The organism is Massilia aerilata, assembly GCF_042656905.1.
Lineage (GTDB): Bacteria > Pseudomonadota > Gammaproteobacteria > Burkholderiales > Burkholderiaceae_D > Telluria > Telluria aerilata.
In genome coordinates this window covers 169,362-279,206 of sequence record NZ_JBHSMZ010000004.1, presented here as the reverse complement: position 1 = coordinate 279,206, position 109,845 = coordinate 169,362, and the positions used below count along the sequence as shown (strand labels likewise).

The 109,845-nt window shown below is 64.9% G+C and carries 117 protein-coding genes (2 of these 117 running past the window's edge); 72 read left to right on the top strand and 45 right to left on the bottom strand.

The window, feature by feature from the left end:
• Together ACFPO9_RS06025 and hrpA are read right to left on the bottom strand one after the other, a co-directional pair.
• On the bottom strand, positions 1-10 hold the 5' end (the start) of the coding sequence (locus ACFPO9_RS06025) for an alpha/beta hydrolase (protein WP_379768433.1). 800 nt of this gene lie to the left of the window's left edge; only the first 10 of its 810 coding nucleotides appear in the window; its start codon is at positions 8-10; its stop codon lies off the left edge, out of view.
• A 2-nt stretch (positions 11-12) separates the two neighbouring features.
• On the bottom strand, positions 13-4,188 hold the full coding sequence (gene hrpA / locus ACFPO9_RS06020; protein ID WP_379768431.1) for an ATP-dependent RNA helicase HrpA: 4,176 nt from the start codon (positions 4,186-4,188) through the stop codon (positions 13-15).
• 46 nt (positions 4,189-4,234) lie between these two features.
• Here hrpA and argA point away from each other — a divergent pair, with 46 nt between their 5' ends.
• From argA to ACFPO9_RS06000, 4 genes are all read left to right on the top strand, one after another.
• Positions 4,235-5,557, top strand: coding sequence for an amino-acid N-acetyltransferase (argA, locus tag ACFPO9_RS06015; protein WP_374199455.1), 1,323 nt, complete (start codon positions 4,235-4,237; stop codon positions 5,555-5,557).
• A 36-nt stretch (positions 5,558-5,593) separates the two neighbouring features.
• Positions 5,594-5,866 carry an oxidative damage protection protein gene (locus ACFPO9_RS06010; protein WP_230029003.1) on the top strand — a complete coding sequence of 91 codons (273 nt, stop codon included), beginning with the start codon at positions 5,594-5,596 and terminating at the stop codon, positions 5,864-5,866.
• Positions 5,867-6,155: 289 nt separating this feature from the next.
• Positions 6,156-7,832, top strand: a complete 1,677-nt coding sequence (locus ACFPO9_RS06005) for an esterase/lipase family protein (RefSeq protein WP_379768428.1) — start codon at positions 6,156-6,158, stop codon at positions 7,830-7,832.
• The gene (locus tag ACFPO9_RS06000; RefSeq protein ID WP_379768426.1) at positions 7,825-9,201 is read left to right on the top strand and encodes a T6SS immunity protein Tli4 family protein; all 1,377 of its coding nucleotides are present in this window, start codon (positions 7,825-7,827) and stop codon (positions 9,199-9,201) included. The genes ACFPO9_RS06005 and ACFPO9_RS06000 overlap by 8 nt, the downstream gene beginning before the upstream one ends.
• A 13-nt stretch (positions 9,202-9,214) precedes the next feature.
• Here ACFPO9_RS06000 and ACFPO9_RS05995 read toward each other — a convergent pair whose 3' ends face one another.
• The 4 genes from ACFPO9_RS05995 to ACFPO9_RS05980 all read right to left on the bottom strand — a co-directional run bounded on the left by ACFPO9_RS05995 (position 9,215) and on the right by ACFPO9_RS05980 (position 12,352).
• Complete coding sequence (locus tag ACFPO9_RS05995; RefSeq protein WP_379768424.1) at positions 9,215-10,402, bottom strand: glycosyltransferase family 9 protein; 1,188 nt, start codon at positions 10,400-10,402, stop codon at positions 9,215-9,217.
• A 152-nt stretch (positions 10,403-10,554) separates the two neighbouring features.
• Positions 10,555-10,893, bottom strand: a complete 339-nt coding sequence (locus tag ACFPO9_RS05990; protein WP_379768422.1) for a hypothetical protein — start codon at positions 10,891-10,893, stop codon at positions 10,555-10,557.
• A 13-nt stretch (positions 10,894-10,906) separates the two neighbouring features.
• Positions 10,907-11,584: a ribose-5-phosphate isomerase RpiA gene (rpiA, locus tag ACFPO9_RS05985; protein ID WP_379768420.1), complete on the bottom strand. Its 678-nt coding sequence runs from the start codon at positions 11,582-11,584 to the stop codon at positions 10,907-10,909.
• A 60-nt stretch (positions 11,585-11,644) separates the two neighbouring features.
• Entirely contained in the window at positions 11,645-12,352 is a 708-nt protein-coding gene (locus tag ACFPO9_RS05980; protein ID WP_379768418.1) for an autoinducer binding domain-containing protein, read from the bottom strand.
• Positions 12,353-12,478: 126 nt separating this feature from the next.
• On the opposite strand from ACFPO9_RS05980, the gene ACFPO9_RS05975 reads away from it, so the two are divergent.
• From ACFPO9_RS05975 to ACFPO9_RS05960, 4 genes are read left to right on the top strand one after another with little or no spacing between them, the layout of a single operon-like run.
• Entirely contained in the window at positions 12,479-13,321 is an 843-nt protein-coding gene (locus ACFPO9_RS05975) for a hypothetical protein (protein WP_379768416.1), read from the top strand.
• Positions 13,322-13,351: 30 nt separating this feature from the next.
• A complete protein-coding gene (locus tag ACFPO9_RS05970; protein ID WP_379768414.1) occupies positions 13,352-13,831 on the top strand; it encodes a VOC family protein in 480 nt (159 codons plus the stop codon).
• Positions 13,832-13,872: 41 nt separating this feature from the next.
• On the top strand, positions 13,873-14,418 hold the full coding sequence (locus ACFPO9_RS05965) for a hypothetical protein (RefSeq protein ID WP_379768412.1): 546 nt from the start codon (positions 13,873-13,875) through the stop codon (positions 14,416-14,418).
• Between the two features lie 11 nt (positions 14,419-14,429).
• Positions 14,430-14,822: a GFA family protein gene (locus ACFPO9_RS05960; RefSeq protein ID WP_379768410.1), complete on the top strand. Its 393-nt coding sequence runs from the start codon at positions 14,430-14,432 to the stop codon at positions 14,820-14,822.
• On the opposite strand, the gene ACFPO9_RS05955 is transcribed toward ACFPO9_RS05960, so the two are convergent.
• From ACFPO9_RS05955 to edd, 4 genes are all read right to left on the bottom strand, one after another.
• The gene (locus ACFPO9_RS05955) at positions 14,823-15,317 is read right to left on the bottom strand and encodes a hypothetical protein (RefSeq protein WP_379768408.1); all 495 of its coding nucleotides are present in this window, start codon (positions 15,315-15,317) and stop codon (positions 14,823-14,825) included.
• Positions 15,318-15,457: 140 nt separating this feature from the next.
• Positions 15,458-16,015: a Rhs element Vgr protein gene (locus ACFPO9_RS05950; protein ID WP_379768406.1), complete on the bottom strand. Its 558-nt coding sequence runs from the start codon at positions 16,013-16,015 to the stop codon at positions 15,458-15,460.
• Positions 16,016-16,022: 7 nt separating this feature from the next.
• Positions 16,023-16,649: a bifunctional 4-hydroxy-2-oxoglutarate aldolase/2-dehydro-3-deoxy-phosphogluconate aldolase gene (gene eda, locus ACFPO9_RS05945; protein WP_379769203.1), complete on the bottom strand. Its 627-nt coding sequence runs from the start codon at positions 16,647-16,649 to the stop codon at positions 16,023-16,025.
• 28 nt (positions 16,650-16,677) lie between these two features.
• Positions 16,678-18,594: a phosphogluconate dehydratase gene (gene edd / locus ACFPO9_RS05940; RefSeq protein ID WP_379769201.1), complete on the bottom strand. Its 1,917-nt coding sequence runs from the start codon at positions 18,592-18,594 to the stop codon at positions 16,678-16,680.
• Positions 18,595-18,847: 253 nt separating this feature from the next.
• Here edd and pgi point away from each other — a divergent pair, with 253 nt between their 5' ends.
• Together pgi and ACFPO9_RS05930 are read left to right on the top strand one after the other, a co-directional pair.
• Positions 18,848-20,500 carry a glucose-6-phosphate isomerase gene (pgi, locus tag ACFPO9_RS05935; RefSeq protein WP_379768404.1) on the top strand — a complete coding sequence of 551 codons (1,653 nt, stop codon included), beginning with the start codon at positions 18,848-18,850 and terminating at the stop codon, positions 20,498-20,500.
• A gap of 13 nt (positions 20,501-20,513) precedes the next feature.
• Positions 20,514-21,410 carry an SMP-30/gluconolactonase/LRE family protein gene (locus tag ACFPO9_RS05930; protein ID WP_379768402.1) on the top strand — a complete coding sequence of 299 codons (897 nt, stop codon included), beginning with the start codon at positions 20,514-20,516 and terminating at the stop codon, positions 21,408-21,410.
• A 9-nt stretch (positions 21,411-21,419) separates the two neighbouring features.
• Here ACFPO9_RS05930 and ACFPO9_RS05925 read toward each other — a convergent pair whose 3' ends face one another.
• Positions 21,420-23,789 carry a hybrid sensor histidine kinase/response regulator gene (locus tag ACFPO9_RS05925; RefSeq protein ID WP_379768400.1) on the bottom strand — a complete coding sequence of 790 codons (2,370 nt, stop codon included), beginning with the start codon at positions 23,787-23,789 and terminating at the stop codon, positions 21,420-21,422.
• A 343-nt stretch (positions 23,790-24,132) separates the two neighbouring features.
• Between ACFPO9_RS05925 and zwf the strand changes: the two genes are divergently transcribed.
• From zwf to ACFPO9_RS05905, 4 genes are read left to right on the top strand one after another with little or no spacing between them, the layout of a single operon-like run.
• Complete coding sequence (zwf, locus tag ACFPO9_RS05920; protein WP_379768398.1) at positions 24,133-25,602, top strand: glucose-6-phosphate dehydrogenase; 1,470 nt, start codon at positions 24,133-24,135, stop codon at positions 25,600-25,602.
• Between the two features lie 13 nt (positions 25,603-25,615).
• Positions 25,616-26,470, top strand: coding sequence for an SIS domain-containing protein (locus ACFPO9_RS05915; protein ID WP_379768396.1), 855 nt, complete (start codon positions 25,616-25,618; stop codon positions 26,468-26,470).
• A gap of 9 nt (positions 26,471-26,479) precedes the next feature.
• Entirely contained in the window at positions 26,480-27,103 is a 624-nt protein-coding gene (locus ACFPO9_RS05910; RefSeq protein WP_379768394.1) for a glutathione S-transferase family protein, read from the top strand.
• Positions 27,104-27,130: 27 nt separating this feature from the next.
• Positions 27,131-27,832 (top strand): YjjG family noncanonical pyrimidine nucleotidase, encoded by a 702-nt coding sequence (locus tag ACFPO9_RS05905; RefSeq protein ID WP_379768392.1) that lies wholly within the window; start codon positions 27,131-27,133, stop codon positions 27,830-27,832.
• Positions 27,833-27,839: 7 nt separating this feature from the next.
• Here ACFPO9_RS05905 and ACFPO9_RS05900 read toward each other — a convergent pair whose 3' ends face one another.
• A complete protein-coding gene (locus tag ACFPO9_RS05900; protein WP_379768390.1) occupies positions 27,840-28,199 on the bottom strand; it encodes a VOC family protein in 360 nt (119 codons plus the stop codon).
• Between the two features lie 12 nt (positions 28,200-28,211).
• Positions 28,212-29,006 carry a DUF4423 domain-containing protein gene (locus tag ACFPO9_RS05895; RefSeq protein ID WP_379768388.1) on the bottom strand — a complete coding sequence of 265 codons (795 nt, stop codon included), beginning with the start codon at positions 29,004-29,006 and terminating at the stop codon, positions 28,212-28,214.
• Positions 29,007-29,146: 140 nt separating this feature from the next.
• On the opposite strand from ACFPO9_RS05895, the gene ACFPO9_RS05890 reads away from it, so the two are divergent.
• Both ACFPO9_RS05890 and tal read left to right on the top strand, forming a co-directional pair.
• Positions 29,147-29,644 (top strand): GAF domain-containing protein, encoded by a 498-nt coding sequence (locus ACFPO9_RS05890; protein WP_379768386.1) that lies wholly within the window; start codon positions 29,147-29,149, stop codon positions 29,642-29,644.
• Between the two features lie 151 nt (positions 29,645-29,795).
• Positions 29,796-30,725 carry a transaldolase gene (tal, locus tag ACFPO9_RS05885; protein ID WP_379768384.1) on the top strand — a complete coding sequence of 310 codons (930 nt, stop codon included), beginning with the start codon at positions 29,796-29,798 and terminating at the stop codon, positions 30,723-30,725.
• Between the two features lie 74 nt (positions 30,726-30,799).
• Here tal and ACFPO9_RS05880 read toward each other — a convergent pair whose 3' ends face one another.
• The 3 genes from ACFPO9_RS05880 to ACFPO9_RS05870 all read right to left on the bottom strand — a co-directional run bounded on the left by ACFPO9_RS05880 (position 30,800) and on the right by ACFPO9_RS05870 (position 32,865).
• Complete coding sequence (locus tag ACFPO9_RS05880) at positions 30,800-30,955, bottom strand: hypothetical protein (RefSeq protein WP_379768382.1); 156 nt, start codon at positions 30,953-30,955, stop codon at positions 30,800-30,802.
• Between the two features lie 109 nt (positions 30,956-31,064).
• On the bottom strand, positions 31,065-31,658 hold the full coding sequence (locus tag ACFPO9_RS05875; RefSeq protein ID WP_379768380.1) for a carboxymuconolactone decarboxylase family protein: 594 nt from the start codon (positions 31,656-31,658) through the stop codon (positions 31,065-31,067).
• Positions 31,659-31,677: 19 nt separating this feature from the next.
• Positions 31,678-32,865, bottom strand: coding sequence for a YbfB/YjiJ family MFS transporter (locus ACFPO9_RS05870; protein WP_379768378.1), 1,188 nt, complete (start codon positions 32,863-32,865; stop codon positions 31,678-31,680).
• Positions 32,866-32,929: 64 nt separating this feature from the next.
• Here ACFPO9_RS05870 and ACFPO9_RS05865 point away from each other — a divergent pair, with 64 nt between their 5' ends.
• Positions 32,930-33,847: a LysR family transcriptional regulator gene (locus ACFPO9_RS05865; protein ID WP_379768376.1), complete on the top strand. Its 918-nt coding sequence runs from the start codon at positions 32,930-32,932 to the stop codon at positions 33,845-33,847.
• Positions 33,847-34,278: a DoxX family protein gene (locus ACFPO9_RS05860; protein ID WP_379768374.1), complete on the top strand. Its 432-nt coding sequence runs from the start codon at positions 33,847-33,849 to the stop codon at positions 34,276-34,278. Before ACFPO9_RS05865 ends, ACFPO9_RS05860 begins: the two co-directional genes overlap by 1 nt.
• Here the strand turns inward: ACFPO9_RS05860 and ACFPO9_RS05855 are convergent.
• Together ACFPO9_RS05855 and ACFPO9_RS05850 are read right to left on the bottom strand one after the other, a co-directional pair.
• Positions 34,263-34,706, bottom strand: coding sequence for a hypothetical protein (locus ACFPO9_RS05855; protein ID WP_379768372.1), 444 nt, complete (start codon positions 34,704-34,706; stop codon positions 34,263-34,265). The two genes, ACFPO9_RS05860 and ACFPO9_RS05855, sit on opposite strands and share 16 nt — an antisense overlap.
• Positions 34,703-35,326, bottom strand: coding sequence for a TetR family transcriptional regulator (locus ACFPO9_RS05850; protein WP_379768370.1), 624 nt, complete (start codon positions 35,324-35,326; stop codon positions 34,703-34,705). The genes ACFPO9_RS05855 and ACFPO9_RS05850 overlap by 4 nt, the downstream gene beginning before the upstream one ends.
• Before the next feature lie 155 nt (positions 35,327-35,481).
• On the opposite strand from ACFPO9_RS05850, the gene ACFPO9_RS05845 reads away from it, so the two are divergent.
• From ACFPO9_RS05845 to ACFPO9_RS05825, 5 genes are all read left to right on the top strand, one after another.
• Positions 35,482-36,726: an efflux RND transporter periplasmic adaptor subunit gene (locus ACFPO9_RS05845; RefSeq protein WP_379768368.1), complete on the top strand. Its 1,245-nt coding sequence runs from the start codon at positions 35,482-35,484 to the stop codon at positions 36,724-36,726.
• Positions 36,727-36,744: 18 nt separating this feature from the next.
• Positions 36,745-39,906: an efflux RND transporter permease subunit gene (locus ACFPO9_RS05840; protein WP_379768366.1), complete on the top strand. Its 3,162-nt coding sequence runs from the start codon at positions 36,745-36,747 to the stop codon at positions 39,904-39,906.
• Positions 39,903-41,330, top strand: a complete 1,428-nt coding sequence (locus ACFPO9_RS05835; protein ID WP_379768364.1) for an efflux transporter outer membrane subunit — start codon at positions 39,903-39,905, stop codon at positions 41,328-41,330. Before ACFPO9_RS05840 ends, ACFPO9_RS05835 begins: the two co-directional genes overlap by 4 nt.
• Before the next feature lie 105 nt (positions 41,331-41,435).
• Positions 41,436-42,350: a zinc-binding metallopeptidase family protein gene (locus ACFPO9_RS05830; protein ID WP_379768362.1), complete on the top strand. Its 915-nt coding sequence runs from the start codon at positions 41,436-41,438 to the stop codon at positions 42,348-42,350.
• 129 nt (positions 42,351-42,479) lie between these two features.
• Positions 42,480-44,060, top strand: coding sequence for a methyl-accepting chemotaxis protein (locus ACFPO9_RS05825; RefSeq protein ID WP_379768360.1), 1,581 nt, complete (start codon positions 42,480-42,482; stop codon positions 44,058-44,060).
• 42 nt (positions 44,061-44,102) lie between these two features.
• Here ACFPO9_RS05825 and ACFPO9_RS05820 read toward each other — a convergent pair whose 3' ends face one another.
• Both ACFPO9_RS05820 and ACFPO9_RS05815 read right to left on the bottom strand, forming a co-directional pair.
• Positions 44,103-44,741, bottom strand: a complete 639-nt coding sequence (locus tag ACFPO9_RS05820; RefSeq protein ID WP_379768358.1) for an NrsF family protein — start codon at positions 44,739-44,741, stop codon at positions 44,103-44,105.
• Positions 44,738-45,310: a sigma-70 family RNA polymerase sigma factor gene (locus ACFPO9_RS05815; RefSeq protein ID WP_379768356.1), complete on the bottom strand. Its 573-nt coding sequence runs from the start codon at positions 45,308-45,310 to the stop codon at positions 44,738-44,740. The genes ACFPO9_RS05820 and ACFPO9_RS05815 overlap by 4 nt, the downstream gene beginning before the upstream one ends.
• A gap of 119 nt (positions 45,311-45,429) precedes the next feature.
• Here ACFPO9_RS05815 and ACFPO9_RS05810 point away from each other — a divergent pair, with 119 nt between their 5' ends.
• Genes ACFPO9_RS05810 through ACFPO9_RS05795 form a run of 4 tightly spaced genes read left to right on the top strand, consistent with a single transcriptional unit; the run spans position 45,430 to position 47,951 of the window.
• The gene (locus ACFPO9_RS05810) at positions 45,430-46,239 is read left to right on the top strand and encodes a DUF1223 domain-containing protein (protein WP_379768354.1); all 810 of its coding nucleotides are present in this window, start codon (positions 45,430-45,432) and stop codon (positions 46,237-46,239) included.
• Entirely contained in the window at positions 46,239-46,835 is a 597-nt protein-coding gene (locus ACFPO9_RS05805; RefSeq protein WP_379768352.1) for a cytochrome b/b6 domain-containing protein, read from the top strand. Before ACFPO9_RS05810 ends, ACFPO9_RS05805 begins: the two co-directional genes overlap by 1 nt.
• A gap of 16 nt (positions 46,836-46,851) precedes the next feature.
• On the top strand, positions 46,852-47,634 hold the full coding sequence (locus tag ACFPO9_RS05800) for a molybdopterin-dependent oxidoreductase (protein ID WP_379768350.1): 783 nt from the start codon (positions 46,852-46,854) through the stop codon (positions 47,632-47,634).
• A gap of 56 nt (positions 47,635-47,690) precedes the next feature.
• Positions 47,691-47,951: a pentapeptide MXKDX repeat protein gene (locus tag ACFPO9_RS05795; RefSeq protein WP_379768348.1), complete on the top strand. Its 261-nt coding sequence runs from the start codon at positions 47,691-47,693 to the stop codon at positions 47,949-47,951.
• 15 nt (positions 47,952-47,966) lie between these two features.
• Here the strand turns inward: ACFPO9_RS05795 and hemW are convergent, their stop codons facing one another.
• Genes hemW through ACFPO9_RS05775 form a run of 4 tightly spaced genes read right to left on the bottom strand, consistent with a single transcriptional unit; the run spans position 47,967 to position 52,197 of the window.
• Entirely contained in the window at positions 47,967-49,211 is a 1,245-nt protein-coding gene (gene hemW, locus ACFPO9_RS05790; protein ID WP_379768346.1) for a radical SAM family heme chaperone HemW, read from the bottom strand.
• Positions 49,208-49,798: an RdgB/HAM1 family non-canonical purine NTP pyrophosphatase gene (gene rdgB / locus ACFPO9_RS05785; protein WP_379768344.1), complete on the bottom strand. Its 591-nt coding sequence runs from the start codon at positions 49,796-49,798 to the stop codon at positions 49,208-49,210. The genes hemW and rdgB overlap by 4 nt, the downstream gene beginning before the upstream one ends.
• Positions 49,799-49,836: 38 nt before the next feature.
• Entirely contained in the window at positions 49,837-51,384 is a 1,548-nt protein-coding gene (locus ACFPO9_RS05780) for a hybrid sensor histidine kinase/response regulator (protein WP_379768342.1), read from the bottom strand.
• Positions 51,385-51,390: 6 nt separating this feature from the next.
• A complete protein-coding gene (locus ACFPO9_RS05775) occupies positions 51,391-52,197 on the bottom strand; it encodes an alpha/beta fold hydrolase (RefSeq protein ID WP_379768340.1) in 807 nt (268 codons plus the stop codon).
• Positions 52,198-52,343: 146 nt separating this feature from the next.
• Between ACFPO9_RS05775 and ACFPO9_RS05770 the strand changes: the two genes are divergently transcribed.
• Complete coding sequence (locus ACFPO9_RS05770) at positions 52,344-52,796, top strand: nuclear transport factor 2 family protein (protein ID WP_379768338.1); 453 nt, start codon at positions 52,344-52,346, stop codon at positions 52,794-52,796.
• On the opposite strand, the gene ACFPO9_RS05765 is transcribed toward ACFPO9_RS05770, so the two are convergent.
• From ACFPO9_RS05765 to ACFPO9_RS05750, 4 genes are all read right to left on the bottom strand, one after another.
• Complete coding sequence (locus ACFPO9_RS05765) at positions 52,790-53,863, bottom strand: glycoside hydrolase family 43 protein (protein ID WP_379768336.1); 1,074 nt, start codon at positions 53,861-53,863, stop codon at positions 52,790-52,792. The genes ACFPO9_RS05770 and ACFPO9_RS05765 overlap by 7 nt on opposite strands.
• Before the next feature lie 150 nt (positions 53,864-54,013).
• The gene (gene rph / locus ACFPO9_RS05760) at positions 54,014-54,748 is read right to left on the bottom strand and encodes a ribonuclease PH (RefSeq protein ID WP_379768334.1); all 735 of its coding nucleotides are present in this window, start codon (positions 54,746-54,748) and stop codon (positions 54,014-54,016) included.
• Positions 54,749-54,761: 13 nt separating this feature from the next.
• Positions 54,762-55,688: a PP2C family protein-serine/threonine phosphatase gene (locus tag ACFPO9_RS05755; RefSeq protein ID WP_379768332.1), complete on the bottom strand. Its 927-nt coding sequence runs from the start codon at positions 55,686-55,688 to the stop codon at positions 54,762-54,764.
• A gap of 7 nt (positions 55,689-55,695) precedes the next feature.
• Positions 55,696-56,664, bottom strand: coding sequence for a serine/threonine protein kinase (locus ACFPO9_RS05750; RefSeq protein WP_379768330.1), 969 nt, complete (start codon positions 56,662-56,664; stop codon positions 55,696-55,698).
• A 116-nt stretch (positions 56,665-56,780) separates the two neighbouring features.
• Here ACFPO9_RS05750 and ACFPO9_RS05745 point away from each other — a divergent pair, with 116 nt between their 5' ends.
• The 4 genes from ACFPO9_RS05745 (at position 56,781) to ACFPO9_RS05730 (ending at position 61,180) form a co-directional block, all read left to right on the top strand.
• On the top strand, positions 56,781-57,668 hold the full coding sequence (locus ACFPO9_RS05745; RefSeq protein ID WP_379768328.1) for a YicC/YloC family endoribonuclease: 888 nt from the start codon (positions 56,781-56,783) through the stop codon (positions 57,666-57,668).
• A 200-nt stretch (positions 57,669-57,868) separates the two neighbouring features.
• Positions 57,869-58,513: a guanylate kinase gene (gmk, locus tag ACFPO9_RS05740; protein ID WP_379768326.1), complete on the top strand. Its 645-nt coding sequence runs from the start codon at positions 57,869-57,871 to the stop codon at positions 58,511-58,513.
• A 97-nt stretch (positions 58,514-58,610) separates the two neighbouring features.
• Entirely contained in the window at positions 58,611-58,814 is a 204-nt protein-coding gene (rpoZ, locus tag ACFPO9_RS05735) for a DNA-directed RNA polymerase subunit omega (RefSeq protein ID WP_123069763.1), read from the top strand.
• 122 nt (positions 58,815-58,936) lie between these two features.
• On the top strand, positions 58,937-61,180 hold the full coding sequence (locus ACFPO9_RS05730; protein WP_379768323.1) for a RelA/SpoT family protein: 2,244 nt from the start codon (positions 58,937-58,939) through the stop codon (positions 61,178-61,180).
• A 67-nt stretch (positions 61,181-61,247) separates the two neighbouring features.
• Here ACFPO9_RS05730 and ACFPO9_RS05725 read toward each other — a convergent pair whose 3' ends face one another.
• The gene (locus ACFPO9_RS05725; RefSeq protein WP_379768321.1) at positions 61,248-61,592 is read right to left on the bottom strand and encodes a VOC family protein; all 345 of its coding nucleotides are present in this window, start codon (positions 61,590-61,592) and stop codon (positions 61,248-61,250) included.
• A gap of 177 nt (positions 61,593-61,769) precedes the next feature.
• Between ACFPO9_RS05725 and ACFPO9_RS05720 the strand changes: the two genes are divergently transcribed.
• Complete coding sequence (locus ACFPO9_RS05720; protein WP_379768319.1) at positions 61,770-62,087, top strand: DMT family transporter; 318 nt, start codon at positions 61,770-61,772, stop codon at positions 62,085-62,087.
• Here the strand turns inward: ACFPO9_RS05720 and ACFPO9_RS05715 are convergent.
• Both ACFPO9_RS05715 and ACFPO9_RS05710 read right to left on the bottom strand, forming a co-directional pair.
• The gene (locus ACFPO9_RS05715) at positions 62,084-62,296 is read right to left on the bottom strand and encodes a DUF7661 family protein (RefSeq protein WP_379768317.1); all 213 of its coding nucleotides are present in this window, start codon (positions 62,294-62,296) and stop codon (positions 62,084-62,086) included. The two genes, ACFPO9_RS05720 and ACFPO9_RS05715, sit on opposite strands and share 4 nt — an antisense overlap.
• A gap of 14 nt (positions 62,297-62,310) precedes the next feature.
• Positions 62,311-63,108: a prohibitin family protein gene (locus ACFPO9_RS05710; protein WP_379768315.1), complete on the bottom strand. Its 798-nt coding sequence runs from the start codon at positions 63,106-63,108 to the stop codon at positions 62,311-62,313.
• Between the two features lie 192 nt (positions 63,109-63,300).
• On the opposite strand from ACFPO9_RS05710, the gene ACFPO9_RS05705 reads away from it, so the two are divergent.
• Positions 63,301-63,567, top strand: a complete 267-nt coding sequence (locus tag ACFPO9_RS05705) for a UBP-type zinc finger domain-containing protein (RefSeq protein WP_379768313.1) — start codon at positions 63,301-63,303, stop codon at positions 63,565-63,567.
• A gap of 8 nt (positions 63,568-63,575) precedes the next feature.
• On the opposite strand, the gene ACFPO9_RS05700 is transcribed toward ACFPO9_RS05705, so the two are convergent.
• The 7 genes from ACFPO9_RS05700 to greB are packed head-to-tail and all read right to left on the bottom strand — an operon-like array spanning position 63,576 to position 67,041.
• Positions 63,576-63,956: a hypothetical protein gene (locus ACFPO9_RS05700; protein ID WP_379768311.1), complete on the bottom strand. Its 381-nt coding sequence runs from the start codon at positions 63,954-63,956 to the stop codon at positions 63,576-63,578.
• A complete protein-coding gene (locus ACFPO9_RS05695) occupies positions 63,953-64,180 on the bottom strand; it encodes a hypothetical protein (protein WP_379768309.1) in 228 nt (75 codons plus the stop codon). Before ACFPO9_RS05695 ends, ACFPO9_RS05700 begins: the two co-directional genes overlap by 4 nt.
• Complete coding sequence (locus tag ACFPO9_RS05690; RefSeq protein WP_379768307.1) at positions 64,180-64,485, bottom strand: hypothetical protein; 306 nt, start codon at positions 64,483-64,485, stop codon at positions 64,180-64,182. Before ACFPO9_RS05690 ends, ACFPO9_RS05695 begins: the two co-directional genes overlap by 1 nt.
• 9 nt (positions 64,486-64,494) lie before the next feature.
• Positions 64,495-65,271 (bottom strand): DUF6597 domain-containing transcriptional factor, encoded by a 777-nt coding sequence (locus tag ACFPO9_RS05685; RefSeq protein ID WP_379768305.1) that lies wholly within the window; start codon positions 65,269-65,271, stop codon positions 64,495-64,497.
• 29 nt (positions 65,272-65,300) lie between these two features.
• Complete coding sequence (locus ACFPO9_RS05680) at positions 65,301-65,885, bottom strand: hypothetical protein (protein ID WP_379768303.1); 585 nt, start codon at positions 65,883-65,885, stop codon at positions 65,301-65,303.
• Positions 65,882-66,469: a biliverdin-producing heme oxygenase gene (locus ACFPO9_RS05675; protein WP_379768301.1), complete on the bottom strand. Its 588-nt coding sequence runs from the start codon at positions 66,467-66,469 to the stop codon at positions 65,882-65,884. The genes ACFPO9_RS05680 and ACFPO9_RS05675 overlap by 4 nt, the downstream gene beginning before the upstream one ends.
• A gap of 5 nt (positions 66,470-66,474) precedes the next feature.
• Positions 66,475-67,041 carry a transcription elongation factor GreB gene (gene greB / locus ACFPO9_RS05670; protein WP_379768299.1) on the bottom strand — a complete coding sequence of 189 codons (567 nt, stop codon included), beginning with the start codon at positions 67,039-67,041 and terminating at the stop codon, positions 66,475-66,477.
• A gap of 49 nt (positions 67,042-67,090) precedes the next feature.
• Here greB and ACFPO9_RS05665 point away from each other — a divergent pair, with 49 nt between their 5' ends.
• From ACFPO9_RS05665 to ACFPO9_RS05610, 12 genes are all read left to right on the top strand, one after another.
• A complete protein-coding gene (locus ACFPO9_RS05665; protein ID WP_379768297.1) occupies positions 67,091-67,699 on the top strand; it encodes a hypothetical protein in 609 nt (202 codons plus the stop codon).
• Positions 67,700-67,711: 12 nt separating this feature from the next.
• Positions 67,712-69,199, top strand: coding sequence for a sensor histidine kinase (locus tag ACFPO9_RS05660; RefSeq protein WP_379768295.1), 1,488 nt, complete (start codon positions 67,712-67,714; stop codon positions 69,197-69,199).
• A complete protein-coding gene (locus tag ACFPO9_RS05655; protein WP_379768293.1) occupies positions 69,196-69,843 on the top strand; it encodes a response regulator in 648 nt (215 codons plus the stop codon). The genes ACFPO9_RS05660 and ACFPO9_RS05655 overlap by 4 nt, the downstream gene beginning before the upstream one ends.
• 122 nt (positions 69,844-69,965) lie before the next feature.
• Positions 69,966-71,528, top strand: a complete 1,563-nt coding sequence (locus tag ACFPO9_RS05650) for a GGDEF domain-containing protein (RefSeq protein ID WP_379768291.1) — start codon at positions 69,966-69,968, stop codon at positions 71,526-71,528.
• Positions 71,529-71,743: 215 nt separating this feature from the next.
• Positions 71,744-73,594 carry a flagellin N-terminal helical domain-containing protein gene (locus ACFPO9_RS05645; protein ID WP_379768289.1) on the top strand — a complete coding sequence of 617 codons (1,851 nt, stop codon included), beginning with the start codon at positions 71,744-71,746 and terminating at the stop codon, positions 73,592-73,594.
• Positions 73,595-73,675: 81 nt separating this feature from the next.
• Positions 73,676-74,041, top strand: a complete 366-nt coding sequence (locus ACFPO9_RS05640; RefSeq protein ID WP_379768287.1) for a flagellar protein FlaG — start codon at positions 73,676-73,678, stop codon at positions 74,039-74,041.
• A 109-nt stretch (positions 74,042-74,150) separates the two neighbouring features.
• Complete coding sequence (fliD, locus tag ACFPO9_RS05635) at positions 74,151-75,590, top strand: flagellar filament capping protein FliD (protein ID WP_379768285.1); 1,440 nt, start codon at positions 74,151-74,153, stop codon at positions 75,588-75,590.
• A gap of 21 nt (positions 75,591-75,611) precedes the next feature.
• Positions 75,612-76,094, top strand: a complete 483-nt coding sequence (gene fliS / locus ACFPO9_RS05630; protein ID WP_379768283.1) for a flagellar export chaperone FliS — start codon at positions 75,612-75,614, stop codon at positions 76,092-76,094.
• A 6-nt stretch (positions 76,095-76,100) separates the two neighbouring features.
• Positions 76,101-76,430 carry a flagellar protein FliT gene (locus ACFPO9_RS05625; protein WP_379768281.1) on the top strand — a complete coding sequence of 110 codons (330 nt, stop codon included), beginning with the start codon at positions 76,101-76,103 and terminating at the stop codon, positions 76,428-76,430.
• 15 nt (positions 76,431-76,445) lie between these two features.
• Positions 76,446-77,561: a flagellar hook-length control protein FliK gene (gene fliK, locus ACFPO9_RS05620; protein WP_379768279.1), complete on the top strand. Its 1,116-nt coding sequence runs from the start codon at positions 76,446-76,448 to the stop codon at positions 77,559-77,561.
• Positions 77,558-77,839, top strand: a complete 282-nt coding sequence (locus ACFPO9_RS05615; RefSeq protein WP_379768277.1) for an EscU/YscU/HrcU family type III secretion system export apparatus switch protein — start codon at positions 77,558-77,560, stop codon at positions 77,837-77,839. Before fliK ends, ACFPO9_RS05615 begins: the two co-directional genes overlap by 4 nt.
• Before the next feature lie 13 nt (positions 77,840-77,852).
• Entirely contained in the window at positions 77,853-78,611 is a 759-nt protein-coding gene (locus ACFPO9_RS05610) for a flagellar brake protein (protein WP_379768275.1), read from the top strand.
• 24 nt (positions 78,612-78,635) lie between these two features.
• On the opposite strand, the gene ACFPO9_RS05605 is transcribed toward ACFPO9_RS05610, so the two are convergent.
• Positions 78,636-79,517, bottom strand: coding sequence for a PilZ domain-containing protein (locus ACFPO9_RS05605; RefSeq protein ID WP_379768273.1), 882 nt, complete (start codon positions 79,515-79,517; stop codon positions 78,636-78,638).
• 197 nt (positions 79,518-79,714) lie between these two features.
• Here ACFPO9_RS05605 and ACFPO9_RS05600 point away from each other — a divergent pair, with 197 nt between their 5' ends.
• Positions 79,715-80,470: a flagellar brake protein gene (locus ACFPO9_RS05600; protein ID WP_379768271.1), complete on the top strand. Its 756-nt coding sequence runs from the start codon at positions 79,715-79,717 to the stop codon at positions 80,468-80,470.
• 11 nt (positions 80,471-80,481) lie between these two features.
• On the opposite strand, the gene fliE is transcribed toward ACFPO9_RS05600, so the two are convergent.
• Positions 80,482-80,880 carry a flagellar hook-basal body complex protein FliE gene (gene fliE, locus ACFPO9_RS05595; RefSeq protein ID WP_379768269.1) on the bottom strand — a complete coding sequence of 133 codons (399 nt, stop codon included), beginning with the start codon at positions 80,878-80,880 and terminating at the stop codon, positions 80,482-80,484.
• Positions 80,881-81,092: 212 nt separating this feature from the next.
• Here fliE and fliF point away from each other — a divergent pair, with 212 nt between their 5' ends.
• The 14 genes from fliF (at position 81,093) to ACFPO9_RS05525 (ending at position 93,195) form a co-directional block, all read left to right on the top strand.
• On the top strand, positions 81,093-82,772 hold the full coding sequence (gene fliF / locus ACFPO9_RS05590; protein WP_379768267.1) for a flagellar basal-body MS-ring/collar protein FliF: 1,680 nt from the start codon (positions 81,093-81,095) through the stop codon (positions 82,770-82,772).
• Position 82,773: 1 nt separating this feature from the next.
• The gene (gene fliG / locus ACFPO9_RS05585; protein ID WP_379768265.1) at positions 82,774-83,778 is read left to right on the top strand and encodes a flagellar motor switch protein FliG; all 1,005 of its coding nucleotides are present in this window, start codon (positions 82,774-82,776) and stop codon (positions 83,776-83,778) included.
• Positions 83,778-84,500 (top strand): flagellar assembly protein FliH, encoded by a 723-nt coding sequence (locus tag ACFPO9_RS05580; protein WP_379768263.1) that lies wholly within the window; start codon positions 83,778-83,780, stop codon positions 84,498-84,500. The genes fliG and ACFPO9_RS05580 overlap by 1 nt, the downstream gene beginning before the upstream one ends.
• The gene (gene fliI, locus ACFPO9_RS05575) at positions 84,478-85,884 is read left to right on the top strand and encodes a flagellar protein export ATPase FliI (RefSeq protein ID WP_379768261.1); all 1,407 of its coding nucleotides are present in this window, start codon (positions 84,478-84,480) and stop codon (positions 85,882-85,884) included. The genes ACFPO9_RS05580 and fliI overlap by 23 nt, the downstream gene beginning before the upstream one ends.
• 37 nt (positions 85,885-85,921) lie before the next feature.
• Complete coding sequence (gene fliJ, locus ACFPO9_RS05570; protein WP_379768259.1) at positions 85,922-86,365, top strand: flagellar export protein FliJ; 444 nt, start codon at positions 85,922-85,924, stop codon at positions 86,363-86,365.
• A 22-nt stretch (positions 86,366-86,387) separates the two neighbouring features.
• Complete coding sequence (locus ACFPO9_RS05565) at positions 86,388-87,716, top strand: flagellar hook-length control protein FliK (RefSeq protein ID WP_379768257.1); 1,329 nt, start codon at positions 86,388-86,390, stop codon at positions 87,714-87,716.
• A gap of 134 nt (positions 87,717-87,850) precedes the next feature.
• Positions 87,851-88,375, top strand: coding sequence for a flagellar basal body-associated protein FliL (fliL, locus tag ACFPO9_RS05560; RefSeq protein WP_379768255.1), 525 nt, complete (start codon positions 87,851-87,853; stop codon positions 88,373-88,375).
• 26 nt (positions 88,376-88,401) lie between these two features.
• The gene (fliM, locus tag ACFPO9_RS05555; RefSeq protein ID WP_379768253.1) at positions 88,402-89,385 is read left to right on the top strand and encodes a flagellar motor switch protein FliM; all 984 of its coding nucleotides are present in this window, start codon (positions 88,402-88,404) and stop codon (positions 89,383-89,385) included.
• A gap of 35 nt (positions 89,386-89,420) precedes the next feature.
• Positions 89,421-89,843, top strand: a complete 423-nt coding sequence (gene fliN, locus ACFPO9_RS05550) for a flagellar motor switch protein FliN (RefSeq protein WP_379768251.1) — start codon at positions 89,421-89,423, stop codon at positions 89,841-89,843.
• Positions 89,840-90,445, top strand: coding sequence for a flagellar biosynthetic protein FliO (gene fliO, locus ACFPO9_RS05545; protein ID WP_379768249.1), 606 nt, complete (start codon positions 89,840-89,842; stop codon positions 90,443-90,445). The genes fliN and fliO overlap by 4 nt, the downstream gene beginning before the upstream one ends.
• The gene (fliP, locus tag ACFPO9_RS05540) at positions 90,446-91,198 is read left to right on the top strand and encodes a flagellar type III secretion system pore protein FliP (protein ID WP_379768247.1); all 753 of its coding nucleotides are present in this window, start codon (positions 90,446-90,448) and stop codon (positions 91,196-91,198) included.
• Positions 91,199-91,224: 26 nt separating this feature from the next.
• Positions 91,225-91,494 (top strand): flagellar biosynthesis protein FliQ, encoded by a 270-nt coding sequence (gene fliQ / locus ACFPO9_RS05535; protein WP_379768245.1) that lies wholly within the window; start codon positions 91,225-91,227, stop codon positions 91,492-91,494.
• Positions 91,495-91,536: 42 nt separating this feature from the next.
• A complete protein-coding gene (gene fliR, locus ACFPO9_RS05530; protein WP_379768243.1) occupies positions 91,537-92,376 on the top strand; it encodes a flagellar biosynthetic protein FliR in 840 nt (279 codons plus the stop codon).
• Positions 92,377-92,544: 168 nt separating this feature from the next.
• Positions 92,545-93,195, top strand: a complete 651-nt coding sequence (locus tag ACFPO9_RS05525) for a PEP-CTERM sorting domain-containing protein (RefSeq protein WP_379768241.1) — start codon at positions 92,545-92,547, stop codon at positions 93,193-93,195.
• A 42-nt stretch (positions 93,196-93,237) separates the two neighbouring features.
• On the opposite strand, the gene ACFPO9_RS05520 is transcribed toward ACFPO9_RS05525, so the two are convergent.
• Positions 93,238-93,765, bottom strand: a complete 528-nt coding sequence (locus ACFPO9_RS05520; RefSeq protein ID WP_379768239.1) for a PH domain-containing protein — start codon at positions 93,763-93,765, stop codon at positions 93,238-93,240.
• Between the two features lie 94 nt (positions 93,766-93,859).
• On the opposite strand from ACFPO9_RS05520, the gene ACFPO9_RS05515 reads away from it, so the two are divergent.
• The 11 genes from ACFPO9_RS05515 (at position 93,860) to ACFPO9_RS05465 (ending at position 104,787) form a co-directional block, all read left to right on the top strand.
• Positions 93,860-94,255, top strand: a complete 396-nt coding sequence (locus tag ACFPO9_RS05515; protein WP_379768237.1) for a GFA family protein — start codon at positions 93,860-93,862, stop codon at positions 94,253-94,255.
• A 448-nt stretch (positions 94,256-94,703) separates the two neighbouring features.
• Positions 94,704-97,490: a type VI secretion system Vgr family protein gene (locus ACFPO9_RS05510; protein ID WP_379768235.1), complete on the top strand. Its 2,787-nt coding sequence runs from the start codon at positions 94,704-94,706 to the stop codon at positions 97,488-97,490.
• A gap of 23 nt (positions 97,491-97,513) precedes the next feature.
• Complete coding sequence (locus tag ACFPO9_RS05505; RefSeq protein WP_379768233.1) at positions 97,514-99,472, top strand: phospholipase D-like domain-containing protein; 1,959 nt, start codon at positions 97,514-97,516, stop codon at positions 99,470-99,472.
• Between the two features lies 1 nt (position 99,473).
• A complete protein-coding gene (locus tag ACFPO9_RS05500; RefSeq protein ID WP_379768231.1) occupies positions 99,474-100,502 on the top strand; it encodes an SEL1-like repeat protein in 1,029 nt (342 codons plus the stop codon).
• Positions 100,503-100,525: 23 nt separating this feature from the next.
• The gene (locus ACFPO9_RS05495; RefSeq protein WP_379768229.1) at positions 100,526-100,804 is read left to right on the top strand and encodes a PAAR domain-containing protein; all 279 of its coding nucleotides are present in this window, start codon (positions 100,526-100,528) and stop codon (positions 100,802-100,804) included.
• Between the two features lie 79 nt (positions 100,805-100,883).
• Positions 100,884-101,105: a hypothetical protein gene (locus ACFPO9_RS05490; protein ID WP_379768227.1), complete on the top strand. Its 222-nt coding sequence runs from the start codon at positions 100,884-100,886 to the stop codon at positions 101,103-101,105.
• A gap of 78 nt (positions 101,106-101,183) precedes the next feature.
• On the top strand, positions 101,184-102,236 hold the full coding sequence (locus tag ACFPO9_RS05485) for an ABC transporter substrate-binding protein (RefSeq protein WP_379768225.1): 1,053 nt from the start codon (positions 101,184-101,186) through the stop codon (positions 102,234-102,236).
• Positions 102,233-102,799, top strand: a complete 567-nt coding sequence (locus ACFPO9_RS05480) for an SCO family protein (protein WP_379768223.1) — start codon at positions 102,233-102,235, stop codon at positions 102,797-102,799. The genes ACFPO9_RS05485 and ACFPO9_RS05480 overlap by 4 nt, the downstream gene beginning before the upstream one ends.
• A 3-nt stretch (positions 102,800-102,802) precedes the next feature.
• Positions 102,803-103,240: a cupredoxin domain-containing protein gene (locus ACFPO9_RS05475; RefSeq protein WP_379768221.1), complete on the top strand. Its 438-nt coding sequence runs from the start codon at positions 102,803-102,805 to the stop codon at positions 103,238-103,240.
• On the top strand, positions 103,233-104,003 hold the full coding sequence (locus ACFPO9_RS05470; RefSeq protein ID WP_379768219.1) for an ABC transporter permease: 771 nt from the start codon (positions 103,233-103,235) through the stop codon (positions 104,001-104,003). Before ACFPO9_RS05475 ends, ACFPO9_RS05470 begins: the two co-directional genes overlap by 8 nt.
• Positions 103,993-104,787, top strand: a complete 795-nt coding sequence (locus tag ACFPO9_RS05465; protein ID WP_379768217.1) for an ABC transporter ATP-binding protein — start codon at positions 103,993-103,995, stop codon at positions 104,785-104,787. Before ACFPO9_RS05470 ends, ACFPO9_RS05465 begins: the two co-directional genes overlap by 11 nt.
• Here ACFPO9_RS05465 and flgL read toward each other — a convergent pair.
• The 4 genes from flgL to ACFPO9_RS05445 all read right to left on the bottom strand — a co-directional run.
• Positions 104,755-105,984, bottom strand: a complete 1,230-nt coding sequence (gene flgL / locus ACFPO9_RS05460; protein WP_379768215.1) for a flagellar hook-associated protein FlgL — start codon at positions 105,982-105,984, stop codon at positions 104,755-104,757. The two genes, ACFPO9_RS05465 and flgL, sit on opposite strands and share 33 nt — an antisense overlap.
• Before the next feature lie 13 nt (positions 105,985-105,997).
• Positions 105,998-108,163: a flagellar hook-associated protein FlgK gene (gene flgK / locus ACFPO9_RS05455; RefSeq protein ID WP_379768213.1), complete on the bottom strand. Its 2,166-nt coding sequence runs from the start codon at positions 108,161-108,163 to the stop codon at positions 105,998-106,000.
• A 69-nt stretch (positions 108,164-108,232) separates the two neighbouring features.
• Positions 108,233-109,180, bottom strand: a complete 948-nt coding sequence (flgJ, locus tag ACFPO9_RS05450) for a flagellar assembly peptidoglycan hydrolase FlgJ (RefSeq protein WP_379768211.1) — start codon at positions 109,178-109,180, stop codon at positions 108,233-108,235.
• 9 nt (positions 109,181-109,189) lie between these two features.
• Positions 109,190-109,845 carry the 3' portion of a flagellar basal body P-ring protein FlgI gene (locus ACFPO9_RS05445; RefSeq protein ID WP_379768209.1) on the bottom strand. The gene runs 457 nt beyond the window's last position, so only the last 656 of its 1,113 coding nucleotides appear in the window; its start codon lies beyond the right edge, outside the window; the stop codon is at positions 109,190-109,192.

Here is a 109,845-nt window from a genome sequence, read left to right as displayed (position 1 = left end):
AGGCAGGCATCTTCATCGCAGCATCGACTCCCATACTTTCTGCAAACGTTTGGACGACACCGGCATCGGCGTCCTCAGCTCCTGCGCGAACAGCGAGACGCGCAGCTCTTCCAGCATCCAGCGGAAGTCCGTCATGCGCGGATCGAGGTTCTTCAGCGGCTGGTTCTTGACGGTGCGCTGGAACTGGGCCGCCGCCGTCTGCCATTCCGTCATCAGCTGGGCGTCGCGCGCGGTATTGGTGCGCAGCTTTTCCAGGCGGATGTTCATCGCCTTCAGGTAGCGCGGGAAGTGAGACAGCTGGCTGTACTCGGTGTCGGCGATGAAGCGCTTGTGCACCAGTTCCTTCAACTGCGCCTGCATGTCGGCGGCCACCGCCTGCGGCAGGTTCTGCAGGCGCTTGGGCATGCCGTGGAACTCGGCCAGCACCTGCCCCACCAGGCGCGCGATCTCGTTGATCAGGAGCCCGATGCGGCCCTTGCCCTCGTCCTTGCGATTGTTGAAGGTGGCTGCGTCGTGCGGCAGCGGGTCCTGCAGGCAGGCGATGTCGATGGCCTTGTTGACGATCTGCTCGCGCAGCTCGTCCGGCGAGCCGACCGACATGAACTGCATCCCCATCTGCTGCAGACCGGGGATGTTCTTCTCGGCGAACTTCAGCTGCTCCTTGAACTGCAGCGCGAACAGGCGGCGCAGGCCGATGCGGTGGGTGCGCGCGGCCACGTTGGGGTCGTCGAAGACTTCGAGGTCGCAGTGGGTAATCTTGTCGACCAGGGCCGGGAAGCCGATCAGGGTCAGCTTGCCCTGGTTGATCTCCAGCAGCTCGGGCAGCTCGCCGAAGCTCCAGCTGGTGATGTTGGTGGTGGCCGACGCGGGCTGCTGGCCGACGCCGGCGTTGGCCGGCGCCGCCTTGCCTTTCGCAGCCGGCGCGCTTGCAGCCGGAGCCGGAGCCGAAGGCTTGCCGAACGCCGCCTGCGCCCGCGCCTGCCCGCTCGCCACTGCCGCCGGCGTCGATTCGGCCATGCGCTGGAAGCTCTGGCGCGCCTGCCCGCCCAGCTCCGCCTGCAGGGTCGCCAGGTTGCGCCCCATCTCGAGCTGGCGGCCATGCTCGTCGACCACCTTGAAATTCATGGACAGGTGGGCCGGCAGGGTCTCCAGCTTGAAGTCGGTGGTCAGCACACGCGCGCTGGTGTGCTGGTGGATGTCCGTGATGAGCGCGTCGATCAGGTCCCCTCGGCCGAAGCGCACCGGGTCCTGGTTGCGCTCGAAGAATCCTGCCGCGTAATCCGGCAGCGGCACGCAGTGGCGGCGCAGCTTTTGCGGCAGGGATTTCAGCAGCAGCTGCACCTTCTCCTTCAGCATGCCCGGCACCAGCCAGCCCGGGCGCGCCGAGGGGATCTGGTTCAGCGCGAACAGCGGCACCGACAAGGTCACGCCGTCGCGCGGGCTGCCCGGTTCGAAGTGATAGCTCAAGGCCATCTCGATGCCGGTTACGTTCATCGTCTTCGGGAACAGCTCGGTGGTGACGCCGGCCGCCTCGTGGCGCATCAGCTCCTCCTTGTTCAGGAAGAGCAGCTTCGGGTTGTCGCGCGCGGCGTCCTTGTACCACTTCTCGAAGCCGGCGCCGTTCACGATGTCGCCCGGGATCTCCTTGTCGTAGAAGGCCGCGATCAGCTGGTCGTCCACCAGGACGTCCAGGCGCCGCGACTTGTGCTCGAGGTTCTCGATCTCGCGGATCAGTTTGTGGTTATGCGCGAAGAACGGCGCGCGGGTCTCGTAGTCGCCGCCCACCAGCGCGTCGCGGATCAGGATCTCGCGCGCTTCTTGCGGGTTGATGTTGGCGTAGTTGATGCGGCGCTGGCTGTAGACGACGATGCCGTACAGGGTCGCGCGTTCGCTGGCCGTCACCTGGGCGCTGCGCTTTTCCCAGCGCGGCTCGCCCCAGGATTTCTTCAGCAGATGCCCGCCGATCTTCTCGATCCACTCGGGCTGGATCTGCGCCAGGGTGCGCGCATACAGGCGCGTGGTCTCGACCAGTTCCGCCGCCATCACCCACTTGCCGGCCTTCTTGCCGAGCGAGGAACCGGGCCAGATGTTGAACTTGATGCCGCGCGCGCCGAGGTAGGCGCTGTCGTCCTCCATCTTGTAGCCGATGTTACCGAGCAGGCCGGTCAGCAGCGCCATGTGCAGCTGATCGTAGGTGGCCGCGGCCTCGCTCAGGCGCCAGCCCTGCTCCCTGACGATGGTGAGCAGCTGCGAGTGCACGTCGCGCCACTCGCGCAGGCGCAGCTGCGAGAGGAAGTTCTCGCGGCAGTTTTCCTGCAGCTGGCGGTTGGTCTTCTTGTGCTCGATGGCCTGCTCGAACCAGCGCCAGATCTTCAGGTAGCTGAGGAATTCGCTCTTCTCGTCGGCGAATTTCTTGTGCTTCTCGTCGGCCTGCTGCTGGTACTCCATCGGCCGGTCGCGCGGGTCCTGCACCGACAGCGCGGAAGCGATGATCAGCATCTCGGTCAGGCAGTTGTTGTCCACGGCCGCCAGGATCATGCGGCCCACGCGCGGGTCGAGCGGCAGCTTGGCCAGCTTGCGGCCCATGTTGGTGAGCTCGTTGGCGTCGTCGACCGCGCCCAGTTCCTGCAGCAGCTGGTAGCCATCGGCGATCGCCCGGCCCTGCGGCGGCTCGACGAAGGGGAAGGTCTCGACGTCCGTCAGGTGCAGCGACTTCATGCGCAGGATGACGGAGGCCAGCGAGGAGCGCAGGATCTCCGGGTCCGTGAATTTCGGGCGCTGCAGGAAATCGTCTTCCTCGTACAGGCGGATGCAGACGCCGTCGGCCACGCGGCCGCAGCGGCCGGCGCGCTGGTTGGCCGCCGACTGCGCGATCGCCTCCACCTGCAGCTGCTCGACCTTGTTGCGGTAGCTGTAGCGTTTTACACGGGCCAGGCCGGAATCGACCACGTAGCGGATGCCGGGCACGGTCAGCGAAGTCTCGGCCACGTTCGTCGCCAGCACGATGCGGCGCGCGTTGGTGGTCTTGAAGACGCGGTCCTGCTCTTCCACCGACAGGCGGGCGAACAGCGGCAGGATCTCGACGTGCGGCGGATGCTGCTTGCGCAGGGCTTCGGCACAGTCGCGGATCTCGCGCTCGCCGGGCAGGAAGACCAGCACGTCGCCCTGTCCCAGGCGGCACAGTTCATCCACGCCGTCGACCACGGCGTCGATCAGGTCGCGCTTGTCGCGCGCCGCCTGCGCCTTCGACATCGGCTTGCCCGCATCGCCGCCACCCGCGGGGCCGGACACCGGGTCGCGGTCGACCGGGCGGTAGCGCACCTCGACCTTGTACAAGCGGCCCGAGACTTCGATCACCGGCACCGGCTTCTCAGGCGTGCCGAAGTGGCGCGCGAAGCGGTCGGCGTCGATGGTCGCCGAGGTGATGATGATCTTCAGGTCCGGGCGGCGCGGCAGGATCTCCTTCAGGTAGCCGAGCAGGAAGTCGATGTTCAGGCTGCGTTCGTGGGCCTCGTCGATGATGATGGTGTCGTAGGCTTTCAGCAGCGGGTCGGTCTGGGTCTCGGCCAGCAGGATACCGTCGGTCATCAGCTTGACCCAGGCGCCCGGCTGCAGGGTGTCGTTGAAGCGCACCTTGTAGCCGACATGCTCGCCCAGCGGCGTGCCCAGCTCGAAGGCGATGCGCTTGGCGGTGCTGGATGCGGCGATCCGGCGCGGCTGGGTGTGGCCGATCATGCCCTTCTCGCCGCGGCCCAGCGCCAGGCAGATCTTCGGCAGCTGGGTCGTCTTGCCGGAGCCGGTTTCGCCGGACACGATGATGACCTGGTGCTTCTGCAAAGCCTCGGCGATCTCCTTGCGGCGGCCGGAGACCGGCAGGTCTTCGGGGAAGGTGATCGCCGGCAGCGGCGTGCGCATGGGCGGCTTGCGTTCGCCGCGCGGCTGGTCTCCGCGCGGCGCGCGGTCCTCACGCGGCTTGCGTTCCTTCGATCGCGCCCCATCCTGCGGCGCGGCGGCCGGTGCGCGCACCTTCGCCTGCGCCAGCGCGTTCGCCAGCGCATTCGCAGGTACCTGAGCGCGCGCGGGCGTGCGTGGCCTGCCGCCAGCCTCCTTGCGTGGCTGGTTCGGATTGCGGTCGGGGGAAGCTGCGCGCGCCGGGCCCGGCGAAGGCTTGTTACTCTGTTCAGACATTGATTTTTACAAGGTATTTGGTGCGCAAGTCGCGCAGCCAATTATAATGCGGCAAATGGAAAACCCTACCCAATTCGTCCAGTGGCTGCGCTCGGTCGCGCCGTATATTCATGCATTCGGCGGCAAGACTTTCGTCGTCGCCTTCCCCGGTGAACTCGTCGCCTCCGGCGCCCTGCCGGTGCTGGCCCAGGACCTGTCCCTGCTGGTCGGCCTCGGCATCCGCGTGGTGCTGGTGCACGGCTCGCGGCCGCAGGTGGCCGAGCAGCTCGGCCTGCGCAACGTCGAGGGACGCTTCCATAACGGCGTGCGCATCACCGACGGCGCCGCGATGGAGTGCGCGAAGGAAGCGGCCGGCGAACTGCGCCTGGACATCGAAGCGGCCTTCAGCCAGGGTTTGCCGAATACGCCGATGTCGAATGCCCACATCAGCGTCGTCTCCGGCAATTTCGTCACCGCGCGCCCGCTCGGCGTGATCGACGGCGTCGATTTCGAACTGACCGGCGTCACCCGCAAGATCGCGGCCGAGAAGATCCACCCGATCCTGCAGACCGAAGACAATATCGTGCTGCTGTCGCCACTGGGTTTCTCGCCCACCGGCGAAGTGTTCAACCTGACCATGGAAGACGTGGCCGCGCAGGCCGCCATCGCCCTGCATGCCGAAAAGCTCATCTTCATCACCGAAACGCCGATGATGAAGGACGCCGCCGGCGCCGAGATCCGCGAACTGTCCTCGCACCAGGCCGAAGCCGTGCTGCAGGCGGGCTTCCTGCCGTCCGACGCCTCGTTCTACCTGCAGCATGCGATCAAGGCCTGCAACAGCGGCGTCGACCGCTCCCACATCGTGCCGTACGAGATGGACGGCTCGGCCCTGCTCGAACTGTTCACCCACGACGGCGTGGGCACCATGATCAGCCACGAGAACCTGGAAAGCCTGCGCCAGGCCACAATTGAGGACGTCGGCGGAATTATCAAGCTCATCGAGCCGCTGGAAGCCGACGGCACCCTGGTCAAGCGCCCGCGCGAACTGATCGAACGCGAAATCGACCACTTCTCCGTCATCGACCACGACGGCGTGATCTTCGGCTGCGCCGCGCTCTATCCTTTCCCGGGCGAGAAGATGGGCGAGATGGCCTGCCTGACCGTGAGCCCGGACGCCCAGACCCAGGGCGACGGCGAACGCATCCTGAAGAACATCGAGAACCGCGCGCGCGCCGCCGGCCTCACGAAACTGTTCGTGCTGACCACCCGCACCGCGCACTGGTTCAAGAAGCGCGGCTTCGTCCCGGCCACGGTGGACGACCTGCCGAAGGACCGCGCCCACATGTATAACTGGCAGCGCCGGTCGCAGATTTTCATCAAGACCTTATAATCGAGGTTTTCTCGATTTCGAACCAGGAGCAATAACATGGCGCGCACCGTCCACTGCATCAAACTCGACAAGGAAGCCGAAGGCCTGGACTTCCCGCCCTATCCGGGCGAACTGGGCAAGCGCATCTACGAAGGCGTGTCGAAGGAAGCCTGGCAGGGCTGGCTCAAGCACCAGACCATGCTGATCAACGAGAACCGCCTGAACATGGCCGACGCCCGCGCGCGCAAGTACCTGGCGACCCAGATGGAGCGCCATTTCTTCGGTGAAGGCGCCGATGAGGCTGCCGGCTACGTACCGCCGACTGCTTAAGCTTTTTCCTCCGGGCAGTGCGTCCTGCGCTGCCCGCTGCCGTTCGGCATTCTCTTTTCCTCTCACGAATTCATACAGCAATATTCGCTGTTTCAATAAATTCGTCTCTATATATTCACTGAAATATTTCAGTTAAAAACATTGATTATGGCGACGATTTTGTGCACTGCACATTACGCAAGTCATCCTTTGCCCGCGATCTAAAGTGCGTCTTGTAAAGCCCGGAACCGAACGGTAGCGCAAAGCGTCTGTTAAGCCTGCACATGCACGTTTATCGCGAAAGGCCAACATGACTGATCCATTGCGAAGATTAAAAGATCCCGTAATCAATGAAGACGGCAGCCTGCATGTACGCACGGTTCTGACGCCGACCAGTTTGAAGACGCGCGGCCTGGTGTACAAAGGTTCTAACAAAGTTGTTCCAGTCATATTTATCCCGGGAACTATGGGAACGAATCTACGGGTGAGGCGCGATGTACTCTTGCCACTGGGCTATCCACTCAAGCCCGGCGAGCCGGCATGGCGGCCGCCGAACAGCGATAGCGCCGCCCTGCTTTATGCAGCCGATTGGACAAGGCGAAGCCCGAGAATGCGCCAACTGATCCTTCATCCAGACTATGTCGAAGTCGATGATAGCGGCGACCTGGATATCGGATCGTGCTATCTGGAAAAGAGCGTCATGCGCGAGCGCGGCTGGGGAGAAATCTTCAATGGCTCCTATGGCACCTTGCTGTTCGAACTGCAGAGCCATCTGGAAATGACCTTCCAGTTCGATGCCCTCAACAAGCGCCATATACGTAGCCGCTGGAAAGAAGTCATGCAGGCAATGGAAGGCGACACGCTCAAGCGTTGGGGTGTGCGCTCGGTGGCGCCTTTGACAGAAAACGAGCTGGAGAAGTATGCCGAGTACCAGTATCCGATTTATGCCTGCGGCTACAACTGGCTCCAGTCCTGTAGCGAATCGGCAAAGCGCCTGGAAAAGCGCATCCAGGACATCATCGATTGGTGGAATAAGCGCAAACATGAGTGCGAGAAAGTCATTCTCGTCACCCATTCAATGGGCGGGCTGGTCGCCCGTGCCTGCGCGAAACGCATACCGGACAAGATCCTGGGCGTCGTCCATGGCGTGATGCCCGCGCTGGGCGCGCCGCTGGCCTACCGCCGCCTGGCTTGCGGCACGGAATGCGACGGTCCGGCCAACGGCAAGCTCGATAACTTCAAGGCCGGCAAGTTCGCCGACATCGCGGGCAGGCGGCCCGAAGATACGACGCCGGTCATGGCAGTGTCGCCCGGTGCGCTCGAACTGCTGCCCAACCAGCTGCATCCACGGCCCTGGCTGCACGCCAGCGTCGTGCACGGCCGCGACGCATCCAACGATTGCCTGCATTTACCGAATGAATCTCAGCCGAATCCCTACGATTTATATCGCGATATGAGCTCGTGGTATAGGTTGATCAATCCGGATTTGGCCGATCCTGCCAAGCTATACAAGAAAGAAGGCGAGGTAAGCAAAAAAATAAACGAAGCCATTTCAGCCGCAGAAAAGTTTCACCAATGGCTATCGGATTATTACCACCCGGTCAGCTTCGCTTACTACGGCGCGGATAAGAATCATCCGAGTTACGGACAGATACGCTGGGTGGCACAGGCATCAGGGCCGAGCGCACCAGTGCCCGTTACATCCGCCAATATTCGAAGCGCAAAATGTCTGACCCATGGACCCGACGGTAGCCGCAAGGTGGAAATCGAGGGCAAGATGGTTCTTGCTTTTTCTATCCAGCAGCAGGAATCGACGGGCGACGATACCGTGCCGGACCGATCCGGCGCGGGCCCGAAAGGCAAGGTCAAGACCTTGTTTGCCACGCATGGCTATCGCCATCAGGAAAGCTACAAACACCACGACAGCATCTTGCTGACCTGCTATTGCATCGTCAAAGTTGCTCAGGAACTCAGCAAGAATGGATAAGCCCAAAAAGAAGGTGCATCCATTTTTCGGTGTCTTGGCGGCACTGTATGGGATTTATCTTCTTTACGGCATAGGAAATTCGATGATGGACCGTTATACAGTGGGACAACTCACTGAGCAGATGAAAACAGTTTGTGTTGGCAGGTTCCTCATCGATCTCCCAGCCAAAATGGACTATTCATATGGTCAAGTTTTCGTGGACGGCTTGTGGATTTCAGGGCAGGAGGAAACAAGGGAAAGCTTTGACGCACGAGTCTTGACACGGCAAGCCGAGATCGAGGCTGAACGAAACGAACTTGGCAGGAAAAGCCTGGAAAAGCTCGACCAATATGACAATCACGGGTTTGTCGGAAGAATTTTCATATTTGGCAGGACCATTACTAAGGGACAAGAAAATGGAAAACCGGTGGAATGGATCAACGTAAAGCTGGAAGCCTATGTCCATTCGAATGGGAAAAGTTTTAACTTTAAGGCCGATAGCTATAACGCAGAACTTGTCGGCGACTTGCGCAAGCTGATCGACAAGCTGCAGCTCGTCCCGGCGAAAGAGATTCCCACGAGTGCCGGTTTCTGCTTTGGCCCCGGCATGTTCGTCGACCCTTTACCGGCCGAGATGACGGAAGGGGTCACGATCTTTGCCGGCTTCCAGGATCATCCCGACCTTGCCTTGGCCCTCACCACACGCGCCGGCACGAAACCCGACAAGGAAGACCGCCTGGCGCGCGACACGGCATTCGACGCGGAGATGCCACTGTGGCAGAGGCCGCTGGTGGACAAGCTCAGAAAAGGCAAACGCAGCATCAACGGTATCGAAGGCGGCGAAGTGGCGGAGAGGTGGACCGAGCTGAACTTTGTGCACACCTTCGGGTTCAACTGGGAAGTGAACGGCACCGAAGACAATGTCTACCTCCCCTTCATGCAACTGGAGATGTCGACCGGCCACCCCGTGAATGCCGGCGCCCGGCCGGTGACGAGCTTCCTCGGCGAGGACGCCCTGCTCCAGCTCTGGGACAAGATCTCGTCCAGCATCCGGATACGCCCGACCGGTACGCCGCCGAAGCGCGAACCGCCGCCAGGCCCCAAGCCCGGTGACACGAGCACGGCGGGCGACATCTGCCCCGTATCGGGCTGGTGGCAATGCCAGGATGGCGGCAACGGCGCCAGGGTCGCGGGCGGCCAGCGCCAGTTCCTGACGGCGGGCCAGCGCATGCCGCAGGCCTTGTTGTCGCGGCCGCAATCGCTGTGGAACAAGCTGCGCGGCGTCCAGGCCAGCTACCGCCTCGAGCAGCCGACCAGTTGGACGCTGGTCGACCGGCGCAGCCGGACCCGGCTCCTGCCGGCGGTGCCGCCAGCCGACGCGGCCGCCTAGGCCGCCGCTTCGTCTACAGCCTGCCGAAGGCCGCCAGCACGCGCATCACATCCTGTACGCCGATCCTGTCGACCCAGTCGCCATGCGCGGGCGCCGTGATCACGGTGCTGTTGGCGCGGTCGATCGGCGCCCATTCCGGATTGTTCTGCCGCATCAGCGCGATCACCGGCACGTGCACGGCGTTCGCCAGGTGCATCACGGCCGTCTCCACCGAAATGATCAGTTCGCACAGGCTCAGCACCGCCGGCAGCTGGAAGAAATTGTCTTCGGCGCTGAACAAATGGGTGCGCTCCAGCCCGGCATCCGCGAACAGCGCTCGGGCGCGGGCCAGTTCCTCGGGCACCACGTTGACGACAAAGCCGACGTCGCCCCATTCCGGCCGGCAGCGCATGGTGCGGATCAGTCCGATCACCCGCTCGAGCGGCCAGCTGCGTTCCACCGACTTGGAAAACGCATTCACGAACACGACCCGCGATGGCTTGCCGTCCACGCCCATGAAACCCCATTCGGCAAACTGCCGATGCGCATACGCGATCCAGCGGTCGGCGATGCGCAGCACCGGGAAGCGCGCCGCGCGCGGGATGTCCATGCCGAACAGCTGGGTGAACCAGCCGGCGTAGATGTCGCTGATGTGCTGGTCAGGATGCGATGCCGGCGTGTAGGCCGGGATCGCGGCGTCCAGCTTGCGGTAGATGAGGCGCTTCGGCAGGTCCCAGGGCCGCACGCGCTTCTTCTGCCCGACCACGAAGCCGTGCGGGCTGATGCTGCGCGCCAGGCTGGCGTATTTGTGGCGCTCCAGCACGGCCAGCGAGACCACGACCGGGTAGTCCTCGCGCCGCGCCTGTTCCAGCGATTCGCGGTAGAGCTGCGGACTCCAGGTTTCGTCATAGACCTTGGCGATGGCCGGGCACTCGGCCAGCCAATCGTAGAGCGCATACTTCTTCAGGTGCGCCCACTCACTGGAACGGCTGGTGCGGCGGCGCTCGTCGACCCACAGGTGGATCTTCAGATGCGGATAGGTCCGCGCAAACGCCTGGAAGCAAGCCTGCAGGTAGGTAAAGTCGCCAAGGGCCAGATGGGCGATGAAGAGGATCTTGTCGGCCTGCCGCAGCAGCGCCGGCGCAACCAGCGGCGCGGGTAAGGCCGGCGCCTCGTAATGGATCGCATCGAACGCGAGGGATTGTCCACCTGAATATTTCATGCTGCTCCGTTCTACACAGAAGAGGATGCGAAAATTCTATGGGCAATTAGAGGAAAAAAATGCAAACGAACTGTAAGAGTTCGTAAAGTTGTGTCAAGACGATAGGATGCTGCACCGCAAGAAATTGCGGCGCACGCTTGGAGGCAGGAGTTTTACATCTGCCGGCACTGGCGCATTTCGCAGCGCGCCATGAACACCTTGCCGTTATCGCACTGCATGCGGTAGACCTCGACCGGTCCCTGTTCGGTGACCAGGGCGGCGCCCTGCCCGCCCATGCAGGCCTGCTGCTTCGCCAGCTTCTCGACGGTCGCCGACGAGACGCCGAGCCGGAACGGCAGCGTCTGGATCGGCGTGCCGTCCGCGTCCACCGGTCCGGCAGGTTTTACCGGGACCGGCGCTGAAATGGGCATGGGCGCGGGCGGCGGCTGGTGGAACATCGCGCAGCCGCCGAGCAGTGCGGCAAGGAACATCGTGACGGGCAGACGCTGCATGCCGCTCTCCGGATCAGAAAGTCAGGGTCTTGACGCCTTCCGCCATGCCCAGCAGGCAGACGTTGGCGCCGCGCTGGGCGAACAGGCCGACGGCGATGACGCCGACGATCTGGTTGATTTCAGTTTCCAGCGCCACCGGGTCGGTGATCGCCAGGCCGGCGACGTCGATGATGTGGCCGCCGTTATCCGTCACGAAGGCTTCTTCGCTGCCCGGCTTGGTGCGCAGGCGCGGCTGGCCGCCGAGGGCCGCCAGCTTGCGCGTCACGGCCGCGCGCGCCATCGGCACGACTTCGACCGGCAGCGGGAACTTGCCAAGGGTCTGCACCAGCTTGGAGCCGTCGGCGATGCACACGAAGCGCTTCGACACCGATGCGACGATCTTTTCGCGCGTGAGCGCAGCGCCGCCGCCCTTGATCATGGCGCCGGAAGCGTCGATCTCGTCGGCGCCGTCGACGTAGATGGAAATCGATTCGACATCGTTCAGGTCACGCACCTCGATGCCGTGGCTGCGCAGGCGCGCCGCGGTCGCTTCCGAGGACGCGACCGCGCCCTTGATGCGGTCCTTGATCTTCGCGAGTTCGTCGATGAAGAAGTTGGCGGTCGAGCCGGTGCCGACGCCGATGATTTCGCCGTCGACCACGTAATCGATGGCGGCGCGGGCCACGGCCTGCTTGAGTTCGTCCTGGGTCATGATGATGATGTTGGAAGGTGAAAAATGCCGCCATTTTAACGGATGCGCGCAGGCAGTCCGTTAAATTAGCCTGAGCATCGCCGCCTTCAGCACACCCGCGGTCTTGTTGGCCGCGCCCAGCTTGCGCAGCGCGTTATCGATATGGAAGATCACGGTGCGCTCCGAGATCGCCAGGATTTCCGCGGAATCCGCCGCCGTCTTGCCGTCCGCGGCCCAGCGCAGCACCTCGATTTCGCGCTCCGTCAGCTTGATCGTGCCGACGCCATCCGGCTTTGCGGCGAGGATATTGGCCAGCGCCGCATGCGCGGCCTGCGCCAGCCAGTGCATCTTCTGGGCATTTGCCTGGAATTCGGTGCGGCCGATGGCCTCGCCGGAACGCGCAAAGGTCAGCAGGCTGGCGACGCCCTTCAGGTCGTGGGTCGGTTGGGCCCAGCCGATCTGCAGGCCATGGGCGCGCGCGTCTTCCCACAACGGACGGCTGGACGCGAACAGGGCTTCCGACCACAGCATGGGCCGGGTCGAGGTCATGCCCTGGGCGACGGTGGGATCGATGCGCAGATACTGCTCCGACTGGTAGCGCTGCTGCCAGGCTTGCGGGTAATTGTTGAACATGACCGTGCGCGGATTCGAGAACGGCAGCGGCAGGCGCATGCCGAGCGCGCAGTAGTCGAAGCCGAGCTCGTTGGCGGCCTTCGCCAGAAGTTCCAGCAACGCCGCTTCGGTCTTCGCTTGCGCAAAGCCATGCAGCCACTCTTGATGTCCTTCCACCTCAAACTGCTGCAAGCGACTACCCTCCACGAACCTGCAAGAACTTACAGTGCCTTGCCGGGCGCAAGGCTGCTAGACTGACGTGCCATTAATTGTTCAACAATAACACAGGATCTCGCCTCGACGATGAAATCCGGACTCCTCGCCGCCACACTTGCCGCATGCCTGTGGTTTCCCGTCGCGCAGCCGTCGGCGGCAATGGGCATGGTCGCCGATGCCCCACTCTGCATGGAAGTGGACACCGTGCCAGGCGCTGTACTCGACGCGCCCCTGCTGGTATTCGGCGAGGTGCATGGGACACGTGAAGTGCCCGCCTTCCTCATTGGCTACCTGTGCGCGGCAGCGAAACAGCAGCGCAGGATCACGCTGGCCGTCGAGTTCCCGTCCAGCGAGCAAAGCGCCATCGACGCCTTCATGGCCGGCCGCGGCACGCCGCAGGATGCCGAGCAATTCACCGGTACCGCGTTTTGGCGCCGCCCATTGCAGGATGGCCGGACCAGCGTCGACATGCTGCGCCTGTTCGAGAACGTCCGCGCGCTGCGGGCGGGCGGCACGGACATCAAACTGATCGCGATCGACAGCAATGCGTCAGGGGCTCGCCGGGACGCGCTCATGGCCGAGCACCTGCGCGCCGCACTGCGCCAGGGCCCCGGACGCCAGCTGGTGGCGCTGATCGGCGGGCTGCATGCGATCCGCAGCAAGGGCACCCGCTTCAACCCGCAACAGGAATCGGCCGTTTACCTGCTGGCCGACCAGCGTCCGCTGTCGCTGACCGTCGGCACGGCCGGCGGCACCGCCTGGGTATGCCAGGGCGGCGCGCCGGCGTCCTGCCACGCCACGGCATGGGATATCAACCGCGTCACCCCCGCACCGGCCACGCCGTTTTCGCTGGTGCCGCCCTCGCCGCAGTTCGATGGCGTGTTCTTCGTCGGCGCGACCACGGCACCGCCGCCGGCCGTCGCCAATTAACAATGGTGTTGTCTAACTGGGAGAACTGAAATGGTCAACAAAAACACGATCTGCCTGTGGTTCAACGGCGATGCGCTCGACGCCGCGACCTTCTACGCGAAGACCTTCCCGGACAGCGAGGTCAGGGCCGTCCACCGCGCGCCGGGCGACTACCCGGCCGGCAAGGAAGGCGATGTGCTGACGGTCGATTTCACGGTGGCCGGCATCCCCTGCATCGGCCTGAACGGCGGCCCCGGCCCGAGCCACAGCATCGCCTTCTCTTTCCAGATCGCGACCGAGGACCAGGCAGAAACCGACCGCCTGTGGAATGCCATCGTCGGCAACGGCGGCCAGGAAAACGCTTGCGGCTGGTGCCAGGACAAATGGGGACTGTCGTGGCAGATCACGCCGCGCGTCCTGTCCGAAGCGGTTGCGGGCGACGATCCGGCGGCCGCCAAGCGCGCGTTCACGGCGATGATGGACATGCGCAAGATCGACGTCGCGAAGATCGAAGCGGCGGTACGCGGTTGAATCGGGACCGGAGCTGGCACGAAATGCTCGTGAAACTATCCTTGGCATACACTTTACTTCTGTCGGTCGCCTACCCTTGCCATGCCCAGGCGCCTGCCCAGGACAGCACCACGACGCAATCGCGTGCGAGCTACGAGAACGCCTTCCGTGTAATCTCGACATCGCCCTCCTACGTGCTCATCACACTGATCGATGCGCGGACAGGGCTGTCGCGCCCCATCTGTACCACGGCCAATTTCCTGCTGGGTGCAATCGACCGCGAGTATGAACTAGGGCATGACCGGACCGCGATGATCAAGGCCAGCGAGATTGCCTTGAAGGCCGAGGACCATGTATTCCGCTTCCAGCGCCAGGCGGCGCTGGACAATATCCCGGTGCGTTATACCGGGGCCGAGCTGCTGGCGGCGCGCAACTTCCTGGCGCCGCTGTCGACGGACGAACTGAAAAACAAGTTCTCATCACTGTATGCAGACCGGCGCCTGGATACCAAAGGGTATGCAAACGATGCCATCGCCTGCGTCCTGATCGAGCGCGGCCTGTCGCCGAAGAAGGCCGATATCTCCGGCCAGGTGTATCTGGAGCTATAAAGGAGAGCTGTATGGAAAGCACCACCGGCGGCTGCCTGTGCGGCGACCTGCGCGTCACCGCGACAGGCCGCCCCTACCGCGTCGGCCTCTGCCACTGCATGGATTGCCGCAAGCATCATGGCGCGCTGTTCCATGCCTCGGCGATTTATCCCGAAGACGCGGTCAAGGTCGAAGGCGAGGCCCACCACTACGGCACCCGCTATTTCTGCCCGCGCTGCGGCTCTTCGGTGTTCTCGAAAAGCGGCGACGAAATCGAGATCAGCCTGGGCGCGCTCGACAGTCCGGACCAGTTCAGGCCGAGCTACGAACTATGGACCATACGCCGGGAAAGCTGGCTGCCGCCCTTCCCGCTCGCCAGGCACTATGAGGGTGACCGGCCGGACACGGGACGTACCGAAGCCTGATCACTCACCCGGCGGCAGGCAGCCGAACAGCCGCTTGCCGGGCCGTTCCCCATCCCATATCTGGTGCACGACGGCGCTGCCGTCGCGCTGCTTCGCCAGGCAGAAGCGCGATTCGTAGGCCTGGGCCGTGCCGCGCGCCTTGCCGGGGCGGGCGTCGATGCGCAGGTAGTAGATCTTGCCGGCTTCCAGCGCCGTCGCCTGGGTGCGCGGCAGCGAGGCGACCTGGCCGCCGTAGGGCACGCACATCGAAAAGCTGAGGGGAAAGGTGCGTTCGGGCGGCATGGTCATTTTCCACAGCAGGCGCTGGCCGTCGGAGACGGTGACGGAATGGAAATCGGGCGTGCCTTCGCGCTCTTCGCGCGGGCTGATCGTGAAGCAGGGACCGCCGCGCGGGCCTTCGCGGACTTCGGCGGCGCCGATGCGGGCGATGGCTTTCGCCGCCGGCAGCGTGAACACCAGCGCGCACAGGGCGGCGGCGAGGAATGGAAATCGCATGATGGACTCATGGGGGACGGCGTACGCACATGAGCCTACGTTGGTGGGCTGGGCTGCGAATTGATACCGCGCAATTGGCTTAAGCGCGAGCTAGTGGCGGCGTTTCGAACTTGGATCCCCGCCTTCGCGGGGACGACGATTCAAGGTGCCGGATACTGCTTGCGAACAAGCGTGCGCGCCCCGCCCTTGGGCAAATTCTCGCGGTCCTGCGGATTAGCCAGAAACCCCGCCAGCACCCGCTCATACAATCCCAGCTGATGCGCATGCCTGCGCTGGCGCACCACGCGCGGGTGCTGCATGAATTTCAGTGCGAAGTAATCGGCCAGCAGATCGCCCTGGGCTTCCATGTTGTAGTCGGCAAGCGTTGCGTCTTCGCGCAGTTCGTAGTGATACGAAAGGCCGAGCCGGATCGCGCCGCGCAGGCGTACCGGATAGCCCAGCTGGTGCTGCCAGACGTGCACCATCTCGTGCATGAACCAGTGGATGACGGTGGGATTGCCCTCGCTGTAATCGGGCAGGAAGCAGGAATGGTGGAAGTAGATGCTGCCGTTGGGCGTCATCGCGCAGTTCTTCGGCTGCAGCAGCGGCAGGTAGCGGCGGTTGTGGACCCGCACGCGCGTGTAATCGATGGCGCCGCCGAAGAGCAGCGACGCCATCCTGATCTCGCCCGCGGTCAAGCCACGCGCCAGGCGAGTCATGTGGTCCTTAAGCGGCGGCGCGCAGCGAAGAAGCCGATTTGGCCAGCTCGGTGATCAGGTCCCAGTCGCCGGCCTTCATCGCGTCCGCCGGGGTCAGCCAGGAGCCGCCCACGCAAGCCACGTTCTTCAGCGCCAGGAACTGCGGCGCGGTCTCGATCGAGATGCCGCCGGTCGGGCAGAAGGTCACGTCCGGCAGCGGGCCGCCGATCGCCTTCAGCATGCCGACGCCGCCCGCCGGCACGGCCGGGAACAGCTTCAGCTGCTTGAAGCCGGCTTCGCGCGCCACCATCACTTCGGACGGGGTCATGCAGCCCGGCAGCAGCGGCAGGCCGCTCTTTTTCGCGGCTTCGATCAGGGCCGGGGTCAGGCCCGGCGACACGCCGAACACCGCGCCGGCATCGCGCGAGGCGGCGAATTCTTCCGGCTGGGTCAGGGTGCCGACGCCGACGATGGCGCCCTCGACCTGGGCCATCGCGCGGATCGCTTCCAGGCCGTGTTTGGTGCGCAGGGTCACTTCGAGCACGCGGATGCCGCCGGCGACCAGCGCCTTGGCGAGGGGGACGGCGTGGTCCGGATCGTCGATCGCGATCACCGGGATCACGACGGCCGATTTCATGATGTCGAGCAGGCTCATATCAGTACTCATCGTTTGCTCTCTCAGCTTATTTGGATTTGGGGAACAGGAAGTCTTCGTCGGAACCCGGCATGATTTCACCACTGTCGGTGCCTTCGTGCAGGGGTACGGTGGTCTCGATCGGCGACGGCAGCGGGAAGTGGGCGGCGCCCTCCTCGGCTGCGGTCACGGATTTGCGGAAGCCGTCGAACAGCTCGCGGCCCATGCCGATGTGGCTCCGGCTCAGGTCGGCGGTCGCCATCTTGCGCGAGGCCCACACGTCGGCCGGCACCAGCGCGTCCAGCGTGCCCTGGGTTGCATCGACCCGGATGATATCACCGTCGCGCACCAGGCCCAGCGGACCGCCGGCCAGGATCTCCGGCGACACGTGGATCGCCGCCGGCACCTTGCCGGACGCGCCCGACATGCGGCCGTCGGTGACCATCGCCACGTGGTAGCCGGCATCCTGCAGGTTGGCCAGCGCCGGGGTCAGCGCGTGCAGTTCCGGCATGCCGTTGGCGCGCGGGCCCTGGAAGCGGATCACGGCGACGAAATCCATGTTCAGCTGCCCGGCCTGGTACGCATGCATGAAGTCTTCCTGCGAATCGAAGGTCTTGGCCGGCGCTTCGACGATGTGGTGTTCCTTCTTGACCGCCGAGACCTTCATCACGGCGCGGCCCAGGTTGCCCTGCACCAGGACCAGGCCGCCGTCGGGGCTGAACGGGTTGGTGTACTTGCGCAGCACGGCCTCGTCGCCGCTCTGCTCGGGCAAGTCCTTCCACACGACCTTGTCGCCGTCCAGGAAGGGTTCCTTGCAGTGGGCGCGCAGGCCGCGGCCGAGGATGGTGTTGACGTCCTCGTGGGCCAGGCCGGCGTCCAGCAGTTCGCGGATCACGAAGGTCGGGCCGCCGGCGGCCTGGAAGTGGTTCACGTCGGCGTCGCCGTTCGGGTAGACGCGGGCCAGCAGCGGCACCACTTTCGACAGCTCGTCGAAGTCGTTCCAGTCGACCACGATGCCGGCTGCGCGCGCGATCGCGATCAGGTGCATGGTGTGGTTGGTCGAGCCGCCGGTGGCGTGCAGCGAGGCGATGGCGTTGACGATCGACTTTTCATCGACGATGTGGCCGATCGGCATGTACTCGCCGCCCTGCTGCGAGATCTTCACGGCGTGCTGGGACGCCGCTTTGGTCAGCGCGTCGCGCAGCGGGGTGCCCGGGGTGATGAAGGCGGCGCCGGGCAGGTGCAGGCCCATCATCTCCATCAGCATCTGGTTGCTGTTGGCGGTGCCGTAGAAGGTGCAGGTGCCGGCGCCGTGGTAAGCCTGGGCTTCGCCCTCGAGCAGTTCCTCGCGCGTGGCCAGGCCTTTCGCGTAGCGCTGGCGCACAGCCGCCTTTTCCTTGTTCGAGATACCGGTGGTCATCGGGCCGCCCGGCACGAAGATGCCCGGGATATGGCCGAAGTGCAGCGCGCCGATCAAGAGGCCCGGCACGATCTTGTCGCAGATGCCGAGATACAGGCTGGCGTCGAACATGTTGTGCGACAGCGCGATGGCGGTCGACATGGCGATGGTGTCGCGCGAGAACAGCGACAATTCCATGCCCGGCTGGCCTTGCGTGACGCCGTCGCACATGGCGGGCACGCCGCCGGCGAACTGGGCCACGGCGCCGACTTCGCGCACCGCATCCTTGATGATCTTCGGGAAGTACTCAAACGGCTGATGCGCCGACAGCATGTCGTTGTACGAGGAAACGATGGCCACCGAAGGCTGCTTCTGTTCGCGCAGCTTGAGCTTGTCGTTGGCCGGGAACGCGGCGAAGCCGTGGGCCAGGTTGGTGCAGGCCAGCGTGCCGCGCTGTACGCCTTTCACACGCGCTGCATCAAGGTGCGCCAGATAAGCCTGGCGCGAGGGCCGGCTGCGCTGGATGATGCGTTGGGTCACCTTCTCTACTACGGGATGCACCATGATCGTTCCTTATGAATTGGATTTCTGAAATTTTACTACAAAATGCGAATGGGCGCATGCCGGCGCCCCGTTTTCGCATGATGCATCGGGATATTAAGATATTGTTCGCGGGCACGGGGTGCCCGCCCTACGTAGGGCGGGCACCCCGTGCCCACGCACCTGCGCAACACAATTTGTAGTGATTTTACGCCCGCTTCCTGTATGATTCGATAATCTGCACAAAATGACATCATACCGTCCGTCGTCACCACTACCTATGCGCCAACCTCTTCTCACCAGCACCACCAGCTACCAGTCGCTCCGCAATCACGCTGCCCAGGCCAGGGAATGGCAGATGCGCGAGCTGTTCGCACAGGATCCGCAGCGCTTCGAGCGCCTGTCCGCTGAAGCCGCCGGGCTGTTCCTAGACTATTCAAAAAACCGTCTGGACGGGCGCACGCTTGAACTGTTGAAGCAGCTCGCTGCCGAGCGCGGCGTGGAGCGCCTGCGCGATGCGATGTTCGCCGGCGAGAAGATCAACCTGACCGAAAACCGCGCCGTCCTGCACACCGCCCTGCGCGCCCCGCGGACCAGGGCCTTCGAGCTCGACGGCCAGAACATCACCGCCGACGTGCACGCCGTGCTGGACCGCATCAAGACCTTCAGCGACAGCGTGCGCAGCGGCGCCTGGCTCGGCCACACCGGCAAGCCGATCACGGATGTCGTCAACATCGGCATCGGCGGCTCCGACCTCGGGCCGAAGATGGTCTGCCTGGCGCTGCGTCAATTTGCGCACCCGCGCCTGGCCATGCACTTCGTCTCCAACGTCGACGGCCATGACATGGACGCCGCGCTGTCGCGCGTGGACCCGGAGACCACCCTCTTCATCATCGCCTCGAAGACCTTCACCACGGCCGAGACCATGATGAACGCGAACACCGCGCGCGCCTGGTTCCTGCAGCAGGCGCCGGCTCAGTCAGCTGAACAGGCGCTGGCGAAGCACTTCGTCGCGGTGTCGACCAACGTCGAAGCAATCAAGACCTTCGGCATCGACCCGGCCAACATGTTCCCGTTCTGGGACTGGGTCGGCGGCCGCTATTCGGTGTGGTCGGCGATCGGCCTGCCGGTCGCATTGAGCGTCGGCTTCGGCTACTTCAACGACCTGCTGGCCGGCGCCCACGCCATGGACGAGCACTTCCGCACCGCCCCGATCGAGCAGAACCTGCCGATGATCATGGGCCTGGTCGGCTTCTGGAACCGCGAGTTCCTGCGCTGCGCCTCGGTCTCGATCGCGCCCTACCACCAGGACCTGAACCGCTTCCCGGCCTACCTGCAGCAGCTCGACATGGAAAGCAACGGCAAGCGCGTCACGCGCGCCGGCGACACCATCACCGACTACGATACCGGCCCGGTCATCTGGGGCGACGTCGGCACCAACGGCCAGCACGCCTACTTCCAGCTGCTGCACCAGGGCACCGACGTCACGCCGATCGACTTCATCGCCGCCCTGCGCCCGGCCCACGAGTTCCACAAGCACCACGCGGCCCTGCTGGCCAACTGCTTCGCGCAATCGGAAGCCTTCATGAAGGGCAAGACCGCCGACGAGGTGCGCCAGGACCTGGCCGGCCAGCCGGCGGACGAGATCGAGCGCCTGGTCCCGCACAAGACCTTCCCCGGCAACCGCCCCAGCAACACCATCCTGATGGAATACCTGACTCCGGCCACGCTGGGCGCCCTGATCGCGCTGTACGAGCACAAGGTCTTCGTGCAGGGCGCGCTGTGGGACGTCAACAGCTACGACCAGTGGGGCGTCGAGCTGGGCAAGGTGCTGGCCAAGAAGATCGAGGCGGAACTGAACGGCGAGGCCCGGCCCGCCCAGCACGACAGCTCGACCAACGGTTTGATCGCGCGCGCCAAGGCCGCGGTGTAAGGGAGGACTGCATATGAAGAGCGAACAATTCGTGGTCGTCCACGACGAGCCGATGAAGACCGGCGAATGCCCGGTGTGGCACGCGGTCGAATCCGCGCTGTACTGGGTCGACGTGCCGGACTGCATGGTGCACCGCCTGCACCCGGCCAGCGGCAAGTACTCGTCCTGGAAGATGGACAGCGAGCCCTCGGCGCTGGCCATCGACGTCGACAACAACCTGGTGGTCGCCACCCGCAATGGCTTCGTCTATCTGAACACCAGCACCGGCGAAGTCGAGGACATCGCGCCGGCGCCCTATGACACGAAGATCATGCGCTTCAACGATGGCCGCGTGGACCCGCTGGGGCGCTTCTGGGTCGGCACCCTGTACGAGCCGCGCGACCAGCCGAAGGCCGAGATGCACGTGCTGGAGCGAGGCAAGCTGCGCCAGGCCTGGGCTGGCGGCATGACCAACTCGAACGGCCTGGCCTGGACCCTGGACGGCAAGACCATGTTCCACGCCGACACCACCAGCCACCGCATCGACGTCTACGACTACGACCTGGCCACCGGCACCCAGTCGAACGGCCGCAACCTGGTCACCTTCGACGCCGACAAGACCACCGGCACCTACGGCGGCCGTCCGGACGGCGCGGCGATCGACAGCGAAGGCAATTACTGGATCGCGATGTACGAAGGCGGGCGGATCCTGAAATTGTCGCCGGCCGGCGAGCTGCTGCAGCAGGTGGATTTGCCGCTGAAGTGCCCGACCGCGGTGTGCTTTGGCGGCCCGGATTTGCGGACCATGTATGTGACCAGTGCTTGCGGCGGCCGGCCGCAGGAGGAGCTGGCGGCGATGCCGAACAGCGGCAAGGTGCTGGCGTTCCGGGTCGATGTGGCTGGGCTGGAGATGCCCGAATACCGGAGCTGAGCCACGCCCTCACAGCGCCGGCGCGCGAGCCTCCCGGCCAAACCTTTCCGTCAGCAGGCGCTGGACCTTGTCGATGTCGACCGGCTTGGTCAGGTGAAAGTCGAAACCTGCCGCGAGGCTGCGCGCCTGATCGGCCTCGCTGCCCCAGCCGGTCAGCGCCACCAGCATGCGGGCCTGTGCGCCCGGCAGGGCCCGCAATTGCAAGGCAGTCTCGTAGCCATTCATGCCCGGCATGCCGATGTCAAGGAACACCACTGCGGGGTCGTGCCGCGCCACCATCTCGACCGCTGCATGCCCGTCGTGCGCAACCAGCACCTCGAGGCCGCTCATCTCCAGCACCATCGCCATGGTGTCGGCCGCATCGCGGTTATCGTCCACCACCAGCACCCTGTGCCGTCCGATGGCGTCCCGACCCGAAGGCAGCGCGACCTCGAGCGGCTCCGGCCTCTCCGCGCGCGGCAGCCAGATGCGGAACAGGCTGCCGGCGCCCGGTCCGGCGCTCTCGGCGGCGACCCGCCCGCCGTGCATCTCCACCAGGCCCTTGACGACGCTCAGGCCGATGCCCAGTCCGCCCTGCGCATGGTCGAGGTGATCGGGCACCTGTGCGAATCGTTCGAACACGCGCTCGAGCATGTCGGGCGGAATGCCGATGCCGGTATCGGCCACTTCGATAAGCAGCATGCCCGGCTGCGTGTCCTCGCCACCGCGCAGCGTGACGCGGCCGCCGCGTGGCGTGTACTTGGCCGCGTTGTTGAGCAGGTTGCCCACCACCTGCACCAGACGAGTCGGGTCGCCCATGACCCGTAGCGCGGGGTCCACCCCGCCCCAAACGAGCGCCAGGCCCTGCGCGTCGAGCAGGGCCTGCACGCCCTCCAGCGCCTGCTCGAGCACGGCCTGCAGCGAAAGCGGATCCTGCCGCAGCAGGATCTTGCCCTGCTGAATACGGGCGACGTCGAGCAAGTCGTCGACCAGGCGCACCATGTGATCGAGCTGGCGCTGCATGATGGCCAGCACCTGGTCCGCCTGGCGCGGCAGGCCGCCCTTGAGGTTCTGCAGCAGGTGCAACCCGGTGCGCAAGGGCGAGAGCGGGTTGCGCAGCTCGTGCGCGAGCGTCGCCAGGAAGTCGTCCTTCTGGCGATCGGCAAGCTTGAGCGCCTCGCGCGTGCGTACGTAGTCTGTGATGTCGACACAAGCGCCCGTCATGGTCTTGGCGCGGCCCATCGGGTCGAGGAAGGTCCGGCCACGATCGTACAGCCAATGCAGGGAACCATCCGGGTACACGACCCGGAACTCCATGTCGAAATCCGCGCCCTCATCGCGGCAGCGCGCGCAGCGGCGGATGACCTCGGCGCGATCGTCCGGGTGAACCAGCGCGATGAATTGGTCGAGGCTGCGCACCGCCTCCCCGGGGCGCAGGCCGAACAGGCGGTCGAGCGCATCGTCCCAGGTCAGCCGGTTGTCCTGGATGCTCCAATGAAAAGTGCCGGTGCGGCTGGCCTCCAGGGCCACCTCCATCGCCAGTTCGGCGGTCTTGCGGCTGGTGATGTCCATGGCCGTGCCGTTCGCGCGGACACAGCGGCCGGCGTCGTCGAACAGTCCGCGCCCCTTGGCTGCAACCCAGCGAATCAGGCCGTCGTCGCGTCCCACCGTGCGGTACTCGACGTTGTAAAGCGCGCGGCGCTGCGGATCGCAGGCGGCCTCGAATGCGCGGGCCACCATCTCGCGGTCGTCCGGATGCAGGCCCGCGAAGAAGGCGTCCAGCGAAAGCGGCTCATCGGTCGCGATGCCGAACATGTTTCGCAGCCCCGGTTGCCAGATCAGGCTGCCATCCTGCACGTTCACATCCCAGAAGGCGATCTCCGACGCATCCGTGGCCAGGCGCAGGCGTTCTTCGCTCTCGGCCAGCGCCTGCTGCGCCACGCGCGCGACGCGTGTGTTCTCGGCAAGTCTCACCGTCGAGGTGGTTTCGATCGCCACGCAGAAGATGCCCGCGATCCGTCCATCGTCATCCAGCAAGGGCGTGTAGGTGAAGCTGAAATAGTGCGGCCCGGGCGTCGCGCGGCTGGCCAACTGGAAAGGCTTGTTCTCGAACGACAGCGACTCGCCGCGCATGACCGCCTCGTTCAACAGGCTCAGTTCGTCCCAGATCTCGCTCCATACCTCGGCCATCGAATGGCCAAGCGCGCGAGGATGCTTGTCCCCGAGAATCGAGATGTAGCCATCGTTGTAAAGTGAGATATGGCTTGCCCCCCAGCCGATGAACATGGGCTGCTGCGCGCGCAAGATCAGGCTCACGGTCGTTTTCAGGGACAGGGGCCAGGATTCCAGCGCGCCAAGCGGGGTCGCCGACCAGTCGTGGCATCGGATCAGCGCACCCATGGCGCCGCCGCCGCGAAAATGCGGCTGGTCAGGAGGATCGATTATCGGCATGGCTCGGTATGACGGCGGCGCAGAAGAGATTGGCACAGTTTCCTTGGTTTTTCTGCAAGAAAAGCGCTGACCTGCCCGCCGGCCGACTCGCCACCGGCAACGGAAATCTTGCACTTATTTACATTATAAGTGTGGAAGACGTCTGCTGCTCACTTTTGCGCGCCCGGCCACGTGAATGTGGCACCATATGCCCGCGGAATGCCTCTCGACGTAGTAAATTTACTTGCGCAAGCAATAATTGTGTAGTAAATTTACAATCAAGCTTATCCCACCTCTTCACGATCAGACACCCATGGCTCTTTCCGATTTCGATCTCGTTTTCTTCGGCGGCAGCGGCGACCTCGCGATGCGCAAACTCTTGCCCGCGATGTATGCGCGCGACGTCGCCAACGACCTCCCGGCCACCGCCCGCATCATCTGCGTAGGCCGCGAGGACATGACGCAGGAAGACTTCCTGCGGATGATCGAAACGAATTCGAAGCCGAACGTCAAGGAAACCGTGGACGAAGCCGCGTGGAAGAAATTCCTCGAGCGCATCACCTGGGTCGCCGTCGATGCCGTCAATCTGAACAGCTACAGCGCCCTGGCCGACGCCCTGCGCAAGGACGAGTCGCTGACCCGCGTGTATTACCTGGCGACGCCGCCGTCGCTGTTCGCCAGGATTTGCGACAACCTGGCCGCCAGCGGCCTGGCGACCGCGAATTCGCGCGTGGTGCTGGAAAAGCCGCTGGGCCGCGACCTCGAATCGGCCAAGCAGATCAATGCGGACGTCGGCAAGGTCTTCGCGGAATCGCAGATCTACCGGATCGACCACTACCTCGGCAAGGAGACGGTGCAGAACCTGCTGGCCCTGCGCTTCGGTAACGTGCTGTTCGAGCCGCTGTGGCGCCGCGAATGGATCTCCGACGTGCAGATCACCATCGCCGAGAAGATCGGCGTCGGCAACCGCCTCGGCTACTACGACAATTCCGGCGCCCTGCGCGACATGCTGCAGAATCACTTGCTGCAGCTGCTGTGTATCGTCGCCATGGAGCCGCCGACCTCGATCGCGCCGGACGCCGTGCGCGACTCCAAGCTGCAGGTGCTGCGCTCGCTGAAGCGTTTTACGCCGACCACGCTGGCGCAGAACATCGTGCGTGGCCAGTACCGCTCCGGCTACGTCGACGGCCAGCCGGTGCCGGGCTACCGCGACGAGCCGGGCGCGCCCAAGCAGTCGAAGACCGAGACCTTCGTCGCCATGAAGGCCGAGATCGATACCTGGCGCTGGGCCGGCGTGCCCTTCTACCTGCGCACCGGCAAGCGCATGGCGGATCGCCTTGCGGAGATCGTTGTGCGCTTCAAGCCGATCCCGCACTCGATCTTCAACCAGCCGACGTCCAGCTTTCAACCCAACAGCCTGGTGATCCGCCTGCAGCCGGACGAAGGCCTGTCGCTGAATTTGATGTCGAAGACCCCGGGCGACGGCATGCGCCTGAAGCAGGCCGAGCTCGAGCTCGACTTCCGCGAGCAGTTCAAGGCGCCGCGCATGGAAGCCTACGAACGCCTGCTGATGGACGTGCTGCGCGGACAGCTGACCCTGTTCATGCGCGGCGACGAGCTGGAAGCCGCCTGGGAATGGGTCGAGCCCATCCTCGATTACTGGGAGCAGGACGACACCTCGCCGGTGCCCTACTCCTCCGGCACCTGGGGCCCGGCCGCGTCCAGCGCCCTGATCGGCCGCGACGGCCTGCAGTGGCGCGAAGAAGCGCTGCCGGAAGATTAAGGACCCGATCACCGTGCTGCTCGATTCCATCCGCACCCAGCTCGATTCGCTGTCGAAGTCCGAGCGCAAGGTCGCGCTCGCCGTGCTGGCCTCGCCCAACGGCACCGTCAGCCAGAACATCACGGCGCTGGCGCGCGCGGCCCAGGTCTCGGAGCCGACCGTGGTGCGCTTCTGCCGCACCCTCGGCTACGACGGCTGGCACGAGTTCAAGCTGAAACTGGCGCAAGGCCTGGCGCTGGCCTTGCCCGGCGCCAGCGAGCAGCCGGCCCAGGACGACCTCGCCGCCGACCTCGTCAACAAGATCTGCAGCCGCTCCATCAATACCCTGCTCGACCTGCGCAACAACCTGAAACCGGAGCTGATCCAGAAGGCGCTGGACATCCTGTCGCGCGCCAACAAGATCGAGTTCTACGGTCAGGGCACTTCCGGCTTCGTCGCCGCCGATGCCCAGCACAAGTTCTTCCGCTCGGGCGTCCCGACCATCGCCTACACCGATCCGGCCATCCACTCGATCGCCGCGGCCCTGCTGCGCGAAGGCGATGTGGTGGTGGCGATCTCGCAGCGCGGCAACAACCCCGCACTCACGCGCTCGGCCAAACTGGCGCGCCGCGGCGGCGCCGAGGTGATCGTGCTGGCGCCGTCCGGCACGCCGCTGGCGGACATGGCCAGCCTCCTGATCCCGATCGACCTGGTGTTCGCGACCGACCCTTACACGCCGATCTCCGCGCGCCTGGCCTACCTGGTCGTGATCGACGTGCTGGCCGTCGGCCTGGCCCTGCAGCGCGGTCCGGAGTTCCGCAAGAAGATGCAGAATGCGCAGAAGGCGCTGCAGGAGTTCGACATGCAGTTCGATTCCTTCATTGGCTGACCCTGCCCCGTGATCACCATCTGGGGCAACGCCGATTCCATCAACGTCCAGAAGGTGCTGTGGACCTGCGAGGAGCTGGCGCTCGACTACCATCGCATCGACGCCGGCCGCCACTTCGGCGTGGTCGGCACGCCCGCCTTCCGTGAACTGAATCCGAACGGCCTGGTGCCCACCATCGACGATGACGGCTACGTGGTCTGGGAATCCAACACCATCGTGCGCTATCTCGCGGGCCGCTATGCGCAGGACGGACTGCTCCCTGGCGACCCACGCGCGCGCGCCGACGCCGAGCGCTGGATGGACTGGACCAATTCGACTTTGTGGCCGGCCCTGCTGCCGCTGTTCCGCGCCTTCATGCGCACGCCCGCGAACGAGCGCGATCCGGTGCGCATCGAAGCGCAGCGCCTGGCCGCGCTCGGCACCATGCGCATCCTCGACGCTCACCTTGCCGGACGCGATTACGTCGGCGGCGCCGCCTTCACGGTGGGCGACATCGCGGCCGGATGCGCGGCCTGGCGCTGGTTCGCCCTGCCGATCGCACGCGAAGAGCTACCTCACCTGCAGCGCTGGTTCGAGCGCCTGGCCGGGCGTCCGGCCTTCCGCAAAACGGTGATGGCGCCGCTGACCACCTGAGGCGCGCGCTGGGCTAAACTAGTGCGGATGAAACACACTCTATTTCTTTTCGACCTAGACGACACCCTGCTCGACTTCAAGGCCTCCGAACAGCTGTCCTTCCTGCGCACGCTGGAAGCGCTCGGCCTGCGCGAAGGGATCGACACCCTGTTCCCGCAATACCAGGCAATCAACGTCGCCCTCTGGCGCGAGTTCGAGCTGGGCGCCGTTTCGAAAGACTTCCTGAAAGTCGAACGCTTTCGCCGCACCTTCGCGCAGAACGGCCTCGAGCTCGACGCAGCAAGCGCCAGCCACCTCTATCTCGAATCGCTGTCCGAGACCGTGGTCCTGATCGACGGCGCAAAACAGGTCTGCGAAGCCCTGTGCGCGATCGGCGAAGTCGGCATCATCACCAATGGCGTCGAGCACATCCAGACCCGCCGCATCGCCAGCTCGGGTTTGAAAGACCACATCTCCTTCGTCTCGACCTCGGAAGCCTGCGGCTACGCCAAGCCGGACAGCCGCTTCTTCGACTACGCGGCGAAGATGGCGCGCGCCTTCGCGCATCACGAGACCGTGATCGTCGGCGACCGGCTCGATGCCGACATCCTCGGCGCCAACCGCTTCGGCATCGACAGCTGCTGGTTCAATCCGGCGCAGCTGGCGAACGAATCCGAGGCCGTGCCCACTTGCGAAGTGAGCAGCCTGCACGAGATCCTGCCCGCTTTGAAGAAGCTGGCCGCTGCCTGAAACAGTTTCAGCCCGGACGGCGTGCCATGATACCGAAGGACATGCCGCTCGGATCCTTCAGCAAGGCCATGACGTCGCCGTCGGGCAAGGCCTGCGGTGGGATCAGCACGGTGGCGCCGCGTTTCCGCGCCGATTCGACATAAGCGGCGCAATCGTCGACTTCAACGAACAATTGCACGAAGGACGGTGCGCCCGGCGGGGCCGGCCAGATGCCGCCCTGGATGCCATCCTGGGTTTTCGTATCGATGGCGTTGTAGCCCAGCGCATTGTCGCGCTTCGGTTCCCAGCCGAAGAGGCCGCAGTAAAACTGCGCCAGCTGCTCGGATTCGGCGCTGACGATCTGCCAGCGCATGACGGGATTTGCCATGGTAATGCTCCTTTATGAGGATGAAGAATCTTGTGTGGACAGCGGCAGGCAGTGCAGGTCGACGTGATACAGGCGGTCCGCGCCTTCGCCGGCGCTGCAGGCTTGTACGTCGGCCAGGAATTGCTCGACCAGCTTCATCAGCAGCCCGACATCCTTTTCCGCAAGCGCAATCGTGACGGCGCCGTGAGCCCGGCTCGCTTGCGGGGCATTACGCGCCGATGCCAGCTGGATCTCACGCGAGCGCGCCGCCAGCCGCTCCAGCGCCAGCATCGTGAAGTCTTCCTCGCGCAGGATGGCGCCGCCGGTCAGGTCGCGCCAGCATGTCGGGCTTTCCAGCTGCAGGAAGCCCAGGCGCAGCAGGTGCTGCAGCGCGACCTGCACCTCGCCGGCGCTGACCCCCAGCACGCGGGCGATCCAGCGCACGTCCGGCCGGAACGAGCGCAGGCGCATCAGTTCCATGATCGCGAAGGCGTGCCAGTTGCCGAACACCTGGGCCGCATCCTCGGCGAGGGCGCGCACCGGTGCGCTGCCGGCCGTGGCCGCCTCTCCCCGTGCGGCATAGGCATCGATTTCCTCGGGCGCCAGGCCGATGCGCGCGCCCAGGCGGCGCAAGGTGGCCTCGGTCATGCTGCGCTTGCCGCGCATCAGCTGCGACAGCGTCGCATGGTCGATGCCCAGCCAGTTGGCGTAGGCGCGCAGCGAATAGCCGGGATTGCGTTCGCAGCGCGCCGCCAGCTCGGCCTGCAGGCGTTCGCGGAAGCTGTGCCGGGGCACGGGCGGCGCGGAATGGAGGATGTGGGTCGGCATGCGGCGATTGTATGCGCCTGCACGCCCCCCGTGGATGCCCCGGAGAAATAAACCGGGGCAAGCGGCTTCCCCACCCGGCCCCGGCGGGCGCGGGACGAATCCGCTAGAATGGCCGGTTTCGACACCCTGATTCCGTCGCCATGCACATCAATCCCGAACGCAGCACCCGCCCCGACTACGACCTGCTGGTACGCCAGGTCGCCAGCGTCCTCGAAGGCGAGCGCGACCTCACCGCCAACGCCGCGCAGTTCTCGGCCCTGGTCTACGACACCCTCGCCGACCTCAACTGGGCAGGCTTCTACCTGACCGTGCCGAGCAAGAAGGGCGAAGGCCAGGACCTGCTGGTCGGCCCCTTCCAGGGCAAGCCGGCCTGCGCCCGCATCCCTTTCGGCCGCGGCGTCTGCGGCACGACTGCCGTCAAGCGCGAGACCATCGTGGTGCCGGACGTGCACGCCTTCCCGGGCCACATCGCCTGCGATTCGGCATCAAGCTCGGAAATCGTGCTCCCGGTCATCAAGAACGGCAAGCTGGTCGGCGTGTTCGATATCGACAGCCCGAAGCCGGACCGTTTCTCGGATGAGGACAAGGCCGGACTGGAGGCCATGGTCGCGGCTTTCCTGGACGCGACGGATTGCTGATGCCTGCCGTGGGCAGAGGCTGCCCACCCTACCGTAGCAGGCCCTCGTGCCGCGCGGCGCCGTATGCCGGCATGCGCCTTTTCGAATAAATCGGCCGCCGCCGGTACGGTACAATCACGAAATCCGTATCTCACATCACTTTCCAAGCGCCATGAACCAACTCGAACAGCTCAAGCAGTACACCACCGTCGTCGCCGACACCGGCGACTTCCAGTCGATCAAGGCCTACGCCCCGCAGGACGCGACCACCAACCCGTCGCTGATCCTGAAAGCCGTCCAGAAGCCGGAATACCGTCCGCTGCTGGAAAAGGCCGTTGCCGATGCCAAGGGCGCCGGCGTCGAAGAGATCGTCGACCGCCTGCTGATCGCCTTCGGCGTCGAGATCCTGAAGTTCGTGCCGGGCCGTGTCTCGACCGAGATCGACGCTGCGCTGTCCTTCGACACCGAAGCCACCGTCGCCAAGGGCCGCGAACTGATCGCCCTGTACGAAGCCGCCGGCGTCAAGCGCGAGCGCGTGCTGATCAAGATCGCCTCGACCTGGGAAGGCATCCGCGCCGCCGAGATCCTGGAAAAGGAAGGCATCCGCTGCAACCTGACCCTGCTGTTCTCGCTGTGCCAGGCCATCGCCTGCGCCGAAGCGGGCGTGCAGCTGATCTCGCCGTTCGTCGGCCGCATCTACGACTGGTACAAGAAATCGACCGGCACCGACTACCAGGGCGCCGACGATCCGGGCGTGCAGTCGGTCAAGCGCATTTACCAGTACTACCGCAAGTTCGGCTACAAGACCGAAGTGATGGGCGCGAGCTTCCGCAATACCTCGCAGATCCTGGAACTGGCCGGCTGCGACCTGCTGACCATCTCGCCGGACCTGCTGCAGAAGCTGGCCGAGGCGGATGCACCCGTCGAGCGCAAGCTGACTGCCGATGCCGGCGCCGATCTCGAGAAGATCGCGATGGACGAGAAGACCTTCCGCTTCATGCTGAATGAAGATGCGATGGGCACCGAGAAGCTATCCGAGGGCATTCGTGCCTTCGTGGCGGATTCCCTGAAGCTGAAGAAGATGATCGAGGAGTTGCGCTGATCGCGTGGTGATCGATTTGTGACGTGCAGTCACAAATGAAACCGGCGGCCATCGAGCCGCCGGTTTCACGAGTTCTAGTCAAGCATGAAGACGTAATACAGGATGCCATAGCAGATGGCGGCTGTTGTCATCACCAAGGCAAACCCCAGCAAGGGATATGTACTGGAGGTGGAAACTTGTGCGGTTTGCACCGGCTGCTCAATCGTTTCCGCAGTGTTCGAGGCATTCATTCTGTGATTCTGTGAAAAAAAGTACTTAGTGTACAGAATCGAAAAGTTTCTATCGAGCACTATTTCTTTTATAAAAGAAATTTCCTAAATACAACGAAATTGCCAGGCTTCAAGGAAACGCTGCCAAAGCGGGCGCATTCGACCCCGCCGGCCCCGGCGTCCGCGCCACATTCATCACCCAGCACACCATCGTGAAGTAGCCGATCAGCGCGGTCAGCTCCACCGTCCCCGGCTCGCCGAAGTGCGCCACCGCCTCCGCATACGTCGCATCGCTCACCCCCTGCCGTAGCATCAGCTCCTGCGCGAAATCGACCGCGCAGGCCTGGTCGCCGGGCAGGTCGCGCGGGCGGCGTCCCGCGCCCAGCGAAGCGATCGCCTCTTCCTTCACCCCCGCCTTGATGGCGGCCGGCGCGTGGGTCTGCCACTCGAACTGGTTGCCGGTCTCGCGCGACACCACGCAGATCGCCAGCTCGCGGATCGCATCCTTCAGGCTGCCGTGGAAGCGCAGCGTCTCCCCCGTCTTGCCGATGTGTTCCATCAACGCCGGCACCTGCAGCAGCGGCACGAAAGGGCCGAAGATGGCCTTGCGCGGACCGTTGATGATGCTGTCGGCGGCCGCCTGTTGGGCCTCGCTCATGCCCTCGCGGGATGGCAGCGGCAGGCGCTCGTTGGTCATCGGGCCGAAGCCCTGTGCTGTGCTCATCGTTTCTCCTGTTGATTGCTCAATCGTGGCGGCGCAGGCGCCACAAATAAAAAGAACTCGCCAATAATCCCAGCGCCGACAAGGCCAGCGCCAGCTTCAGGGCGCCCGCCTCGCTGGCCGTCAGCCGCGCGATGCCGGCGCTGACCAGCGGACCGGCCAGCTGGCCGAGCGCGAAGCCGGCCGTCATGCGTCCGAGCACGCGCGTGGCCTGGCCTTCGGCGCGCGCCCTCGCCTCCTGCATGCCGACCATGGTGATGACCATGAAGGTGCCGCCGACCAGCAGCGCCGCCAGGGTCACGCTCGCCAGGGACGTCCACACGGCCGGCAGTAGCACGCCCAGCGCCATCAGCAGGTGCGCGGCCACCCACACGCTCAAGCGGTCAGCGCGGGCAAGGCGCCAGGACACCAGCACGGTGGACACCGCCGCGGCGGCGCCGAACACGGGCCAGGCCAGGCCGAACACCTGCGGGTCGTCGACCAGCTGGCGGGCCAGCGCCGGCAGATAGGTGGCCGGCAGGATGTAGCCGAAGCCGAACAGGGTGTAGCAGGCGACCAGGCCGGCGGTCTTCGAAGGCGCAGCCACCGGCGCCGGCGCGGAAGAAGCAGGCGCGGCAGGCGGCGCCGGCAGGCTGCGGCTCAGCATCAGCGGCAGCACCGAAGCCAGCGCACCCAACGCCGCCAGGCCGATCCACAGCTGCGGCGAGGGCAATGAAGAACCCAGCAGCAGGCAGAACAGGCCGGCGGCGGCGATGCCGATCCCGACCCCGGAAAACTGCACGCCGGCCAGGTCGGGCCGCCCCAGCGCGGCCAGCCAGCCCAGTCCCCAGGCGCTGGTCGCGACCAGGGTCCAGGCGCTCATCACGCCGGCCAGGAAGCGCAGCACCGCCCACCAGAAGCCGGACGCGGTCCAGCCGACCGCCGCGGTAATGAGCACGGTGCCGGCCAGGCCCAGCGCCAGCAGCAGCGCCGGCTTGGTGCGGATGCGGGCCGCCGCCAGCGCCCCGGCCAGGTAGCCGAGGTAGTTGGCGGCGGCCAGCATGGCGCCGGCGTGACTGTCGATCAGGCCATCCCGCACCATCAGCGGAAACAGGGGCGTGAAGGCGAAGCGGCCGATGCCCATGGCGACGGCCAGCGAGATCATGGCGGCCGCGCAGACCGCCGCGGCGGTGCGCCCCGGGCGGACGCTTGCTGAAAAGATGGTGTCCATATCGCCATTAAAACGCACAATGCGCGTCCTGACTAATGAATAAAATTGGACTATCATTCTCTCCATGAGAACGATCGACCTCGAAGCCCTGCTGATTTTCCGTACCGTCGTCAGCGAGGGCGGCGTGAACCGGGCCGCGGAAAAGCTGCACCGCGTTCCGTCCAACGTCACCACCCGCATCCGCCAGCTGGAAGAATACCTCGGCGTGCGCCTGTTCCGGCGCGACGGCCGTTCGCTGAGCCTGACCGCCGAGGGCAAGACCCTGCTGAACTACGCGACCCGCCTGCTGCGCCTGGCGGACGAAGCCGTCGACGAACTGCGCACCGGCAGGCCGCAGGGCGTGTTCCGGCTCGGCTCGCTCGAAAGCACGGCCGGCAGCCGCCTCGCGCCCATCCTGTCGCGTTATCACGATGCGCATCCGGGCGTGGTGGTGGAGCTGGTCACCGGGACCACTGGCGCCCTGCTCAACCGGGTGCGCAATTTCGAGATCGAGGCGGCCTTCGTGTCCGAGCCCTTCACGGCGCCGGGGCTGAACGCGCTGCCGGTGTTCCGCGAAGAGCTGGTCCTGATCACGCCGCGCAATGCCGGGCCTGTGCGCACGGCGAAGGATCTCGGCCGCCTGACGATGATCGCCTTTGCCCACGGCTGCTCCTACCGCCGGCGCCTGGACGACTGGCTGGGCAGCGAGGACGTGGTGGCCGAGCGGGTGCTGGAATTCGGCTCCTACCAGGGCATGATCGCCTGCGTGGCGGCGGGCACCGGCTTTGCCGTGGTGCCGCAGAGCGTGCTGGGCGCGCTGCATGCGGCGGACAAGGTCAGGCAGCACAAGCTGCCCGGGCGGATCGCGGCCAACTGCACCCACCTGGTGTGGCGCGGCGAAGCGTCGCTGGCGCTGGAAAGCTTGATCACGATACTGCGCGACGGCGACGGCAAGGAAGCAGCCTTCGTCCAGGCTGCGCATCCTGCGGTCGCCGAACTGTGATGAACTTGCAAAACGCCTGGACACACCGCCAGATCAGCAAGAAGCAGGCGTTTGGCCTGTCGATCGTGTTCATTTGGTTTTTCATCGGCGGGATCATGCATTTTGCGGCAACCCGCATCGAAGCGAGTGTCGTACCGCCTTATATCCCCTGGCCAATGGCGGCGGTGCTGGTCAGTGGCGCCGCCGAGTTACTGGGTGCGGCCGGCATTCTGATACCGCGGGTGCGCAGGGCGGCCGGCATCGGGCTTTTTCTGCTGACCGTGGCCGTCACCCCTGTCCATATCTATATGCTGCAGCGCCCGGAACTCTTCCACGTACCGCTATGGGCGCTATGGCTGCGTTTGCCGATCCAGCTTGCCCTGCTATGGCTGATCCACTGGAGTACCTGGCGTCCGCGCCGCCAGCCGGCGCCGCTTCACTCCTTGCGATGAAACCGTCGCGAGCTGACCGGCTTGCCCTTCACATAGCCGATCACTTCGATATGCCGGGTGTCGTAGACCAGCGGATAGCGGATCCGCGTGTCTTCGCCTGCGCGGCCGCAGGTGCTGCTGCGCAGTTGCAGCAGATAGGTCGGGATGCTGCCCTTGACGCCGGCCAGGAATCTGGTGCCGCGGCCATCGGCGTACACCGTGCCGGGCTTTTCCTGCTTCAGCGCGAATTCCTGCACGCACACCGGCGTCGCCTTGTCCGGCCCGCTCCACCGCATTTTCTCGCCGTCGATTGTCAGGACCGTGTAGGCGGCGGCCGGCGCCTTTGGGTTCTCGTCCAGCAGCCAGCGTCCGGCGAAGGGCAAGGCCTGCGCCTGTACGGCCGCCGGAAAACAGGCCAGGCCGCAGAGCAGCGCGCACAAGAACTTCATGCGCGCCCCGCCCGCAAGCCTTCCATATACGGATCGATCACGCACTTTCCCAGCTGCAGCAGATCGAAACTCTGCGGCGCGAACATCCAGTTGCGGATCATCCCGTCGATCATGGTCCACAGCGCCAGCGCGATCCTGGCCGGATCGACGTTCTTGCCGATCAGGCCCTGGTCCGCGGCCAGCTTGACCTGGCGTTCGGCGCGCGCCATCCATTGCCCCAGGTTGTGCCGGCGGCGGCAGCGCACGGCGTCCATCTCGTCGACGAATTCGACTTTCAGGGTGGCGATCTCGAACACGCGGCGCGCCACCGGGTCCTCGACCGTGCGGCGCAGCACCGCCAGCATGTACTCGCGCAAGTCGGACAAGGGATCGCCCGACGCGGCTTCGTCGAGCACCTGCAGCTCGGCTTCCAGCGGCAGGGTGGCGCGCTCCATCATGGCGTTGAACAGCGCGCCCTTGTCGTCGAAGTGCCAATAAATTGCGCCGCGCGTCACACCGGCGGCGCTTGCGATATGCTGCAAAGTCGTCCTGGACACGCCCTGTTCAACAAACAATTTTTCTGCGGCATCAAGGATGCTGTCACGTGTGGCAGCGGCCTCTTCTTTGGTTCTGCGGGCCATAATCGCCTATCTCCAAAATTGGTGGTCCGAAAACATTAAACATACACTCGTGATAGTATAGCTGCGTTTATCTAAAAGCCAGTGACGAATCGACGACGGCCTCCAGTGTAATGCCGCGGACGGTTTTGTCCTTTTTTCAACAGAAGGAAAGCTTAATGCACTCTGCCCACTCCTCAACCTTGAATCTGACCGGTACGCCGGTCCGCAGGATCGCTCTGTGCACCCTGACCGCCCTGGCCCTGCTGTCGGCCTGCGGCAAGAAGGACGGCGCCGCTGCCGGCGCCGGCGCCGCGGCCGGCAAGATGCCCCCGCCGCAAGTCGGCGTGATCACCACCAAATTCCAGCAGGTCGCGCTCGAAACCGAACTGCCGGCGCGCGTCGAGGCGATCCGCGTGGCCGAAGTGCGCGCCCGCGTCAACGGCGTGGTCCTGAAGCGCCTGTTTACCGAGGGCAGCATCGTCAAGCAGGGCCAGTCCTTGTTCCAGATCGATCCGGCGCCTTACCAGGCCCAGGTCAGCAGCGCCCAGGCCGCGCTCGGCCGCGCCCAGGCCACCCAGGCCTCGGCCGCCGCCACCGTCGAGCGCTACAAGCCTCTGGTCGAGGCCAACGCGGTCAGCAAGCAGGAGTACACCAACGCGGTCGCCGCCGCCAAGCAGGGCGAGGCCGACGTCAACGCCGCCCGCGCGCAACTGAAGATCGCCCAGATCAACTACGGCTACTCGAACGTGTACGCCCCGATCTCGGGCCGCATCGGCCGCGCGCTGGTGACCGAAGGCGCGCTGGTGTCAAGCACCGAGGCGACCCAGATGGCGCTGATCCAGCAGACCGACAACGTCTACCTGAACATCACCCAGTCCGCCGCCGACCTGCAGCGCCTGCGCAAGAGCGCCGGCAAGCGCGGCATCGACTCCGCCATCCCGGTGTCGGTGATCCTCGACGACGGCACCGAGCTCGGCCGCAAAGGCAAGCTGCTGTTCTCGGACGTGACCGTCGATCCGACCAGCGGCCAGGTCACCCTGCGCGCCCAGGTCGCGAACCCGGACAGCGCCCTGCTGCCGGGCCAGTACGTGCGCGTGCGCCTGGCCCAGGCCGAACTGCCGGCCGGCATCGTGGTGCCGCAGCAGGCCGTGACCCGCGGCGGCCCGGCCGGCGACACCCTGATGGTGGTCGGCGCCGACAACAAGCCGACCCCGCGCACCGTCAAGATCGCTTCCCAGGAGGGCAGCAACTGGGTCGTCACCGACGGCCTGAAGGAAGGCGAGAAAGTGATGGTCGACGGCTTCCAGAAACTGCAGATGCTGCCGCCGGGCACTCCGGTGCAGCCGGTGCCCTGGGCGCCGCAAGCGCCGGCGGCTACCGGCGCGCCGGCCGCTGACAAAGCACCGGTCGCGGCTAAATAAGAGAAACAGGAATCCGTTATGGCTCGTTTTTTTATTGACCGCCCCATTTTCGCCTGGGTGATCGCGCTGTTCATCATGGTGCTTGGCGGCGTCGCCATCAAGCAGCTGCCGATCGCGCAATATCCCACCGTGGCGCCGCCGTCGATCGTGGTCAGCGTCGCCTACCCGGGCGCCTCGGCACAGACCCTCGAGGATTCGGTCATCTCCGTGATCGAACGCGAGATGAACGGTTCCCCCGGCATGGTCTACATGGAGTCGACCAGCCAGGCCAACGGCTCCGGTTCCATCACGATCTCCTTCGAGACCGGCACCGATCCCGACCTGGCCCAGGTCGACGTCCAGAACCGCCTGTCGCGCGCGGCCCCGCGCCTGCCGGCGGCCGTGAACCAGCAGGGCGTGCGCGTGGATAAGGCGCGCTCGAACTTCCTGCTGTTCACCATCCTTTCGTCCGACGACCCGAACTGGGACCCGATCGCGCTGGGCGACTACGCCTCGCGCAACGTGCTGCCCGAGATCCAGCGGATCAAGGGCGTGGGCCAGGCCCAGCTGTTCGGCACCGAGAAGGCGATGCGCATCTGGATCGATCCGGCCAAGCTGGTCGGCTTCAAGCTGTCGTCCGCGGACGTCAACAACGCGATCCGTACCCAGAACGCCCAGGTGGCGTCGGGCACCATCGGCGACCTGCCGCTGAACGTCGGCCAGCAGATCTCGGCCACCGTGGTGGTCACCGGCCAGCTGTCGACCGTCGAACAGTTCGGCAACATCGTGCTGCGCGCGAACCCGGACGGCTCCACCGTGCGCCTGAAGGACGTGGCCCGCATCGAGATCGGCGGCCAGGCCTACACCACCTCGGCGCGCCTGAACGGCCGCCCGTCCACCGGTATCGGCGTGCAGCTGTCGCCGACCGGTAACGCGCTCGAAACCGCGAACCTGATCAAGGCCCGCATGGGCGAGCTGTCGAAGTACTTCCCGCACGGGATGAAGTACGCGGTGCCGTACGACTCCACCAAGTTCATCCAGATCTCGATCAGCCAGGTCATCGAGACCCTGATCGAGGCCGTGATCCTGGTGTTCATCGTGATGTACGTGTTCCTGCAGAACATCCGCTACACCCTGATCCCGACCATCGTGGTGCCGGTCGCCCTGCTCGGCTCCTTCGCGACCCTGCTGGCGCTGGGCTTCTCGATCAACGTGCTGACCATGTTCGGCATGGTCCTCGTCATCGGTATCGTGGTCGACGATGCCATCGTGGTGGTCGAGAACGTCGAGCGCATCATGTCCGAGGAAGGGCTGCCGCCGCTTGCCGCGACCCGCAAGGCCATGGGCCAGATCTCGGGCGCGATCATCGGCGTGACCGTGGTGCTGATCTCGGTGTTCGTGCCGCTGGCCTTCTTTGCCGGCGCGGTCGGCAACATCTACCGCCAGTTCTCGGCGGTGATGGTGTCCTCGATCGCCTTCTCGGCCTTCCTGGCGCTGTCGCTGACCCCGGCGCTGTGCGCGCACCTGCTGAAGCCCGTCGAAGCCGGCCACCACATGGAGAAGCGCGGCTTCTTCGGCTGGTTCAACCGTACCTTCAGCACCGGCGCCAGGCGCTATGAAGGCTTCGTCGGCAAGATCCTGCGCCGCACCGGCCGCGCACTGGTGGTGTTCGTGCTGCTGCTGGGCCTCGTCGGCCTGGTGTTCACCAGGATGCCGAACTCCTTCCTGCCGAACGAAGACCAGGGCTACATCATCGCCAACATCCAGCTGCCGCCGGGCGCCACCGCCGAGCGCACCAGCGCCGTGCTGAAGTCCGCCGAAGACTACGTGCTGAAGCAGCCGGAAGTGGCCGACATGGTGTCGGTGACCGGCTTCTCGTTCTCCGGCCAGGGCCAGAACATGGGCCTTGCCTTCATCCCGCTGAAGTCCTGGGACGAACGCAAGGCCAAGGGCTCGGACGCACAGAGCCTGGCCGGCCGCATCACGGGTCACCTGATGGGCCTGCGCGACGCCTTCATCTTCGTGGTGAGCCCGCCGCCGATCCCGGAACTGGGCCGCGGCGCCGGCTTCTCCTTCCGCCTGCAGGACCGCGGCGGCCTCGGCCACGCAGCCCTGCTGCAGGCGCGTAACCAGATGCTGGGCATGGCGATGCAGTCGCCGGTCCTGACCGGCATCCGTCCGGAAGGCCTGGAAGACGCGCCGCAGCTGCAGCTCGAGATCGACCGCGACAAGGCGCAGGCGCTGGGCGTGACCTTCGATGCGATCAACACTGCGATCTCGACCTCGCTGGGTTCGAGCTACGTGAACGACTTCCCGAACGCCGGCCGCCTGCAGCGCGTGGTGGTGCAGGCCGACGCCAAGGACCGCATGCAGCCGGAAGACTTGCTGCGCCTGAACGCGATGAACAACAAGGGCGAGCCGGTGCCGCTGTCGGCCTTTGCCACCACCAAGTGGATCAACGGTCCGCAGCAGACCAGCCGCTACAACGGCTACCCGGCCATGAGCATCACCGGCGAACCGAAGCCGGGCTATTCGTCCGGCGACGCGCTGCAGGAGATGCAGAACCTGGCGGCCAAGCTGCCGGCGGGCTTCGCCTACGAGTGGACCGGCCAGTCGCGCGAGGAGATCCTGTCCGGCTCCACCGTGTTCGTGCTGATCGGCTTCTCGCTGCTGGCGGTGTTCCTGGCCCTGGCCGCGCTGTATGAAAGCTGGTCGATCCCGGTCTCGGTGCTGCTGGTGGTGCCGCTGGGCGTGCTCGGCTCGCTGCTGGCCGCGACCATGCGCGGCATGCCGAACGACGTCTACTTCAAGGTCGGCCTGATCACCGTGATCGGCCTGGCGGCGAAGAACGCGATCCTGATCATCGAGTTCGCGAAGGATCTGCAGGCGCAAGGCAAGTCGCCGATCGAAGCCGCCATCGAAGCTGCCCACTTGCGCTTCCGACCGATTATCATGACCTCGCTGGCCTTCATCCTCGGCGTGCTGCCGCTGGTGATCGCGGGCGGCGCCGGTGCCGCCTCGCAGCGCGCCATCGGTACCGGCGTGATGGGCGGGATGATCACCGCGACCGCACTCGGCGTGTTCTTCGTGCCGGTGTTCTTCGTGGTGATCCGCAGTTTCTTCAAGGGCAGCAAGCGCCAGCAGGAGATCTACGAACACCATGCCGATAGTGCCGGCATTGCGAAGGAAGAGATTAAATGAAAAAAATGAAAAACGTCCTGACTCCCCTCGTCCTGGCCCTGACCCTGGCAGGCTGCGTCAACCTGGCGCCCAGGTACGAGCGCCCGGCCGCACCGGTGGCCGGCGCCTTCCCGACGGTGGAAGGCACCGTCCACAGCGGCAACCCGGTCGCGAATGAAGCGCCGTCCAGCATCGCCTGGCAGCGCTTCTTCGTGGACGCCCGCCTGCAAAAGCTGATCCAGCTGGCGCTGGAAAACAACCGCGACCTGCGGGTCTCGATCCTGAATATCGAGCAGGCGCGGGCCGCGTTCCAGATCCAGCGCGCAGCGCGCTTCCCGGCGATCAATGCCGGCCTGACCGCCAGCCGCGCCTCGACCGCCGGCGATGCGCCGCTGACCAGCGTCTACCAGGCCGGCGTGTCGGTCACCGCCTTCGAGCTCGACCTGTTCGGCCGCGTGCGCAACCTGAGCGACGCCGCGCTGGCGCAGTACCTGGCGACCGAGGAAGCGCGCAAGACGGCGCAGATCAGCCTGATCGCCACGGTGGCCAACACCTACCTGACCCTGCTGGCCGACAAGGAGCTGCTGGACCTGACCCAGCAGACCCTCAAGACGCGCGAGGAATCGCTGCGCCTGTCCAGGCTGCGCTTCGAAAACGGCGTGATCTCCAAGCTCGACCTGCAGCTGGCCGTGTCGCTGGTCGAACAGGCCCGCACCGTGCTGGCCCAGCAGCAGCGCCTGATCGCGCAGGACACGAATGCGCTGACCCTGCTGGTCGGCCAGACCATCCCGGACAGCCTGCCGCCGGGCGCCACCCTGGCCGCGACCAACCTGCCCGACCTGCCGGCCGGCATGCCGTCCGACCTGCTGAGCGCGCGGCCGGACGTCCGCTCCGCCGAGCAGCAGCTGATCGCGGCGAACGCCGACATCGGCGCGGCGCGCGCGAACTACTTCCCGCGCATCTCGCTGACCGGCAGCGCCGGCAGCGCCAGCTCCGAGCTGTCCGGCCTCTTCAAAGGCGGCTCGTTCGGCTGGAGCTTCGCGCCGCAGGCGATCCTGCCGCTGTTCGACTTCGGCGCCCGCCGCGCCGGCGTCGAGAGCGCCGTGGCCGGCCGCGACATCGCCGTGGCCCGCTACGAGAAGGCGATCCAGTCCGCCTTCCGCGAAGTGTCGGACGCCCTGGCCGGCCAGGCCACCTTCAGCGAGCAGCTGCGCGCCCAGCAGGCGGTGGCGGCCGCGGAAGCCGACCGCTTCAACCTGTCGGACCTGCGCTACCGTAACGGCACCGCCAGCTACCTCGACCTGCTGGACGCCCAGCGTTCGCTGTTCACCGCCCAGCAGCAGGCGATCGAAGCGAACCTGGCGCGTCTGCAGAACCAGGTGACGCTGTACCGCGTGCTGGGCGGCGGCTGGAGCGAGCCGGCGAACACGACCGCCGCGCGCTGAGTTACTTCGCATAATTGAAAGCGCCCTGCCGGGGCCGGACTGGTGATTTCGGTATGATGAAATCGCAAGCCGGCCCCGGTTTCTTTTTGCGGCGTTCTTCATGCCATGCGAACCTTTCTGCGCTCACATTGGAAAGTCCTCGTCGCCATCATCGTGCTGGTGCTGCTGGCGCTGTTCACCGTGACGCCGGGCGCCGCCGAGGTGGCCCAGCCTTCCCTGGCGCTGCGCCTGCGCGCCCACGCGGCGGCCATCGCCTCCGGTGAAGACGACACGGCGCGCTATATCGAGGGCGTGCTGCAGGGCGAGGGCTATGCGGTGCGGCGCCAGGCATACCGGGCCGGCGCGCGCAAGGTCCGCAATATCGAAGTGTCGGTGACCAATCCCGCGCCGCATGCGAAGCCGGCGCGCATCTTCATCGTCGGCGCCCGCTACGGCGCCGCGCCGCTGGCCGCCGCCGCAAGCGACAGGAGCAGCGGCGCCGCGGCCGTGCTGGAGCTGGCGCGCCTGCTGAAGGACCTGCACCCGAGCCAGGGCACCGAAGTGAAGTTCGTCTTCTTCGTCGACCAGACGCCGTCCGGACTCGAGGGCGAGGACCTGGGCAGCGCCGGAGACGCGGGCGCCTCTCCGGTGCTCGCGGCGGTCGGCTGGTATTCGCTGCGCCAAAGCCGCAAGCAGGATGCCGCACGCACGGACTCGGGCAACTTCATCGCCTTCGTCGGCACGCTGGAGGCGTCGCGCCTGGTGCAGGATGCGCTGTCGGCCTTCCGCGCCGTCTCCGACTTCCCCGCCCATGGCCTGGCCGCGCCGGCCTACGTGCAGGGCGTGACCTTTCTGGACCGCGCCGCCGCCAGGCGCTTCGGCTATCCGGCCATCATGATCACGGACACCGCCTTCATGCGTTATCCCTACTATCATATGCGCGAGGAAACGCCGGACCAGCCCGATGCCGAGAGCACCGCGCGCGTGGTGCGGGGCCTGGCGCGCACCATCACCCGGCTCGCCTCGGGGGCGCAAAGCTGACGCGGCATATTTACGACAGACTTGCCCTGGTCGTCAAAAAATTTTCCATACCGCAAGTAAATATTGCATAATTTCCTCGCATGGCGCGCAAAGCGCATGACTAAATAAAAAAGAAACAAGAGGGGACAAGTGAAATATTTTCTGCGCCATACCCGCATCGGCACCCGTCTATCCATCGCCTTTGCACTCATCCTGGTGCTCGCCACCGTCGCCACCGCTTCCGCCCTGCTGGCCGCGAGCGCCAATGCCGACGCCACCGAAAGGATGCTGGCCGTCCCGCTGGCCAAGGAGCGCCTGGTGTCGGACTGGAACGTCAACACTTATTCCGCCATCGTCCGCACCTCGCTGATCGCGCGCAGCACGGACACGACCCTGAGCACCGTGTTCGCCAAGGAGATCGCCGACAGCGTGACCGCCAGCACCGAGATCATCAAGAAGGTCGAGCCGCTGCTGGACTCGCCGGAAGAAAAGGCCCAGCTGGCGACCGTGCAGTCGCTGCGCGCCAGATACCAGGCGGCCAAGGTCGAGGTCATGGATGCCAAGAAGGCCGGCGACGCCGGCACCGCCGAGCGCCGCTTCAACGAAGGCTTCGCCCCGGCCGCACAAGCCTATTCGGCCGCGCTGAAGGAACTGCTGGCGATGCAGCGCCGGACCATCGACCGGATGGCGCACACGAGCCGCGCCGCCACCGATGACCGGGAAAAAATCATCCTCCTGCTGAACGGCCTGATGATCGCGCTCGGCGCCTTCGGCGCGGTGGCGATCACGCGCAGCATCATCCGTCCGCTGTCGCGCGCCGTGAAGGTGGCCGAGACGGTGGCCGGCGGCGACCTGACGGGTTCCTTCGACAATGGCCGCCGCGACGAGATCGGCGACCTGATGCGCGCCATGCAGGCGATGAACGACGGCCTGGCCAGGGTGGTGGCGGAAGTAAAGGAAGGCACGCGCACCATCGCGGCCGGCAGCACCGAAATCGCCAGCGGCAACCTCGACCTGTCGAGCCGCACCGAGCAGCAGGCCAGCTCGCTGGAAGAGACCGCGGCCTCGATGGAAGAACTGACCTCGACCGTGCGCCACAATGCGGACAACGCCAACCAGGCCAACCAGATGGCGCAGGCGGCATCGACGGTCGCCACGCGCGGCGGCGAGATCGTCGGCCAGGTGGTGCAGACCATGGGCGCCATCGACGGCGCCTCGCGCAAGATCGTCGACATCATCGGCGTCATCGACGGCATTGCCTTCCAGACCAATATCCTCGCCCTGAACGCGGCCGTCGAAGCGGCGCGCGCCGGCGAGCAGGGCCGCGGCTTCGCGGTCGTGGCCTCCGAAGTGCGCAACCTGGCGCAGCGCTCGGCCACCGCGGCGCGCGAGATCAAGGGTTTGATCGGCGATTCGGTGACCCAGGTGAACGCCGGCACGGCGCTGGTGCAGCAGGCCGGCGCGACGATCGAGGAAGTGGTGGCCAGCGTGGCGCGCGTGACCGACATCATGGCCGAGATCACCGCCGCCAGCCACGAGCAGAGCGCCGGCATCAACCAGGTGAATGCCGCCATCACGCAGATGGACCAGGCCACCCAGCAGAACGCGGCGCTGGTCGAGGAAGCCGCCGCGGCGGCGTCCAGCATGCAGGACCAGTCGGCGAGATTGGAGGAGCTGATGCGCCGCTTCCGGATCGCCCAGCAGCCAGGCACGGCGCTGGTGACGCGCTGAGCCGACGCCGTCCGGCCGTGATCGGGCGGCGCGTTGTTCGTCCTACCAGGCCAGCACCCGCGGGCCGAGCAAGGCGCCCGCCGCGGCGGGCAGCAGCATCCCCAGCACGTACCAGAAACCGACGAAGACCACGCTCATCTCGGGACAGTGCAGGCAATACACCAGCGCTGCCAGGGCGCCGCCCGCCAGACCGGCCGCCGCGCCCGCGAGTCGCGGCCGGGTGGGCGCGCGCCGGCGCATCGCCAGCAGCACGGCGGCGCAGGCCGGCAGCGACAGCAGTGCGATCAGGAAGGGGCACACGCGCCAGGTCCGGCCCCAGAATAAGGCGGCGCGCGCCTCCGGCGGCGCGTCCAGCAAGGCCATCGCCGCCAGGCCCCAGATCGCCAGTAGCGGCAAGCCCAGCCAGACCGGCAAGACGCCCAACGCGGCCCCAGGCGCGCTCAGGCGCCGTACCGCCGCCACGCCGCCCCATGCCAGCGCCGCTGCGAAGCCAAGTTTGATCCAGAACGCCGGCAACAGCATCGCCAGGCCCAGGTCCGGCCGCACGCCCAGCACTGCCAGCATCAAGGCGGCGCTGGCGAGCACGCCCGCCGCCACGAACGGCAGCACGCGGCCACGCGCCGCATCGACCCGCAGGTCCGGGCCACGCGCCAGCATCTCGATCAGTTCATCGGTCTTCATTTCATCGTCCTCAAGTTCGCGGCAATCGCTTTCAGGCCGCGGTGCACGCTCACCTTGACCGCCGCCTCCGACATTGCCAGCGCGGCGGCCGCTTCCCGTACCGACAAGCCATCGAGCTTGGTCAGCACGATGGCCTCGCGCTGCCTGGCGGGCAAGGTGGCGAGCAGCACCGCCAGGTCGCGCCGCGCTTCGCCCGCTTCCGCGTCCGCCTCGTCGGCCACGATGTCCTCGTCGTCGAGGGCATCGTGGCAGGCATCGCGCCGCGCATGGCGCCGCAGCCAGTCGATCAGCTTGTACCTGGCGATCGCATGGATCCATGCCGTCAGCGGCACGCCGGTATCGTAGCTGGCACGCTGGTTATGTATGGCCAGCAAGGCCTCCTGCACCAGGTCCTCCACTTCATCCGGCCATTGCCGCAAGCGCCGTCGGAGAAACGCGCGCAGGTGGGTCGCCGTGGCCGACAGGAAAGTGCGGTAAGCCGCCGCATCGCCATCGATGCCTTGTACGAACAGGGCATGCAGGCGCAATTCCGCCGCGCGCAAGACCGTTCCTTCAGGTATTCGTTGCATGGACGCCTTTGGTGACAGCGATCGATCGAAAAAAATTTGCATGAAACGCAGCATCGCATGTAACCGATCGCGTCGCGGCCGCGAACTAACAGCTGCTATCCAATGAAACGGGGTCCGCCATGCATGACCAGCCTTTACCGCCGCTACTTTTCGCGTTTGCCCTTGCCCTTGCTGCGCCGGCATCGTATGCCGCCGCGGCCTGCCAAGTCAACAGCGGCGCCGCCACCGCCGCGCTGGTCGAGCTGTACACCAGCGAAGGCTGTTCCAGCTGCCCGCCCGCGGACCGCCGTCTCGCGGCACTGCGCAGCCGGATGGATGCCGGCGCCGCCGTGGTGCCGCTCACCCTGCACGTCGGCTATTGGGACAGCCTGGGCTGGAAGGACCCTTTCGCCCAGCCGCTGTTCGACCAGCGCCAGCGCTTGCTGCTGCAGCATGGCCGCCGGCAGGTGGCCTACACACCGCAATTCTTCGTCAACGGCACGGAAGTGCGTGACTGGGACGCCGCCCTGCCGGAGGCGATCCGGCGCACCAACGCCCAGCCGGCGCCGCTGAAGATCGTCCTGAAAGGGAGCGCCGCCGGCGGCGGCATGCTGCGCCTGGAAGCGAGCGCCCGCGCCGCCGATCCGCACACGGCCGGCGCCCTGTACCTGGTGCTGACCGAAACCGGCTTGGTGTCGAAGGTAGCGCGCGGCGAGAACGGCGGCGCCACCTTGCGCCACGAGGACGTCGCGCGCCTCTGGTTGGGGCCGTTTCCCCTGGCCGGCGGCGCCGTGCAGGTGCAGCGCGAGGTGAAGCTGGCCCCGGCATGGCGACGCGATCGGCTACAGGCGCTCGCCTTCGTCCAGGACCCCGGCGCCGGTGTCCTGCAGGCGGTCGATACGGCGGCCTGCAAGGACGGCGTCGCCGGCGCCGAGGCGGGGAGACCGTGATGGCACGCGACCCAAGCATCGTCCATCCAGCCTGGCTGCGCATCATGCACTGGCTGAACGCCATCGCCGTCGTGCTGCTGGTGACGAGCGGCTGGCGCATCTACAACGCCACCCAGTTCCTCGGCTTCGGTATCCCGCCGCGCCTGACCTTGGGCGGCTGGCTGGCCGGCGCCCTGGAATGGCATTTCGCCGCGATGTGGCTGCTGTTCGCCAACGGCCTGCTGTACCTGGCGGTGAACCTGTTCTCGGGACGCTTGCGGCGCCAGTTCTTTCCTGTCCCGCCGCGCCAGGTAGTGCGCGACATCGGGGCTGCCCTGCACGGCAAACTGAGCCATGCCGATCCGCGCCACTACAACAGCGTGCAGCGCCTGGCCTACCTGTTCGTGATGGCCGACAGCATCGTGCTCGTACTGTCAGGGCTGGTGCTGTGGAAGTCGGTGCAGTTCCCGCTGCTGCGCGAACTGCTGGGCGGCTACGAAGCGGCGCGCCGCATCCATTTTGGCGCCATGGCCGGTTTGTGCGCCTTCATCGTGCTGCACCTCGTGATGGTGATGCTGGTGCCGCGCACCCTGCTGGCCATGCTGCGTGGCCGTTAGCCAAGGATCCTACGACATGAAACTATTCAAACCACGCGAGATCGTGATGCCGGGCGAGGGCGTCGCCATGCTCGCCGACGCCATCCGGCGCGTCGAGCAGCCATCGCGCCGCGCCTTCCTGCAGCGCAGCCTGAGCCTGGGCGGCCTGTCGCTGCTGACCGGCTGTTCGGCCGACAGCCAGGAAAGCATCGAGACCGCCCTCGGCGCGATCTCGCGCCTCAACGACCGCGCGCAGGCCTTCCTGTTCGATCCCGCGCGTCTGGCGCCAACCTATCCGGAAAGCATGATCACCCGCCCCTTCCCCTTCAATGCCTATTACGGCGAGGACGAAGTGCGAAGCATCGACGGCGCCGCCTGGCGCCTGGAACTGTCGGGCTTGATCGGCGCGCGCAAGCCCTGGACCCTGGCCCAGCTGCGCGCCCTGCCCCAGCAATCGCAGGTGACCCGCCACATCTGCGTGGAGGGCTGGAGCGCGATCGGCAAATGGGGCGGCGTGCCGTTCGCACACTTCCTGCGCCTGGTGGGCGCGGACCTGGGCGCGAAATACGTCGGCTTCAAATGCGCCGACGACTATTTCACCAGCATCGACATGGCCACCGCGCTGCATCCGCAAACCCTGATGGCGCTGAGCTACGACGGCCAGCCGCTGCCGCCGCGCTACGGCTTTCCCATGAAGCTGCGCATGCCGACCAAGCTCGGCTACAAGAATCCGAAGCACATCCAGGCCATCTTCGTGACCAATGCCTACCCTGGCGGCTACTGGGAAGACCAGGGTTACAACTGGTTCGGCGGCAGTTGAGCGCCGAACCGCCTTTCGCAGCACCTGTTTGTCCAATCACTTAAAAGGAAACCACCATGAAAGCATTCGCCACCACCTTCTTTGCCGCCTGCCTGCTCGCGGGCGCCGCGCACGCGCAGGACGGCATGAAGAAAGACGAGATGCGCCACGATGCAATGGCCAAAGACGGCATGAAGAAGCCGGCGATGAAGAAGGACAAGATGGCCAAGGACGGCATGAAGAAGGATGCCATGAGCCACGACGCCATGAAGAAGGACGAGATGAAGAAGGACGCCATGAAAAAGGACGGCATGGCGGACCAGGGCATGAAGCACTGATCGCGCCATCGCGCCTTACTCGGCCAGGAAGATCTCCTGCAGGTCGTTGAGGAAGCGCTGCCCCAGCTCTGTCGGCTTGATGAGCTTGAAGTCGCGGTAGATCAGGCCCTTGCCCTCGGCTTCGTCGAGGGCTTTTTCAATCGCCGTGATCGGCATCCCGGTGCGCTCGCCGAACAAATTCGGGTCGAATCCGCCGGTCAGGCGCAGGGCGTTGAGCATGAACTCGAAGCCCATCTCGCCGCGCGTGATCTCGTGCTCCTCGCTCACCGCATTGCCCTTTTGCGCGGCCTCGATGAAGGAGGCCGGCTGCTTGTAGCGCGCCTGGCGCAGCACGCGGTGCGGGAAGGACAGCTTCGAATGGGCGCCGGCGCCGATGCCGAGATAGTCGCCGAAGTGCCAGTAATTCAGGTTGTGGCGCGCCTGGTGTCCCGGCTTCGCATAGGCCGAGACCTCGTAGTGTCCGTACCCCGCCCCCTTCATCGTCTCCGCGATCATGTCCTGGATGTCGGCGCTCTCGTCGTCGCTGGGCAGCTGCGGCGGATACTTGGCGAACACCGTGTTCGGCTCCATCGTCAGGTGGTACAGCGACAGGTGCGGCGGCGCATACGACAGCGCGGTGGCGATATCCTGCCGCGCCTCTTCCAGCGTCTGGCCGGGCAGCGCGTACATCAGGTCGAGGTTGAAGGTGTCGAAGTTGGCCTGCGCGATCTCGACCGCCTTGCGCGCTTCGTTCTCGTCGTGGATGCGGCCCAGCGCCTGCAGGTGCCGGCCATTGAAGCTCTGGATGCCGATCGACAGGCGGGTGATGCCGCTGGCGCGGTAGGCCTTGAACTTCTCGGCCTCGAAGGTGCCGGGATTCGCTTCCATCGTGATCTCGGCGTTGATCTCCAGCGGCAGCAGGGTGCGCAGGTCGGACAGCAGGCGGTCCAGCGCGGCCGCCGACATCAGGCTGGGCGTGCCGCCGCCGATGAACACGGTGTGGATCTTGCGGCCCCAGATCAGCGGCAGCGACTGTTCGAGGTCGGCGCGCAGCGCATCGAGGTATGCCTGCTCCGGGACCGGCCCCTTCGATTCGTGCGAGTTGAAGTCGCAATAGGGGCACTTGCGCACGCACCAGGGCCAGTGGATGTACAGCGACAGCGGCGGCAGCGCGGCCAGGTTGAGGGAACCGGGCTGCAGGTATTTCAGGGCGGCGGTGGCTGGCGAACGCGGCTCGCTACGCGCCGGGACGCCGTTGCCGACGGGTTTGATCGGGATCATGTCAGTTTCAGCTTCTCGACCAGGGCGCGGATCGCCTGGCCGCGGTGGGAGATGGCGTTCTTCTCGCTTGGGGCCAGCTCGGCGGTGGTCTTGCCCAGATCCGGGATCAGGAAGTAAGGGTCGTAGCCGAAGCCGTTTTCGCCGCGCGGGGTGTCGACGATCCGGCCGCGCCAGACGCCGTCGGCGATGACCGGCTGCGGATCGTCGGCATGGCGCACATAGACCAGCACGCAATAGTAATAGGCCGACTTGTCGTCGTGCGCCGCCAGGTCCTGCACCAGCTTCGCGTTGTTGCGGGCGTCGGATTTCGGCTCGCCGGCGTAGCGCGCCGAATACACGCCGGGGGCGCCGCCGAGGGCGTTCACGCACACGCCGGAATCGTCGGCCAGGGCCGGCAAGCCGGTCAGGCGCGCGGCGTGGCGGGCCTTCTGCAGCGCGTTCTCGACGAAGGTGCCGAAGGGCTCCTCGGCTTCCGGCACATTGAATTCGCCCTGCGGATGCAGTTCGAAACCGATCGGAGCCAGCAGCTGGGCGAATTCCTTGAGCTTGCCCGCGTTGTTGGAGGCAAGGATGAGGCGTTGGGTCATGGTCGTGTTGAATAGCGCGGGGAAGGCGCTATTTTAATTCAGGCGCCGCCGGCACGTGGCAACAGGGGTTCGAGCTGGGTGAAATCGATCGGCTTGGTCAGGTGATGGTCGAAACCGGCGCTGAAAGCCCGTTCACGGTCTTTCTGCTGTCCCCAGCCGGTGGTGGCGATCAGGGTCATGGCGGCGCCATTGGGCAATTGGCGCACCTGGCGCGCCAGTTCGTAGCCGTTCATGTCGGGCAGGCCGATGTCGAGCAGGACCACCGCCGGGTCGGCGCCGGCGATGCGTTCCAGCGCCTGCGCCGCCGTATGCGCGACCGTCACTTCGCAACCGAGCATGTCCAGCGCCATCGCCAGCATCTCGGCGGCGTCCTGGTTATCGTCGACCACCACGATGCGGACGCGGGCGGGCGCGGTTCGGGCGGGCGCCTCCTCGGCCGGGCAGACCGAGCCTGCCGCCAGCGGCAGGCGCACGGTGAACATGCTTCCTTTGCCAGGTCCGGCGCTGTCGGCGCGAATGCTGCCGCCGTGCAGCTCGACAATCCCGCGTACCAGGGCGAGACCGATGCCCAGTCCGCCCTTGGCGCGCTCCAGCGCCGGCTCGAGTTGCGAGAACATCTCGAACACCGTGGCGAGCGCCGGCGCGGGGATGCCGATGCCGTTGTCGCAGACCCGTATCTCGGCCAGCTCCGGTTCGCAATGCAGGTGCAGTTCGATGCGGCCGCCATCCGGCGTATATTTCGCGGCATTGGTGAGTAAATTGATCACGACCTGGGCCAGCCTGGTGGCGTCGCCGTCGACCATCACCGGCGCCTCGCAGACAGACAGATGCAGGCTGTGCCGCGCCGCGCGCATGGTCTCGGCCATATCGAGGGCCGCGCTGCGCACGAGCGCGGACAGCTCGACCGGCGCACGGCGCAGCTGCATGCGTCCCTGCGTGATGCGCGAGACTTCCATCAGGTCGTCGACCAGGCGCGTGAGGTGGCGCAGCTGGCGGTCGAAGACCAGCAGCAGACGGTCGTCGGCGGCCTGGCCGAACCTGAGCCTGAAGACGTCGAGCGCGCTGCGCATCGGCGCCAGCGGATTACGCAGTTCGTGCGACAGCGTGGCGAGGAACTCGTCCTTGCGGCGATCCGCCGCCGACAACTGCGCATTCAGCTTCTTCAGCTCCACCTCGGCCGCTTCCGCGGCTTTGCGTGCGGACAGCAGTTCGCGCTCGTAGGCGCGGCGGTCGGAGGCCTTGAACAAGGCCCAGTGATCGACGATCCGGTCGCCGTCCCGCTCCCGCACGATATTGATCAGCATCGGCAAGCGCTCCTGCCGGCGGTTGCGCAGGTCCACCTGGATCTCGGCCACCGATCCCTGCAGCTGGAGGATGGGCTGGCAATGCGTGTTGAAGAACAGGCGCGCGCCCACTGGCAGCAAATCACGTACAAGCACTTTGCCGACCAGTTCCTGCTCGTCGTAGCCGAGCCAGGAACAGGCGGTGGCGTTTGCCTTGAGTATCAATCCATCGTCCGAGGTGAGCAGCAAGCCGCACGCGGCACGCGCGAACAGGGCTTCGCTGGAAGGCGCTGGGTCTTCCACGACCGCTCAGCGCAAGCTCTGTGCAAGAAACCGGTCGATCGCCTGCGAACTCGCGGTGGGCGCGCTCATGTGTGGGCAATGGCCGACGTTGTCGATGATGTGCAGGGTGCTGACCGGCATGGCGCGGTGCAGGAACTCGCCGACCGAGCGCGGCGCCACCATGTCGTCGGTGCATTGCAGGATCAGTGCCGGCACCTGCGAGCGCGCCACGTCTTCGCGGTGATCGGACAGGAAAGTCACGCGGGCAAAGTGCTTGGCGATGTCCGGGTCGTTGCGGCAGAAACTGTCCGTCAGCTCCTTCCTCAACTCGGGCCGCTCGGGGGCGCCCATGATGGCCGGCGCCAGACTGCTCGACCAGCCGAGGTAATTCGCTTCCATCGTTTCCAGCAACTCGTCGATATCCTCGCGGCTGAAGCCGCCGACATAATCGCCGTCGTTGATGTAGCAGGGCGATGGGCCGACCATGACCTGGGCGCTGAATTTTTCCGGGGCCTTGATCGTGGCGAGCAGGCCGATCATCGTGCTGACCGAGTGGCCGACGAAGATCACCGGGCCCGTCGCGAACTCGTCGATGATCTCGAGCAGGTCGTCGGCATAGCCGTGCAGGGTGTCGTACTTCTCGCGGCTGTACGCCGTCAGGTCCGACCGGCCACTGCCGACCAGGTCGAATGCAATCGTACGAAAACGTTCTTCGTAGGCCGGAGCAAGGAAACGCCACATGGTCTGGTCGCAGCCGAAACCGTGCGCGAACACCATGGTAGCCGAGCCACTGCCAGAGACGCTAACGTTGTTGCGGGCTTTGACGAGCGACATCGTTTATTTCCTTCGAAGAAAATTTAACATTTAGCATTATAACGTCTATTTATATGTAGGGACGCGCGCGGGATTCTTGACTTCCTGGAGGGTGGGACTAGGCTGATTCATCGGCCGCTCCGGCCGACCTCTGGGAGACGACTGCCATGGACGCACAGCAAAACAAGCAAGTGGTGCAAGACGCCTATCAACAATTCCTGAGCGGCGACATCCGCGGCGTGATCGAACGCTGCGACGACCAGGCCGAATGGTATAGCCCGGACTCGGATCACATTCCCTTTGCCGGCACCTTCCACGGCAAGCAGGGCATTGCCGACTTTTTCGCCAGGATGGACGCCACTGCCCAGCCCACGCGTTTCGAACCGCAGGAATTCATCGCGGAAGGCGACAAGGTCGTGGTGCTGGGCCAGGCCACCTGGCATGCCAAGCTGACCGGGCGCAGCTTCGACACGCCCTTCATCCACGTCTTCACCCTACGCGACGGCAAGGTCACCCGCTTCGAAGCCCATGCCGACACGGCGGCCGGCGAGCGCGCCTTCCGCCTCGACCAGCCCGACCAGCCCGGCCAGGCATCGGCAGGCAGCCAGCTGCATCATTGAGTATTGGCGACGAGCGGCCGCGGCGCCACGCCTTCCCTGGTCATGACGACCGGCCGGATCGTTCCGTCCTCGTTGAAGACCAGGCGGTCGATGGCCATCTCGCGGTGGTGCCCATTCTTGTCCTGCAAGGGCCGGCGGTGATAGGCGATATACCAGTCGTCGGTGCCGGGCACGTTCACCACCGAGTGATGCCCTGCCCCGCGCGCGATCCGGCCGTCCTGCGCCAGGATCGTCCCGATCCGCTTGAACGGCCCGAAGGGCGTCGAGCCCATGGCATAGGCGACGCGGTAGTCCGGTCCGGTCCACCCTCCCTCCGACCACATCAGGTAATACACGCCCTTGCGCTTGGCCATGAAGGAGCCTTCCACGTACTCGGGGTCGGGCGTGATCTCCTTGTAGGTCGAGCCGTCCGGGAAAGGCACGAGGCTGAGCAGGTCCGGCGCCAGCTTGACCACGTTGGCGTGCTTCCAGCCGCCGTAAACCATGTAGAGCTGGCCGTCGTCGTCCTTGAAGACCATCTGGTCGATCGGCTGGGCGCCGTTGACGATCTCGCCGACCAGCGGCTTGCCGAGGGCATCCCTGAACGGTCCCTCCGGGCGCTCGCTGACGGCCACGCCGATGCCGCCGGGCTGGCCGTTGCTCTTGATGTCATTCGCGCCGAAGAACAGGTAGTACTTGCCCTTGTGCTCGATGGCCGAGGGCGCCCAGACGGCGTAGGCGGCCCAGGCGACGTTTTCGACGTCGAGCGCGCGCTCATGCTTCGTCCAGTGCACCAGGTCGGGCGAGGAAAACACATCGAGGAAGGTCTGCTTCAGGTAGGGTTCCCAGATCAAGTCCTTCTTTGCGCGCATCTCCTTCTGCGCCGCTGTGAACTTGCTGGCGCGGGCCGGCCTGCCGACATCGTCCGAATAGGTCGGGTAGATCCAGTACTGGCCCTGGAAGATGCGGATTTCCGGGTCGGCGTACCAGCCGGGGACGATGGGGTTGGCCGCATGGGCGAAGGTGCCGGCGGCGGCCATCAGCAGCGAAACCAGGGCGTGCCTGACGAGGCGTGGATTTTTTTTCATCGCTCTTCTCTTTGAGTCTCCGAAAATCCATTATCGCCGACGAAAAAGGCGGGTGCGCCGAAAACCCTGCGCGTCCCCGGCTGTTTCGCGGAATCACGTAAACGTCGCCTGTTCCCGGGGAGCGCCACACGTGGGCACGGGGTGCCCACCCTACCCGGCCAGGCCCAGCGCCTGCTTCTGCAGGGTCACCAGTTCGCGGATGCCCTTGTCGGCCAGGTCCAGCAGGCGGTTCATGCCGGCGCGCGAGAAGGCCGCGCCTTCGGCCGTGCCCTGCACTTCGACGAAGTGGCCGAGGTCGGTCATCACCACGTTCATGTCGGTGTCGCAGCTTGAATCTTCGATGTAGTCGAGGTCGAGCACCGGCATGCCCTTGTAGACGCCCACCGAGACCGCCGCCACGAACTGCTTGACCGGCACCGAGGCGATCGTGCCGCGGCCCACCAGCGCGTTGAAGGCGTCGTAGGCGGCGACCATCGCGCCGGTGATCGACGCGGTGCGGGTGCCGCCGTCGGCCTGGATCACGTCGCAGTCCAGGTGCAGGGTGCGCTCGCCAAACGCCTCCAGGTCGAACGCGGCGCGCAGCGAGCGGCCGATCAGGCGCTGGATCTCCTGGGTGCGGCCGGACTGCTTGCCGCGCGCGGCCTCGCGGTCCATGCGCGTGTGCGTCGAGCGCGGCAGCATGCCGTATTCGGCCGTCATCCAGCCCTGCCCTTTGCCCTTCAGGAAGCCGGGCACCTTCTCTTCGATGCTGGCGGTGCAGATCACCTTGGTGTCGCCGCATTCGATCAGCACCGAGCCTTCGGCGTGCCTGGTGTACTGGCGGGTGAGCCTGATGTCGCGCAGCTGGTCGACGGCGCGGTTGCTTGGACGCGTAGTGAAAGTCATGGTGGATCCTTTGTTATTTGAGTAGCTGGGATGATTTCTCGATCGCGTCGCGGATCTCGGCGATCGCCTTTTCGATGTCCTCGTCGCCGAAGTCGTCCAGCGGGCTTGCTGCCGGCGCCTCGGCCAGGCGGGTCGTGACCTCGCCCTCCGGCAGCATCAGGGTCGAGACCATGCCTTCGTCGCCGCTGGAGGGGGCGTCGTGCGCGCCCTGCCACTGGATGGCGAGGGCCGTGGTGTTGTCGCCGCGCGGACCGGCGATCGCGGTGGCCATGCCGATCATGTCCGGCACCGCCTGCACGATGGTGTGGGTGGACAGCTGGTGCACGATCTCGGTGTCCGGCAGGATGCCCCACAGGCCGTCCGAGCAGAGCAGCAGCACGTCGCCCGGCTCGAGAACGGACTGGCGCGACAGCTCGACTTTCGGCGGCGTCGACGCGCCCAGGCAGCTGTACAGCTTGTTCCGGTCGGGGTGGGTGCCGCGCTCGCCGGGATCGGCCAGGCCCTTGGCGATCAGGTGCTCGATGTGCGAATGGTCGCGCGTGCGCGCCAGGATCTGGCCGCGCCGCAGCCAGTACAGGCGCGAATCGCCGCAGTGGGCCCAGACCGCGCAGTTGTGCTGGACCAGGCAGGCGACGATGGTGGTGCGCGGATTGTCCGGCATGCCGTGCTCGCGGGCGTAGCGCTGGATCTCTTCGTGGGCGCGCTGGAAGGCGTCCTCCAGAAAGCGCTCCGGCTTCTTCACATACGGCGTGGCCTGGCTGCGGAACAGGGCCGACATGGTCTGCAGGGCGATGCTGGCCGCGACCTCGCCGCGCTGGTGGCCGCCCATGCCGTCGGCCAGCACCAGCAGCAGGGCCTCGCGCGTGTAGCTGTAGCCCATGCGGTCCTGGTTGACCTTGCGGCCGCCGATATGGCTTTGCTGGTAGACGGAAAACTGCATGGGGTTCCTAAGCGAAGGGATTGATGCGGCTGACCAGGCTGCGCCAGCCGGATGCGGGGGCGTCTTCGGCCGGCGCCGGCGCCGGTGCAGCACTCAAACCGGCTTGCAGCACCTTCTGCACCGCGAACACGCTCTGCGGCCGCGCCAGCGGATCCATCGCCAGGCAGGACTTCACCATCGCCAGCAGCTCCGGCGACCAGGCCTCGTCCAGCCTGGCGAAGCGCTCCGCCATCTCGTCGCGGGCCTTGCGCTGGTCGGCCGGCTGCGGCGGCGCGGCGGCCATGCAGGCGTAGATTGCGGCGCCGATGCTGTAGATGTCGGTCCAGGGGCCGAGCGTGGCGCCCCTGGCGTACAGCTCGGGGGCGGCAAAGCCGGGGGTGTACATCGGCGCCAGGGTCGGCGAATCGGTATTGATGGTCTGGCGCGCGGCGCCGAAGTCCAGCAGCAGCGGCGTGCCGTCGGTGCGCAGGTAGATGTTGGCCGGCTTCAGGTCCAGGTGCAGCAGCTTGTTGGCGTGGACCTCGCGCAGGCCGCCGCAGACGCCCTTGAAGGCCTGGCGGATGAAGCCTTCGCTGGCGCGCTGGCTCCTGGCCATCAGGCGCGAGATCTGCTCCTGCAGCGAGTGGCCGGATTCATAGGCCATCACCATATAGACCGTGTCGTTGGCGCGGAAAAAGTTCAGGACCCGCACCACGTTGGGATGGACGATTTTGGCCAGCGCCCTGCCCTCTTCGAAAAAGCACTTCAGGCCGATACGGAATACCGGCAGGTTGGCTTTCGAGATGAGGGGAATCAGCTGGCCCGGCTGGCGCAGCGCGAGGGCGCTGGGCAGGTATTCCTTGATCGCGACCGCATTGCCGTCGCCGTCATATGCAAGATAAACAATACTGAACCCGCCGGACGCAATTTTCTTTACAATGCGATATCCGCCAATTTCCAGCCCTTCGGGCAGGGGAGCGTTATTTTGTGCAGCCATTTGGGAATATTCCTTGCGTAACACGGCGATTGTGTGGATAAATCACCGCTTTGTAAAGAATAAACAGGGCATTCAGCCCTTGCGAATATCCGGGGACTCCATTGAGCATTTCTAGCATGACAGGTTATGCGGTCGCTACCAGCGAAGGCGCTGCCGGCACCCTCACGATCGAAATCAAGAGCGTCAATTCGCGCTTCCTCGATCTGCAGTTCCGCATCAACGACGAGCTGCGTGCGCTCGAACCCGATTTGCGCTCGGCGATCATGGCTGCGATCACGCGCGGCAAGGTCGAAGTCCGCCTCTCCTTCGGCCGCAAGGCTGCGAGCGGCTCCCAGGCATTGAACCAGGAACTGCTGGCCGACCTCGCGCGGCTGCAGTCCGAGGTCTCGCGCCACTTCGCGTCCGCGTCCCAGATGACGGTGGCCGAACTGCTGCGCTGGCCGGGCGTGGTCGAAGAAGCGCAAGTGGGCCAGGAATCGCTGCAGGCCGACGTTGCCGAGCTCACCAAAAAAGTGGTGGCCGGTTTCGTCGACAGCCGCCAGCGCGAAGGCGCGGCCCTGGAAGCGATGCTGCTGTCGCGCATCGAATCGATGGAAACCATCGTCAAGCGCATCACGCCGCTGATCCCGCAGGTGATCTCGCAGTTCCAGCAAAAGGCGGTCGAACGCATGCAGGATGCGCTGGGCCTGGCCGGCCACGGCAACCCGCAGGTGCTGACGCGACAGGAAGTCTTCGAACGGATACGCCAGGAAGTCACTTTGTATGGCATCCGCATCGACGTTTCCGAAGAGCTGTCGCGCCTGACCGCGCACCTGAACGAGACCCGCCACATCCTGAAAAAGGGCGGCCAGGTCGGCAAGCGCCTCGACTTCATGATGCAGGAGCTGAACCGCGAAGCGAACACGCTGGGCGCCAAGGCTTCGGTCAAGGAACTGGCGGACGCATCGATGGAGCTCAAGCTGCTGATCGAGCAGATGCGGGAGCAGGTGCAGAACCTCGAATAATCGAGGGTCCTTAATTCGGCGTCAGAGCCCACCCGTGAACACCGGGCTCTGACCCCGAATTAACGACCCGACTGACTATATGCCTGGCTTTAATGCTTGGCACACGTGGGCACGGGGTGCCCACCCTACGGACGTGTAGGGTGGGCACCCTGTGCCCACGGGCATTGTAAATATCGAATACACGTAACAAAGGAACAACCATGCACACCAACGCCTTCTCCGGCAGCCTGTTCATTGTCGCCGCCCCGTCCGGCGCCGGTAAATCGACCCTGGTGAATGCCCTGCTGGCGCAGGAACCGGGCATCAAGCTGTCGATCTCGACCACCACGCGCCCGCCGCGCCCGGGCGAGCAGGACGGCGTCCATTACCAGTTCACCACCGCCGAGGATTTCGTCGCGCGCGCCGACCGCGGCGAGTTCCTGGAATGGGCCGAGGTGCACGGCAATTATTACGGCACCAGCCGCCTGATCGTCGAACAGGAAATGAAGAACGGCACCGACATCCTGCTGGAGATCGACTGGCAGGGTGCGCGCCAGGTCAAAAAGCTGTTCCCGGATGCGGCCGGCATCTTCATCCTGCCGCCGTCGATCGCTGCGCTGGAAGAGCGCCTGCACAAGCGCGGCACCGACGAACCGCACATCATCACGCGGCGTTTGCTGGCTGCGGGCGGCGAGATCGCTCACGCTCCCGAGTTCGAATATGCTATCATCAACGAAGAGTTCAACGTCGCCCTGTCCGAGCTGCAGGCGATTGTCAAAGCGACACGAGCACGTTTCGCCCAGCAGGCGGCCCGCAATGCTTCGCTGTTTGCCCAGTTGGGAATCCACGTACTGCAACAGCCCTGACCTTCGAGCCAGGACGAAAATCTTATAGTCAGTCGGGGTCAGAGCCCACCCGGGCAATTCGGGCTCTGACCCCGATTTTCAAATTTTGGAGAAACACATGGCCCGCATCACCATCGAAGACTGCCTGAAAAACATCCCGAACCGTTTCCAGCTGACCCTGTCCGCGACCTACCGCGCGCGCCAGCTGCTGCAGGGCCACACCCCGAAAGTCGAAGCCAAGGACAAGCCGACCGTCGTCGCCCTGCGTGAAATCGCAGCGGGCAAGGTCGGCATCGAGATGCTGAAAAAGGTCCCGATGTAATTATTGTGGTTGGAATCAGCGAAGCTGGGAAAACCGGGGTCAGAGCCCAAGCGCGTGAACCGGGCTCTGACCCCTCCCTATTCTGCTATGCTGTCTTCATACAGCGGCCGATTTCTTAGAGTATGACCTTGTCCCCACCGGATTCCATCCACTCAGGCACCACCAAGGGCCGGCCCAGCCGGTCCAACAGCAAGCCGCACGAAGCCGAACCCACGCCTGCTCCAGGCGTCGCGTCGATTTCCCACCTCGCCAGCAAGCTGGCCGAATACCTCACGCCCGCCGAACTCAAGAAGGTCAAGGAAGCCTACCGCTTCTCCGACGAGATGCACCTCGGCCAGGTACGCAAGTCGGGCGAACCCTATATCTCCCACCCGATCGCCGTCGCCGAGATCTGCGCCGACTGGAAGCTGGACGCCCAGGCCATCATGGCCGCGCTGCTGCACGACGTGATCGAGGACCAGGACGTCAAGAAGGAAGAGCTGATCGAGCGCTTCGGCCCCCAGGTCGCGAACCTGGTCGACGGCCTGTCCAAGCTGGAGAAGATCGAATTCCAGAGCGTGGTCGAGGCCCAGGCCGAGAACTTCCGCAAGATGCTGCTGGCCATGGCGTCCGACGTGCGCGTCATCCTGATCAAGCTGGCCGACCGTCTGCACAACATGCGCACGCTGGGCGTGATGGCGCCCGCGAAGAAGCGCCGCATCGCCAGCGAGACCATGGAAGTCTACGTGCCGATCGCCCACCGGCTCGGCCTGAACGACATCTACCGCGAGCTGCAGGACCTGTCCTTCTCGCACCTGTACCCGCTGCGCTACCAGACCCTGGCGAAGGCGATCAAGGCCGCGCGCGGCAACCGCCGCGAAGTGGTCAAGAAGATCCTCGACGCGGTCAAGAACACGCTCGCCACCGCCGGCATCCAGGCCGAGGTCTACGGCCGCGAGAAGACCCTGTTCGGCATCTACAAGAAGATGCGCAGCAAGCACCTGTCGTTCTCGCAGGTGCTGGACGTGTACGGCTTCCGCGTGGTCGTCGACACGGTCCCGAACTGTTACGTGGCGCTCGGCACCCTGCACGCCCTGTACAAGCCGATGCCCGGCAAGTTCAAGGACTACATCGCGATCCGCAAGATCAACGGCTACCAGTCGCTGCACACCTCCCTGATCGGCCCCTACGGTACCCCGGTCGAATTCCAGATCCGCACCCAGGAAATGCACCGCACCGCGGAAAGCGGCGTGGCGGCGCACTGGCTGTACAAGACCGGCGACCAGAACATGTCGGACCTGCAGCAGCGCACCCACGCCTGGCTGCAGTCGCTGCTCGACATCCAGCAGCAGACCGGCGACTCGGCCGAGTTCCTCGAGCACGTCAAGGTCGACCTGTTCCCGGATTCGGTCTACGTGTTCACGCCGAAGTCCAAGATCATCGCCCTGCCGCGCGGCGCCACCCCGCTCGATTTCGCGTACTCGATCCACACCGGCATCGGCGACCATACCGTGTCGGTCAAGATCAACCACGAGCCGGCCCAGCTGCGCACCGAGCTGCACAACGGCGACATCGTCGAGATCGAGACCGATCCCGATTCGCGCCCGAGCCCGACCTGGCTGTCCTTTGTCCGCACCGGCAAGGCGCGCTCCGCGATCCGCCACTACCTGCGCACCATCAACCTGAACGAATCGGTGGAGCTGGGCCAGGAACTGCTGTCGCAGGCGCTGGCGCAACTGGGCATCAAGGGCGAGCTGCAGCAATCGACCATCGAGAAGCTGCTGGCCGAATCCTCGGCCAAGTCGATGGACGAGCTGTACGCCGACGTCGGCATTGGCAAGCGCATGCCGGCGCTGGTGGCGCGCCACATCTTCGGCCTGATGGACGGCGCGATCGACACCGTGCCGGCCCCGGACAGCCCAGGCGGCCCCGAGCTCAATCCGGTCACGATCTACGGCAGCGAAGGCGTGTCGGTGCAGCTGGCGCCCTGCTGCCTGCCGATCCCCGGCGACCAGATCATGGGCCAGCTGCGGCGCGACCAGGGCCTGGTGGTCCACACCGGCGACTGCTCGCAGGCCAAGCGCCTGCGCAACAAGGAACCGGACCGCTGGATCGCCGTCCAGTGGGGCACGGAACTGAACCGCCGCTTCGACTGCCGCATCCGCCTGCTGATCAACAACGAGAAGGGCATCCTCGCCAGGGTCGCCGCCGAGATCGGCGAGTCCGACGCCAACATCACCTATGTGGGCATGGACGAGGACGACGAACACATGATGACCCAGCTGCGTTTCACCATCCAGGTGAAGGACCGCGTGCACCTGGCCCACCTGATCCGCAACCTGCGGCGCGTGGCGGGGGTGAACCGGGTCGAGCGCGAGCGGACGTAAGCCCCGTCGCCCCCGCGCAGGCGGGGGCCCAGGCTCGTAGGGCGGGCACCCCGTGCCCGCGTACGCATCACCGTACCTGCGCCAAATCGAACACCGGGTTATAAATCAAGCCCAGCACATTCCCGAACGGATCCTTCAGCTCCGCCACCTTGATCCCCTCCCCCACTGCTTGAATCGCCTCGTGCTCCGTCGCGCCCAGCCCGACGATGCGCGCGACCTCGGCCTCGATATCGTCCACGCCCCAGTACACCACCGAGCCCGCTGTCCCCGACGTCCCGTCCGGCACCAGGCCGAGCTCGAAGCCGCCGATGGCGAAGCCGACGTAGAACGGCTGGTCGAAGTAAGGCGCAGTGCCGAACACCTCGGTGAACCATGCCTTGGCCTTGTCGAGGTCGGACACGGGGTATTTCACGGTACGCAATCCCTTGATCATCCTGGTCTCCTGATATCCCTGTCAAAGCGACATCATGCCATCCCGCCGGGCGACTGTATTGGAAAAATGGAAAGCGAGCTACAATGGGGACCAGGCGGACGACCGCCACCATCCGGGAACACATGCGGGACGGCCCGGCTCATCAAGGGAGCCGCCATGGCCTGGATCTTATTACTCGTCGCCGGACTGTTCGAAGTCGTCTGGGCGTATTCGATGAAACTGTCGAATGGTTTCACCCATCTCATTTATTCCCTTATTACCGTCGTCATGATGATGGCGAGCTTCGGCTTGCTGTCCGTCGCCATGCGCAGCCTGCCTTTGGGTACGGCTTATACGGTCTGGACAGGCATCGGCGCGATCGGCGCTTTCATCGTTGGCATCGTGTTTTTGGGCGAGCAGATCGGCCTGATGCGTGTCTGCGCCGCGGTGTTGATTGTCAGCGGCCTCATACTGATGAAGCTGTCGGCACATTAATCGGCCAACTGCTCCACGGTCTGGCCGATGCCGGCGTATTCGTGAAATACATCGTCGAGGTAGGTGGCGATTTCCTGCGCCGCCAAATCCGGCGGAATGATCACGTCGTGCAGCTTCGCGCGCTTGCCCAATTCGGCGCGATAAACGATCCATTCTTCGTTTTCGCGCCGGACTTCGACCTGGAAGCGGCCATAGATATCGAATCGCATGGCCGCCTCCCGGCTTACTTCGCGCCGTTCACATTAATAAAGGGGATCGCACCGCCCGACACATTGGGCAGCTTGCCGTCCCACTTCTCGATGGCCTGGCGCTGGTTTTCCATTTCGCGCAGGCGGATCAGTTCCGGCGTCACCTGCTGGCGCTGGATGGCCAACGATTCGGCTTCGGCCCGGGCCTGGGCCACGCGCTGCTTGGCTTCCACTTCGATACGCAGCAGGTCGCGTTCCGCCTTCAGTTTCAGCTGCTCGGCCGTGGTCTTGGCTTCGATCGCTTCGTTGAACGAGCGCGAGAAGTTGAAGTTCACGATCGAGAATTCGTCGACCACGATGCCGTGACGCGCCAGGCGTTCGCGCAGCTGGGCCACGATCTGGTCGCGCACGTCGGTGCGCTTGGCGATCAGCTCCTCGGCGGTGAAGCGCGCGGTGACGGCTTTGACCGCTTCCTGCACCGACGGGATGATGATGCGGGTGCCCGGTTCGTTGCCCAGGTCGCGGAACACCGTGATGGCCGCCGACGGCTGCACGTGGTAGTTCAGCGCCACGCGGGTGTGCACGGTCTGCAGGTCGCGCGAGGCGGCGTCGCCGTCGCCCTCGCCCTTCTGGATCGAGACATTGACCAGGTTGAGCTTCTGCGCCAGCGGGATGCGGAAGTGGATGCCCTCGCTCAGCACCTCGCTGCCCGGGCTGCCGAACGTCGTCATCACGCCCCGGTGTCCCGCCGGTACGGTGCCGAAGGGGGCCAGCGATACCACGAGGATGACTGCGACAACAATGCCGATTACCTTCAGAGGCAACCTGTTCATTTCAATTCCTTTCGATGAGTTCTGCCGAACCATACTGTGCTGGCAGGCCGTTATGTTTATGAACGACCAACAAAGTGTATAGCGGCGGAATTTATAAAAACATCAGGAAATTTGGATGATCTGGTGCGGGAAATGCGAAGTTGGACGTGTCGCCGCCTGTCTAATGTAATATTTACCCGTAACGGAGCCCGTATGAGCCAGGACTGCGCACACTTCCATCAAATCGCCACCCGCAAGGGCAATACCGAGGGCTGCGAAGAATGCCTGCAAACCGGTGACAGCTGGGTGCATCTGCGCGTCTGCCTCAGCTGCGGCCATGTCGGCTGCTGCGACGATTCCAAAAACAAGCACGCGACGAAGCATTACCACGCGACCGGCCATCCGGTGATCCGCTCCGACGAGCCGGGAGAAACCTGGGGATGGTGCTATGTCGACAAGCTGTTCAAGGACCCTGTGTAGACGATCGTTTACGGGTCCCTGAGCGCTTGAAGATCGATCAGGCTCATCGTCGCCCCTTCCTGCTTCACGATCACGTAGGTGAAATGGCCGCGCCCCAAAGGCTGTTCGCCGACATAATCGTCGGGCTGCAGGCGCATGCGCTTGCCGTCCATGATCAACTGGACTCTCGCATAGCCGTACGCGGATGGCATATCCCGATAGCCCGTCACGGCGCCCACCGGGAGATCGCCGTAATCGATCCCGTTCACCTCGACCTGCTTGATCGGCATACCGGTCTGATTGCGGACGCGAATCTGCGAGATCTCGCCGTCGGAACGCCCGCCGGACAAAGCGAACAGCAAAGCGAGCACGCAGCCAACTGCCGACAAAATGAAAGCAAAGGCTCTCATCGGCGCCTTGCCACCAGACCTGCGCCGAGCAGCGCCAGGCCGAAAAGAAGGACGGCGAAGCCCAGCGCGCCGCCATCGCCTTCTGCCGGCACGATCCGGACAGGACCCGTGCGCCGCGCCATGAAGCTGAACAAATCGACAGGCAGCAAATCGGCCAGCGGCGAGAGCAAGGCAAGGCCGAGCACGAGAAAAAAGACACCTGCCCGAATGAGCCAGCGCGCCATCACCCGCCTCCCAGACTACTCCGCAACCAATCCCGCCCGCGCCCATCCAGCGCTTTCGCTATCACCTCGGCCGGCAGGCTGTACACGGTCGCCCAGGTCGCGCGCCCATCCGCCGCATTCGACGGAAAGCTGCTGGTCTCGATCGGCCAGTGGTACTTGCGCTTCAGCGAGCGCACGATGGCGGCCAGGGTCACGCGCCCGCGCAGGGGCTCGGCGCCGGCCTGGTCGACATTGGACAGCAGGATCGCGAGGACTTGGCCGCGCCCTGTGCGCGGACCGGGGAAGATGGGGGTTTTCTTGGCCATGACGGCATTCTAGCCGGGCCGGCTGGACTGTGGCCGCGCGAACGCTTCCGGCGTCTCGCCGGCGAATTGCTGGAACTCGTGGATCAGGTGCGACTGGTCGTAGTAGCCGCACACCCCCGCCAGGCCGGCCCAGTCGATGCCCGGACCCGGCTCGCCCCGCAAGGCCGCGCTGGCGCGCCGGAAGCGGCACACCATCGCGAAGGTCTTGGCATTCAGGCCGACACGTTCGCGGAACTGCAGCGCCAGGTGCTGGCGCGAGACGCCAAGCGTGCCGGCCAGCGCCTCGATCCGCACCGCCCCACCGGCGCGCTCGATCATGCCAACAGCCGTACGCACCAGCCGGTCCGCGCGATCCGCTTCGTTGAAACACAGGCGCGCCAGCAGTGCACCCTCGATCACGGCAAGCCTCTGTGCGACAGACAATGCGCGTTCCCACAGCGCCGCCCCCAGCGCCTCGGCCTCATCGCGCGGCCACAGCTCGGACAAACCGGGATGCCCATCCTGCAGCATATGCAGCGGCACATCGAAAAACGCCCGCGCCGCGCCCGGCAGGAAGCGCACCGCCACCGTCAGCACCGGCGCCGCCACCTCGACCCGGTGCGGGCGCGACATCATCCCGGCCACGAAGCCGAGCGGCGCACGGTCCTGCCACAGGATGTCGATGCAGTTATCCGGCAGCACGCGGTGCCGCACCGGCGCCCCGTTCGGGACTGCATGGCTGGTCCACAGGCAGGCGACGTGGGCCGCCAGGGCTGGATGCGGAGGAAATTCGCGGTACAGGTGCATGGCACAAGTATAGTCCGGCCCCAGCGCGCTCAGCGACGGCGCAGTACGGCGTCTACGACGAAGGCAAGGCTGTTGCGCCTTCCTTCCAGCCGCACCGGCTCGCCCGACCTGAGAGCGTCGGGCCCGGCAAGCTGCGGCTGGGCTTCATTCAGGCTGTTCGGCAAGCAGACCTGGGCCACGCCGACATCGGTATCGAATTCGGCTAACCTGCCGCAGCTTTTGGTGCGGTAACTCGTGATGTACCTGGCGTCGAGAAAGGCGTGTTCGGCCGCCGTCGCCCTCGCCAGGATGTTGGCGGAAAAATAGGTGGTGAATCCCCAGGCCAGGCAAACGGCGAACAGATAAACCGATGCACGGATCGGGTACTGCGGGGCCCGAGGACTCAGGGCAGCGCCGAGAAAGCCGGACCAGGAGCCGAGTGCGAGCCGGCAGACGATCAGCACCGCCACGCCGCAAGCGAAACCGGCGCCGACCAGATGGGTGAAATCGGCCTTGCCTAACCACAGTACCGGATGGGCGCGGATACCAAACGGGAACACCAGCACCCATGCGCACACGATACCCCAGCTATATACCTTGGCGAGCCTCGCGCAGCCGCGCTGCAGGGGCGTCATCCGCCACGCCTGTGCAATCCCAGCGCCAGGATACTGTCGAAAGCTGCACAAGCCCCCGCGCTGGCCTCGGCAATCTCCTCCGGGCTGCGCACATGCTCGCGCAGCGCCTGCATGAAGGCGCGCCAGCGCGGTCCCGGACCGGCATCGCTGCCCTTCAGGTAGCGCAGCGGATGCGGGGCCAGCCGTTCGTGCAGGCGCTGGTAGAGGACGGCGCCGCCCAGCTGCGAGCCTTCGATCACGTAGCACACGCCCCAGCGCCAGGCGGGGCTGGCGGCGGCCGGCCAGTCACGGGCCAGCGCCGCGGCGGGCGCGGCCGGCATGCCCTGCTCGGCCAGGTCCAGCTCGATCAATTCCAGCCGGCTGGCCTGGTCGAACTGCGGGCCGTTGGTAAAACCGCTGAGCCAGACCTGCAGCGGCGCCAGCCAGGCGCGCAGCATGGCCAGGTGGGAGGCGTAATCGTCCAGCGAGGCGTCGCGCGCGCCGATCGGCAAGCCGCTGTCGAGCTCTTCATGGCGGCTGGCCGTGGCCGTGCGCAGCGCCGCGAGCGCATCCGGCTCGCGCGCGGTCTCGTTCGGGTGTTTCATGGCAATCAGTCCGTCACCGGTTCGGGATAGTCGACGCTGAGGATTTCCAGCTCGTCCGTGCCCAGCGGCGTCTGCAGGATCACAACCTCGCCTTCGCGCGCCTTGGTCAGCGCGCGCGCCACCGGCGACACCCAGCTGATCTTGCCTTTCAGCGGGTCGAATTCGTCGATGCCGACGATGGTGACGGTGTGCTCCTCGCCCGCCTTGTTCAGGTAGGCGACGGTGGCGCCGAAGAAGACCTGGTCGTTGCCATAGTGGACGGACGGATCGACCACGAAGGCCGAGTCCAGGCGCTTGGTGAGGAAGCGGATGCGGCGGTCGATCTCGCGCAGGCGGCGCTTGCCGTAGATGTAGTCGCCGTTTTCCGAGCGGTCGCCGTTCGAGGCGGCCCAGTGGACCACGCGCACGACTTCCGGCCGGTCGACGTCGATCAGCTGCAGCAGCTCATCCTTGATGGCCTTGTGCCCGGCCGGGGTGATGTAGTTCTTGGAGCCAGCCGGGATCTGCTGGGCCAGCGCCAGTGCTTCATCTTCGTCCTCGTTGTCGGACTCTTTTACAAACGCCTTGTTCATGGGCCGTATTGTAGCCCTTTTCCCGTATCATTCAGCCATGACACGAGCCATGACGAATGCGCGCACCCGGCTGTTCGCGCCGCTGGTGCACTTGGCCGCCCTGCTCCTGCTGCTCGAAGAGTGGTGCTGGGATGTGGGCGCGCGGCTGGGCGCGAGCCTGGCGCGCTGGCCGCTGCTGGCGGCGCTGGAAAGCCGCGTGCGCCTGCTGCCGCCCTGGGGCGCGCTGTGCCTGTTCGTGCTGCCCGGGCTGCTGCTGCTGCCGGTCAAGCTGCTGGCGCTGATGGCAATCGCGCATGGCCACGCCCTGTCGGGCATCGCCGCCATCGTGGTCGCCAAGCTGGGCGGCGCCCTGGTGGTGGCCCGGATCTACGCGCTGACCCTGCCGACCCTGCTGGCGGTGGGCTGGTTTGCGCGCTGCCATGGCTGGTTCATGACGCTGAAGAAGCGCTGGATCGGCCGGCTGCGCGCAAGCCGGGCTGTTTTGCAGGCCGGCGAGGCGCTGCGGGCCGCGCGGCGCACGCTGCGCCAGTGGCGTATCCGCACGGCGCGGCTGTTGCGCGGCAAGCGTGCCACGGCGCCCTTCGGCAGCCGCCATGCCAGCCGCGCGTCGCGGGTGCTGCGCCGCTTCATCGTCCAATGGCGCGCAAGGCGCCGCTGATGGATCAATGACATGAACAACGAGACCAAACTAGCGCCGGCCATGCAGGCCGCCACCACCGAGATCTACCTGGTCGACGCCGGCACCCTGCAGCTGGTCGACGTCAACCAGGCGGCGCGCCAGAATCTCGGCTACGAACTGGCCCGGCTGAACGGCATGACGCCGCTCGACCTCGCGCCGGGACTCGATGCCGCCGAGCTGAAAGAGCTGCTGGCCTCGCTGGGTCCGGAAATCGGCGCCCAGGTCAGCGTATCGACCCGCTTCGTGCGCGCCGACGGCAGCCGCTATCCGATCAAGCTGTGCTTCCTGCGCATCGTGCGCGACGGCCGCACCCTGTTCCTGGCCATCGGCGACGACCAGTCGCTGGCGCACGCCGCCAGCGCCGCCCTGCAGGAATACCAGTCGCGCTTCAATGCCGTGGTCGACCACACGCCGGGCCTGGTCTACCAGTTCGTGCGCCATGCGGACGGCAGCACCGCCTTTCCTTACCTGAGCGAAGGCTGCACGGCCCTGCTGGGGCTGTCGGTGAGCGAGCTGCAGCAGGATCCGGCGCGCTTCCAGCAACTGATCCTGTCGGAAGACCGGAAAGGCTACCAGGAAACCATGCAGGCCTCGATCGACTGCGCCTGCGTGTGGAACTGGGAAGGCCGGATCCGCATCGAGGACACCTGGAACGACGTCAAGTGGATCAACCTGCGCGCCACTCCGATCCCGCTGATGGGGGGCGGCATGCAGTGGGACGGCATCATGACCAACATCACGGCCAGCAAGCTGGAACAGGAAGAAATCAAGCGTTCGCGCGCGCGCCTGGCCGAGCTGACCGAGCACAGCGCCCAGGTCAAGGAGCAGGAGCGCACCCGCATCGCGCGCGAGATCCACGACGACCTCGGCGGCAACCTCACGGCCATCAAGATGGCGCTGGCGATGCTGGCGGCGCGCCTGCCGCAAGAGCCTGCGCTGCAGGAAAAGGCCGACTACCTGGACAGCCTGGTCGACCGCACCATCGAGGCGGTGCACCGGATTTCGCTGGACCTGCGGCCCTCGACCCTGGATCTTGGCATCGTCGCCGCGCTGGAATGGCAGGCGCGCGAGTTCGAAACGCGGATGGGCATCGCCTGCGTCTTTCGTGCGGACGGCGAGGACATCGAGGACATCGAGGGCGAACTCGACCCGGACCATGCCAGCGCCCTGTTCCGTATTTTCCAGGAATCGCTGACGAATATCGCCAAGCACGCCGGCGCGACCCGGGTGACCGTCACCCTGCGCCGCCAGCGCCAGCACCTGAGCCTCACCATCTGCGATAATGGCCGCGGCATCACCCCGGCCGACCGCCTCAAGCCGCAATCCTTCGGGCTGCGCGGCATGAAGGAGCGCGCCAAGGCCCTGGGCGGCACGCTGAGCTTGTCGCCGGCGCCCGGAGGTGGCACGATGGTGGCCGTCAAGATCAGGCTGGCCGCACCAAGCCTAGCGTCCCGCCAACCCGAAACCACCCGAGCATGACCGAAAAAGCCAGCATCCGCGTTTTTATTGCCGACGACCACGCCATCGTGCGTGCGGGCCTGAAACAGATCATTGCCGAGGAGCGCGACATCAGCGTCGTCGGCGAGGCGGAAACGGGCCTGGACGCCATCAAGCTGTTCCGCAAATCACGCTGCAACGTGCTGCTGCTCGACATCTCACTGCCCGACCGCAACGGCATCGAGGTGCTCAAGCAGATCAAGGATGACAAGCCGGAGTTGGCCGTGCTGATGCTGTCGATGCACAGGGAGGACCAGTACGCGATCCGCTCGCTGAAGGCCGGCGCCTCCGGCTACCTGACCAAGCAGAGCGCGCCGCGCGAGCTGGTGGGCGCGATCCGCCAGGTAGCCAGCGGCCAGCGCTACGTGAGCGCCCAGCTGGCCCAGGTGCTGGCGGCCCAGATCGGCGAAGACCACGACAAGCCGGCCCACGAAAACCTGTCGGACCGTGAATACCAGACGCTGATGATGATCGCCTCGGGCAAGACGGTCAGCGAAATCGCCAGGGATCTGTCGCTGTCGGTCAAGACCATCAGCGAGTACCGTTCGCGTTTGTTGGCAAAAATGAATCTCAAAACCAGCGCGGAACTCACGCATTACGCCATCCGCAATCAATTAATTGACTGAGTTGTTGCGGCGTCAATACGTTCCGAATAACTAAGCGGTTTTATGGCGCTTTTTCCATCGATCAAAGTCAAGAAAGAGCGATAACATGGCGGACATAAAAATCTAAGTAGCAATGTCCAAACATGTCCAGCTCGTCCCAGAACCCGGCGGAAATCGCCCGTGAGGCCTTTCGCCGCCTGGCCACCCGGCGCATCGCGCCCACGCCCGACGCCTACCGCGAGATCTACAACGAGATCTCGGGCGTGATCGCGCCTGCCGCGGCCGCGGCGGCGCCTGACACCGACCCGGGCGCGGAACACGTGCTGTCCGGCTTCGCCTTCCGCCTGTCTGACACGCCGGGCGAACTGGCCGAGATCGGCTCGCGCCTGAACCGCGCGGTTAAGCAGCGCGACTGGGACGGCTATTCGAAGATGTTGTCGCAGCTGGCCGAAAAGCACCTGCGCCGCCACACCCATCCGGTGATGGCGCTGGGCGTCGAGCCCGACGATACGCGGCAGTTGCGCGAGCTCCTCAGCCGCACCCTCGGCTTCGCGGTCGCCGCCCTGCTGCCGGCCGGGTCGCAGCTGGCGGGCGAGGCCGAATCACTGGGCGTGGCCGTCAAGGGCGCGCACGACGAGGCGGCGCTGCAGGAAATCGGCGCGCGCCTGAAGGAACTCTGCTACCAGATCGAACTGAAGAGCGGCGATACGGCGGAGCAGCAGGAGCTGCTGCTGCGCCTGTTCAAACTGCTGCTGGAGAACGTCAGCGAGCTGCTCGACGACGACAGCTGGATGCGCGGCCAGATCGCCGCCGTGCAGGACCTGATCGGCGGGCCGCTCGACCAGCGCGCGCTGGAAGACGCGACGCGCAGCCTGAAGGACGTCATCTACAAGCAGGGCCAGCTGAAGCACGGCATCGCCGATGTCAAGCTGACCATGAAGAACATGATGATGACCTTCATCGACCGCCTCGGCTCGGTGGCGGCCTCCACCGGCGACTACCAGGAGAAGATCGGCGGCTTCTCGGAGCGCATCCGCGGCGCCGCCAACATCGAGGACTTGAACGCGGTGCTGGAAGAGGTGCTGCGCGAGACCCGTGCGGTGCAGGCCGAGGCCCTCGCCTCGCGCGACCGCATGGTGGCCGCGCACCAGGAGGTGCAGGAAGCGGCGTCGCGCATCAAGGAGCTGGAAGCCAAACTGCAGCACATGAGCGAGCTGGTGCGCGAAGACCAGCTGACCGGCAGCCTGAACCGGCGCGGCCTGGACGACGTGTTCGAGCGCGAAAGCGCGCGCGCCGACCGCCGCGGCACGCCCTTGTGCGTGGCCCTGCTCGACCTCGACAATTTCAAGAAGCTCAACGACACCTACGGCCACCTGGCCGGCGACAAGGCCCTGCGCCATCTGGTGAAAGTGGTCAAGGACACGCTGCGCTCGATGGACGTGATCGCCCGTTTCGGCGGCGAGGAATTCCTGATCCTGCTGCCGGAAACCAATGTGGAAGCGGCCGCCGCGGCGATGGTGCGGGTGCAGCGCGAACTGACCAGGCATTTCTTCCTGCACGACAACGAGAAAATGCTGATCACCTTCTCCTGCGGCGTGGCGCTGCGCCACCAGAACGAGGACCAGGCCGCGCTGATGCTGCGCGCCGACCGCGCGATGTATCAGGCCAAGACCAGCGGCAAGAACCGGGTGATGATTGCTGAATAAGCTCCCGTTAGCAATATGATACGAAAGCGCCGGCATGCCGGCGTTTTTTGTATCGAAATCCTTGCCGCACGAAAATTTTTTACGCGCCACCATAAAGTTTCTGCAGATAAGTACGTTACCTGAATCAACAGCGGTGTGAATGTCACGGAACAGCGTGGCACACCAAAGTGAAACCGGCACGTTGCCACCCTAAAAAGCAAGTTTGGAGAATCTCCATGTCGAACGTCATCAATACCAATATCAGCTCGCTCAACGCACAGCACAACCTGTCGAAGTCGCAGTCTGCCCTGACCACCTCGATGCAGCGCCTGTCGACCGGTCTGCGCATCAACAGCGCGAAGGACGATGCTGCCGGTATGGCCATTGCGAGCCGCATGACCTCCCAGATCAATGGCCTCGACGTTGCTACCCGCAACGCCAACGACGGCATCTCGCTGACCCAGACGGCCGAAGGCGGCCTGTCCTCGGCTTCCGACATCCTGCAGCGCATGCGCGACCTGGCCGTCCAGTCCTCGAACGGCAGTAACTCGGACGAAGACCGCGCCTCGATCCAGACCGAAGTCGGCCAGCTGAAGGACGAAATCGACCGTATTTCCAAGTCGACCAATTTCAACGGCATCAACCTGCTGGACGGTTCGTTCAGCGCGCAAAGCTTCCAGGTCGGCGCGAACAACAACGCCAACGACCGCATCCAGGTCAAGGAAATCGCCAACCTGAGCACCGACAAGCTGGGCACCGGCACTACCGGAACTTCGACCTTGACCTCGGGCATGACCACTGCTGCCCTGGCCGCTGGCGACCTGACCCTGAACGGCGCCTCCGTGGGCCCGACCGCTGCAGGCAGCCAGGCTGGCCAGAGCGCATCCAGCGCCTATGCGCTGGCCCAGGCAGTCAATGCAGCAGCTAGTCAGTCGGGGGTCACCGCGACGGCGAATGCTGCCGTGGCAAGTTCGATCACGAAAAAAGGCGCTGTCATCCTGGATGCGGATGCGAAAGATATCGCGGCCAATTCCTTCTCGATCAATGGCGTCAGCATTGGTGCGATCTCGGCAGGTAAAGCAGCCGACATGGCTCCGGGCACCAATCCGCCAGTGGCAGGCGGCCCATCCGAAGGTGTGGCGCAAGGCGCGAATGTCGCGGAAGCCATCAACAAGGTCGCCGACCAAACCGGTGTGCGCGCAACTGTGGACGACAAAGGGCAGGTAAGCCTGACCTCGACCAACGGCAAGGCAATCTCCATCAAACTGGAAGGCTCCACGGTAGCAGCTGACCTGACGAAAAGCACCGGACTGACCGCTACCGCGGACGGCACCGGCGCAGGTCTGACCACAGCTGTCGCCCCAACGGCGTCGGCGACTGGTTACGATGCTGGCTCTTTCAAGATCAACGGTGTGGAAATTGGCCAGATCGCCGGAGCCACGGATGATACCGCGCAGGGCGCGAACGTCGCCGCTGCGATCAACAAAATCAGCGGCAAGACCGGCGTGACCGCGACCGCTGATTCGGTTACCGGTGCACTAACCCTGACAGCAGCCGATGGCCGCGATATCAAACTCGAAGATGGCAAGGATTCTGCTGGTGCTGCGGTGACCGCTTTGGCTGCTACCGGCATTGGCAAGCAAACCATCAGTGGCACCGTCACGCTGAGCAGCTCTAGCACGACCGGTATCGTGGTCGGCGGTAGTGCCGACAAGAATGCAGGCCTGGAAGCCTATCGCGGCCTGAAGGCAGCCGACACCAAGTCCACCAACTCCCTGGCCTCGGTCGACGTCAGCACCGCCACCGGCGCCCAGGCAGCGATCGACACCATCGACAACGCCCTGAAATCGGTCAACACCGCGCGCGCCACCATGGGTGCGTACCAGAACCGCTTCAGCGCCGTGGTGTCGAACCTGCAAACCACGTCGGAAAACATGACTTCGTCGCGTTCGCGTATCCAGGACGCCGACTTTGCAACGGAAACGGCCAACATGACCCGCGGCCAGATCCTGCAGCAGGCCGGCACCTCGATGCTGGCCCAGGCGAACTCGCTGCCGAACGGCGTGCTGTCGCTGCTGCGCGGCTAATCCCGGCGCCTTTCGGCGAATCATGACAGTGTGCCCGGCCGGTGACAATCGGCCGGGTTTTTTTGCTTTATAGGAGCCATCATGGAACTTCGTCCCCTGTCCCCGCCACCCGCGGCCCAGGCCACGCCGGGCGCGAGCGAGCCGGCGCCCACCGCCGTCAAGAGCGGCGCCGCCGGCCCCGTCGATGCCCCGGCTTCGACGGCCGCCAAGCCCGGCAAGACCGATATCGGACAGCTCGACAAAGCCGTCGAGCACATCAACAAGAGCTTCGAGCAATCCAACCAGGGTGTCGAATTTTCCATCGACAAGGAGACCGATATCACGGTCGTCAAGGTCGTCGACCGCGAAACGCGCGAGGTCTTGCGCCAGATGCCGAGCGAGGAAGCGCTTGCGGTCGCCAGGCAGATCGACCGCATGCAGGGACTGCTGATCAAGCAGGAGGCTTGAGCGCGCAGGCGGCGCCTGCCCGGCCGATTGAATTGGGGGCTAAAACTACCTCTTTCGCACCGTTTGCTGGAAGTTTCCCTACGGTATATTGATGACTCGTTGGAGATAAATGATGGCCACCACAACAGGAACAATTTCTTCGTCCGGCTTGGGTTCGGGCTTGCCGGTCGACAGCCTGGTGACCCAGCTGATGGCCCTCGAGAAGCAGCCGCTGAACCTGATCGACAAGAAGGAAGCCAGCTACAACGCTTCGCTGTCGGCCTGGGGTACGATCAAGTCTTCGCTGTCGGCGCTGCAGACCGCCGCCAAAAACCTCGGCACGCCCGCCAAGATGCTGCCGCTGACCGCCAGCACCTCGCAGTCCGGCGTCCTCACCGCCACGGCCGACGCCGGTTCCGGCGCGGCGGTGGGCAACTACAGCATCGAAGTCACCAGCCTGGCCGCTTCGCAGAAGATCAAGACCGCGGTCGGCTACGGCGCGACCACCGACGTGGTCGGCACCGGCAACATCACCCTCGAGGTGGGCGGCTACGACGACAGCACCGACCCGCCCACCTTCACCGCCAAGTCGACCAAGACCATCCCGATCGGCAGCGGCAGCAATACCCTGGCCGGCATCCGCGACGCCATCAATGCCGCCAACGGCGGCGTCACCGCGAGCATCATCAACGACGGCAAGAGCAATTACCTGTCGCTGGCGTCGGCCGACTCCGGCACCGCCAACATGATGCGCATCAGCGTCGACGATCCGTCGCTGAATGCCCTGTCCTACAACGACCCGTCCGGCGTCAGCGAGATGGAAGAGAAGGTCGCGGCCAAGGATGCGGTGCTGACGATCGACAACGTCACCATCACCAAGTCCAGCAACACGATTACCGACGCGATCCAGGGCGTGACCCTGAACCTGACCGGCACCACCGCCAGCGGCACCACCAACAAATTGACGCTGACGAAGGACGATGCAGCGGTGAAGACCGCGGTCGGCGACTTCGTGAAGGCCTATAACGACGCCATCGGCGCCATGAGCAAGGCCTCGGCCTTCGATGCCGCCACCGGCAAGGGCTCGACCCTGACCGGCGACAGCACTTTGCGCACCATCCAGAGCCAGATGCGGAGCCTGCTGGGCACCGCATTCCCGGGCGGCGGCAAGGCCACCACCCTGGCGGCGGTCGGCATCACCACCCAGCGCGACGGCACCCTCGGCATCGACGCCGGCAAGCTGGACAAGGCGATGAGCGACCCCGGCGTGAACATGAGCGCCTTGTTCGCGACCAGCGGAACCAAGCGCGGTTTCGCGTCCCAGCTGGACGTGACGCTCGGCCGCATCCTGTCGCCGGTCGGCTCGCTTGCCGGCCATACCGGCAGCATCAACACCTCGATCACGGCGCTGGAAAAGCAGCGTACCGCGATCAATACCCGTCTCGTCTCCGTCGAAGCGCGCTACCGGGCGCAGTTCAGCGCCCTCGACACGGCGATGGCGAGCATGCAGACCACGACCTCTTACCTGACCCAGCAACTGGCCCAGTTCAGCGCCAACTCGAGCAGTTAGCTTTAACCAAAGGAAATGACCATGTTTGGAACCCCACGCAGCGGCGCCAAGGCCTACGCCAATGTCGGCGTCGAGACCAGTGTCCTCGCCGCCAATCCGCACAAGCTGATTTCGATGCTGTTCGAAGGCGCCCTGGTGGCGCTGTCGACCGCCTTGCACCACATGAAATCTGGAAATATCGCGGGCAAGGGCCAGGCGATCGCGAAGACCATGCGGATCATCGACGAAGGCTTGCGCGCCAGTCTCGACAAGAGTGTCGGCGAGATCGCCGAAAACCTCGACGCCCTGTACGAGTACATGGGCACGCGCCTGGTGATGGGCAACCTGAAGAATGACCCGGAAGCGTTGGAAGAAGTGCAGCGCCTGCTGGCCGACCTCAAAGAGGCCTGGGACCAGATCGCGCCCAAGGCCGCAGCGCCTGCGCCCGCCCCCGCGGCAATGCCGCATCCTGCTGCCGGCTATGGCGCCGCCGTCGCTCAAACCGCAAGTTTCGTAAAGGCCTGAATTACCATGTTCACCAGCCAGCAAGTGATCGCCGTTTACGACCGCATGGTCGAACTGACCGATCGGATGGTCGCCGCCGCGACCAGCGGCAATTGGGACGAGCTGGCGCTTCTCGAACGACAGTGCGCGGCCCAGATCGAGATCCTCAAAGCGAGCGAAGCGGAGGTCGAGCTGCCTGCGCCTGTCCGCCAGCAGAAAGTGCGGAACATTCGTGCGATCCTCGACAACGACCGCAAGATCCGTGACCTCAGCATGCCGTGGATGGCCCATTTGTCGGCATTGATCAGCAACACGCGTACGCAAGGCCGCCTGCTCGGCGCCTACGGCACGGTCTAAAGCCGGCACATCCACATGGCTACCCGGTTCGGCGCCGCGGTCGGACCGGTCGCTCCGGCGCAGGCGACGGCGGCCGTCGCCGCCCTTGGCGACCCGCGCCAGCAAGCCCTGGGACGCCTGCTGCAAGGCCTTGTCGGCCAGCAATTGCCGGTCCAGGTCCTGGCCCGCCTGCCCGAGGGCAGCTTCGTGGTGCGCGTCGCCGGACAAGAGGCCCGCATGGCCCTGCCTGCAGCAGCCCTGCCCGGCAGCGTCTTGCCGATGACGCTGGTCGAGGCGCTGCCGCATCCGACCTTCCAGCTGGGCGCTTCGGACCTGGCCGGCGTGCCGCTCCAGGTCCAGGCACAGGCGATGCCGCGCCCGGCGGCCGCGGCGTACACGGCAGCGCTGGCGCCTGCGTCCGGATCCGGCACCGGGCAGGCCATGCCTGCCGGCGCCCAGGACGATCCCCACACGACGCTCAGTGCGGTTGCGAAGGCCCTGTCGGGCATCCTGGCCGGGGCCGGCAACGCAGCGGCGCGCCAGGCTGCGATATCGGCTGCCACGCCGCTCGTGTCGACCACCCCGATCGTCCCCGAACAGCTGGCGCGGGCCCTGCAAGGGTCGATACAGGAAAGCGGGCTGTTCTACGAGTCCCATCTCGCCGAATGGCATGCCGGCAAACGCAGCCTGGAGGCGCTGGCACGCGAACCGCAGGTCCGGCTCGCGGCCACGGCTGTGGGCCCTGGTCCGGCGATGCATGCCGGCGAACCGACGCATGCCGAGCTCGTCAATCTCCAGCTGAATGTCCTCGAGTCGCCGCAACTGAGCTGGCAGGGCCAGTTGCTCCCCGGCCAAGCGCTGCACTGGACCATCGAAAAAGACCCGCCGCAAGAAGACCCGGGACATGGCCGGGGTATCGATGCCGGCGCCGACGGCACGTCCTGGCGCAGCACGCTGCGGCTGCACTTCCCTTGCCTTGGCGAGGTGTCCGCCAGCGTGACCCTGGCCGGCGGCCAGCTGCACATCCAGGTCGATGCACACGATGAGGCCAGCCGCGCGCAGCTGCGGGCCAGCGCGTCCGGCCTGGACCAGGCGCTTGGCGCCGCCGGCGCCCGGTTGGCGGCGCTGCGCATCGGCAGGCCGCCGCCATGAGCACGCCTGAACAAAAACGCCTGCAATCGGCTGTGGCCATCGCGTACGAGGATGCCGCCGGCGCACCGCGCGTCGTCGCCAAGGGCAGCGGCCTGGTCGCCGAGCAGATCATCGCGCGTGCGCGCGAAGCCGACGTCTTCGTCCATGAGTCCAGGGAACTGGTGGCGCTGCTCATGCATGTCGATCTGGACCGGGAAATCCCGCCTGCACTCTACCGTGCAATTGCGGAACTGTTGGCATGGCTATATCATGTTGAAGCTACGCAACAAAACAAATGACGGCGGGAAGTTAATGCAAGCAATAAGCAAGATGGACATGGAAAACTGGCACGATTATGAAGTGACGTCGCGCAGGGAAATCATTGCCCTGATGCGCCGCATCAGCGAGCAGCGCCAGCTGGTCAGGATGATCGTGCCGGGCACACCGGACTCCTGCATTACTTCGCTGCTGGAAATCGATCAGGACAGCAATACCTTAACCTTCGACCGTTCGGTCGACGCCGAGCAGAACCGCCGCATCCTGGCTGCCGGCGGCATCGAATGCGAGACCATGCTGGACAAGGTCCGGATCCTGTTCAGCGTCCGGAGCCTGCGCGAGATAGCCTATGAAAACGGCACTGCCTTGCAGGCGCCGATTCCAGAGACCCTGATCCGCTTGCAGCGCCGCGAGTACTACCGGATCCCGACCCCGCTCAGCAATCCCGTGCGGGTCCTCCTGCCGGTACCGGGCGATGCGGGGGCGCCTTCGCTGAGCCTGCCATTGGCGGACCTCAGTTGCGGCGGCATCGCGATCCTCGACAACAAGCGACAGCTCGACAATCAGATCGGCCTGGTGCTGCCGGATTGCCGCATCGAATTGCCGGAATTCGGGACGGTCACCACCGCCTTGCAGATCCGGAATTCGGTCGACATGACCCTGCTTCACAACAAGCCGAATCATCGCCTGGGCTGCCAGTACGTCGACATCTCGCAAGGCAACCTTGCCAAAGTGCAGAGATTTATCACCAAGCTCGAGCGCGAACAGAATGCCCGCATTGCCGGACTGGTCTGATCACGGGACGGCGTGTGCCGTCCCTCAGCGTTCAGCCAGGTGCTCGTAGACGAAGGATTTGATGGCGAGCATGGTCGCCCCATCGTTGCCGTCGTCGAACTCGATTCCATAACGCATCTGTTGCGACAACTTGCCCTTGACGCTGCGAATCGTGCAGCCGACCGTCAACAGGTGATTCTGCTGGGCGATCTTGAGCCGGAATGAGGCCTTCATCCGGGTTCCGGCCTGGCCCAGCACGAAATTGGTGGCGATGGCGCAACCGCTCCCCGACAGGTTCATGATCACGGCCGGAATCGAATGGTCGTCGTCGATCGACAGCACGACCGGAATCCGGGTATCGACCCGCAGCGCCTGGCGGAACGGCTTGGTTGCCGCTTCCGTCGGATAACGCAGGAACATGTGGGGGCTGGGCAAGGAGGCATAGCGCATCAGCGAGGTCTTGAAAACGCACAGGTTGCGCCCGAAGATGACCTGCACCGCGATCGGCAAGCCTTCGAAGTCGTTCCAGACCTGCCCGCCTCCCAGCCGCAGGGTGGGCGCCGAGACGATCAAGGCCTGCAGCGGGATGCGGCCGAGGAATTCGACCTGCTCGTTGCGCGCCTCGAAATCCCCCGGCAACTTGTAGGTCAGGGTCAAACCTTCGGCATTGTGCTTCAAGTGGATGAGCGGGTCGCGCAGCTGGCGCCCCATCGCGTCCTCGCCATCGACCAGGGTCGCCGCGATGCTGCGGTCACCCGGCAGGGCGGCACGCACCGGCCGTTTTTCCAGCAGGCGGTGACGCACCGCCAGATTGTCGACGATGAATCCCTCCGGCGCCAGCAGTTCGCCCGAGCGCAGGTAAATCGGCCAGGGCAAGGGGGCGCCGACCTTCAGTTCTTGCTCGGAAAGATAGATGAATTTCGCCATGGCCTTAGGGGATGAACTGCCGCCGCGCAGGCGGCACGGTCGATATTGTCATAAGTACTGCGCTAAAGCAATACCGTGGGAAAAGAGTACGGTAAGGGCACCGCTATTCGGCGCTTTGAAGATCTGTTTGTGTTGCATAATATGCTCACATATTAATGAGCGTCATTGTTCGCTCGCCCCTGAATCCGTTTAGAACAATGCAAGCAATTACTGATGCCGAGCTGGACTGGCGCGTCTATGAAGTACGCTCCCGCAGGGAAGTCGCGGCCCTGTTGCGGCAACTCTTCGAAAAGAACACCTTGATTCGCCTGATGATCAGGGGCGAGGCCGACAGCTGCATGACATCCTTGCTGCAGGTCGACCCGGAGAAGGGCACGATCGTTCTGGATCGTTCGGTCAGCCGCGAGCAGAACGAGCGCATCGTTTCCAGCGGCAAGCTGAGGTGCGAGACTTCGCTCGACAGGATCCGCATCTTCTTCACCATCGAAAACATCGTCGAGACGCGCTTCGACGGCGGTACCGCCCTGCGCGCGAATTTCCCGGCCAGCCTGGTACGTCTGCAGCGCCGGGAGTTCTACCGGATGAGTACACCGGTTACCAATCCGGTCTACGTCACGATACCGCTGCCGGGCGAAGACGATGGGGGCAACGCCTTCCTGCCGCTGGCCGACATCAGTTGCGGCGGCATCGCGCTGCTCGACAACAAGGGCCTGCTCGGCACGACCATCGGCCAGACCTTCGCGAACTGCAGCATCGGCCTGCCCGACCTCGGGGCCATCACGACCTCGCTGCAGGTCCGCTACGCGCTCGACGTGCCGATGCTGAACAACAAGACGAATCGAAGGCTGGGCCTGCAGTTTGTCGACATGCCAGGCGCCAGCCTGACTGCGGTGCAACGCTATATCACCAGGCTCGAACGCGAGCGCAACGCCCGCCAGGCGGGACTGGCCTGAGCGTCCCGGCTCTACACCTGCATGTTCATGATGTCGTGGTAGGCTGAAACCAGCTTGTTGCGCACCTGCACGGTCGCCTGGAAGCTGATGCTGGCCTTCTGCATGGCGATCATCGTGTCCGACAGGCTGACCGAATCGTCGCCGGCGGCAAACTTCTTGCCCATGTCCTCGGCCTGGTTCTGGGCGTTGCTGACACTGTCCAACTGGGCCTTCAAGGCATCCGAAAAGCTGACCTTCGACGACGACTCGGCCGCTTCGGCGCCGCCGGGCTTGCCCAGGCTGCCGATGCCGCCGATGCCGCCCGCGTTCAAGGCCGACCCGGCAGACGGCATGGCGGGCTTGCTGGCCGCCGCCTTCAATTGCGCCATCATCGCTTCGATGCGGCTGCTGTCGATTCCGCCGATATTCATGTCGAGCTCTCCAGTCAGTCGGGGTCAGAGCCCATTCGCGTGAACCGGGCTCTGACCCCAAAAGAAAACATTCATTCAGGCTGTCAGAATATCAGCGGGGCGGCAATGGATGCGCCGGAGCAGCGCCGTAAACGCCCCCCTTTTCTCCGTATTGAATGTTGCCCTGCGGCTTCATAATAGCGTTCAACTACTCGAAACCCGACCATCCAACCATGGCAACAGCAGCGCAACCCATCCTCGACGAAAGCCCGGCCGATCCGCGTCCCAGGTATTGGGAAACACCGATGGGCAAGCGCGTGGTCGCCGGCGCTGCCGCGGCGGTGGCGCTGGCGGTTGTCGCCGCGCTATGGCTGTGGTCCTCGGCGCCCGACTACAAGGTCCTGTTCTCGAATTTCAGCGACCGCGACGGCGGCGCCATCACCGCCTCGCTCGACCAGATGGGCGTCAAGTACAAGTTTTCCGAAGGCGGCACCGCGATCCTGATCCCGGCCGAGCAAGTGCCCAGCGTGCGCCTGAAGCTGGCGTCCCAGGGCCTGCCGCGCGCCGGCAACGTCGGCTTCGAGCTGCTCGAGAACCAGAAGCTGGGCACCTCTCAGTTCGTCGAACAGGTCAACTACCAGCGCTCGCTCGAAGGCGAGCTGGCGAACTCGATCCAGGCCGTGTCCGCGGTCGCGTCGGCGCGCGTGCACCTGGCGATGCCGAAACCCTCCGTGTTCGTGCGCGATCAGCAGAAGCCCACCGCCTCGGTGCTGCTCAACCTGCAGCCCGGCCGCGCCCTCGACCAGGCGCAAGTCAGCGCCATCGTGCACCTGGTGGCGTCGTCGGTGCCGGAACTGACACCGTCCAACGTGACCGTGGTCGACCAGAACGGCACCCTGCTGTCCGACACCGCTGCCCGTAACGGCAAGCAGCTCGATCCGAACCAGCTGAAGTACGTCGAAGCCCTGCAGGCCAACATCGTCAAGCAGGTCGAGTCGATGATCGCGCCGATCGTCGGCCAGGCCAATGTGCGCGCGGAAGCGACCGCCGAAGTCGACTTCGCCCAGGTCGACACCGCCGCCGAGATGTACAAGCCGAATTCGCCACCGGAGCCGCAGGCGATCCGCAGCCAGCAGACTTCCGAGCAGACCGGTCCCGGCTCGCAGAACCCATCGGGCATCCCGGGCGCGCTGTCGAACCAGCCGCCGGGCGCGGCCACGGCGCCGATCGAGGGTGGCGCGCCGGCAGCCGGCCAGCAGCAAACCACGAGCGGCCCGACCAGCAAGAACGCCACCACCAATTACGAAGTCGACAAGACCTTGCGCTTCGAGCAAAAACCGATGGGCGGCATCAAGCGCTTGACGGTGGGCGTGGTGGTCAATTACCGCCGCAGTATCGACCCGAAGACCGGCAAGGTCGCGATCAAGCCGCTGTCCGCTGCGGAGGTCGCGCAGATCAACGATCTGGTGAAGCAGGCGATGGGCTACAATCAGGCGCGCGGCGATACGCTCAACGTGGCCAACGCCCCGTTCGACGGGATCGACAAGCCGGCCGAGGTGCAGCCTGAATGGTGGAAGGATCAGAACAACCTGCCGCTGGCGAAGGAAATCGCCAAGTACCTGTTCATTGCCCTGGTCCTCGCCTTCCTGTGGTACCGCATCCTGCGCCCGCTTCTCAGGCCGGTCATGAAGCAGTTCGACAAGGCGGTCGAGATGCCGCCCGAACCCGAGGCGGACGAAGAGGAAGAAGCGGCGGAGCCGGACCTCGACGCCTTGAGCCGCGCGGCCCGCGAGGAAGAAGAGAAGAAACAGGTCATCATCTACAAGAGCAACATGGAGATGGCCAAGAGCCTGGCGCAGAACGATCCGCGCATCGTGGCGAACGTGATCAAGGAATGGTTGGGCGCAGAGTAATATGAGCGACAAGGACAAAGACAACGTCAACAAGGCCGCGATCCTGATGCTGGCACTGGGCGAATCCGAAGCGGCGGAAGTCATGCGCTACCTCGGCCCGCGCGAAGTGCTGAAGCTGGGCGCGGCGATGGCGCAGATGAAGGCGGTCCAGCATGAGGAAGTCACCGCGGTGCTGACCGACTTTCGCGAGCGGGTCGACCTGCAGTCGACCGTCGGCCTCGATTCGGACGAGTACATCCGCCAGGTACTGACCAAGGCACTGGGTGACGACAAGGCCACCGTCCTGCTGAACCGCATCCTGGGCGGCAAGGACGCATCCGGGATCGAAAGCCTGAAGTGGATGGATTCGCAATCGGTGGCGGAACTGATCCGCAACGAGCACCCGCAGATCATCGCCACCATCCTGGTCCACCTCGAGCGCGACCAGGCCTGCGAAATCCTGGGCCACTTCACCGACCGTCTGCGCAACGACGTCGTACTGCGCATTGCCACCCTCGACGGCGTGCAGCCGGCCGCACTGCGCGAGCTGAACGACGTGCTGACCAAGCTCCTTTCGGGCAATGAACACATCAAGAAATCGTCCCTGGGGGGCGTGCGCACTGCCGCCGAGATCCTCAACTTCATGAGCGGCGAACTGGAAAGCTCGGTCATGGAGACCATCAAGAACTACGACAACGACATGGCGCAGAAGATCATGGACGAGATGTTCGTGTTCGACAACATCATCGACATCGACGACCGCGGTATCCAGCTGCTGCTGCGCGAAGTGCAGTCGGACATGCTGATCATTGCACTGAAAGGCGCCAGCCAGGACCTGCGTGAAAAGATTTTCAAGAACATGTCGCAGCGCGCGGCCGAGATGATGCGCGAAGACCTCGAATCGAAGGGGCCGGTGCGCCTGTCGGAAGTGGAGTCCCAGCAGAAGCAGATCCTGCAGATCGTCCGCCGCCTGGCCGACGAAGGCCAGGTCGTCCTGGGCGGTAAAGGCGAGGACTCGTTCGTCTGATGGTGAACTCGAAAGACTTCCAGCCCATGTTCAAGCGTTGGGAAATGACCTCCTTCGGCGACGAGCGCGCCAGCGTCGTGGCCGAGCGCCGGGCGGCCGAGGCCGCCGCACAGGCCCAAGCCGTGGCCGAGGCAATGCCACGGCACGGCATGGACTTGCCGCCGCCCCCGGCGATCAGTGAACAAGAGCTGGAAGCGATCCGCGAAGCGGCGCGTCAGCAAGCCCATGCGGAAGGCTTCGAAGCCGGCCACGCCAGCGGCTATGAAGACGGCCTGGCCCTGGGCCGCGCCGAAGCGGCGTCCGAACTGGCCCATTTGCAGGAGATGGCCGTCAGCTTCGGCCACGCCGTCACCGAGGCCGATGAAGCCATCGCCGCCGACGTGCTGGAACTGGCGCTGCACTTGGCAAAAAATATGGTGCGCACCGCCTTCGAGGTGCGCCCCGAACTGATCCTGCCGGTGGTGCGCGAAGCGGTCGACTACCTGCCGACCCTGCAGCAGCCTGCCCTGCTGATCCTGAATCCCGAAGACGCCCTGATCGTCCGCGGCAGCATCGGCCACGAACTCGAAAAGACCGGCTGGCGCATCGTCGAGGACACGAATGTCGCGCGCGGCGGCTGCCGCATCGACACCGCCAGCAACCAGATCGACGCCCAGATCGGATCGCGCTGGCAGCGCCTGGCGCACGCGCTGGGCCGCAATGTGGAGTGGCTCGGTGAATGACCGCCACACCGCGCGCTGGAAGTCCTACCTGAAGGACTGCGGCAACCTGCTCGATTTCGTCGAGCCGATGCAGGTCTCGGGCCGCGTCACGCGCGTGGCCGGCCTCGTGATGGAATGCGTGGGCCTCAAGCTGGCGGTGGGCAGCGCCTGCACCATCCCGGTGGCGAGCGGCGCGCGGATCGAGGCCGAGGTCGTCGGCTTCGAAGGCGAACGCCTGTTCCTGATGCCGCAATCCGACGTCGAAGGCGTCATTCCCGGCTCGCGCGTGTTCCCGGTCGAGCCCAGCGTGCCGAAGCCCGGCAGCGTGGATCACCCGCGCCGCCGCCCGATGGATCGTGCGCGCCACCTGCCGGTGGGCTGGGGCCTGCTGGGCCGCGTGGTCGACGGCGCCGGCCGCCCGCTGGACGGCAAGGGCCCGCTCGCCACCACCGAGATGGGCCCGCTGAACGCGCGCCCCATCAACCCGCTCGAGCGCTCGCCGATCTCGGAGACCCTGGACGTGGGCGTCCGCGCCATCAACGCCATGCTCACCGTCGGCCGCGGCCAGCGTCTCGGCCTGTTCGCCGGCACCGGCGTCGGTAAATCCGTGCTGCTGGGGATGATCGCGCGCTACACCACCGCCGACGTGATCGTGGTCGGCTTGATCGGCGAACGGGGCCGCGAGGTGAAGGAATTCATCGAACAGATCCTCGGCGAGGAAGGCCTGGCGCGCTCCTGCGTGGTGGCGGCGCCGGCCGACTCGCCGCCGCTGCTGCGCATGCAGGGCGCCGCCTACGCCACCGCCATCGCCGAGCACTTCCGCGACGAGGGCAAGAATGTCATGCTGATCATGGATTCGCTGACCCGCTACGCCCAGGCGCAGCGCGAGATCGCCCTCGCGATCGGCGAACCGCCGGCCACCAAGGGCTATCCGCCTTCGGTGTTCGCCAAGCTGCCGGTGCTGGTGGAACGCGCCGGCAACGGCCACGAAGGCGGCGGCTCGATCACCGCCTTCTACACCGTGCTGTCCGAGGGCGACGACCAGCAGGACCCGATCGCCGACGCCGCGCGCGGTATCCTGGACGGCCACATCGTCCTCAACCGCCGCCTGGCCGAAGCCGGCCACTACCCGGCCATCGACATCGAACAGTCGATTTCGCGTGCGATGCACGGCATCACTTCGCGCGAGCACCAGCAGGCGGCGCGCACGCTCAAGCAGCTGTACTCGCGCTACGAGCGCTCGCGCGACCTGATCAGCGTGGGCGCCTACGTGGCCGGCACCGACCCGACGCTGGACAAGGCGATCGTCCTGCACGAGCGCATCGAGAAATTCCTTTGCCAGGAAATCCACGACAACACGGATATGCTGCAGAGTTTGGGGGAATTGACCGCTCTGTTCGGCTGATTGATCGGCGGCAACGACCTCTATACTGCGAGTCACCATGGCCATCCAATCCGCACTCGACACCCTGATCGACCTCGCACAACGCGAGTCCGACGACCGCGCCAAGCGCCTGGGCGCCGCCCTGAAGGCGGTCGAGGAAGCGGAGCAGAAGCTGCAGATGCTGCAGGGTTACCGCCAGGATTATGCGGACAAGCTGGACCAGGCCCAGATGAACGGCATCACGCCCTTCGCCTACGCGAACTTCGTGGCCTTCATGGGCAAGCTGGACAACGCTGTAAATGGCCAGAAGGAAGTCATCAAGCATGCGCAGTACAAGGCCGACCTTGAGCGCAGGGCCCTGCAGGACAGCGAACGCAAGCGCCTTTCCTATCGCACCCTGGGCGAACGCGCGGCGGCCCAGGCGCTGGCGATCGAGACCAAGCGCGACCAGAAAATGATGGACGATTTTGCGGCCCGCTCGGCACGCCGCGCGCAAAGCTGAATTCAACGTTGACGAGACGACGATGCAAACCAATGCCCTGAATATCCAGCTGAACGCCAACGCTCCGGCCCCGGCCCAGCGTAACGGCGCGTCCGCCAACAGCGACGCCGCCCAGTTCGGCGCCATGCTGTCGAACGAAATGGCAATGCGCCAGCCGGCACCGGCACCGACGCCGGCCGCCCGGAAAGCGGAAGCACCAAAGCCGCAGGCCGCCGACAAGCCGGCCCAGCCCGACGACGCCGCGCCGCAGCAGGCGGCCAGGCCGGACGATGCCGCCAGGCCGGCCGCCGCCAACAAGGCCGACGATGCACAGGACGCGGACAAGGCCGACAGCGACAAGGACGCCGCCGACGAGCAGTCCGGCGAGGCGTCCGCCCCGGCCAGCGCCATGCTGGCCCTGATGGCCAGCCTGCAAACGCCGGCCAAAGACACGAAAACCGATGCCGCCAAGGGCGCCGCCAGCCAGGCCTTCGACGCGCTGAACGGCGCCGGCGGCAAGGGCAAGCGCGGCGAGACCGCCCAGCTGGCGGCCCTGCAGGCGGCGATGAAAGCTGTGGCCAAGGATGGTTCCGGCATCGCCACCACCGCCGGCAAGGCCTTCAGCGACACCGCGGCCCTGCGCAACCCGGCCCTGGCCGCCTCCGGCGCCGGCATCGTCGCCGACGACAAGGCCGCCGCCACGGATGCGGGCGCAAAGCTGGGCGCCGACCTGCGCGCGGCCCTCGCCGCCACCTCCAGCCAGGGGCAACTGGAATCGCAATTCGACACAGCCGCACTGGCCCTGCAGCAGGCACGCGAAAGCGCCGCCGCGCGCGAGCCGGCCGCCGCCGTCATCGCCCTTGCCCAGGCCCAGCCGGCCGTGCTGGAGGCCGTGCAGGCCGCGGCCGCGGCCGCCGACGAGCTGAGCGCACGGGTCGGCACCGAGGCCTGGGAAAACCAGGTCGGCCAGAAAGTCGTCTACATGATCGGCAACGACGAGCAGACCGCCTCGCTGACCCTGAACCCGCCGGACCTGGGACCGCTGCAGGTGGTGCTGTCGGTAAGCAACGACCAGGCCAGCGTGAGCTTCTCGGCCAACCAGGAAGAAGTCCGCCAGGCCCTCGAAGATGCCCTGCCGCGCCTGCGCGAAATGATGAGCGAAAGCGGCATCGCGCTGAACAACGCCAGCGTCAATGCCGGCATGCCGGACAACCGCCAGGCGCAGGAACAGGCTGCGCGCAACAACGGCGGCTTTGGCGGCAATAATCGCGGCCGTGGTAATGGCGGCAACACGGTCGACGAGACGGCAGCGCGTCCGGTAACCCGCACGGCAACCTTGGGTGACCGCGGGATGGTCGATACGTTCGCGTAATCATTAAGAAACAACGAGATAGCGTCCCTTCCTCCCTCTTTTCCACAATTGCTTCTGCTCACTTTTTCCCGATAATGACATAATGGCGGGACGATCCACAGCGGGACCGAGGTATCTTGAAAGCGAATCCAAAAATGAAAGCTGATCCGAAAGCGGACGCAGCAGCGGCGCCGGCGGCAGGCGGCAGGAACAAGCTGATCATCCTGATCAGCGCGGCAGTGCTCGTGCTCGGCCTGGGCGGTGGCGCCGGCTGGTACTTCATGCATGGCAGCGGCGGCGCTGAAACGTCCGAGCCGGCCAAGAAGGACCACGGCAGCAGCAAGAAGAAGAAAAAGGAAGAGCATCCGCCCGAGTACCTGGCGCTCGACGCCTTTACCGTCAACCTGCAGCCGGAAAACGGCGACCAGTACCTGCGCGTCGCTTTCACGCTGCAAGTGGACGGCGCCGAGCAGGCCGAGCTGATCAAGGCTAACATGGCCAAGGTGCGCAGCCGCGTGCTGCTGCTCCTGTCTGGCAAGAAAGCTTCGGAGATCAACACGGTCGAAGGCAAGCAGCAGCTGGCCGGCGAAATCCTCGCTGTGGTAAAAACACCGTTTGCCGAACACGGCGATGAGCAGGAAGTCTCGGACGTCCTGTTCACCGAGTTCATCATTCAGTAAATAGCCTTATCTACCAGTAAAGCAGAATGGCCGATAATTTTCTCTCACAGGAAGAAGTCGATGCCCTCTTAAAAGGGGTCAACGGCGATCAGGACGATGTCGCGGCTCCTGAAGACACCTCGGGAGTCCGCACATACAACCTGGCAACGCAGGAGCGGATCGTCCGCGGCCGCATGCCGACGCTCGAGATCATCAACGAGCGTTTCGCCAGGTATCTGCGGGTCGGCCTGTTCAACTTTTTGCGCCGCAGCGCCGAAGTGTCGGTCGGATCGGTGCGGGTCTCGAAGTACAGCGAATTCATCCGCAACCTGGTGGTGCCGACCAACCTGAACCTGATCCACATGAAGCCGCTGCGCGGCACCGCGCTGATGGTCTTCGATCCGGGCCTGGTGTTCCTGCTGGTCGACAACCTGTTCGGCGGCGACGGCCGTTTCCATACCCGTGTGGAAGGCCGTGACTTTACCCAGACCGAGCAGCGCATCATCATGCGCATCCTCGACATCGTGTTCGAGGCCTATGCCAAGTCCTGGGAGCCGGTCTACCCGATCGAATTCGAGTACATCCGCTCGGAGATGAACACGCAATTCGCGAACATCGCCACCCCGAACGAAGTCGTGGTATCGTCGACGTTCACCGTCGAGCTCGGGTCGGTGTCGGGCCAGATCCACTTCTGCATGCCCTACTCGATGATCGAGCCGATCCGCGATGCGCTGACTTCGAGCCTGCAGGGTGAAGCCCTGGAGGTGGACAAGCGCTGGATCCGCCTGCTGACGCAGCAGATCCAGGTAGCGGAAGTCGAACTGGTTGCCGTGCTGGGACATGGCAAGGCGAATTTCGACGAAATCCTCAACATGAAAATCGGCGATGTCATACCGATCTCGGTCCCTGAAACCGTCCAGGCGACCGTCGATGGCGTGCCGGTCATGGATTGCAGCTATGGCGTCTTCAACGGCCAGTACTCGCTGAAAGTCGAAAAGCTGCTGGCCAACACAGAAACCTTCAAGAAATAACGAAACACCAGCCTCTGGCTACACAGGAGAACATCATGTCCGATACCCAGGACGATCAAGGCAGCATCGACGACGATTGGGGTGCGGCGATCGCCGAGCAGGCGGCTGCCGAAGCAGCCGCGCTCGCCAACCAGCAAACGGCCAGCGCCGCCGTGTTCAAGGATTTCTCGAACAAGGGCCCACGCCCGGACACGCCCAACGATATCGACTTCATCCTCGATATTCCGGTACAGTTGACGGTGGAACTGGGACGTACCAAGATCGCCATCAAGAACCTGCTGCAGCTCGCGCAGGGCTCGGTGGTGGAACTGGACGGCCTGGCCGGCGAGCCGATGGACGTGCTCGTGAACGGCTGCCTGATCGCCCAGGGCGAGGTAGTGGTCGTGAACGACAAGTTCGGCATTCGCCTCACCGACATCATCACGCCGTCCGAGCGTATCCGCAAACTGAACAAATGACGACCAGCGCGCGCCTGCTGACCCTCCTCTTCCTTTCGCTGCCGCTGGCGGCGAGCGCGCAGGCGCCTGCGACCAGCATGCCTGTCGCCGATACGGCAGCACCCGCGGCCACCGTCCCCGCGCCAGGCGCCAACGCCCCCGTCCTGAACCCGGCCGGCCCGGCCGCGCCCGAGACCACCGTCGGCGGCGGCGCGGCCAACCGCCCTGCCCCCGCACCGGTGACGATGCCGTCCGGCTCGGCCACCGGCAGCCTGCTGCAGACCCTGTTCGCGCTCATCGTCGTGCTGGGCGTGCTGGGCGCCCTCGCCTGGTTCCTGAAGCGCTACGGCCCGAAAGCGATGGGCGGCGCTGCCGGCCTGCGCGTGGTCGGCTCGCTCAACCTGGGCGGACGCGAGCGCCTGCTGGTGGTCGAAATCGGCAACCAGTGGATCGTGGTGGGCGCCTCGCCCGGCCGCGTCAACGCGCTGGCGACCATGCCGAAACAAGAGAGCGCCGACATGGCCTCGGCCGGTGCTACGCTGGCGCAAGGTGAAACAACGACGACGCAGCCAGCGAACAGCTTCGCCGACTGGCTGAAGCAGACCATCGACAAACGTAAGTAAATGCGCAAACCAAGAATCCTGCTGGCGGCCGGCCTGATCGTCCTGTCGCTGGCCGCGGCCGCAGCCGCCATCGCGGCGCCCGCCATTCCCGCCTTCACCACCAGCCCCGCGCCGGGCGGCGGCACCGCGTATTCGCTGCCGGTCCAGACCCTGCTCCTGATGACGGCGCTGACCTTCATCCCGGCGGCGCTGCTGATGATGACCAGCTTCACCCGCATCATCATCGTGCTCTCGCTGCTGCGCCAGGCGCTCGGCACCCAGACCGCGCCGCCGAACCAGGTGATGGTGGGCCTGGCCCTGTTCCTGACATTGTTCGTGATGGGCCCGACGTTCGACCGCATCTACACCGAAGCCTACGTGCCGCTGCAGGAAAACAAGATCCAGATGGGCGAGGCGATGGACAAGGCCGCCGCGCCGCTGAAGGGCTTCATGCTGAAGCAGACCCGCCAGTCGGACCTGGCGCTGTTCGTCAAGATCTCGCGCACGCCCGCGCTGCAGGGCCCGGAGGAAGTGCCGCTGCGGGTCCTGATCCCGGCCTTCATCACCAGTGAATTGAAGACCGCCTTCCAGATCGGCTTCGCGATCTTCATCCCCTTCCTCATCATCGACATGGTGGTGGCCTCGGTGCTGATGTCGATGGGTATGATGATGATGTCGCCGGCGGTGATCTCGCTGCCGATGAAGCTGATGCTGTTCGTGCTGGTCGACGGCTGGCAGCTGCTGCTGGGCTCCCTGTCCCAAAGTTTCAATTAGTCAGAGTTTTAATTAAGGATCGAAGCATGACTCCGGAAAGCGTCATCGCAATGGGCCGCGCGGCCATGGAAGTCACCTTGATGGTGTCGGCGCCGCTGCTGCTGGTGGCCCTGATCATCGGCCTGGTGGTCAGCATCTTCCAGGCCGCCACCTCGATCAACGAACAGACCCTGTCCTTCATTCCCAAGCTGGTCGGCGTGTTCGTCGCCCTGGTGCTGGCCGGTCCGTGGATGCTGACCGTGATGACGGACTACATGCGGAATATCTTCACTGGCATTCCCGGGATGATCGGGTGATGTCGGCGTCACGCGTGGGCACGGAGTGCCCGCCCCACGTCCATGATTTCGTTTACCACGACTGAACTCTATGCGTGGATCGGGGGCCTGCTGTGGCCCCTGACGCGCATCCTCGGCCTGATCGCGGCGGCGCCGGTGTTCGGCAATACCGGCGTGCCCATGCTGATCAAGCTGAGCCTGGGCGTGCTGCTGGCGGCCATCGTGGCGCCGGTCATTCCCGGCACGCCCGCGGTCGATCCGACCTCCTGGGCCGGCATCCTGATCCTGGCGCAGGAAATGCTGATCGGCGCGGCGATGGGCTTTGCGCTGCGCCTGGTGTTCGCCGCCGTCGAATTCGCGGGTGAAGTCGCCAGCAACACCATGGGCTTCGGCTTCGCCACCTTCTACGACCCCAGCTCGGCCGGCCGCAACTCGGCCATCAGCCAGTTCCTGGCGCTGGTCGCGACCATGGCCTTCCTGGCCATGAACGCCCACCTGGTGCTGATCCAGGCGCTGGTCGAGAGCTTCTTCACGCTGCCGATTTCCGGCACCCCGATGTCGCTGGCGGCGCCGCTCGAAATGGTGCGCTGGGGCGGCCGCATCTTCTCCGCCGGCCTGCAGATCGCCATGCCGATCGTCGCGGCCATGTTAATCACCAATATCGCGCTGGCGATCCTGACCCGCGCCGCGCCGCAGCTGAACCTGTTCGGCATCGGCTTCCCGATCACGCTGGGCGCGGGCTTCCTGATCATCAGCCTGACCCTGCCCTACCTGAACACGCCGCTGCAGAACCTGTTCAACCAGGGCATCGAAGCCAGCCGCCGGATTCCGCGCAGCGGCGGCGAGCGGCCAGGGCAGCCCAGGCCGGCCGTGCCGCCGGCGGCGATCGTGCCGGCCTCCTGATCACGCCCGATTGGCGTTCCCGGCGCCCGTGTCGGTATTTCTTACATGCGAGGGCAAGCTCGAAGCTACAGGATTCGCAAACGTTTGAATCCAATAGGAAATTTCCTATTGGCACGCAAATTGCTAAATAGACATTATCCTTTACTTCACGCGATAATGGAGATGTCCATGAAAAAAGTCCTGACCAAACTCGTTCCTGCCCTGCTGCTCGCCATGGGTGCGGCCAGCGCCAGCGCGTCCGTGATGACCCTGGGGACCATCGACAAGCTGTACGGCAGCGCTGCCGGCCGCGGCGCTACCGCCAGCACCGGCGCGGGCTCCTGCGACATCCTGAACGCCAGCTCGATCACCGTGAAGGACACCTCCTCCGGCTGCGAACGCTTCCATGACACCTTCAATTTCAGCGGCCTGAACTATAAAAGCCTGGACAGCCTGGACTTGACCCTGTCGTTCAGCAACACCGACGACACCAATACCGTTCTCATCTTCTTCAAGGTTAAAGAAGACTGGCGCGTCAAGATCGCCGACACGTCCTCGCATTCGTCGAGCGTCCTGCTGGACATGACCAACAGTACCGCAACCACTACGCAAGTGTTTCACATCGATGCTGCGAGCCATCCGGACGTGTTCGCCAACATCGCCACGAACGGCTATTTCCAGCTGTGGTTCGGTGACGAGGCCGCAGGCGCCAACAACTTCCAGCTGAGCGCGGCCAGCGTGAAAATCAACGGCACGCCCGTGCCTGAACCCGCCAGCCTTGCCCTGTTTGGCGCCGCGCTACTGGGCGGCATTGCTGCGCGCCGCCGCCGTCCTTCCTGAGAGCGGCCTGGCGCGCGACGCGCTTGAGGATGCTGCTGCCGCCTACTGCCTGGCGCGCAGCAGCTCCGCAATCTCTCCCAGTTTCGCTTCGATCGAGCGCAGCACCAGCAGCTGCTCATCGTTCTCCTTGTTCTGCGGCGGATGACGCAAGGCTTCACGCGCCCGCATGATCTGGGCGCGGAAGGCCTGGGCGTCGATGATGCCGGTCAGGTGCATGTCCGAGGCCTGCCCCACGCTGTGGCCCGCGGTTTCGAATTTCAGGGTGCTGAGATTGAAATGCTTCAGGATCGGCCCTTCGACGAAGGTGACGTCCTGGATGTTCTCGAGCGGGATGGTCTTTTCGGTGGTGACCAGGATGCCCTTGCGGAAGCGCAGGTTGCGTTCGCCCAGCTGGCATTCGAGGCGGTCGAAATAGTGCTGGGCCCACCAGCGGCCGACACCCAGGAACCAGACGATCGCCAGCGGAATGCCGACCACCGTGCACATCATCGTGAGCCCGATCTTCATGACCAGGAAGGGTTTGATCAGCGGGTTGAAGCGTGCGCGGATGGCGATGGCGTCGGTGGTCATGGCTTGCTCGACAATTTAATTCCCCCCAGTGTATTCGCGCCGCCGTAAAAACCAAGTAAATTATTCGCACTTGATTTCACTGTGAGAAAAACGCATGTCGACGCGCTTCGCATCCTGCAGTTGCGGCCAGCTGTCCGCGCAAGTCTCCGGCGATCCGGTCCGCGTCTCGATCTGCCATTGCCTGGCTTGCCAGCGCCGCAGCGGCGGTCCTTTCGCGCAGCAGGCGCGCTATCCGCGCGAGAACGTGAGGATCAGCGGGAACTCGAGCGCCTGGTTCCGCGCCGGCGATGAAGGCGGCGGCGCCACCTTCCACTTTTGCCCGCAATGCGGCGCGACGGTGTATTACGAGCCGGCGAGCCTGCGTGAATTCATTACCATTCCCGTCGGCGCGTTCGCGGACCCGGGTTTCCCGGCGCCCACCGTATCGGTCTACGAGGAGCGCATGCATGGATGGGTGGTGCCGCCGGCAGGCGCGGAGCACTTTGCCTGAGCCCGATTCGGCGCCAGGGAATCCAGTGGATGGGGTGCAGTTCCGCCTGATCGATGGCTTGGGACCTACTCCCACCCAGCACCGATAGCCCTTCCCTGGATCATTGACGGTGTACACGCACTGAACGGCCCTTATTCCTTTCTCGATCTCCCCTTGCCGAGCTGCACGCATCCACGCTCATCAGGGACGATTGAATCGAATATTCTTTCGCCTAGCCATCGACGACAATCGACAACTTCGACCAGTCGGCTTGCCGCACGTGCTTGCCCTTCCGTTCCACGTTTCTCGGCATTGCCAATCCTCTCTAGGAAAGCTGTCGAAAATGCTTTAGAAGTCGCGCAGGGAAACGTGTTGACGCTGATCAAGTTCTTCTCGGCAGCCTCCGGGTAACGTGTTCGTTGCACGTTTTTCTACTTGGGCCAAGGCTATTGGTCATCGGAGGCAGGTAATGGGCGAAAGCCAGGAAATCGCGGCCGGTGCCGCGCGGTCGGCGTTCAGCGGCGCATCTCAACATAACCGGCTCATGCGGCTCGATTTTCCGCTCAAGGATGGGCCGCCCGCGATCCTTCTACCGAACAAGCTGGTCGCGCATGAGGAAGTCTCGCGGAGCTTCCGCTTCGATGTCGAAGTGCTGTCGGACGAACCGCGCATTCCGCTGAAAATGCTGATGGGCCGGATGGTGACGATCTCCCTGGTCCGGGAAGACGGGTCGCTACGCTACTTCAACGGCTACATCACCGAATTCCGCTTCCTGCGCAGCGATGGCGGCTTCGCTTTTTACAGGATGGTGCTCGAACCCTGGCTTGCGTTCGCACGCCTGCGGAAAAACTGCGTCTCGTTCCACAACAAGAACGTGCGCGAGATCACCGAGGAAACCCTGCGGCACTACCACACAGCCAAGTGGCACCTGTACCCGATCGACGAGTCGAAGCTGACCGTCGCCAACCAGTACAACGAGACCGACTACAACCATTTGCACCGCCGCTGGGAAGCGCTCGGCCTGCACTACTGGTACGAGCACAGGTTCGACGGCCACGAGCTCATGATTTCAGATAACAGCTGCCTGGCTGAACCAATTCACGAAGAAATGGTCGTGATCTCGTTCCATGACGAGGGCGGCTCGCGCGAGGACGACGGCATTCACGAGTGGACGGCCATCCGGCGCCTGGGCTCGGGACGGACCACGCTGGCGAGTTTCGACTACAAGAACCCCCGCGCGCAACGGGCTGAGGCCGCTTCCCTCAACCCGCAAGGGGATGTTTTCCCTTACGAGGTCTACGAGGACACCGGCTCATATGGCTTTCGCTTGTACGCCGACGGTGAAAAGCTGGCGGCGCGGCGCATGGACGAAGTGGACAAGGACAACCAGTATTTCGAGGCGAAGGGCAACGAACGCTTCGTGCTGCCCGGCCGTACCTTCAAGCTTGGCGGCCACTTCAGTGCTGAGTGGCGCTCGCGTGCATACGATCCCGTACCGCGCCCCAGCATTAAAGATCGTTATTACCTGATCCTGTCTGTCGACCATGTGGTGACGAACAATTACCAGGCGGGGGCGGGCGCCTCCTCCCGTTACGAAAATCGCTTCACGTGCATCCGCCAGGACATCCGCTGGCGTCCCGGCCGCAACTACAACAGTGAACCGGCTACCTACACGGGGCTGCACACGGCGATTGTCGTCGGCCCGGCCGGTGCCGACATCCATACGGACGGCTATGGGCGCGTCAAGCTGCAATTTCACTGGGACCGGCTGGGCGACTGCAATGAGATGAGTTCGCCATGGATTCGGGTATTGAGCCCCGCGGCCGGCGACCAGTTCGGACAGATCCGGTTGCCCCGCATTGGCGAGGAAGTGGGCGTCGTCTACGCGAATGGGAATATCGACCATCCGCTCATCCTTGGCGCGCTCTACAACCAAACCCACATGCCGCCGTGGTCACTGCCGGAGCAGCAGTCCCTTGCCGGCCTGCGCAGCCGGGAGCTGGCCGGCGGGACGCGCGGCAACCACCTTGTACTCGACGACACACCGGAGAAAATCCAGGCACAGCTGAAAAGCGACCACCAGTGCAGTCAACTCTCGCTCGGCCACATTACGCGCATCGAGGATAACGCGGGCCGCAAGGACGCGCGCGGGGAAGGCTGGGAACTGCGCACCGACGGGCATGGCGTCGCACGCGCAGCCAAGGGCCTGTTGATCACGACCGAAGCGCGGCAAGCCGGGCGCGGGCCGATCAAGGACATGGACGAAACGACGAGACGGCTCGCCCTGGCTGGCGAACAGCATCAACTGCTGGCGGAGATCGCGCAAAAGAACGGTGCCCAGGAGCCTGTCGACAACCAGGATGCCGTTGCGTCCGTGCTGCAAGCGCAGACCGACTCGGTCAAGGGTCAGGATTCGAAAGCAGGCGGTTGCCCCGAGCTGGCGAAGCCACATCTGGTGCTCGCAAGTGCCGCCGGTATCGCGACCACGACTACCGGCGACACCCACATCGCCAGCGACCGCCATACGGCTCTCACGACCGGAAAAAGCTTGTCGCTCGGTGTCGGTACGCATTTTTTTGCCAGCGTCCGCCAATCCTTGCGGCTGTTCGTCCAGAAGGCTGGCATGAAGATGGTGGCCGCGGCCGGCGACATCGACCTGCAGGCACTGTCGGACAGCATCAAGCTCCTGGCGAAGCTGGAAATTACGCACACGGCCAACCGGATCACGATCAGTGCCAAGGAAGAGGTGGTCATCAACGGCGGCGGAAGCTACGTGAAATTCGCTGCCGGCGGCATCGAACACGGCACCAACGGCACCTTCGTCGCCCACGCTGCGCACCACAGCCTGGTCAACGCCAAGAACATGGACATGACCGTCACCATGCCGCCCGTGGCCGACGTGCTGCGTAAAGGGCGCGCGGTTCTGCACCTCGGCAGCCACGCACAGACCGCGGGGAGAGCCTCTGCCGGGATGCCCTTCAAGCTGCTCAAGGACGGGGCACTGGTCGAGCAGGGGCACATCGACAACAAGGGAAACATCCAGTTCGCGCACGAGCTCGATGCTACTTCGGCGTACAAGGTCGAGCTCCCGACCGGTCAGTCTTTCGACATAGCGGCCAGCGCCTACACCGAGCAGCATGAGCAGAACGCCGGCGTCGGATACCACGGCTACGAGAATCCGGGCGGTGCACTGACCGACGACGAACAGTCCCTGGACCAGGACCGGATCGCGGCCAATCCTTGGTCCACCCAGTAAGCCTTCAAACGAAAGGGAAGCGAATGGGCATGGAAGAAAACGAGGGGCTCTATACACAGAAGCTCTGCTACAACCAGACGGTAGGCCCTTACCAGTGCCTGTCCCTGCCCTGGTGGGTCAGGACGAGCAAGCACAAGTCCTACGTGGCGCGGCACCACTGCCGTATCGAGCCGCTCATCTGCGGCGAAGACGTATTCGGGAAAATCCAGAAAGACCTCTTAGCGGCGCAGCGGAGCGTGGACATCATCACGTGGGGATTCGACCCGGGCATGGTGCTCGTCCGTGGCGGCTCGGCCGAAGACGGCATGCGCTACGGCGACCTGCTCAAGCAGATTGCGACCCGCAAGGAGAACCCGGTTACCGTGCGTCTGCTGCTCTGGCACGACAATGCGGCCTCGTATGCGATTCAGAAAAATAATCTTGGCCTGTATGGAACCCGTATTCCCACGATCGGCGCTTACGCAGGCTACTACGGCGAGACGCATGACCGGTACAACCGCGAATGGTTCGACGAGATTATCGGAAACAAGGTGCCGAACATCAAGCTGCATACGCGGGAAGTCGCCCTGAAGTTCCGCAGTCCGGCGCTGGCGGACGAGAAGTACAAGATCAGCGCTATCGACGGTCGGGCCGGCTCCATCTACCCCACCCATCATCAAAAGATGATCCTGATCGACTACGAAACACCGGAGCGTGCCGTCGGCTACGTGATGGGGCATAACTCGACGACTGACTTCTGGGACACGGCCGCGCATCGCTTCGAGGACCGGCGCCGTGAAACGCTGTACAAGAAGAATCCCGCCGAAGCGATCGGCAAGCTGACAGCCGCTGTCGATGAAGCGCAGGATTGGTACGAGCGGCAAATGCGATCGATGTCGGGCCTGCCCGACCTGGCGTCGCAGCGAAAAACTGAGCGCCTCATGGAATTCATCCGTAAATATGGATTCACTGCGAAACCGTATCAGGACGTGTCGCTGCGCGTGCGTGGCTCGATCCTGTACGACATGAACCACAATTTCTGCTTCGGGTGGGCAGAGTCCGAACCGGGCACGCCAGCCTTGAACAACGCTATCTGGATGACGCCGCCCGGCATGGCCGGCGTGGAAGAACCTGTCGCGGTCAAAGGGGCCGGCCAGGCGCTGGCGGCTCTGCCTGCTCTTGCGCAGAGCAGGCGGCACTTCAAGGCCGCCGACTTCGCCCTGAAGGACTGCCACCACAGCGCGCAGCTGTTGCGCACCTACCCGGCGTACCAGGAAAAATCGATCAAGGAATGCTACGCCAACCTGACCCGGCTCACGCATCACTACATCTTCATCCAGAACCAGTACGTCCAGTACAAGGAGTGGGCCACCTACTTGACGGCGTGCGTGGAGAAGCTGCGCAGCGCGGGCTACACCAAACCCGTCTACGTATTCATCCTGACCTCGACACCCGAGACCGATGGCATGGATCTGGCGACCTATGACGTTGCTCTGCAACTCGGGAGCAGTCACACCATGAAGGTCGAGCATGAGGAAACGCTCAAGCGCGCCAGGCGCGGCAAGGCAAAGATGCCAATCACGGCCGAGAAGTTGGCCGAACAAGGCATCAGAGCCCTCATGGCATCGATGTGGAGCAGCGCCGAGCAGCCTAGATCCCCGAAGGATTACGAAGAGACCTACATCCACGCCAAGGTGGCGATCGTCGACGATGCGGCTTTCACGGTCGGTTCGGCCAATCTGAACGTGCGCAGCATGGCCCTCGACAGCGAACTCAATCTGCTCAGCCAGGCCATGGATGTCGCGTTTGACTTGCGCAAGAAGCTGTTCAACCAATGCACCGGCGACGAGGGTCCGGCGCAGTTCGGCGATATGGGAGAAACATTCAAGGACTGGCTGACGCTGATGGAAAACAACACGAAAGCGATGGCGAATGGCTGGCCGCTGAAGAGCCAGATCGCCACGTTCCACGTCGACAGGCAACCTGGCCCGCCGGTGATCTGACATGCGACTGACAATCCGCCAATGGATGTACATGGCAGCCGCTTCGGTTGCTTTTGCTATCGGAGCCTACTTTTTACAACAACATCTGGAGTACGTGAAGATGCACACGATCCCCGCTGGCTTGCAGCCGTTCGACGTCAACGGTCCGATCCCGACTTGCGGCCGCTGGAAGGACACGATGCCGAAGACTCGCGATCCGGCCGCCTATCGGCTCTACATCAAAGCCCGCAAGCTGTGGCGCAGCAAGATTGCGTGGCAGCTGACGCGCCAGGAAGCGCTCAGCATCCTGCACGATGTGCAGGCCGCCGCGAACCAGGGCGACTGGGGCGCACGTGCATTGATGGCCTACTTCTACCGGCACGGCCTTGGCCCTCTCGACACCAACCATGTGCTCGACCCAGACGCCGACAAATTGGTGGAAATCCTGCGCTCTGCCGTCGCAGCCGGCCAGGCCTGGGGCTACTACGATCTCGGCGTCGCCCACGAGCATGGCTACGGGGGCGCTGCGCAGGATGAACAGATTGCGTGGGCCTATTACCGAAAAGCGGCGGAGCTCGGTAGTCCGGAAGCGCAGATGGCCTTGGCAGGAGCCTATCTGAAAGCCCAACGACGCGATGCTGAGGAAGCGATGGTGATGTGCGCCTATAAGCAAGGACATGGTCCTGCAGCTCACGATCTTGGAATGACTGCCGAGCTATTAAAGAATTTCGGCAAAGCGCTGGAGTATTACCAGGCAGGGATAAAGTTCGGCAGCGAACGATCCGCTGCGGTACTGATGCTTATGTTCGACACCAAAAAATGGAGTTTGCGCGACAAGCAGGAGCAGGTTGCGCTAAGAGAACTCGGGATCCTTCCCGATGCGGAACGCAAGAGCCGGTACAAGCAAATCGATGAAGCGCTGGATCTCAACCCTGACCTGAAATTCGCCCGCCTCGACCATGTGTTGCCGATGCCTCCTGCGGAACTACCTGCATGGAATGGCATTCAGGATGCGATAGAACCGGAGCCGGACAGCCCGCCGAGCTACTGACTTCATCTCTCACAGAGCAAAATATGCCTCTCAAAATAATCACGGTCGGTGACAAGACCGATCACGGCGGAACTGTCATCAGCGGCTCGCCTGATCACGATATTCAGGGGCGCGCGATTGCAAGGCTCGGGGATCAGGTCGACTGTCCGCAGCTCTACCCTGGAGGCAAACCGCATGGGGTCAACAAGATTGTTACCGCCTTCAAGTCCTTCACCGTCAACGGCTTGCCTGTTGCGGTCGAAGGATGCACAACAGAGTGCGGGTGCAAGCTGATCGGCAGTCAGCCGGCTAGCGTGGGTTAGGCGCTGCGTCAAACCCGAGGCCATCGAGCGCCAGCTCAGCGCCGAAGACCGTGAACGCCGCAAGAAGGACCTGAGTTACATGCCGCCGGGGCCATTCAGCTTCGGTCCCGGCGACTTCGTCGAAGACGACGGCAACGGGACCGCCCGTTATGGCGCCGCGCTCGCGCTCTTCACGGGCCTGGAACAACGGCACGGCCGCGCTGCCGTACAGGACTGGGTGCGCGCGGTGCTGGAGGGGAAGGACGCCGCGCAGATCGTTCCGCTGGCGCCGGATGAGGACATCGCGCCTCTGCTGCTGTAGCGGGTATTGACGGCCGTCCCAATCGCCGCATCTGGTGGTGTACAATCGGAAAATATTTCCAGCCACCATTACTCAACCATGCCGCACGCAGATCCTGTTGCCGTGCACCTGCTGCGCCGGCGCCAGCTCCTCAAAGGCGCACTGGCCGCGGCCCTGCCGCTTGGATCGTCCGCCGCGTTCGCCGCCTCCGCGCAGGATGGCGCGCCGCCGCTGGCCGTGGGCGGCCTGCCCGTCACCTGCAACCTGACCCTGCCGATCGCCTGCCTCGCCAAGGCCAACGCCAACGCGCGCGCCGGGCTCGGTCCCGCGCCTTTCGTCTATCACAAGTACAGCGGCTGGCCGGAGATCAAGGAGTCGCTGATGACCGGCCGGATCCAGGCGGCCTACATGCTGGCGCCGCTGGTGATGGACCTGGTGAACTCGCGCATTCCGATGAAGATCGTCTCGCTCGGCCACCGTTCCGGCGCGGTGATCATGGTGCGTACCGATTCCACTTACCGCCGCTTCCGCGACCTGCGCGGCAAGGCCATCGCGGTGCCGAGCCGCTTCGCGGTCGACTACCTTTTCCTGCGCAAGATGCTGGCGCGCGAGGGCATGACGCTGAAGGATGTCGAAATCATCGAGATGAATCCGCCCGACATGCCGGCCGCGCTGTATGCGAAGGCGGTCGACGCCTACTGCACCGGCGAGCCCTTCGGCGCCTCGGCCCAGCGCGCCGGCTATGCGCGGCCGCTGGCCATGACGCGCGACGAATGGCGCAACTACATCTGCTGCGTGCTGACGGTGCGCGAGGACGTGATCCAGACCCGGCGCCCGCTGGTGCAGGACCTGGTCAATCACATCCAGGCCGCCGGCAGCTGGCTCGACCAAAGCCCGGCCAACCGCGACAAGGCCGCCGGCATCGCCGGCGGCAAGGCCTTCTTCAACCAGGACCCGAAGATCATCAAGTTCGTGATGGAGAACCCGCAGGACCGCGTCACCTATGGCGACCTGCGCATGATCCGCGACGAGTTCGACGAGCTGATGCAGCTGTCGCTGGAAGCGCGCACGCTCAAGAAGCCGATCGCCTACGAACGCTATGTGGACGACAGTTTCGTGAAGTCCCTCCAACCGCTGAAGCTGATCCTGTGAAAGCACTGTTCCTGTCCCTGCTGTTAGTTGCGGGCGCCGCCTCGGCCCAGCAATTCAAAGGCGGCGTGTTCGACCCGCCGCGCCCCGCGCCGGAGATCGCCCTGCCCTCCTCCAGCGGCGCGCCGCTCAAGCTGTCAGACTACCGCGGCAAGGTGGTGGTGCTGGAATTCGGCTTTTCGCATTGCCCGGCCGTGTGCCCGGTGTCGCTGGCCTCGCTGGCCCAGGCCAGGCAGCTGCTGGGCGCGCGCGGCAAGGACGTGCAGGTCTTGTTCATCACCGTCGACCCGGCGCGCGACACCGCCGAGCGCCTGCGCAGCTGGCTGGCGAATTTCGACCCGGGCTTCGCCGGCGTCACCGGCAGCGAGGCGCAGATCGCGCAGGTGCTGAAGGACTACGGCATCAGCGCCGCCAAACACCCGGTCAAGGGCAGCAGCGACTACTCGATGAGCCATTCGTCCTACCTCTACTTCATCGACCGCCAGGGCAGGCAGCGCGCCATGATGCCCTTCGGCCGGCCGGCCGCCGACATCGCCCACGACCTGGCGATCCTGCTCGGGCCCTGAGGCATGAAGCGCCTGCGCCTGCGTTTGCTGTGGTGCCTGCCGGCTGCCTGCGCGGCCGGGCTGCTGTCCTGGGCGGCCTTCGCGCCGATCGCCGCCGGCAGCCGCGACGCGCTGTTCGAGATCCCGCAAGGCACCTGGGCGCGCCGCATGGCCGGCGACCTGGTCGACATCCTGCCGCAGCAGATCGTGCTCACGCTGGGCGTGAACGATACGCTCCTGCTGCGCAACAAGGACAGCGTGCCGCAGGTGTTCGGGCCGGTCCTGATCATGCCGGGCCAGGACTTCCGCCTGCCCTTCGACACGGTGTCGGTCAACGAATTCAACTGCACCGCGCACGCCAGCGGCTCGATGAAGGTGATCGTCGAGCCCTATCCCGCACCCGGCCTGCCCCGCCTGCAATGGCGGCTGGCCCAATTCAAGAAAGCCGCCGCAAGTGGATAAGTTGGAAAACAAGCTGCATAAAACCTGGCCGCCGCTGCTGCTGATCCTGGCCCTGGTCGGCCTCTGGCACTACGCCGTGGTCACGACCCAGACCGTGATCTTCCCGACCCCGCAGCAGGTGCTGGACGGGACCCTCGAACTGGCGCGCGACGGCACCCTGTGGCAGCACATCGGCGCCTCGCTCAAGCGCGTGGCCACCGGCTTCATCCTCGCCACGCTGGTCGCGGTGCCGCTCGGCCTGTGGATGGGCCGCGTCGGCGCGGTCTACAACACGCTGAATCCGCTGTTCCAGATCCTGCGCCCGATCTCGCCGATCGCCTGGATCCCGCTGGCCATCCTGTGGTTCGGCGTGGGCGACGTGTCGCCGGTGTTTTTGATTTTCCTGTCGGCCGTCTTCCCCATCATCGTGCAGACCGCGCACGGCGTGCACACGATCGAGAAGCGCTACCTGGACGCCGCCGCCAACTTCGGCGTCTCGCGCCGCAAGATGTTCCGCCAGGTGGTGGTGCCCGCGGTGCTGCCCGATATCGTGGTGGGCATGCGCATCAGCCTCGGCGTGGCCTGGCTGGTGGTGGTGGCCGCCGAAATGATCGTGCGCAGCTCGGGCCTGGGCTTCATGATCATCGACGCGCGCAATGCCGGCAACCGCTACGACCTGGTGATCGCCGCCATGCTCATCATCGGCATCATCGGCCTGCTGCTGGACGTGGGCATGCGCCGGCTCGAAGGACTCAACTCGGTAAGGTGGCGCTATGGACGCTAAGATCGTCATCGACGATATCAGGAAGGGCTTCACCCGCAAGGGCGAGACCCTGCAGGTGATCGACGGTCTGTCGCTGCAGGTGAAGGATGGCGAATTCGTCGCCATCGTCGGCCCCTCGGGCTGCGGCAAGTCGACGCTGATGAAGGTGATCTCCGGCTTCGCCCTGCCCGACAGCGGCGCGGTGCGCATCGACGGTGTGGAGGTGCGCGGGCCCGGCCCGCAAGGCATCGTCATTTCCCAGCATGGTTCGGTGTTCCCGTGGCTGACCGTGCGCGAGAACCTGATGTTCGGACTGAACCGCGGCACGCCGGCGGACAAGCGCGCGCTGGCGGATCACTATGCGGAGATGGTGGGGCTGAAGGGCTTCGAGAACGCCTACCCGCGCGAGCTGTCGGGCGGGATGCTCAAGCGCGTGGAGATCGCGCGGGCGCTGGTGGTCAAGCCGCAGATCCTGTACATGGACGAGCCCTTCTCGGCCCTGGACGCGCTGATGAACCTGCGCATCCGCAACGAGCTGCTGCGCATCCTGCAGGAAGAGCGCCATACCGTCATCCTGATCACCCACGACGTCGAGGAAGCGCTCTACCTGGCCGACCGCATCGTCGTGCTGTCGCAGCGCCCGACCACGATCCAGCGCACTTTCCAGGTGACGCAGGCGCATCCGCGCCGGCTGTCGAACGCGCAGCTGCAGCAGATGAAGGACGAGATCCTCTCCGAACTAGGACTGGACCTCGACCTCGACCTCGATGCGTCAGCTGATGTAGTTGAACAGCGACAGGCCTGACATCGTCTTGAAGGACATCTGCGCGGCCTGCAGCGTCTGCTGCTGCTGGGTGAACATCGAAATGGCCTTGACCATGTCGAGGTCCTGGAGACCGCTCAAGGTTGCCGTGTATTGCACATCGAGTGCACTGCCGCTGTCGTCGAGATAATCCACTTCCTTCAAGCGCGCGCCGACCGAGGCCTGCACGGTCAGCACATTGTCCAGTGCATTCTGCATGTTCGCGCCTGCGGCAGCCAGGCCGTTGACCAGCGCCGTCTTGCCGGCATCGCCGTCCGCCGGCGTGCGCAAGGTCGTGATCAGGTCGGTCACCGTCTTGAACACCGACTGCCTGGCGCCGGATTCGACGGAAAAACTGTCGCCGTCGACGGGCGTGCCCTCGATATCGAAGGACATGCCATCGAATTCGATCGGTGTCTTGGCTTGGTAGGGCGTATCCGGGACCACGTCGGTCGCCGGCGTGGTCGACCGGTCGGTGACGCTGTAGGTGGTCAACTTGGTCGCGCTGTCGGTCTTGAAGCTGACCGTATAGTCGTGCCCGAGGAACTTGGCGCGGTCGACAACACTGCCTTCCGACATCACGCCCGTACCCTTGTTACCGCCGGCGGCCTGGACTTCGAAGCTGCCATTGCCGGTCGGGACGCCTTCGAACAGGGTGCTGCCGTTTTCGGTGGTCGCCATCTTGCGCGAGGCGCCGACCTGCAGGGCACGCTGGCCCTGGTCGCCCTGGTAGACAGCACCGTCGGGGGTCTGCAGGAATGGCTGGGTGTTCGATTTGTAGCCCGAAAACAGGTAGCCGCCCGTGCCATCGGTGGTGTTCGCCAGCCCGATCAGGTCGTTCAGCCGTCCTTCGAGTTCGGTTGCCAACGACTCCCGGTCGCTCTGCGTGAACGCGCCATTGCCTGCCTGGACGATCAGGCTCTGGATGTCCTGGAACTGGCCGGTCACGCTCTGCAAGGTCTGGTCCACCAGCGACAGCGAGGATTTGGCGCTGTTGCGGTTGGTGGCGAACTGTGTGTTCATCGCTTGCGACTGGGTGACTTCGAGCGCGCGCGCCGACGCGATCGGATCGTCCGCGCCGCTGAGCACGCGACGGTTCGCCGACAACTGGTTCTGGGTCTTGACGATCTGACTCTGCAGCGTGGTCAGGTGGCTGATCCCCGATTCGTACATCGTGTTGGTGCTGATACGCATGGACATGGCCCGACTCCGGTTATTGAGCGATCTGCAGCAGGGTATTGAAAATGCTGTCGGCAATCTGCATGACCTTGCCTGCGGCCTGGTAGGCCTGCTGGTACTTCAGCAGGTTGGCGGCCTCTTCGTCCAGGTTGACCCCGGAAACGTTCTGGGCGGCATTCTGTACCTGCTCCAGCAAGGCGCCACTCGATTCCGCATTGACCTGTACTTCGCGCGTCTTGTTGCCGACGGTACCGACCAGTTGGGCATAGGCCGACTGGTAGGTCGTCTTGCCGCCGTCGAAGATATTCTTTGTCTGCAGGTCGCCGAGCAGGCCCGCATTGCGGGTATCGCCGTCGCCGCTGCCGGTCTGGATCGAAAAGCTGTCTTTATCGAGCGGCGCGCCGGTCATGCTGAAACTCATGCCGCCCACGGCATAGCTGGCGCCGTCCTTGAACGGCACGCTGTCCCCTGCCGCGTACCTGGTGGTCACGCCGCCGATGGTCACGCTGACCGGCAAGGCAGCCGGAAAGCCCGCCAAGGAACCGGTTGCGCCGTCATACGACAGCTTCAGCGGCGACGGCGTACCGACCTGGAGCACGGCGCCATCGGCCGGGGCCCCGCCCAGCGTAAACTCGTAGCCGCCCACGGCATAGCTGGCGCCGTCCGCGAAGGGCACGGCGGCGCCCGGCGGATAGGCCGTCGTCACGCCGCCCGCCGTCATCGTCACTGCTTCCTTCGCCGGAAAACCCGACAAGGTGCCGGTCGCGCCGCTGTAGCTCAGCTTCAACGGTGAACCCATGGGTGAGACCAGGTAGGACTTGTCGATCGCGCCCGCGCCGATCTTGGCGCTGCCCTTGTTCGAGGTCGCGATACTGGTGGCGGTCGGCGCCGCCGCCGCGATCTGGGAAGCATCGGTGAGCGCAAGCTTGAAGTTGGCGGCGCCATTGACCGTCGGGCGCACCAGGTAATTGTCGCCCGCCGCGGCTTTGCCGGCGATCGCGAAATCGAGGCCGTCGATAAGCTGCGGCTCGCTCTGCGGGAAGGGCGAGATCACGGTGTTCTTGTTGTCGGACAGCCGGGTGACACTGTACTTGGCGCCGTCGAAGCTGACCTTGTAGTCGCTGGTGGTCAGCTGGGTAGCGTCGCGCACGGTCGCCGCGACGGTGGTCGTGCTGGTCAGGTTGTTGCGGATGTCCTTCGTGACTTCGGCCGGCAGGATCGTGAAAAAGTCGCCGCCCGGGTTGCCGTTCGCATCCACGCCCAGGTGGTGCTGGTCGTTGAAGCTGGCCGCCAGCCCGATCGCAATGCGGCCGAGCGCGTTCTGGGCCGTGTCGAGCGACTTGGAGCGGAACTCCAGCAGACCACCGATGGCGCCGCCCGTCAGTGCGGATTCGGCAAGCGGCACGCTCTTGCCGTTTGTGACATAGCCGATCGATACCCGCGTCTGATCGGTGGGCGAGCCCTCGGCCACAAGTTGGTACGCGTGGGTGCCGACCACCAGCGGCTGGCCCGTACCAATCGATACCGTCAGGCTGTTGTTATCGCCAGGGACCACGGTCGTCTTGATTTGCTTGCTCAAGTCCATGACCAATTGATCACGCTTGTCCAGCAAGTCATTGGGGAGGCTGGTGCTGCTGTTGCCGACCAGCTTGCCGATCTGGTCGTTCAAATCGGCGATCTGCGAAGCGTAGCTGTTGACCAGGCCGACACCCGAGCTCAATTCGGAATTCACGCCCTTGCGCATTTCTTCGAGCTGATCGTTCATACCCTGGAAACGCGCGGCCAAGGTGTCGGCAGCGCTCATCAGTGCGCCTCGCGAAGGCAGGCCTGCCTTGTCGCCGGTCAGGTTCTGCACCGCCGCAAACATGTCCTGCAGCGCTGGCGACAGGCCGGACGTGGCATCGGACAGCATGTTGTCGATCTGGCTGACCTGGGCCTGGTAAGCTTCGAGCCCGCTGGTCGCGGCCTGGGCATTACGCACCTGGGCGTTCAAGAACTCGTCGGAGTAACGCTTGACCTGGCCGATCTGAGTGCCATTGCCGTAAAAAGCATTTCCGCCGCCCGAAGAGGTAGCCGTCTCCTGTATCACGCCCTGGCGGCTGAAGCCGGGCACGTTGGCGTTGGTAATATTGTGGCCGGTGGTCGACAGCGCGGCCTGGGCTGCGAACAAACCGGACTTGCCGATACTGAGGAGGGACATGTGCTCTTCTTCCTGTCTACTATGTCGTTGTCGGCAAAATCCGCCAAAACTTTATTCTTGTCTTTCCGCTCAAGCCAGCGAGTGCTTGATGATGCGCGACAGCTTTGCCGCGTATTGCGGATCGGTGGCGTAGCCGGCACGCTGAAGACCGTGGGCGAAGGTGCTCGCATCGCCGCCGTGGTTCAGCACTTTTTCGTAGCGCGGGTTATTTCCGATCATCCGCGCATAATCCTTGAAGGACTCCGCCGGCGAATCGTAGGCTCTGAACTTCTCGACCTTCGTATGCGGCCGGCCGTTGACGTACTCGGTGGTGACCGCGGTGGCGACCTTCCCCTGCCATCCCGGGCCGGCCTTGATACCGAACAGGTTGTTGCTGGAGCTGCCGTCCTGGTTGCGGATCACGCGCTTGCCCCAGCCGGTTTCCAGCGCGGCCTGGCCCAGCATGAACTTGGCCGGCACACCGGTGACCTTCTGGGCCTCCTCTGCGGCGTCAGCCAGCTTGTCCTGGAAAGCGCGCACATGAGCCGGCTTGCCACTGTGCGTGGTGCTGCGCGCGCTGCCCTTGATGCCCGATGCGGCTGGCGCGCCGTCGGTCGACATGCTGTCGGCCTCCAGCCTCGGGCGTGAGGTATTCGTTCCCTGCTTCGCTCCCGGGTTCGAGCCGATCGCCAGCGCGCCCGACTGCATCTCCTTGGCCAGCGCCGCGCCGCTCTGCTGCGCCGACAGCTGGCGCACCAGCACGTCCGCCAGGCCGATGCCGCGCTTGGCCAGCTTCTGGCTCATCTGCTGGTCCAGCATGGTGGTGAAGGTGCGGGTCTCCTGGCTGTCCATCGGACCGTCCTGCGGCGTCGCGTCGCGCATGCTCTTCATCATCATGTTGACGAACATGGATTCGAACTGCGTCGCCGCGCCGCGCAGGGCTTCGGGCGAACCGGCCTTGGCGGACTGTTTCAGGTCGCCGAGGCTGTTGGTGTCGAGCGCGAATTTCCCGGACAGGTCAGAGGTCGAACCGAGCATGATGGGCCTTTAGATGATTTCGAGTTCCGCGCGCAGCGAACCGGCGGCCTTCAGCGACTGCAGGATCGACAGGAGGTCTTGCGGGGTCGCGCCGATCGCGTTCATCGCCTTCACGACTTCGGCGAGCGAAGCGCCGTTGTTCAGCATGATGACGCGGCCAGCGTCCTTCTTGACCGACGCCGTCGGGGTCTGGGTGACGGCGGTGGCGCCGCGCGAACCGGCGGCCGGCTGGCTCACTTGCGTGTCGGCGCCGATCGTCACCGTCAGGTTGCCGTGCGAGATGGCGCAGGTGTCGAGCGTGACGGCGCGGTTCATCACGACCGAGCCGGTGCGCGCATTCAGGATCACCTTGGCGGCGGCTTCGGCCGGCCTGACGTCCATGTTCTCCAGCATGCCGAGGAAGGACACGCGCTGGTCGCTCGACGAGGGCACGCGCACGCGGATCACGCGGCCGTCCAGCGCGGTGGCGATGCCCGGGCCGAACTTGTCGTTGACCGCTTCGACCACGCGGCTGGCGGTGGCGAAGTCGGTGGTGTTCAGTTCCAGCTTGACCTGGTTGTCGGCGCCGAGGTTCGAGGCGACCGCGCGTTCGACGGTGGCGCCGCCCGAAATGCGGCCGACCGCCAGCTGGTTCACCTGGGTCGAGGCGCCGCCGCCCGACGCCC

Bases quoted from the DNA above. Each gene is read 5' to 3' on its own strand.
- fliN (WP_379768251.1), top strand. From the start codon at position 89,421: ATGTCCGATACCCAGGACGATCAAGGCAGCATCGACGACGATTGGGGT.
- ACFPO9_RS06000 (WP_379768426.1), top strand. From the start codon at position 7,825: ATGGATAAGCCCAAAAAGAAGGTGCATCCATTTTTCGGTGTCTTGGCG.
- ACFPO9_RS05640 (WP_379768287.1), top strand. From the start codon at position 73,676: ATGGAACTTCGTCCCCTGTCCCCGCCACCCGCGGCCCAGGCCACGCCG.
- ACFPO9_RS05880 (WP_379768382.1), bottom strand. From the start codon at position 30,955: ATGAATGCCTCGAACACTGCGGAAACGATTGAGCAGCCGGTGCAAACC.
- ACFPO9_RS05950 (WP_379768406.1), bottom strand. From the start codon at position 16,015: ATGACTCGCCTGGCGCGTGGCTTGACCGCGGGCGAGATCAGGATGGCG.
- ACFPO9_RS05465 (WP_379768217.1), top strand. From the start codon at position 103,993: ATGGACGCTAAGATCGTCATCGACGATATCAGGAAGGGCTTCACCCGC.
- ACFPO9_RS05925 (WP_379768400.1), bottom strand. From the start codon at position 23,789: ATGGGTGCGCTGATCCGATGCCACGACTGGTCGGCGACCCCGCTTGGC.
- argA (WP_374199455.1), top strand. From the start codon at position 4,235: ATGCGGCAAATGGAAAACCCTACCCAATTCGTCCAGTGGCTGCGCTCG.
- ACFPO9_RS05665 (WP_379768297.1), top strand. From the start codon at position 67,091: ATGACGAATGCGCGCACCCGGCTGTTCGCGCCGCTGGTGCACTTGGCC.
- ACFPO9_RS05520 (WP_379768239.1), bottom strand. From the start codon at position 93,765: ATGACCACCGACGCCATCGCCATCCGCGCACGCTTCAACCCGCTGATC.
- ACFPO9_RS05695 (WP_379768309.1), bottom strand. From the start codon at position 64,180: ATGGCGCGCTGGCTCATTCGGGCAGGTGTCTTTTTTCTCGTGCTCGGC.
- hrpA (WP_379768431.1), bottom strand. From the start codon at position 4,188: ATGTCTGAACAGAGTAACAAGCCTTCGCCGGGCCCGGCGCGCGCAGCT.
- ACFPO9_RS05970 (WP_379768414.1), top strand. From the start codon at position 13,352: ATGGTCAACAAAAACACGATCTGCCTGTGGTTCAACGGCGATGCGCTC.
- ACFPO9_RS05490 (WP_379768227.1), top strand. From the start codon at position 100,884: ATGCCGCCGGGGCCATTCAGCTTCGGTCCCGGCGACTTCGTCGAAGAC.
- ACFPO9_RS05500 (WP_379768231.1), top strand. From the start codon at position 99,474: ATGCGACTGACAATCCGCCAATGGATGTACATGGCAGCCGCTTCGGTT.
- ACFPO9_RS05775 (WP_379768340.1), bottom strand. From the start codon at position 52,197: ATGTCGCTCGTCAAAGCCCGCAACAACGTTAGCGTCTCTGGCAGTGGC.
- ACFPO9_RS05610 (WP_379768275.1), top strand. From the start codon at position 77,853: ATGCAAGCAATAAGCAAGATGGACATGGAAAACTGGCACGATTATGAA.
- ACFPO9_RS05995 (WP_379768424.1), bottom strand. From the start codon at position 10,402: ATGAAATATTCAGGTGGACAATCCCTCGCGTTCGATGCGATCCATTAC.
- ACFPO9_RS05990 (WP_379768422.1), bottom strand. From the start codon at position 10,893: ATGCAGCGTCTGCCCGTCACGATGTTCCTTGCCGCACTGCTCGGCGGC.
- ACFPO9_RS05875 (WP_379768380.1), bottom strand. From the start codon at position 31,658: ATGAGCACAGCACAGGGCTTCGGCCCGATGACCAACGAGCGCCTGCCG.
- ACFPO9_RS05755 (WP_379768332.1), bottom strand. From the start codon at position 55,688: ATGCAGTTTTCCGTCTACCAGCAAAGCCATATCGGCGGCCGCAAGGTC.
- fliI (WP_379768261.1), top strand. From the start codon at position 84,478: ATGTGGAGTGGCTCGGTGAATGACCGCCACACCGCGCGCTGGAAGTCC.
- ACFPO9_RS05720 (WP_379768319.1), top strand. From the start codon at position 61,770: ATGGCCTGGATCTTATTACTCGTCGCCGGACTGTTCGAAGTCGTCTGG.
- ACFPO9_RS05895 (WP_379768388.1), bottom strand. From the start codon at position 29,006: ATGCCGACCCACATCCTCCATTCCGCGCCGCCCGTGCCCCGGCACAGC.
- ACFPO9_RS05710 (WP_379768315.1), bottom strand. From the start codon at position 63,108: ATGAACAGGTTGCCTCTGAAGGTAATCGGCATTGTTGTCGCAGTCATC.
- fliR (WP_379768243.1), top strand. From the start codon at position 91,537: ATGATTTCGTTTACCACGACTGAACTCTATGCGTGGATCGGGGGCCTG.
- rpoZ (WP_123069763.1), top strand. From the start codon at position 58,611: ATGGCCCGCATCACCATCGAAGACTGCCTGAAAAACATCCCGAACCGT.
- ACFPO9_RS05655 (WP_379768293.1), top strand. From the start codon at position 69,196: ATGACCGAAAAAGCCAGCATCCGCGTTTTTATTGCCGACGACCACGCC.
- fliS (WP_379768283.1), top strand. From the start codon at position 75,612: ATGTTTGGAACCCCACGCAGCGGCGCCAAGGCCTACGCCAATGTCGGC.
- ACFPO9_RS05705 (WP_379768313.1), top strand. From the start codon at position 63,301: ATGAGCCAGGACTGCGCACACTTCCATCAAATCGCCACCCGCAAGGGC.
- ACFPO9_RS05770 (WP_379768338.1), top strand. From the start codon at position 52,344: ATGGACGCACAGCAAAACAAGCAAGTGGTGCAAGACGCCTATCAACAA.
- fliF (WP_379768267.1), top strand. From the start codon at position 81,093: ATGGCAACAGCAGCGCAACCCATCCTCGACGAAAGCCCGGCCGATCCG.
- ACFPO9_RS05715 (WP_379768317.1), bottom strand. From the start codon at position 62,296: ATGCGATTCGATATCTATGGCCGCTTCCAGGTCGAAGTCCGGCGCGAA.
- ACFPO9_RS05870 (WP_379768378.1), bottom strand. From the start codon at position 32,865: ATGGACACCATCTTTTCAGCAAGCGTCCGCCCGGGGCGCACCGCCGCG.
- ACFPO9_RS05495 (WP_379768229.1), top strand. From the start codon at position 100,526: ATGCCTCTCAAAATAATCACGGTCGGTGACAAGACCGATCACGGCGGA.
- ACFPO9_RS05625 (WP_379768281.1), top strand. From the start codon at position 76,101: ATGTTCACCAGCCAGCAAGTGATCGCCGTTTACGACCGCATGGTCGAA.
- flgK (WP_379768213.1), bottom strand. From the start codon at position 108,163: ATGTCCCTCCTCAGTATCGGCAAGTCCGGTTTGTTCGCAGCCCAGGCC.
- ACFPO9_RS05510 (WP_379768235.1), top strand. From the start codon at position 94,704: ATGGGCGAAAGCCAGGAAATCGCGGCCGGTGCCGCGCGGTCGGCGTTC.
- ACFPO9_RS05650 (WP_379768291.1), top strand. From the start codon at position 69,966: ATGTCCAGCTCGTCCCAGAACCCGGCGGAAATCGCCCGTGAGGCCTTT.
- ACFPO9_RS05955 (WP_379768408.1), bottom strand. From the start codon at position 15,317: ATGCGATTTCCATTCCTCGCCGCCGCCCTGTGCGCGCTGGTGTTCACG.
- ACFPO9_RS05700 (WP_379768311.1), bottom strand. From the start codon at position 63,956: ATGAGAGCCTTTGCTTTCATTTTGTCGGCAGTTGGCTGCGTGCTCGCT.
- ACFPO9_RS05615 (WP_379768277.1), top strand. From the start codon at position 77,558: ATGAGCACGCCTGAACAAAAACGCCTGCAATCGGCTGTGGCCATCGCG.
- fliJ (WP_379768259.1), top strand. From the start codon at position 85,922: ATGGCCATCCAATCCGCACTCGACACCCTGATCGACCTCGCACAACGC.
- tal (WP_379768384.1), top strand. From the start codon at position 29,796: ATGAACCAACTCGAACAGCTCAAGCAGTACACCACCGTCGTCGCCGAC.
- zwf (WP_379768398.1), top strand. From the start codon at position 24,133: ATGGCTCTTTCCGATTTCGATCTCGTTTTCTTCGGCGGCAGCGGCGAC.
- fliK (WP_379768279.1), top strand. From the start codon at position 76,446: ATGGCTACCCGGTTCGGCGCCGCGGTCGGACCGGTCGCTCCGGCGCAG.
- ACFPO9_RS05835 (WP_379768364.1), top strand. From the start codon at position 39,903: ATGAAAAAAATGAAAAACGTCCTGACTCCCCTCGTCCTGGCCCTGACC.
- ACFPO9_RS05810 (WP_379768354.1), top strand. From the start codon at position 45,430: ATGCATGACCAGCCTTTACCGCCGCTACTTTTCGCGTTTGCCCTTGCC.
- ACFPO9_RS05505 (WP_379768233.1), top strand. From the start codon at position 97,514: ATGGGCATGGAAGAAAACGAGGGGCTCTATACACAGAAGCTCTGCTAC.
- fliP (WP_379768247.1), top strand. From the start codon at position 90,446: ATGCGCAAACCAAGAATCCTGCTGGCGGCCGGCCTGATCGTCCTGTCG.
- ACFPO9_RS05960 (WP_379768410.1), top strand. From the start codon at position 14,430: ATGGAAAGCACCACCGGCGGCTGCCTGTGCGGCGACCTGCGCGTCACC.
- ACFPO9_RS05690 (WP_379768307.1), bottom strand. From the start codon at position 64,485: ATGGCCAAGAAAACCCCCATCTTCCCCGGTCCGCGCACAGGGCGCGGC.
- ACFPO9_RS05645 (WP_379768289.1), top strand. From the start codon at position 71,744: ATGTCGAACGTCATCAATACCAATATCAGCTCGCTCAACGCACAGCAC.
- hemW (WP_379768346.1), bottom strand. From the start codon at position 49,211: ATGATCCCGATCAAACCCGTCGGCAACGGCGTCCCGGCGCGTAGCGAG.
- ACFPO9_RS05865 (WP_379768376.1), top strand. From the start codon at position 32,930: ATGAGAACGATCGACCTCGAAGCCCTGCTGATTTTCCGTACCGTCGTC.
- ACFPO9_RS05840 (WP_379768366.1), top strand. From the start codon at position 36,745: ATGGCTCGTTTTTTTATTGACCGCCCCATTTTCGCCTGGGTGATCGCG.
- ACFPO9_RS05660 (WP_379768295.1), top strand. From the start codon at position 67,712: ATGAACAACGAGACCAAACTAGCGCCGGCCATGCAGGCCGCCACCACC.
- fliG (WP_379768265.1), top strand. From the start codon at position 82,774: ATGAGCGACAAGGACAAAGACAACGTCAACAAGGCCGCGATCCTGATG.
- pgi (WP_379768404.1), top strand. From the start codon at position 18,848: ATGCGCCAACCTCTTCTCACCAGCACCACCAGCTACCAGTCGCTCCGC.
- flgL (WP_379768215.1), bottom strand. From the start codon at position 105,984: ATGTCCATGCGTATCAGCACCAACACGATGTACGAATCGGGGATCAGC.
- ACFPO9_RS05730 (WP_379768323.1), top strand. From the start codon at position 58,937: ATGACCTTGTCCCCACCGGATTCCATCCACTCAGGCACCACCAAGGGC.
- ACFPO9_RS05900 (WP_379768390.1), bottom strand. From the start codon at position 28,199: ATGGCAAATCCCGTCATGCGCTGGCAGATCGTCAGCGCCGAATCCGAG.
- gmk (WP_379768326.1), top strand. From the start codon at position 57,869: ATGCACACCAACGCCTTCTCCGGCAGCCTGTTCATTGTCGCCGCCCCG.
- ACFPO9_RS05805 (WP_379768352.1), top strand. From the start codon at position 46,239: ATGGCACGCGACCCAAGCATCGTCCATCCAGCCTGGCTGCGCATCATG.
- ACFPO9_RS05800 (WP_379768350.1), top strand. From the start codon at position 46,852: ATGAAACTATTCAAACCACGCGAGATCGTGATGCCGGGCGAGGGCGTC.
- greB (WP_379768299.1), bottom strand. From the start codon at position 67,041: ATGAACAAGGCGTTTGTAAAAGAGTCCGACAACGAGGACGAAGATGAA.
- flgJ (WP_379768211.1), bottom strand. From the start codon at position 109,180: ATGCTCGGTTCGACCTCTGACCTGTCCGGGAAATTCGCGCTCGACACC.
- ACFPO9_RS05890 (WP_379768386.1), top strand. From the start codon at position 29,147: ATGCACATCAATCCCGAACGCAGCACCCGCCCCGACTACGACCTGCTG.
- ACFPO9_RS05580 (WP_379768263.1), top strand. From the start codon at position 83,778: ATGGTGAACTCGAAAGACTTCCAGCCCATGTTCAAGCGTTGGGAAATG.
- ACFPO9_RS06010 (WP_230029003.1), top strand. From the start codon at position 5,594: ATGGCGCGCACCGTCCACTGCATCAAACTCGACAAGGAAGCCGAAGGC.
- ACFPO9_RS05485 (WP_379768225.1), top strand. From the start codon at position 101,184: ATGCCGCACGCAGATCCTGTTGCCGTGCACCTGCTGCGCCGGCGCCAG.
- ACFPO9_RS06005 (WP_379768428.1), top strand. From the start codon at position 6,156: ATGACTGATCCATTGCGAAGATTAAAAGATCCCGTAATCAATGAAGAC.
- rpiA (WP_379768420.1), bottom strand. From the start codon at position 11,584: ATGACCCAGGACGAACTCAAGCAGGCCGTGGCCCGCGCCGCCATCGAT.
- rdgB (WP_379768344.1), bottom strand. From the start codon at position 49,798: ATGACCCAACGCCTCATCCTTGCCTCCAACAACGCGGGCAAGCTCAAG.
- ACFPO9_RS05815 (WP_379768356.1), bottom strand. From the start codon at position 45,310: ATGCAACGAATACCTGAAGGAACGGTCTTGCGCGCGGCGGAATTGCGC.
- ACFPO9_RS05750 (WP_379768330.1), bottom strand. From the start codon at position 56,664: ATGGCTGCACAAAATAACGCTCCCCTGCCCGAAGGGCTGGAAATTGGC.
- fliO (WP_379768249.1), top strand. From the start codon at position 89,840: ATGACGACCAGCGCGCGCCTGCTGACCCTCCTCTTCCTTTCGCTGCCG.
- ACFPO9_RS05905 (WP_379768392.1), top strand. From the start codon at position 27,131: ATGAAACACACTCTATTTCTTTTCGACCTAGACGACACCCTGCTCGAC.
- ACFPO9_RS05675 (WP_379768301.1), bottom strand. From the start codon at position 66,469: ATGAAACACCCGAACGAGACCGCGCGCGAGCCGGATGCGCTCGCGGCG.
- ACFPO9_RS05765 (WP_379768336.1), bottom strand. From the start codon at position 53,863: ATGAAAAAAAATCCACGCCTCGTCAGGCACGCCCTGGTTTCGCTGCTG.
- ACFPO9_RS05680 (WP_379768303.1), bottom strand. From the start codon at position 65,885: ATGACGCCCCTGCAGCGCGGCTGCGCGAGGCTCGCCAAGGTATATAGC.
- ACFPO9_RS05795 (WP_379768348.1), top strand. From the start codon at position 47,691: ATGAAAGCATTCGCCACCACCTTCTTTGCCGCCTGCCTGCTCGCGGGC.
- ACFPO9_RS05745 (WP_379768328.1), top strand. From the start codon at position 56,781: ATGACAGGTTATGCGGTCGCTACCAGCGAAGGCGCTGCCGGCACCCTC.
- fliQ (WP_379768245.1), top strand. From the start codon at position 91,225: ATGACTCCGGAAAGCGTCATCGCAATGGGCCGCGCGGCCATGGAAGTC.
- ACFPO9_RS05975 (WP_379768416.1), top strand. From the start codon at position 12,479: ATGAAATCCGGACTCCTCGCCGCCACACTTGCCGCATGCCTGTGGTTT.
- ACFPO9_RS05600 (WP_379768271.1), top strand. From the start codon at position 79,715: ATGCAAGCAATTACTGATGCCGAGCTGGACTGGCGCGTCTATGAAGTA.
- ACFPO9_RS05565 (WP_379768257.1), top strand. From the start codon at position 86,388: ATGCAAACCAATGCCCTGAATATCCAGCTGAACGCCAACGCTCCGGCC.
- eda (WP_379769203.1), bottom strand. From the start codon at position 16,649: ATGAGCCTGCTCGACATCATGAAATCGGCCGTCGTGATCCCGGTGATC.
- rph (WP_379768334.1), bottom strand. From the start codon at position 54,748: ATGACTTTCACTACGCGTCCAAGCAACCGCGCCGTCGACCAGCTGCGC.
- ACFPO9_RS05860 (WP_379768374.1), top strand. From the start codon at position 33,847: ATGAACTTGCAAAACGCCTGGACACACCGCCAGATCAGCAAGAAGCAG.
- fliL (WP_379768255.1), top strand. From the start codon at position 87,851: ATGAAAGCTGATCCGAAAGCGGACGCAGCAGCGGCGCCGGCGGCAGGC.
- ACFPO9_RS05605 (WP_379768273.1), bottom strand. From the start codon at position 79,517: ATGGCGAAATTCATCTATCTTTCCGAGCAAGAACTGAAGGTCGGCGCC.
- ACFPO9_RS05515 (WP_379768237.1), top strand. From the start codon at position 93,860: ATGTCGACGCGCTTCGCATCCTGCAGTTGCGGCCAGCTGTCCGCGCAA.
- ACFPO9_RS05820 (WP_379768358.1), bottom strand. From the start codon at position 44,741: ATGAAGACCGATGAACTGATCGAGATGCTGGCGCGTGGCCCGGACCTG.
- ACFPO9_RS05830 (WP_379768362.1), top strand. From the start codon at position 41,436: ATGCGAACCTTTCTGCGCTCACATTGGAAAGTCCTCGTCGCCATCATC.
- fliM (WP_379768253.1), top strand. From the start codon at position 88,402: ATGGCCGATAATTTTCTCTCACAGGAAGAAGTCGATGCCCTCTTAAAA.
- fliD (WP_379768285.1), top strand. From the start codon at position 74,151: ATGATGGCCACCACAACAGGAACAATTTCTTCGTCCGGCTTGGGTTCG.
- ACFPO9_RS05850 (WP_379768370.1), bottom strand. From the start codon at position 35,326: ATGGCCCGCAGAACCAAAGAAGAGGCCGCTGCCACACGTGACAGCATC.
- ACFPO9_RS05855 (WP_379768372.1), bottom strand. From the start codon at position 34,706: ATGAAGTTCTTGTGCGCGCTGCTCTGCGGCCTGGCCTGTTTTCCGGCG.
- ACFPO9_RS05845 (WP_379768368.1), top strand. From the start codon at position 35,482: ATGCACTCTGCCCACTCCTCAACCTTGAATCTGACCGGTACGCCGGTC.
- ACFPO9_RS05475 (WP_379768221.1), top strand. From the start codon at position 102,803: ATGAAGCGCCTGCGCCTGCGTTTGCTGTGGTGCCTGCCGGCTGCCTGC.
- ACFPO9_RS05525 (WP_379768241.1), top strand. From the start codon at position 92,545: ATGAAAAAAGTCCTGACCAAACTCGTTCCTGCCCTGCTGCTCGCCATG.
- ACFPO9_RS05685 (WP_379768305.1), bottom strand. From the start codon at position 65,271: ATGCACCTGTACCGCGAATTTCCTCCGCATCCAGCCCTGGCGGCCCAC.
- fliE (WP_379768269.1), bottom strand. From the start codon at position 80,880: ATGAATATCGGCGGAATCGACAGCAGCCGCATCGAAGCGATGATGGCG.
- ACFPO9_RS05930 (WP_379768402.1), top strand. From the start codon at position 20,514: ATGAAGAGCGAACAATTCGTGGTCGTCCACGACGAGCCGATGAAGACC.